The sequence below is a fragment of the Pustulibacterium marinum genome (assembly GCF_900116665.1).
GTDB classification, from domain to species: domain Bacteria; phylum Bacteroidota; class Bacteroidia; order Flavobacteriales; family Flavobacteriaceae; genus Pustulibacterium; species Pustulibacterium marinum.
The window spans coordinates 1-115,343 of sequence record NZ_FPBK01000013.1 but is presented as its reverse complement, the minus strand read 5'-3'; the positions used below and the strand labels follow the sequence as shown (position 1 = coordinate 115,343).

Genomic DNA, 115,343 nt, shown 5'->3' with positions numbered 1-115,343 from the left:
TACAAGCCGGTCCATTTGATATTGCTGAAACTAGTACTTTAACGCTTCAACATGGAATTGACGGACTATGTGATATCGATTTAGGAGAATTCAGCAGTATTTGTGCTCCTGATTGTGTTAGTAATGTAATCATCACTCTAAATGAAACTTGTGGAAATTATGAAACTTCCATCTCTTGGGATTCAATATCCAATGCAAGTGGGTATAACCTAATAGTAGGTACATCTACGGGAAGTAGCGACATTTTAGAGCTAGACCTCGGAAATATTACAGAATACAGCGTTACAGGAACTGTAAACACTACTTATTATGTAACTATTACTCCGTATAACGATGCAGGTACCGCTACTGGATGTGATGAACATTCCTTCACAACCATTGCAGATCAATGTTATTGTGAAGCTATTCCAGAAGCCTTGGAAGGTAACGGCATTACAAGTGTAACCATCAATTCAACTGAGTTTACACCAGAAACTTATGAAACATATACTGATTTCACTGATTCTGCTGTAAACGTTCAACAAGACATTAATACCACAGTTGATATCACCTTTGAAATTGGTTACCCATACGATTATGCTATTTGGGTTGACTTTAATAATGATTATACCTTAGACACTACAGAACTCCTGTATTCAGGAACATCGGGCTATGATAATCCAGATGAACAACAAGCTTCTTTCGTTATACCTTCTACTGTTTCAACAGGAAATCATTTAATGAGAATTGTGAGTGCGTCTACAGGAACACAATTATCTCCTTGTTATAATGGAAATTGGGGTGTAGTACAAGATTTCATGCTAAATGTTAATCCTACAGCATGCTCACCAGCAACTTATGATACTCCTATTGTTGATGCAGATTGTGATAACGACCAGTTCTACATTGATATCAACATTACAGACTTAGGAAATGGTTCACCATCTATTACTGATGGTACAGATACTTGGAATATTACAGCAACCGGAGCTATGCAAATAGGTCCATTTGAAGACAGTGCTTCTGTAGATCTTATGTTAAATCATGGTACGGATACCGATTGCGATGTAGACTTGGGCTCATTTACTTATACTTGTCCAGTTCCATGCTATGCTGCTAGTTATTCAGAAGCAACAATTAATGAAGACTGTGACAACGATCAATTCTACGTAACTCTTGAAGTTACAGATATTGGAGATGGAACATCTACTGTTACAGATGGAGTTGACTCATGGAATGTAACAACCACTGGAACTATGCAAGTAGGTCCATTTGAAAACGGCGCTTCAGTTGAACTTACTTTAACCGGTTCTGATACTAGTTGTGACACAGACCTTGGTTCTTTTACATACACTTGCCCAGTTCCTTGTGTACCCGTTACATATAGTACGGTAGACGGTGCAACAGATTGCGACAACGATCAATATTACGTTATTATTACTGTCACAAGTTTTGGGGATGGATCCTCTTATTTCACAGATGGCACCAATATGTGGAATATCGTCTACAATGGTCAAAATTACATCGGTCCATTTGCTTCCGGTTCTACAGTAGATATAAGTATAACTCATGAAACCGATACTGTTTGTGACTCTTTTGTTGGCACATATACATACACGTGTCCTGTTCCATGTGAGGCAGCAACTTACGATACTCTTGTAGTTAATGGAGATTGTGATAATGACCAATTCTACGTTGATATCAACATTACGGACTTAGGAAACGGTTCTCCATTCATCACAGATGGCACAGATACCTGGAATATCACCTCAACAGGGAATACGCAAATAGGTCCATTTGAAGATGGTGCTAATGTTTCTCTTACTTTAAATCATGGTTCCGATGACAGTTGTGACATAGATCTAGGATCATTCACATATACGTGTCCTACTCCATGTGAAGCAGTCATATATGATACTCCAACAATTGCCGAAGATTGTGATAATGAGCAATTCTATGTTGAAGTTGACATAACAGACCTAGGAAATGGAACTTCTTCTATAACAGACGGATTTAACACTTGGAATATTACTGAAACTGGAGTACTTCAGGTAGGTCCCTTTGATAGTGGATCTTCAGCTGAATTATTACTATTACACGGAACTGATGGCAGTTGTGATATAGATTTAGGATCTTTTACATACACTTGTCCGTTTATATGTGAATCCCCAACGTATGGATTCTCCAACATCAATGAAGATTGTGAGAATGAGCAATTCTATGTAAATGTTGATATTACTAGTTTAGGAAATGGATCTCCAGGCATAACTGACGGTACAACTACTTGGGATGTAACTGCCATTGGAGCTATACAAGTAGGTCCTTTTGAAAATGAATCTACAGTAACGCTTACCTTAAACCACGGAATTGATTCTGATTGTAACGTAGACCTAGGATCATTCACATATGCATGTGCTACTCCACCAGCAAATGATGATCTTTGTAATGCAATTAACTTAGATGTACTAGACAGTAGTCAAATAGGATCTACAGATGGTGATGCGTACACTACGGTTGATGCAACATTAGAAACAAATGAACCTGTTCCATCTTGTTTCAATACTTCTAATGGATCTGTTTGGTTTAGTTTTATCGCTCCAGAAGGTGGAGAAGTTCAAATTACTACAGATATACCTGGAGGAACTTTAACAGATACGCAAATAGCAATATACAGTGCTTCTTCTGTATCTTGTTCAGACATGACTTCCTTAGCCACCTCTATAGATTGTGATCAAGACAATGGAGTAACTATTCCAAACAACTCTGATATACAACTTACAGATGTAAATGCACTTGTAGAAGGAGAAATGTATTATATTCAGGTAGATTACACCGGTGAAGCCGGCACATTTGGAATAGAAGTAATAGACTTGGCTACGAACGCTATTAAAGGAGCAGAACATGTAGAGTTTTCTTATTATCCAAACCCTGTGAAATACCACAAACTAAATCTTCAAGCTAATATGCCTATCAATTCAATTGAGGTTTACAATATGCTTGGCCAAAACGTACTTTACCTTACTCCAGAGTCTACAACATATACCATTGATATGAAACAATTGGCTTCTGGAAATTATATAATTAAAGTAATGGTGGGTGAATACATGAAAACGATTAAAATTTCTAAAGAGTAATTCCGACCCTCAACTAATATGCAAAAAGGCTACCTTTATGGGGTAGCCTTTTTATTTTTTATATTCTTAATAGTATTTTGAATGTAGTGTTAAATTCAAACTAAAAATAACGAAAGAAAAAGTTCATGTCAATAATCCCCATTATATTTGAAGGACACTGACAATTATAGATTATGAAAAAAATACTTCTTGCAATTGGTTTAAGCGCTATTATTTCAAGTTGTGCCACTGACGAAAAAGAAACCGAAAAGGCAATGGTCAAAGATGTGAGGATAGAAAGCAATGCCGATTGTGATGGGATCAACTGCCCGGAAATTTCGATATCTTATCCAAAAATCACCTCAGAAAAAGTACCTTCGGAGAAGATAAATGCAGTTATTGAACATAGAGTTGTAGCTATTATCAATTCATCACCTGAGGAAGACACTGAAAATTTATCTGTTAACAAAGCTATTGATCAGTTTAATGAGGAGTTTGAACAATTACGCAAAGATTTCCCAGATTCCAAAGCAGGTTATGAAGCACATATAAAAGGACAAGTACATCATCAATCAGAAAAATTACTATCAATTAAATTAGACAGTTATATGTACACAGGTGGTGCACATGGTTACACTGCCATTAATTATTTGAATATTGATCCCAAAACCGGAAAACTCTTAGAAAACTCTGAGCTGTTCAAAGATGTTTCAAAATTTACGCAGCAAGCTGAAAAACTTTTTAGACAGAAAGAAAAAATATCCGACACTACAAATTTGAGCAATGCCGGATATTGGTTTGAAAATGACAAGTTTGTGCTACCAAATAATATTGGTATTACAGATAAAAATTTGGTTCTTTTTTATAATCCGTATGAGGTAGCTCCATATTCTGAAGGTCCCATTGAAATTTCTATTCCGTTAGAAAAGGTAAAAGATAACCTTACGATTTTATAGCTCTCTTTTGAGCCAATACGTAGCCAAAGTGCATACCTTCGTGGTAGTTGCTAAATGCTAAAGCTTCCTCTATAGAGGTGAGTGTACTATTGTTGGTACTCACAGTATAGGTAGTAAACTCTTTAAATTTCCCTGATTTGTAATCAGTTTTTACTTGTTCTAACGTAGAAAATAGTAGTTCTTTTAGCACCTCTATTTCTTCTTCATTTACAGCAACTGTGGGCTTGGTTCCTTTTGCATAATCGGCTACCCAATCTGGTCCTATAGGTATTTCTAACCCACTCAATTTATAGGCTAGAACCTGTTGTGTTACCATTGCATGGGCTATATTCCAAAAGATATTATTGTTAAACCCTTCCGGAATTTTATTAATTTCGTCAACAGATAATTCATCTAATATTTCTTTGAATAAAATACGTGTATTCTCTGTACATTTAAATGTCCAATCCATGTTTTAAACTTTTCTCTAAAAGTACAAATATTCTCGATTCAGTATATCATCAATCTCTTCAAATTCATATGAGAATTATCATCTCTTCATAGCGAAATGCCCTGTAAAACTTTCATTATTTCTATTTGGCAATGCCACTTTAAACCAGTAATCTGTTGCCGGTAATGTTTCTCCTTTATATGTACCATCCCAACCTTCTCCTGTGGTAATTTGAGATAATAGTTGACCATATCTATCAAAAATATAAATAACAGCATCTTGGCCACAATCTGAATTAGCATTCTGAGGCATCCAAACATCATTTATGCCATCACCATTGGGAGTAAAGTATGGCGGAAATGCAATAATACATACCTCATCAGTCACCACACCACATCCATTTTTATCACGTATGTAAACAGTATAAGAACCTCCATCAAGATCATCAAACACAGGAGAAACCTGGTAGTTCTCACCATCTATACTGTATTCATAATTTCCTATACCCGTCACATTTACGGTAATTGTATTATTTCTATGTCCGTCTTCAATAGAAATTTCCACAGTCTCTGGAACATTGGAAGCTGTCAAGGTAATAGTAGCTTCTTGCTCACAGGCGTTATCGGAAGTACTAGTAGAGGCTACTATCGTAAAATTCCCGGCTTCGGTGGCTTGCGCAGTACTTGAAGTACTAATTATAGCTCCGCTAGGATCATACCATGTATAGGAATAATTTCCTTGAGCATTCTCTACACTAAGTGTTTTGGGCACATCATTTAGGCAAATTTGTTGTGGAGTGGTAACCTCAAATACTGGTAAAGAATTTACTAGCAATTGTACACATTTTTTCAATCCAAAACATGAATTATCGGTAGCATTATCTATACGCACGTAAAGCCATTCTTCATAAGGTGAATCTGTATTTGTGAAACTGGGTCCTACTTCATTCATCTCCGCCAAGGCGTCTGCTTCACTCGTATAATAAGTAACTTCTAAACTTTCTGAATCTGAAAATAACGCCAAAATATCATTTGTAACCGAATTTAAATTGAACGTTTCAACTCCGTTATCTGCATCGCCATCAGCATCTGAATCACAAACTTCCAATGTTGCGGTATAACTATCAGGTATTTGCGATACCGAAACTACAAGCTGAATCTCAGCCACTGCAAAACAGCCTAGTTCATTTTTGGCAGTAACATACACCGTGTTGTAGGTATAATTTCCAAAAGAGGTCGGATTTGGAATATCCAAAGCACTATCTTCACTCCAGGCCGCAGCTTCTGTCTTATAAAAAGTAAACTCCAAGTCTTCATCAGTTATAAAACCTAATGCTTCTTCCAAATTAAACTCTGAAATACCATCGGTATCATCATCACACTGATGCAAGGTTACAGGTGAGTTTACTTCTGGTAAATCATTCAATAATAGCTGAAACGAGGTAACATTTGAACACCCCTTTTCTATATTATAAACTCTTACGTAGATTGTTTCGCCAACGGAAGTATTTTCATAAGCTTCTGGTGTTGAAATAGCGGCTGTATTGTTTTCTGCATTGGATTCTGAAGTATGATAACTAATCGTAAAGTCTTCAGCATTTGCTCCTCCCAAAAGTACTGTTTCTACAGAAGTAAGATCAAACACTGCTGTTCCATTTTGTTCTTGATCGCAGGCCTCCAAATCACTGGGCTCATTGGCTGGAGTTTCATAAATAACCACTTCCATAGCCTCAGAAGCAATTTGGCAGTTAGGACTATCTATATTTTCTGCTTCATAAACTAAATATCTTACCAATTCATTTTCTGAAAAGCCTGTTATGGTAACCGATGTACTTGTTTCTCCCGAAATATCTGTCCAAGTATCTCCGCCATCGGTACTTATTTGCCATTGATATGCAGGATTTGTATACGCACTTTCATCTATATCCGCTGTAAACGTTACTGTTTCGTTTGGACAAATACCAGCATCAAAATCTTCATAATCAGTTGATACAGTTGCTAGACTACCACATGCTCTAAAGGTAATATCGTCTATTGCCAAATCATTACCACAACCTCCTAAAGCATTGTTTATCAAAACTACAGAAACACTATCATCTCCGTCAGGCATTACAAACTCAAACGAATAATTCACCCAATTAATTGAATTTATAGAATCAATATCCCCAGTTTCTACACTACCCAACTCATTTCCATCTTCATCTTCGATAACAAACTTTATATTACAGGGAACCGGATCACTACAAGCACCGTTCAATGGTAATGCATTTAAAAAGTATGCTGAAAATTGATAGACCAATGAATTACACAACCCTGTAACAGAAGTCCTATAAAATTCACCGGTACTATTTTCATCGGCATTTACAACTAACATATACCCTTCACCTTCTTCATCATCGGTATGATCAGTAGTACTAAAAAGGCTGCTAAGTGCTAAATTAGGATTGGTAGTAATGGTGTAATAGCCATCTTGAGTGTCGGTAGTGGCGTAGGTATAGTTGGTAGTTCCTGAAGGGAGCGCTCCGGCAAAATCACTCCCTGTTGCGGCATTATTACCAAAAGTTTCATCAAAAACAGGGTCACCAAAGCTTCCGTTACATTCCTGCGCAACTACAGTACACATACTTAAAAGCATGATGCTGCATGCAAGAACAATACTTTTCATTTTATCATAATTTTAACACTTCGAAGGTAATGGGAACTTTATGGCTATCAAAGCTTTTTGAAATATTCTAAGATTTTTTTAACATTTCGCAATTGTGTTTTCGGTACTAAAAAATCATCTTTACAGCCTAAAATAATCCCATGCAAAAGATCTACTACCTAAGCACTTGTGATACTTGTAAACGTATTTTAAAAGAATGGCAGCCTTTGCCTGAAACACTCACGCTACAGGATATAAAAAAAGAACCTATCAATCAAACAGAATTAGAAGCTTTGCAGTCCTTAACAGGGTCTTATGAAGCTTTATTCAACAAGCGTTCTCAACTCTATAAACATCGCAATTTAAAAGAGCAAACCTTAAGCGAAGTAGACATTAAAAATCTTATACTGGATCACTACACTTTTTTGAAACGCCCTGTACTTTTACTTGATGATGTAGCATTTGTAGGCAACAGTAAAAAAACAGTAGAAGAAGCCAAAAAAGCGCTTCATGGATAAGCGTACGCTAGCCATATTGGCAGCCATAGGTGCTGCAGTTATCTATGGTTTAAACCACACCATAGCAAAAGGTGTGATGCCAGCCTTTGTAAAACCTTTTGGATTTATCTTTCTGAGAGTTACCGGAGCTATGCTATTATTTTGGTTAGCAAGCTTTTTTGTTCCGAAGGAAAAAATAATGAAAAAAGATATTCCTAGGATGTTTGTCACGGCCATGTGTGGTATGAGTATTAATATGCTTTCTTTTTTCAAAGGGTTAAGTCTTTCTACTCCAATTTACAGCTCTATCCTCTCTACCATTACTCCTATTTTGGTTTTAGTTCTTTCAGCTATATTGATTGGTGAAAAATTAACGCTACGCAAGGGCACAGGTATTTTCATTGGATTTGCTGGAGCTCTTGTACTTATTCTCATAGGAAATGAAACACGCAGTGATGCACCCAATATATTTTTAGGAAACCTTTTATTTATATTGAATGCTTGTGTATTTGGCATTTATCTAATTTTGGTAAAGCCACTTACGGCCAAGTATAGTACTATTACGCTTATGAAATGGCTTTTCCTCATGGCTTTTATAGTAAACCTTCCTATTACGTATGGTGAATTTTCAGAAATTTCCTGGAGTACTATGCCTTTTGAAGGTTGGTGGAAAATTGCTTTTGTAGTTATAGGCACAACGTTTATGACCTATTTACTGAATGTTTACGCTTTAAAAACGCTGGCTGCATCAACGATTAGTTCTTTTATTTACTTACAACCATTAATCGCTATAATCTATGCCATTTCTACGGGTTATGGCACACTTTCTCCTTCTAAAATTGCAGGTGGTTTATTAGTGTTTCTCGGAGTATATTTAGTTACTAAAAAGCCAAAAGAGAAGATCGCTTAAATAAGAAATTCTATGTTCAAAACCTATATCCTACTATGCTTCTTTTGCTTCAATGCTTCGATAACTTTTGGGCAAAACAAAGAAACCTCTATAGATAGTTTATTACAGAAAGGGAATACATTCTATGCTGAAAGTAATTTTAAAAAGGCCAGAGAATATTATCTCAATGTTCTTGAAAAAGATAGTTCCAACATTGATGCTACATTTAATTTAGCGGCTTGTGAACTAAGTCTTGATCATAAAACAGAAGCATGTATACAATTCAACAACGCTTACTACCTGGGCGCAGATGATGCTAGGCCAATTATCAAGCAATATTGTGGAGCTATTGCCTATAGAAATGTAATGTATAGCGGCGATGTTGATACAGTTCCAACTTTCCAATTAGAAAATGAATTGCTCCCATTAATGCTCATACCAGAAAATTTTGATGGTAGATTTCCTCCTATGGAATTAAACCCTTAGTTTTTAAAAATGATAAGAATAGCTTTAAAAAAAGAAAAGAGTTTAAAATCTATAAACGGGACTATCAAAGTAATTTTCAAATTTGGAAAAGAAGATGTTTTTCTGGTTGAAGAATTTAAAGGAGAACTCAGTCCTGCACAGCAAGATAAAATCATTAAAATTATCAATTCTACTGCAATCCTAACTCCCGCTTATTACCAAAACAAACCCGTTGATCTTTATAGAAGAATGAGTTTACCTCTAAAGTTTTAAGTCTACTATTTAGAAACTTTACGAGTATTTTGAGATTCCTTTAACGGCATTTCCATAAGTATCTTTCTAATTTAGATGAAAAGAAAAAGATAAAACTATGAAAAGAAATGCAACTGCTGTTTGGAACGGCACTATAAAAGAAGGAAACGGACATTTAACTACGCAAAGTACAATTTTAGATAAAACACAATATTCTTACAATTCACGTTTTGAACACGGAAAAGGAACAAATCCAGAAGAATTAGTTGCGGCGGCACACGCCGGTTGTTTTACAATGCAATTGTCTGCAAATCTTTCGGAAGAAAATCTAGTTCCTAAAACACTAGAATCTGAGTGCACCATTACGTTAGAAGATGGAACCGTAACACAATCTTTCATAAAATTGAAAGCGGAAGTAGACGGTGTAACAGAGGAAAAATTTGAAGAATTGGTGCGTCACGCCGAAAAAAATTGTCCAATGTCTAAATTATTAGATACAGAAATTAAAGTAGATTATACTTTAAACTAAAAATATAGGTTGGTTAGTTGTTTATCAATTGAAACGGGCTGTGCATTTGAGATGTACAGCCCGTTTTGTCTTATAAATCCTTTGGCGTTTTACCAAACTTGCGAGTATCTTCCTTCGTAAGAATTCTAAAATCTTTACTTCTATATTGTTCACCTAAAAGTTCTTGCAACTCGTCTGGCAAAGCAATTAATTTTCTGGTTTTTAAATCTATCCAAGCACCCATCATTTCACAGTGTGCAAAATTCTTTCCGTCTGCATCATAAAAATTATGGTGAAATTCAAAGAATTTTCCATCTTCGCTCACACCAGCAACTTCGCAAGAAACCTTTACAGGTTTACCAGCAAACACTTCTTTGAAATAATACATGTGTTCATAGAAAACCACAGGACCAATGTTGTATTTGGCCAACTCTTTTTGAGTAAAGCCATTCTCCATCAAAAAGCTCATACGCGTATGGCTCATGTAGTTGATATAACTGCTATTTCCTAAATGGCGATTGGCATCGGTATCGCTCCATCGAATTTCAAACTCTTTAAAATACATTTCTTTTTCAATTTATGTTATGCATGCATAATAAATGTAAAAATACAAGACTTTTTCAAAACGCCTTTTATCTTTGTTTTAAAATTTGGGAAATGCCTTTACTTACCTCAACATATAAACCGTCGTTACTTTTTAGAAACGGACATTTTGCAACCATTTATGCAAGCGTTTTTAGAAAGGTTCAACTTGAACAAGAAAGAGAACGAATACACTTAGACGATGGTGATTTTCTAGATTTGGATTGGAGTTATACAGAAAAAAAAACAGATAAACTTCTGCTAGTTTTACACGGATTGGAAGGCAATGCCAATAGGCCGTACATAAAAGGTGCTGCAAAAATTTTTAACGAAAATGGATATGATGCCTGCGCCATGAACTTTCGCAGTTGTAGCGGTGAAGATAATAAATTGTTTTCCTCCTATCATTCTGGAAAAACAGATGATCTGGCGTTGGTAATTGCTCATATTTTAAAACTGAAAAAATATCAAACCATTATTCTGAAAGGATTTAGTTTGGGTGCAAATGTGGTATTAAAATATTTAGGAAATACAGAAAATATCCCTTCCGAAGTAAAAGCGGGCATTGCCATTTCGGTTCCTTGTTATTTATATGGTTCTATGCTGCAGTTACATAAAATGAATAACAAATTGTATCATGAAAAGTTCAGAATTGATCTTTTAAAAAAGCTGAAATTTAAACAGCAAGCACACCCAGACAAACTTTCGAAAGCAGATATTGCAGCAGTAAAAACTTTGAAAGACTTTGACGATATTTATACCTCACGAGCTCACAATTTTAAAAACGGATTGGATTACTACGAAAAAGCGAGCTCTTTACCACATCTCAAAAATATTGAAATTCCTACGTTGATCATCAACGCGAAAAATGATTCTTTTCTTTCCAAAGAATGTTATCCGCTCCAAGAAGCTGAACAAAACCCTAATTTATATTTAGAAATGCCCAATTATGGTGGACATGTAGGTTTTATAGACAGTGAAAACATGAGTTATACCGAAAAAAGAAGTATTAATTTCATAAAAAATCAACTTAAATAATTCGATTTCATTATATTTATAACACACAAACTCTTATATATTCAAAAACATGAAAAAACTTATAATGCTTGCTGCAATGGCAGTTGCAATAGCAAGTTGTGGCGGTAAGGAAGAAAAAAAGGAAAAGTTTGAAATTAAACGAACAACGGCTCCTACCCAAGAGAAAAAAGAAACGGTTGAAGTGCCTGTAGACATGAACAACAAAGGTGTAGGACCTATTACAAGTTTAAAATTCGATTCAGAAGTGGATGAAACTTTAGCAAAAGAGGGAGAAACTCTGTACAACCAAAAATGTACCATTTGCCATATGGCTGATAAAAAATTAATTGGTCCGGCTTTAAAAGGAATTTATGATAGAAGAAGCCCAGAATGGGTTATGAACATGATGTTGGATCCTATGAAAATGCTGAAAGAAGATACTATTGCCAAAGCATTACAAAAAGCAAACAACAATGCTATAATGACCGATCAAGGTTTAAGCGAAGAACAAGCTAGAGCATTAGCAGAATATTTAAGAACCCTTTAAAGGGTTCTTTTTTTGTTTAAAAACTATCTACTTCTTTGTAAGCTTCAATTACTTTTTGAGCACCTTCTTTTCCTTTTACGGAATTCCCATGTTCCATACCTAAAATACCAGTATAGCCTTTTTGGTGAATGTGTTTAAATACATTTTTATAATTGATTTCTCCCGTAGTAGGTTCATTTCTTCCTGGATTATCACCTATTTGAAAATATGCAATTTCATCCCAACAAGCTTCTATATTGGGTATTAAATTTCCTTCGGTAATTTGTTGATGGTAAATATCAAATAAGATCTTGCAAGAAGGAGAATTCACAGCTTTGCAAATTTCATAAGCATGGGCACTTTTGGCTAAAAATAATCCGGGATGGTTGTAAAAATTCAACGGCTCTAACACCATGATGATTCCATGAGGTTCTAACAATTTACAAGCTCTTTTCAATACAGAAATAACATTGGCATTTTGATATCCAATATCCATCCGATGTTCTGTAGGACCTAAAACTACGGTCATCCATTTGGCGTTTACTCGTTTCGCAACTTCAATAGAATCTTTAATTTCTGTCAAAAAATTTGCATCAATAGTGGTATCACCTAACACCAAATCGGGTTTACTCCAAGAAATCGTATGCGCTACAAAAACACCCATTTTCATATCTCTCTTCATCATGGTTTTTGCAATGGCTTCCTGCTCAGTTACGGGTCGGTTACGCATATCATTATCTTCAAATGCCGTGAAACCTTTATCTGCCATAAAGTTTAACTGATCTACTAAATCTTTTCCAGCCACACTTTCAAACATACCAAAATGCGGTGCATAATTTAGTTGAAATTCGCCTTTTTCAAATTTATTTTCTTCCGAAGTCTTCTGATTTGCAAATAAAGAAGCACTTCCTAGTCCAACCAATGAACCCGAAAGTGCTGTCTTCTGAATAAAATCTCTCCTTTTCATATTACGATAATGACCAAGCTTTGCCGCCTGTAGTTTCTTGAAGATCTACACAACCTGCTTGTCTTCCAGGAATAGACTCATATGCTAACACTTGCTCACCTATATATTCATTTGCTTTGAAAGCCCAAATAGCCAAACTTCTAGTATCGTTCATAAATGCATAAAGAGCAGTGCCTTCGGCTAGTTTTGCATCGGTACCATCTTCAATTGATTTTTGATAGGTACTAATGACTTTATAAATTTCTACTTCTTCGTCTTTTGATTTTTTCAGCGTCTCTGCGATGATAGGCTCTAAATCTGTGGTTTTTGCTTTATGCAATTCTTCCGCATCCAAACCGGTAACTTCCATCACCTTGTTTTTGTAAGCATTAAATCCTTCGGTATAGAGCATGGCTTGCTTTTCGGGCATGGCTTCTGCAACAAACTGATCTAAAAACTGAGGGATATCTAAAGTTCGTGCTCCAGGCGTATCAGTCTCCGGTAGAATTATTTCGAGTGTTTTAGCAAACAACTCCCCATCTGCCTTCGAAAAAGAAGCCGGCATCCAGTCTGGCTCTTTCTCCTCGGTACAACTATTCAACAAACTTATAATGGTTGGTGTCGCGGCAATATAACCAAGCGACAATCCTATATTTCGTAAAGCGTCTCTTCTTTGCATAATTTCAAACAGAATTAAATATTCATTTTCTTAAGTTCTTCCACTGCGTGATTTGCTGCTCTAGCAGTTAACGCCATATAGGTTAACGACGGATTTTGACAAGCCGAAGAGGTCATTGCAGCACCATCGGTTACATAAACGTTTGGTACACCGTGTACTTGGTTATTTCCATTAAGCACCGATGTTTTAGGATCTCTACCCATACGCGCCATTCCCATTTCATGAATACCAAGTCCTGGAGCTCCTATATCATCCCAAGGTTTAATGTCTTTGAATCCTGCTTTGTCTAACATTTCCATGGCTTGAGTTACCATGTCTTTTCGCATGTTTTTCTCGTTTTGTTTGAACTCTGCATCAAATGTTATGGTTGGTAATCCCCATTGATCCTTTTTATCATAATTAAGAATCATTTTATTGTCATGATCTGGTAAAGTTTCTCCGAATCCCATCAAACCGATATTCCACATACCTGGTTTCATAATTTGTTCTTTCAACTCTTTACCATAACCAAGTTCACGTATAGACTCTGTCCAGTCTGTTCTACTTGCACTTCCTTGATAACCGTATCCACGAACAAAATCTGGCATATCGGTATCGCCTCCCATATTACGGAAACGTGGAATGTACAGTCCATTTGGTCTTCTTCCGGTATAGTATTTATCTGCATAACCATCATAAGTACCAAAAGCTCCGGCTTTGAAATGGTGATCCATAATATTGTGACCTAATTCGCCACTATCATTACCCATTCCGTTAGGAAATCGATCTGATTTTGATTGCATTAATATACTTGCAGAAGCTACTGCGGAAGCGCATAAGAAAATCACTTTTGCCTTAAACTCGTAAGTTTCTTTTGTTTCTGCATCAATAACTTTTACACCTGTTGCGCGTTTGCTATCTGCATCATACATTACTTCATATACTACAGAGTTTGGACGTAATGTCATATTACCAGTCGCCTCTGCCATTGGTAATGTAGAAGATTGACTACTGAAATATCCTCCGAACGGACAACCTCTCATACAACGATTTCGATACTGACAATTAGAACGACCGGCACCAGGCTTGTTACCTTCCGTTAAGTGAGCTGTTCTACCAATGGTTAGCATTCTCCCATCGGAATAATTATCGGCAATTTTATCTTTTAAATGATTTTCCACACAATTCAATTCCATCGGTTTTAGAAAAATACCATCAGGAATAGATCGTAAACCATGATTTTCTCCACTAACACCAATATGTTGTTCTACATAATCATACCACGGTTTTAGATCTTTATATCTTATGGGCCAATCTACTCCAATTCCTTCCTTTGCATTAGCTTCAAAGTCCAAATCTCCTAAGCGGTAACTTTGTCTTCCCCACATCAATGAACGTCCTCCTACATGATAACCTCTAATCCAGTCAAATCGTTTGGTTTCATTATAAGGGTGATCTATATCATCTACAAAAAAGTGATTGTGCTCTTTACTTACGGTATAACCTGTACGGTTTTGCTTTTCTTGCCTTTTCACTTCTTCACGCGTTGGCTTTCCTCCATTTGGAAAATCCCACGGATCCATGTGTGCAGTAGTATAATCTTCAATGTGCTTTATCATTCGGCCTCTTTCTAAAACTAGAGTTTTAAGCCCTTTTTCACACAGTTCTTTGGCGGCCCAACCACCGCTTATTCCCGTACCTACGACAATTGCATCATAGGATTCTTGAGGAGGGTTGTAATAGAACATGATTTGTAATTATTTGTTTGTTTAATTGATAATATTATTTAAATATAAATTAATTTTCTACATTTATAACGTGAAAATATTAAATAAATAATAAATACAACGTTTTCTATTAACATTTTTAAAATGTGTTTTTAACACTTACAACATCATGAAAAGAAGAAAGTTCATTAGAAATTCAGCTCAGGCGGGGCTTGCTTTTACTCTTTTAGGAATTGCATCATGTGTAGATATGAAGCCCAAAAAAGAAGTTACCACGCCAACCGATAATGCAGATGAAGAAAAGCCAAAAGAACCATTTTTTAAACTTTCCCTTGCACAATGGTCTATTCACAGAATGATTATGGAACAGGGAATGAATCCGTTGGATTTTGCTGAAAAAGCTCACAATTGGGGATTTGAAGGTTTAGAATATGTAAATCATTTATATGCCAAAGAACTCGAAAAGAATACCAACTCCATGATGGCACTAGATAATCTGGTAAAAGAATTATTGAAAAGAAGTGATGCCAACAATATGAACAATCTCATCATTATGGTTGATGGTGAAGGAGATTTAGCTTCTAACAATAAAAAAGATAGAAATACTGGGGTTGAAAATCATCATAAATGGGTAGATGCTGCTGCTGCACTTGGTTGTCATTCTATTCGTGTAAATCTCTTTGGAGCCGAAGACCGCGAAGAATGGAAAAACAATTCAATTGATGCGCTTTCCAAATTATCAGAATATGCAAAAGGTCATAAAATAAATGTACTTGTGGAAAACCACGGATATCTATCTTCCGATGCACAATTGTTAACCGATGTTATGAAAGGAGTAAACATGGACAATTGCGGAACTCTACCAGATTTTGGAAATTTCTGTCTGAAAAGAGAAAATAACGAACGTTGGGGAGCACCATGTGTGGAAGAATATGACCGCTATAAAGGTGTGAAAGAATTAATGCCATTTGCAAAAGCTGTAAGCGCTAAAACTTATGACTTTGATGATGCAGGAAACGAAACTATTATGGACTATACCCAACTTTTGCAAATAGTAAAAGATCACGGCTATAACGGATATATAGGTGTAGAATATGAAGGAGACCGATTAAGTGAAGAAGAAGGTTTAATTGCTACAAAAAATCTTTTATTAAAATCTGCCAAAGAAGTATCTTAATAGTTGACAACTATCCAAACACAAACAACAAATGAAATCTAAAATATTTACGCAACTTTCCCTTATGATGTTCTTGGAATTCTTCATTTGGGGCGGCTGGTTTGTTACCCTTGGTACCTATCTGGCCAACAATTTACAAGCTACAGGTGCACAAAGTGCCATGGCTTTCTCCACCCAATCCTGGGGAGCTATTATTGCTCCTTTTATTATTGGTCTTATTGCAGACCGATTTATCAATGCTGAAAAAATATTAGGAATTCTACATCTCATAGGCGCTGGTTTAATGTATATGATGTACACCAGCACCAATTTCGATGGATTTTACCCATACGTTTTAGCATATATGATTGCTTATATGCCAACGCTAGCTCTGGTAAATTCTATATCATTCAACCAAATGACAGATCCTTCCAAGCAATTCTCATACATTAGAGTTTTTGGTACCGTCGGATGGATTATCGCCGGATTACTCATCAGCTTTATTGGTTGGGATGCTCAAAACGCTGTGGAAGGTGGAATGCTAAAAAACACCTTTTTAATGGTAGCCATTGCATCTGCAATACTTGGAATTTTTAGTTTTACACTTCCAAAAACACCACCAAAAGTTTCTAAAGACGAAAAGATTACTATATCAGATATTTTAGGATTAGATGCCATTTCACTTTTAAAAAATCGCAACTTCTTATTCTTTTTCCTTTCCTCCATTCTTATTTGTATTCCGCTAGCGTTTTACTATCAAAATGCAAATCCATTTTTATCTGAAATAGGGATGGGAAAACCAACAGCAAAAATGGCCATTGGACAAGGATCTGAAGTTTTGTTCATGCTACTACTTCCCGTGTTCTTTACCAAATTCGGTTTCAAAAAAACATTAATGGCTGGTATGCTAGCGTGGACAGTTCGTTACTTATTATTTGCCTATGGCGATGCCGGTGAATTGTCGTTCATGCTTTTATTAGGAATAGCACTTCACGGAATTTGTTATGATTTCTTCTTTGTTTCCGGTCAAATTTACACCGATTCTAAAGCGGGTGATAAATTCAAAAGTGCCGCTCAAGGGTTAATCACTCTAGCAACTTATGGCGTTGGAATGTTGATAGGATTCTTCGTAGCTGGAAAAATAACGGATGAGCTTACAAGACCAGACAACACACATTTATGGGAAAAAATATGGATGTATCCTGCCATTTTCGCCTTTGCGGTAATGATATTATTTGCCCTTTTCTTTAAGAATGAAAAGGTAGAATACACCTCATAAGTAAGAAGTTTTATATTTTAGAGCATCCTCAATTAAAATAAATTCATGAGAAAAAAACTAAAATTAGGAATATTGGGAGGCGGTGGCAATTCGCTTATTGGAGTTCTACATCGTGTGGCTGCATACATGTATGAACATTACGAAATTGTTGGTGGTGCCTTCCATTCAAAATATGAGTCAAGTCTAGAATTCGCAAAAAACAATGGCTTGCCTACAGATAGAATTTATAAAAATATTGACGATTTAATTGCAAAGGAAATGGCATTGCCGGAAACAGAACGTATGGACGTAGTTTCGGTAGTTACTCCAAATTTTTTGCATTTTGATATGGTAAAAAAATTACTGGATAATAACTTCCATGTGATTTGCGAAAAACCATTGACCACAACCTACCAAGAAGCTAAAATTCTTAAAAAAGCCATAGAAGGCAAACATTTAGTTTTCGCAGTTACGCATACCTACACGGGATATCCAATGGTTCGTGAAATGCGAAAATTAGTAGAAAGTGGTCGATTAGGAACCATTCAAAAAGTAGACGTTCAATATTACCAAGGATGGATCAATCCTATCATTCACGATGTAGAAAAAAGAAAAACTACATGGCATTTAGATCCAGAGAAATCAGGAAAAAGCTCTTGTTTGGCAGATATTGGTGTACATGCATTTAATATGATCGAGTTCACAACCGGACTCAAAGTTGATAAAGTGTTGTCCGATTTGAATTATTTGTACGATGATAACCCTATGGATATTGATGGTACTGTGCTACTTCGTTTCAGTAAAAATGTAAAAGGAGTTTTGCGTTCTAGCCAAGTGGCAACCGGAGAAGAAAACGGATTGTCCATTAAAATTTACGGCGATAAAGCCGGAATGAAGTGGGAACAAGAAGATCCTAACTTTTTGTATTTGATGGAAGAAGACAAACCTTTACAAGTACTAAAACCAGGGCATGCTTACAACAGCGAACTTTCTCTTAACAGTGTAAAACTACCTCCCGGACATCCCGAAGGAATTTTTGACGCCATGGGAAATATTTATCTCGGCGTAGCAAAAGCCATTAAAGGTGAACCGTACGATTCAGGGGAATTCCCAACACTAACAGATGGTGTTCGCGGTATGAATTTTATTGAAAGTGCAATGGAATCACATTCTAACGGAAATATTTGGGTAGCTATTGATAACGAATAATATGAAAACAATACAAGGACCAGGCATATTTTTAGCGCAGTTCATAGACGATAAACCACCATTCAATTCGCTAGACAGCATTTGTAAATGGGCGGCAGATCTTGGATACAAAGGAATTCAAATTCCTACCAATGTAGATTTTTTAATCGACCTTGATAAAGCAGCAGAAAGCAAAACATATTGTGACGAGTTGAAAGGAAAAATAAATTCCTACGGACTAGAAATCACAGAACTTTCTACACATCTTCAAGGGCAATTGGTAGCCGTGCATCCGGCTTACGACACCATGTTCGATAATTTTGCGCCCGATCATTTAAAAAACAATCCAAATGGAAGAACAGAATGGGCTATAGACCAAGTTAAAAAAGCAGCTACTGCCAGTAAACATTTAGGTCTCAATGCTCATGCTACATTTTCCGGATCATTACTTTGGCATACCATGCATCCTTGGCCACAACGCCCGGCTGGTTTAGTGGAAATGGGCTTTGAAGAATTAGCCAAGCGTTGGTTGCCAATTTTAAATCATTTTGATGAACAAGGTGTGGATGTTTGTTATGAAATTCATCCCGGAGAAGATTTGCATGACGGCGATACATTTGAACGTTTTCTGGAAGCTACCGGAAATCATAAACGGGTCAATATTCTATACGATCCTTCTCATTTTGTATTGCAACAGTTGGATTATATTTCATACATAGATCATTATCATGAATTTATCAAAGCATTTCATGTAAAGGATTCAGAATTTAATCCTACCGGAAAAAAAGGTGCCTTTGGTGGTTATAACGATTGGAAAGACCGTGCAGGAAGGTATCGCTCTTTGGGTGACGGACAAATAGATTTCAAAACAATTTTCTCTAAACTTACACAATACGGTTGTGATGTTTGGGCTGTGATGGAATGGGAATGTTGCATTAAAAGTCCAGAGCAAGGTGCTCGCGAAGGCGCTCCTTTTATTAAAAAACACATTATTGAAGCTACTGAAAAAGCCTTTGATGATTTTGCCGGAGCAGCTGTTGACAAAGAAAAACTGAAAAATATTTTAGGAATACAAATCACAAACAAATGAAAAAAATATATACGCTTGCTGCTGCTTCTTTATTTCTCTTTTCGTGCGATGTAAAAGTTGAAAAAGAAGTAACTACAGAAGAAGAAACAGCTCCACAACAAATGGAAGCCGAAAAGCCAGAACCCACAAAACCCGAAGAAACCGAAGTTTACGAACCGGTTCCGCCAACAGTTAAAACTACAGCAAACAAAGCTCCTAGCGATGCTACTGTTCTTTTTGATGGAAATAACTTAGATGCTTGGGAATCTGTTGACAATGCTGGAGAACCTGCCGGTTGGACGGTTGCAGACGGAGTCTTAACCGTGGATAAATCCAAAGGAAACATTCAAACCAAAGAAAAGTTTGGCAGCTATCAATTGCATATAGAATGGAAAATCCCTGCAGATATAGATGGTGAAGGCCAAGTACGCGGTAACAGCGGATTGTTTTTAGCTTCTATTGGCCCTGGTGATGAAGGATACGAATTGCAAATCTTAGATTCTTACGAGAATGACACCTATACAAATGGTCAAGCTGGTTCTATTTATAAGCAAGCAGTTCCGTTAGCCAATCCAATTAACAAACCAGGAGAATGGCAAACCTATGATGTTATTTGGACAGCTCCTGAATTTAACGAAGACGGATCTTTAAAATCTCCGGCTTATGTTACTGCATTATTTAATGGTGTGGTAGTACAAAATCATTATGAGTTAAAAGGTCCTACACAATATATTGGGAATCCTGCGTACCGAAAAGCACATGGCAAGAGCCCCATCAAATTACAATCACATGGTGACCCAAGTAAACCAATCAGTTTTAAAAACATTTGGGTTAGAGAATTATAGAAACAAAAAACCTCCTGAAAATTCAGGAGGTTTCTGTTTTAAGCCTGTCCATTAACTTGCATATTCGCATATGTCTTTTTATCTATATTGATAATAATATTCCAAAAGCATGACCCTCCATCTAAAAACATAACGTAGTGTTCTTTCCAATTCAGTGGTTCTCTATCAGGATTTCTTTTTAATTCTTCCTTGTAAATTGAATCACAAAATGCATTCACTTCAATCATTCTATCTCCATCCTCATCAATAAAAGGAATATATTGGCGGTAATAGTAATTAAAAATACTCTCTAATTTAGGCTCTTTCAGAAAGTCAAATTCACCATCAATTACAGCGTTCGCTAATACTTCTTTCACAATTTCAAGATCTTCACTTGAAGGTTTCCAAACTTTTAATTTTTGAGTAATTTTTTTGCTTAATAGCAATACAACAGCTTTTTCGCCTTGCGTAAACTCTTGCTCTTCCTTATTAATTGGAGCCGAACAAGAAATGATCCAAGTAGAAAATAAAACTAAGTAGATACTTTTCATCAAGTAATTTTTAAAAAGGCATACTTAGGAACAACCCAAATTGCATTCCAAATATCCTTTTTACTTACAATTCTTGAAAACCTTTTAGAATTCAGCATTCTATTCATATTTTGTTACCTTTGCCGCACTTATACAAGTTCATATGATTCAATCGATGACAGGATTTGGGAAGCAAGTAATTCAGCTTCCTACCAAAAAAATAACTGTAGAGCTTAAATCGCTTAACAGTAAAAGTTTAGACCTTAATGCACGTATTCCTTCTCTTTACCGTGAAAAAGAATTAAGCATGCGTAATACCATTGCAAAAGCGCTAAACCGTGGAAAAGTAGACTTTGGTCTATATGTTGAAATTACAGGTGAAGAAACCTCTACACAAGTAAACGAAGCTATTGTAAAACAATACATCAATCAACTAAAAAATGTAGTTGACGGTGACGAAACAGAGCTGTTAAAAATGGCTGTTCGTATGCCAGACGCATTGAAAACGGAGCGTGAAGAAATTGACGAAAGCGAATTTACTGCTATTGAAAATGCATTGGATTTAGCTATTGAAGCGTTAATGGAATACCGCCGCGAAGAAGGTGCTGCTCTTAAAAATGATTTTGAATTACGTATTGAAAATATTTCGAATCTTTTAGCTGAAGTAAAACAAATAGATCCGGAACGCACTGTTCAAATTCGTGAAAAATTAGAAAAAGCAGTTTCAGAAATTAAAGAAAAAGTAGACGAAGATCGTTTTGAACAAGAACTGATTTTCTATCTAGAAAAATACGATATTACCGAAGAGAAAGTACGTCTTGCTAATCATTTGGAGTATTTTGTAACTACGCTAAACACTCCAGACTCCAACGGTAGAAAATTAGGATTCATTTGCCAAGAAATTGGTAGAGAAATCAATACCATGGGTTCTAAAAGTAATTTTGCACCTATGCAAAAATTGGTAGTTCAGATGAAAGACGAGCTCGAAAAAATCAAAGAACAAGTACTAAACGTTTTATAAGTTACACAAGTGAAACAGGGAAAATTAATTGTGTTTTCGGCACCGTCGGGTAGTGGAAAAACCACCATTGTAAGACATCTATTAAGCAAGGAAGAATTGAATTTAGAGTTTTCTATTTCATGTACTTCCAGAGCACCACGTGGTGAAGAAGTTGATGGAAAAGATTATTACTTTTTATCGCTTCACGATTTCAAACAACACATTAAAAATGAAGATTTTTTAGAGTGGGAAGAGGTATATCGTGATAATTTCTACGGAACTTTAAAAAAGGAAGTTGAGCGTATTTGGGCTTTGGGCAAACACGTAATTTTTGATATCGACGTTGCAGGCGGATTACGTATCAAGAAAAAATTCCCTGAACAAACACTAGCTGTTTTTGTAAAACCACCAAGCATAGACGAACTTAAAATACGCTTAAAACAACGCAAAACGGAGAGCGAAGACAAAATAAACATGCGTATTGCTAAAGCATCTGTAGAATTGGCAACCGCACCACAATTTGACACCATTATTAAAAACTACGACTTACAGACGGCTTTGAATGAAGCAGAAGAATTGGTTGCTGGTTTTATCAAATCCTAAAGATTTATAATGAAGAAAGTCGGATTGTATTTTGGTACTTATAACCCTATTCACATTGGGCACTTGGTAATTGCCAATCATTTTGCAGAACATACCGATTTAGATGAAATTTGGCTTGTAGTTACACCTCATAATCCATTCAAAAAGAAAAAAACATTGCTAGACAACTATCAGCGTTTAGAAATGGTTTTTAAAGCAACTGAAGGTTTTGAGCATTTGAAACCCAGCGATATTGAGTTTAAACTTCCACAACCCAATTATACATCGGACACGTTGATATACTTGCAAGAAAAGTACGCAGATTATGAATTTGCTCTCATTATGGGAGAAGATAATTTAAACTCTTTTCACAAGTGGAAAAACTACGAAGTGATTTTGGAACATCATCATTTGTATGTGTATCCTCGCGTACCTGCTAGAACGATAGCCGACGAGAGTTTGTTGAAACATCCAAAAATTCACATTGTAGAAAATGCTCCAATCATGGAAATTTCATCATCCTTCATTCGAGACGAAATTAAATCTGGTAAAAATGTAAAACCTTTATTACCAGGATCTGTTTGGAATTACATAGACGACAATTTATTTTACAAATAAAAAAAGCCGCTTCTCTTAATTTGAGAAAGCGGCTTTTAACTAAATAACCAACCAAAAAATCAAAAACTCTCTATTTTAAACTTTTAAATTCTTCTGCCTTAAACGTTCTGTTATTTTCTTTCACTCTTAATTTACGAGTTTCTTCAGAAGACGTTTTACCTTTAGCATTGGCAGAACGCATATATTGTATATATCCTCTTCCTTTGAATCTATAGGTAGTTCCAGAATACGGATGATACAATTCAACAGTTTCGTCGTTGATAACGTACAACTCAAAATATTCATTGCCTAGATAGTCATAATCCAATGTTAAAACTTTTGCGTAGACATCTCCATCCACATTTAGTACTTCATAAATACCTTCGTAATCCCAGTAAATATTGCTAACCGGCGTTCCATTACCATCTATAGAAGACAAGAATGTATCACCGTAACCATCTGATAAAAATGCTAAAAAGTTTTCAGCATCAAAGTCGTTAATTGCTCCTTCCTGACTTGTATAAACTTTTTCCCAAGCTTCGTACTCTTGCAAAAAGTAATGGATGTTTTCATAAAACACATAATCATAATCAAATGTACTTCTTTGGTATCCTCTTAATACAAAAGAGCTATCTGTTTCGTAATTATACAATTCAATAGTATTTGTTCCCAATTGTTGAACCGAAAAATTCCAAACTCCATCCAAATCATGATCTAGTTGCAAGGTACTTCCGTAAGCATCGTAATATCCAACGTCAATTCCATATCCATTTCCATTACTACCAAAACCAACCATATTATTGTTTGCATACAACGTTCCGTTTCTAAATGAAAGCGTAAACGCAATTTGCATAAACGGAATATTTCCATTTACGGTAGATTGATTGATGTCTATATACCATAACTCATAACTATGAATCAATTGATTTAAAGTAATAGAAGGCTCTACATAATCATCCTCTATGTATACCGTATTGGTACAAGCCGAGAAACTGGCTAAGGCAAGGAATGAAACAAAAAGTAATTTTATAGTTTTCATAAGCGTTCGTTTTTCAATTTCTTGTTACTGAAAAACCAACTACTGTGCCAAAAAATAAATCATATGCTAATCCACTCATAAACAACCCTTCATGTTTTGCTGTTTTTTTTAAGTATTTTTGAAATAGATTCATTTAAAAAATCAAATATGAAAAATGCTGTAAAAGTTGCTGTTTTAGGAGGAGGAAGTTGGGCCACAGCCATCATGAAAATGCTTTGCGAAAATCTCGATGAGGTTGGTTGGTACATGCGTAACAAAACTGCTATTGCACATATTGAAAAAGAAAAACATAATCCAAATTACATTAGTGCTGTTGAATTTGACACCAGCAAACTAAAACTCACCAGCGATATTAACGAAGCGGTCTCCAACGCAGATTATCTAATTTTTGTAATTCCATCTGCATTTTTGGAAACTGAATTAAAAGCGTTGAACATTTCATTAGAAAACAAAGTAGTTTTCTCTGCCATCAAAGGAATTGTTCCAGAAACAGGCCTTATTGTAGGCGAACATTTTCATACAAACTATAACGTTCCATTTGAAAATATTGGAGTCATCACAGGTCCGTGCCACGCAGAAGAAGTAGCTTTAGAGCGTTTGTCTTACTTGACCATTGCTTGTAGAGATAGTAAAAAAGCGGAAGTAGTTGCCAATTCTATTGCTTGTGAGTATATAAATACCAAAATTTCTGATGACATCATAGGAAGCGAATATGCTGCCGTACTGAAAAATATTTATGCCATTGCCGCCGGAATTGCACATGGCCTAGGTTATGGAGACAATTTCCAAAGTGTATTAATGAGTAACGCCATTAGAGAAATGAAACGCTTTATCAAACGTGTTCACAACACTAAGAGAAATGTAAATAATTCTGCCTATTTAGGAGATCTTTTGGTTACCGGTTATTCCGTTTTCAGTAGAAATAGAATGTTTGGAAACATGATAGGAAAAGGCTATACAGTAAAAAGCGCTATGATGGAAATGAACATGGTTGCTGAAGGCTACTACGCATCCAAAAGTGCTTATTTGATAATGGACAAATTAAAACGAAAAAGTAAAACACCTATTATCAATGCTGTTTACGAGGTCTTGTACGAAGGAAAAGATGCCCGTAAAACATTTAAAAAACTTACCGAAAAACTAGATTAATCCCTGTTTTTCATTTATATCAATTTTAAAAAGCGGATTGAGATTATCAACCCGCTTTTTTTATCTTTGCTTAAACTATATAGAAATTGCAACTCGTAAAGTCAGCCGAATATAAATTCAAAGAACCCACAATAGTCACTATCGGAACCTTCGATGGTGTTCACTTGGGGCATCAAAAAATTATTGAGCACCTTATTGCCGCTGCTCACACTACCAATTTCAACGCTACAATTCTTACATTTTTTCCACATCCACGAATGGTTTTGCAGCAGGATAGCGATCTAAAACTGATAAATACTATTGAAGAGCGTATTCAACTGTTAGAAAAAGCCGGAATTGATAATCTATTTGTATATCCGTTTGACAAAGATTTTTCAAGATTGAGTGCAGAAGAATATGTAGAAAAAATTTTGGTGGAAAAAATCAATGCAAAAAGTGTGGTAATTGGTTATGACCACCGTTTTGGAAGAAATAGAACTGCAAACATTGATCAACTACGCATTTTTGGAGAAACCTATGGGTTTGATGTAGATGAAATTACTGCTGAAGTAGTAGACGATGTTTCTGTAAGTTCTACAAAAATTAGAAAAGCCCTGCTAGAAAAAGACCTGGAAACAGCCAACACCTATCTTGGTTATGACTTTTTTATTACAGGAACCGTTACTCACGGGCGTGGAATTGGTAAACAACTGCATTACCCTACTGCAAACATTCACATTGCCGAAACTTATAAACTGATCCCGGCAATTGGCGTTTATTTAGTTTACAGTTATATTGATGGTAAAAAAGTTTTTGGTATGCTAAGCATAGGTCACAACCCAACGATTGGCGCTAATATTCCAAAAACTATTGAAGTGAATTTCTTCGGAATTGATAAAGATCTTTACACCAAAAAAATTCAAGTTCATTTCTTAGAATATCTAAGAGGTGAGGAAAAATTTGGTTCTTTAGAAGCGCTTAAAGAACAATTGGATGCTGACAAAAAACAATGCCTTAGCTTGATAGCTCATAAATATGCTGAATAAATTCCTATTCAAACAAGTAGACAACGTTTCGCTGGTACTTTTCCGGGTTATTTTTGGGCTACTCATTTTTTTAGAATCTGTTGGAGCCATTTTTACAGGCTGGGTTCGTAAAGCATTTATACTTCCTTCTTTTAATTTTACATTTATTGGTTTCGAATGGCTACATCCACTTCCGGGTAATGGAATGTATTTTTATTATGCGGTTATGGGGTTATTTGGAATTCTAGTCATGCTGGGCTATAGATACAGGTTTAGTATGGGAGCTTTCACAGTAATGTGGACAGCTACATATTTAATGCAAAAAACCAACTACAACAATCATTACTATTTATTGATCTTGTTATGTTTGATCATGTTGGTACAACCGGCTCATAGATATCTTTCACTTGATGTAAAGCGAAAGCCCGAACTCAAGCGTATTTCCATGCCCAATTGGTGCAAATGGCTCATCATTTTACAAATGTGGATTGTGTATACCTACGGCTCCATTGCCAAATGGTATCCGGATTGGTTTAACCTCAACGCCATTGGCGTAATGATGAGAGGAAAGGCAAATTATCCAATAGTTGGAGCATTACTTCAAGAAACATGGGCGCAAGCTTTTTTAGCATACGGTGGTATTTTATATGATTTTTTGGTAATTCCTTTACTACTATGGAAACCCACTAGAAAATGGGCATTTTTTGCTTCCATCTTTTTTCATTTATTTAATTCTTTTGTCTTTCAAGTAGGTATTTTCCCGTACTTGTCATTAGCTTTTAGCTTGTTCTTTTTTGAACCGGAAACCATTAGAAATATCTTTTTAAAGAAGAAACCTTTATACACGGAAAATGAAGTAATTATTCCTCCACATCATCAAGCGATTAAATGGATTGGCGGATTGTATTTATCTTTTCAAATTCTAATGCCGCTGCGTCATTGGGTAATTCCCGACAATGTGTTATGGACAGAAGAAGGACATCGTATGAGTTGGAGAATGATGCTTAGAGCCAAAGGTGGCCACACCAACTTTACCGTAATCGATAAAAAAACCGGTAAAAAAACAAGAGTTAAAGAAGCTGATTACTTGACTGTAAAACAACGACGCCATATAGCCACAAAACCAGATTTTGCATGGCAATTTGCACAATTACTGAAAAGAGAATACGCCAAAAAAGGACAAGACGTAGAAGTACATGCTAAAGGTAGAGTAAGTGTAAATGGCAAAAAATATCAACTTTTCATAGACCCTAAAGTAGATTTGGCGGCAGAAGAATGGCATCCGTTTTCGCATCATGAATGGATTTTACCTTCCCCTAAAGAATAACCTTTACAAAACCTGTTATTTATAGGAATTCGTTTAAATTTGTGCTTTTACAAATTTTGCGTGAGGGATAGAGGCACTGTTGGAGCTCTTTGGCCGTGAAGGACAAAAGCGACTGCCGAAAGCCCGACGGCGAAGTGCAACGAAGCCGGCACGCCCAACATAAATTTAATTACATAAACCATGTTACAAGTAGCATTTATTAGAGAACAAAAAGATGCCGTTATTGCCGGATTGGCCAAGCGAAACATCGACGCCGAAGCAATGGTAGAAGAAGTGTTAAAACTAGACGAAGAAAGAAGAAGTACACAGTCGTCCCTTGATACTATTTTAGCAGAATCTAATAAATTGTCGAAAGAGATTGGAATGCTTTTTAAAACTGGAAAAGCTGCTGAAGCCAATGAATTAAAAGCAAAAACAGCCGACTTAAAAGAATCTTCTAAGACGTTAACCGAAAAGTTAAACGAAACTGCCGATGCTTTGACAGCTTTGTTATACCAAATACCAAACGTACCACATGAAAGCGTGGTGGCTGGTAAAAATGAAGAGGATAATGAAGAAGTTTTTAAGCATGGAGAGATTCCACAATTGGGAGAAAATGCGTTGCCTCACTGGGAATTGGCTAAAAAATATGATATTATAGATTTTGATTTAGGAGCAAAGATCTCGGGAGCCGGATTTCCTGTTTACAAAGGGAAAGGTGCTCGTTTGCAACGTGCCTTGATTGCTTATTTCTTAGATAAAAATACCGAAGCTGGGTATCAGGAATTTCAGGTACCGCATTTAATTAATGAAGCTTCTGGTTACGGAACCGGGCAATTACCAGATAAAGAAGGGCAAATGTATCACGTAACTGCTGATGATTTATATTTGATTCCGACAGCGGAAGTTCCGGTTACCAACATGTTCCGCGACACCATGTTAAACGAGAAAGATTTCCCTATTTGTTGCACGGGTTATACGCCTTGTTTTAGACGAGAAGCGGGTAGCTACGGAGCGCACGTTCGTGGATTGAATCGTTTACACCAATTTGATAAAGTAGAGATTGTTCGTATTGAACATCCTGAAAGATCTTATGAAGCTTTAGACGGCATGGTAGAACATGTAAAAGGTATTTTAGAAGAATTGAAATTACCGTACCGTATTTTACGTTTGTGTGGTGGCGATACCGGATTTACCTCTGCATTGACGTATGACTTTGAAGTTTTCTCAACTGCGCAAGACAGATGGTTAGAAATTTCTTCAGTTTCTAATTTTGAAACCTATCAAGCGAACCGTTTGAAACTTCGTTACAAAGATGAAAACGGAAAAAGCCAGTTAGCCCACACCTTGAACGGAAGCTCTTTGGCGTTGCCTAGAGTTTTGGCAGGTATTCTTGAAAACTACCAAACAGCCGATGGTATTGAAATTCCAGAAGCATTAAGACCATACACTGGTTTTGATAAAATTGATTAACGTATTTTCAAATTAAAATATTAAAAAATCCGTATTGAATTTCAGTACGGATTTTTTATTTAGAATATTTTCAAACCAAACATCGTCATTTCATTTTTAGTATATTTGACCAAAGCGCTTTTATAAAATGATGAAACAGATTTTTTGGGTAATAGGGTTGGTTTTGTGTTCGTATTACGGTTTTTCACAAAACAGTCAATTGGCCAAACAATATTTTGAAGATGGTGATTTTGATAAAGCCTTGCCTTTATATGAACAACTCTACGAAAAACAGCCCCAGAACACTACTTGGTTCAACTATGTGGTAGAATGCCAGCAACAGATGGGCAATTATGAAAAGGCTCAGGAATTACTGGAAGATAAAATTGCAGCATCTCGATTTCCACAACCGCTTTTAGAAGTAGATCTAGGGCAAAATTACATTCTACAAAAACAGCCGGAAAAAGCACAGACCTATTTTGATAAAGCCATAGCATATCTCAACGAGAAACCAGCCTATGCTGGTACCATTGGCTATCGTTTTAGAAAATATACGTTACTAGACCAAGCTGTTGAAGCGTATACACTAGCCATGAAATTGCGTCCGGAACTTAATTATAATTATCAGCTAGCAGGAATTTATGGCGAACAGGGAAACATTGAAAAAATGTTTGATACGTTTTTAACTCTTAGCCAAACCAATGACACTCAGCGCACACAAATAGAACGTGCCATTACGCAGTTCATTTCGGAAGATGCTACGGACGAAAATAATCTGCTCTTGAAAAAACTCCTGCTCAAAAGAAGTCAGACCAATCCAGCTATTATTTGGAATGAAATGTTGAGTTGGTTATTTGTACAGCAGAAACAGTACAATATGGCATTTATTCAAGAAAAAGCGATTTACAAACGTACTGATGAAATTTCTTTAGACAGATTAACGGATCTCGCTTTGGCTGCAACAGAAGATCAAGAAAAGAGCACAGCTATAGACATCTACAACTTTCTGATAGCGCATACTGAATTTGCCGAAGCAAAGCTAGATGCCGAACTAGCTATTATCAAATTAGAACTCAGTGAAAACTCGGCAGACATCAAATCGATTGAGAAAAAGTTTGATCAACTCTTGGATACGTATGGAATTAACACCCACACCATTCCATTACAAATTGCGTACGCCCATTTTATAGCCTTCAATAAAAATGAACCCAATACCGCTGAGAAACATCTTAAAAAAGTATTAGACTTACGACTTTCCCCTTTTGATGCTTCTTTATTGAAAATGGAATTGGCGGATATTTTGGTATTCGAAGAGCGTTTCAATGAAGCTTTGATCTATTATTCACAGATTCAAAAAACCATGAAAAATGATGTTGCGGGTCAAAACGCAATGTTCAAAGTGGCACAAACCAGTTTTTATAAAGGTGATTTTGATTGGGCAGAAAATCAGTTGAATATTTTAAAACAATCAACTTCTCAACTCATTGCGAATGATGCATTGCAATTGAAATTATTGATCACAGATAATTCACAAGATGATTCACTACAAGTTGCTTTGAAAATCTATGCAAAAGCAGATTTACTTGCGTATCAAAACAAAAATACAGAAGCCATAAGCCTTTTAGACTCTATTTTAATTCATCACAAAGGTGAAAGTATAGAAGACGAAGCCCTTCTCAAACAGGGAAAACTATACGAAAAAACAGGACAATTTGAAAAAGCAATTGTGAATTACGAAAAGATGTTGGCCTTTTTTGACGGCGATATTTTAACAGACGATGCGCTCTTTGCAATGGCATCTCTATACGAACATCAACTTAACGATGCTGAAAAAGCAAAAGAATATTACGAGAAAATCATCTTTAATCATCAAGACAGTATTTACTTTGTAGAAGCCAGAAAAGCGTATCGTAAATTACGTGGTGATCAAGTAGATTTATAGAAATTTTGCAATTCCTGATAGAATCATTTGAGCTGCTAAAGAACCTACAACCAATCCCATCACACGGTTCAAAACACGTAATCCGTTTACACCCAATTTCTCTTTAATGAAAGGCATACGAGCCAAAATAATATAACAAGCGAAACAACAAATAAGAATAGCAGACAATCCACTTACATAAGCTTGCCAAGTAGTAGCAGCAATACTCATGTTCAACATAGTAGTTGTAAGCCCAGGACCAACGGTTATAGGAATTGCTAAAGGAACGATACTAATATCTTCTCTTTCTTCTGCCGCCTCTTTTTCTTTTGTAGTTTGATTGGTTCTCTTCCCATATCCTTGAACCATGTTAATCGCCATCATTAATAAGATAATCCCACCAAAAACACGTAATCCATCTGGAGAAACTCCTAAAAAGCTAAATATATATTGACCAATTAAAAAAACAATGGTTAACGAAAGATATACACTTTTAGAAGCTTTTAAAGCTATTTTACGAATCTCTGTTTTGCTAATATTTTCATCTAGCAATGTAAGCATGATTACCCCTACAGAAAGTGGGTTCATAATGGTAAAAACCGAAATGGTATCAAAAAAAATGCTTCGTAATAGCTCCAATTCTCTTCCGTATTTGAAAGTGCAAAGAAGCAAAGATTTTCTTAGTTTTTAAAACAAATTATAAAAATTATGGTTTCACTATAATTTTTCCTCGTGTAGCACCTGTTTCTATCTGTTTATGAACGGCTTGCATCTCGGAAAGTGAATACGATTCCGAAACATGAGGCACTAATATTTCCTGTTCCAATAATTCGGCTAGTTTTTGCATCCATGTTTTATCTGCATGCATCATTACCGTATGTCCATTCACTGGTTTATGCTGTACTTTCTCCAGAAACAATTCAAACGAATTTGATGGTACACAAAGCACATCTCCACCAGGTCGAGTAACAAGAATGGAATCATCAATACTGTGCAATCCTACCAAATCTAGCACTACATCATATTCATCTTCATAGGCTTTGTAGTCCACTTTTTTATAATCAATATGAGCCTCAGCTCCTAAAGTTTCCAGAATAAACTTTTTGTTTTTCTTGGAAGAAGAAGCAGTCACATGTGCTCCAATATATTTTGCATATTGAATAGCAAAATGCCCCACACCTCCTGCTCCTGCATGAATAAGAACAGAATCATCTTTTGAAAGCTGAATGGTTTCTGAAAGTGCTTGCAACGCCGTTAAAGCCGCTACCGGACTCGCCGCTGCTGCTTCAAATGAAATTCCGTCTGGAATTTTCACCATATTTTGTGTTGGTGTCGCTACATACTCGGCATAAGTTTTCGCAAAACCAGGTTGATTAGGAATACCAAAAACACGATCTCCAATTTCAAAATCAGTAACATCATTTCCAAGTGCTACAACCGTTCCGGCGACATCTTTTCCTAAAATTATCGGAAATTCTACATACTTCATTTTCGCAGCAAAAGCTTTTCCTTGTCTTGCTTTTGCATCTACTGGATTAATTCCTATAGCTTCAATTTTGATTAGAATTTCGTTGATTTTAAGTTTTGGAGTTTCAACATCGGTATATTTTAAATTTTCAATACCTCCAAATTCAGGTAAGATCACTGCTTTCATAACTATGTTATTCAAATTGCGTATATTCAATAAATCCAAATTACCAGAGGATTTCCAATAAACCAAGCTATATTTGCCAATCTTTACTTAAAAAAAGCAATAGATATGTTTATTTACAACGTAACAACAAACATAGACGATTCGGTACACCAACAATGGTTACAATGGATGCAGGAAACTCATATTCCTGATATGATTGCCACCGGAAAATTTACCGAAGCAAAAATTGTAAAGGTTTTAGTGGAAGAAGAAATGGGTGGCCAAACCTACTCTGTACAATACACCACAGACAGCAAGGCTACTTTGCAAGACTTTTACCTTAATGATTCTGACCGTTTGAAACGTGAAGTCTTGGTAAAATTTGCCGATAAAATTGTTTCTTTTGAAACCGAATTGCAAATTGTAAGCGAACACTAGAATACTATGATGGATAACGTACGCGCCAAGAAACATTTAGGGCAACACTTTCTCACAGATGAGAACATTGCTCGTAAAATTGCAGATTCCTTAACGCTGGAAGGCTACAAAAATGTACTGGAAATTGGTCCGGGAATGGGTGTACTTACCAAATATTTGCTAGACAAACCTATTACAACGTATGTGATTGAAATTGATACCGAATCGGTAGAATATTTACAAACGCATTATCTAAATCTGACAAGTAGAATTATCAGCAAAGACTTTTTGAAATATAACATCCGAGAAGTTTTTAATGATGAACCTTTTGCCATCATAGGAAACTTTCCTTACAACATTTCATCACAAATTGTTTTTAGAGCTTTGGAAATGAGAGATCAAGTTCCGGAGTTTTCAGGAATGTTTCAAAAAGAAGTTGCAGAGCGTATTTGCGAAAAGCCTGGTACTAAAGCATACGGTATATTATCTGTACTTGCACAAGCTTTTTACGATGTTGAATACTTGTTTACCGTTTCGGAAAAAGTTTTCAATCCACCACCAAAAGTGAAAAGTGGCGTAATGCGAATGATTCGAAAAGAAAACTACCAGTTACCATGTGATGAAAAATTGTTTTTTAGAGTGGTAAAAACAGCTTTTAACCAGCGAAGAAAAACATTGCGTAATAGTTTAAAAACATTTCAATTGGCAGATAATATAAAAGAACATAGTATCTTTGGGCAGCGTCCGGAGCAATTAGGTGTTACAGACTTTATTGAACTAACGCAACTGATAGAAAAAGAGCAATAGAAACTACTCTGTGACCGTCCACAAAGTAATTATAGAAAGATAATTTTTTCGATTATTCAAGAACATTCTTGGTTATCGAGTAAATGCGCAAGGGATTGCAGCAAGCTACCATGTAGCGCGTAAAGCCCGACCCCCAAATTGCATTTGGGGATGCGCCCAAAAAGAAAGGCTATGACTCCATTTAAACTCACCGACGAACTTATTGAGGAAATTGAACATCTGATAGATAACAATGACAAGCATGCATTGCTTGACTTAATGAAGGATATTCACTACGCCGATGTTGCCGAGATCATAGACGAATTAAACCTAGACGAAGCCACTTATCTTATAAAGCTGCTCGAAAGTAAGAAAACTTCAGACGTACTTACTGAGCTAGATGAAGGCATTAGAGATCGGATTCTTGAAAATTTGACCGCCAAAGAAATTGCGGACGAAATTAGAGAATTAGATACCGATGATGCCGCGGATATTATTAGCGAACTGCCAGATGAAAGACGTGAAGAAGTAATCTCTTATATTGATGATCACGAACACGCTAAAGACATTGTAGAACTTTTACGTTATGATGAAGATACCGCCGGTGGTTTGATGGCGAAAGAATTGGTGAAAGTAAACGAAAACTGGACAGTGCTTAATTGTATTGGGGAAATGCGTGCTCAGGCGGAAAATGTAACCAGAGTACATTCCATTTATGTAGTTGATGATAACGAGAAGCTTTTAGGAAGATTATCTTTAAAAGATTTATTGACCGCCTCTACCAAAAGCGCTATCAAAGACGTTTACATCCGAAAAGTAGATTATGTATCGGTTCATGAAACGGCGGAAGAAGTTGCTAGAATCATGGCAAAATATGACTTGGAAGCCATTCCGGTTGTAGATGAAACCAATCGTTTGGTGGGTAGAATTACTATTGATGATATTGTAGACGTTATCCGTGATGAAGCTGAACGTGATTATAATATGGCAGCAGGTATCTCTGGAGATATTGAAGCAAAAGACAGTATTTTAAAACTTACGAAAGCACGTTTACCTTGGTTACTCATTGGTACCTTTGGTGGAATGATGGCCGCCGGTATCATATCGTCTTTTCAAGAAGGCATGGGCGATTATATTATACTGCTGAGTTTTGTTCCGCTTATTCAGGCAACCGCCGGAAATGTTGGTGTACAATCTTCGGCAATTGTAGTGCAAGGTTTGGCAAACGATTCTATAGACGGTGAAATCATGGGTAGATTATTCAAAGAATTTTTACTGGCATTGGTTAACGGAGGCTCTATTGCATTCTTAGTTTTGTTGATTAGTCACTTTGGTTTTGGCACAGAATATTTAATCTCTGCAACTATTGGAATCGCTATTATCTCGGTAATTATTATAGCCGCAATCATTGGAACCTTTATTCCAATTTTTCTAGATAAAAAAGGAATAGATCCTGCTGTTGCAACCGGTCCGTTTATCACAACAAGTAATGATATTTTTGGAATCTTGGTCTACTTTTCTATTGCCAAATTGATTCTCGGTTTTTAAGAAAACAGCTCTTTTTTTCATAGTTATTTTACATAGATTTCCTAGCAAACTTTGTAACTTTGTCTCTTAAAAGTCAATGTTATGAAAATACTTCACTTAGACACAAATCACCCGTTATTACTAGAAAACCTAAACGCTTTAGGTTTTGAAAACCATGAAGATTACCTTTCTCCAAAATTGAAGGTATCTCAGAAAATTAATGAGTATGACGGTATTATTATAAGAAGTCGTTTTTCTTTAGATAAGGCATTTTTAGAAAAAGCAACCAATTTGAAATTTATTGCCCGCGTTGGTGCCGGTGTAGAAAATATAGATAGCGAATACGCTACTGAAAAAGGTATAAAACTAATCGCTGCACCAGAAGGTAATAGAAACGCCGTAGCAGAGCATTCTTTAGGTATGCTATTAAATCTTTTGAATAACATTAAAGGTGCTAACCGCAAGGTTCGTAAAGGAAAATGGCTACGTGAGCCTTTTAGAGGAGAAGAACTAGATGGTAAAACTGTAGGTATTATAGGATATGGATATATGGGAAAAGCTTTTGCAAAAAAACTAAGAGGTTTTGATGTAGAAGTTCTTTGCTACGATGTCAAAGAAAATGTAGGTGACGAAAACGCTACACAGGTTTCTTTGAAAGAACTTCAGGAAAAAGCAGATGTAGTAAGTATCAACTGTAACATCAACCCTACTAGTGAAGGATTGGTTAATGCAGAATTCATTAACGGATTTGCAAAACCTTTCTATTTCTTGAACACTGCCAGAGGTAAAATTGTAGTTACCGAAGAATTGGTAAGAGCATTAAAAATTGGAAAAATCAAAGGTGCTGGTTTAGATGTTTTAGAGTATGAAAAAACTTCATTTGAAGGATTGTATGAAGATGGAGTTATGCCAGATGCTTTGAAATATTTAACTAAATCTTACGATGTAATTGTAACTCCACACATTGCTGGATGGACGCACGAAAGCAACGTAAAATTAGCCGAAGTAATTTTAGACAAAATAAAAGCAGATTTTTGCTAAATTAGAAGTCACAAAAGAATCTAACTTTTAGATGTATGACTTCAAAAGCTACCACTCCGGAAGACTATATTGCAGAACTTCCGGATGAAAGAAAAGCTGCAATTATAAAATTAAGAGAGACCATTCTCTCTAACCTTCCCAAAGGTTTCAAAGAGGGTATGAGTTACGGCATGGTTGGCTATGTTGTACCACATACCCTTTATCCTGCGGGATATCACTGTTCTCCAGAACTTCCACTACCTTTTATGAGTTTTGCTTCACAAAAGAACTTTATAGCATTATACCATATGGGTATGTATGCTAAAAAAGAATTACTAGATTGGTTTGTTGAGGAATATCCAAAACATTGCAAGTATAAAATAGACATGGGAAAGAGCTGTATTCGATTTAAAAAGATTGATGCAATTCCTTTTGAACTTATTGCAGAATTAGTTCAAAAAATGACTCCAGAAGAGTGGATTGAAATTTACGAAACCAACCTAAAAAGATAATTATATGAAGAAACGCGTTACCGGCCTTGGAGGATTCTTTTTCAAATCGGAAGATCCAGATGCGGCAAAAGAATGGTACCAAAATCATTTAGGGCTAAATACAGATCAATATGGCTGTACTTTTTGGTGGAAAGATGAAGATGGAAAAGATGCCTCTACACAATGGAGTCCAATGAATGCCGATACCAAGTATTTTGAACCTAGCCAAAAGCAATTCATGATGAACTTTCGTGTAGAAAATTTGGAAGAATTGTTAGCCACTTTAAAGGAAGAAGGTGTAACTATTGTTGGAGAAATGGAAAGTTATAGTTACGGAAAATTTGGTTGGATTCTAGACCCAGAAGGTAATAAACTAGAACTATGGGAACCTGTGGACGAAGCTTTTAAATAAATCAAAAACTAACATACTAATGGAAATTGTAAATCAACCTACCGAAAACAAAAAAATAATTGCCGGCATCATGGGAATCCTTTTTGGAGTATTTGGTATTCATAAGTTTATACTTGGATATACCAAAGAAGGCATTATTCTATTATTGGTTTCACTAATCACCTGTGGTACCGCAGGCAGTATCATTGGCCTTATTGAAGGAATTGTATATTTAACCAAAACAGACGAAGAGTTCTATAGAATTTACCAAGTAGGGAAACGTCCTTGGTTTTAATCTTTTTCAGGTAATTCATAATCTAATGGGAGCATATCTTTAAAACGAAGTGTTCCCATATATCCACCAAACAAAAGTCCTTGGATAGGCGAAAAATTTCCATTTCTGTCAATGTAAATGGTATCAGATTCTATCTCTAAAAAAGATTGCTGTCTTCCGTATAGAATATCATATTTTTTCTTAGTGCTCACCAATTGAGTTCCGCCTAATGTGTCTTTGATGGCCAAATAATCTTCCGGTTTCTTTACCGCCAACCTGTTTTGGTATAGCGTAAAATCTGCACGCTTTAAACCCTGTTTCAGATCTTCGCTTCTGATTAAAGTTCGTATTAAATGCAAAGAAGAACCCAAGTAACTGTTTTTTCTTCTTCTATCATATTTTGATTCGTTATTCCCTACGTCTTTAAAGAAACTGGTTCCTGCAAAATAGACACTCTTCAACTGAAATTCACTCAAACTATTTCTATAATAATCTGCAGAAAACCCCACTAAATTATAACTCACATCGTACGCTAAATAACCATTCTTTATTTGTAGCGGCTCTTTGGCAAATGCTATCAATTTATGACTTTTCATATTGTAGGTTACTACAATAGCATCTTCATTTTCTATGGTACATTGGTTCTTGTACGAACTTCCTAAAAACTGCTTTTTAAATACTTCAAGCTTTTCCTCTCTACTAAAAGGATCTGCTTGCAAAACCACTTCATCTAGCCCAAAAGAGGTTTCCCGTAAATAAATTTTGAAGGTTTTGGCTTCGTAAGGATTTGAAATCAGAAGTGTTTCATACCCCATATAACTCACAATGAGATCCGAAGATAATTTGTAGGGCGTAGTAAGCGAAAAATATCCTTTGGAATTGGTGACAGTACCCAAAGAAGTTCCATCAAAATAAACCGCAACTCCTTGAATAGGTTGTTCAGTTGCCTTGTCAAAAACATAGCCCGTAATGGTTTCTGCTTTCAGTATAAAAACCGAAAACAAACAAACGATACTACAAGCAAATGCTTTTAAGCTCACACCACATTAAGATTCAGGTTGATTATGATGGGCATCCCCCATAAATTTACGTTCTAGCTCTGCCTGAAATTCTTCCATTACCGGTTTTACAGTACTCTCTGGAAGATCGGCTATGCGTATGTACATCAATCCGTCTACTGAATTGTTGAACAATGGATCTACATTAAACGCCACAACTTTGGCATTTTGTTTTATGTATTTTTTGATAAGCACCGGCAAACGTAAATTACCAGGTTCTACCTCATCAATAATTTTATCAAACTTGTTAAGATCTGCCTCTGTTTCATCAAAAATGAAATCTTTATCAGCATCCTTCAGTTTTACTTTAAATTCTTTTTTCGGTTTGATATATTGCGCCACATACGGATCATAGTAATTCGATTTCATGAATTCAATCATTAACGACTTTGAAAAGTTCGAAAACTGATTACTGATACTCACGCCACCAATCAAGTACTTATGTTCAGGATAGCGCAATGTAGTATGCACAATTCCTTTCCATAGTAAGAATAAAGGCATTGGTTTTTGCTGATATTCTTTTATTATAAATGCACGCCCCATTTCTATAGATTCACGCATCATTTTGTACAACTCTGGCTCAAAACGGAAAAGATCATGCAGGTAAAATCCTCCAATACCATGAGCATCAAAAATTTGTCTACCCAATCCCATTCGGTAAGCTCCTACCAATGTATTGGTATCATCATCCCACAAGAACATATGATGATAATATGTATCAAAACTATCTAAATCTATAGATTGATTGGTTCCTTCGCCAACTTCTCTAAACGTAATTTCTCGCAGCCTACCTATCTCTTTTAAAACATTTGGAATTTGGTGTGACTCTGCCAAAAACACTTCGTAATTCTTACTTTTCAACAAGCGACAATCTTCACGCAATTTTGCCACTTCTACCATCATCTCTTCTCTGCAAACAGGAGTAATGATATCTTTGGGAGCAGCTTTTGGCAATTTCACTTTGGAAGGTAATTGTTTGAATATACTCTCCTTCTCGTATGCATTGGAGAGCACATATGTTTTGCGTCTTAGAAAATCTGATAATTCTTCAAGCGTTTGTTGCTCTTTCTGCGCTTCTACAGAAATAGGACGACCAATTCTTACTTTGATCACTCTTCTATTTTGCGTTAACAATTCTGAAGGTAATTTGGCAGTTCTAAGAGTATCGCTAATTTTTGAAAGACGGTAAAAAAGTCGGCTATTTTTTGCATGAAAATAAATAGGAACTACCGGAACTTCTGCTCTTTGAATGAGTTTTATAGCGGTTTCTTCCCAAGGGCGATCAACAATAAGTTTTCCATCTTTATAGGTAGAAACTTCTCCAGCAGGAAAAATTCCTAACGGATTTCCTTCTCTTAAATGCATAATTGCACGCTTAAAACCGGCAACGCTAGATTTAGCATCTTTCCGACTTTCAAACGGATTTACGGGCATAATAAAAGGAGAAAGCGGCTCTATTCTGTTCAATAGAAAATTGGCCATGATCTTAAATTGAGAGTGTTGCTCAATCATCAATCTTAACAATAAAATACCGTCTACGCCACCCAATGGATGGTTAGAAATGGTAATGTATGCTCCGTCTTTGGGAAGTCTTTTAAAATCCTCTTCGGGAATTTCAAAACGAATGTTGAATTCACCCATAATAGCATTCAGAAACTCTATACCTTCTAAATGCTTATTACGATCATAAATTTTATTGAGTTCAGATATTTTAAGAACTTTCATAAATATCCAACCTATGAAAGTTCCTAAAAAACCATATTTGTCTATATGTATTGCTTTTGCTACTTCCTTTGCTGTAACTAATCCCATCTACAAAATGTTATACAAACAAAGATAGCAAAAAGCCTTTGGTTATTTAGATACAATTTGAACTGTATCCTGTAAACGTTGTTTTAATAGTATATCTTTATCTGCTTCAATAGCTTCCAAAGCCTCTGCAGTTACGTGTCTTACAGTATATAACGAAACACCTTCGTAGCATTCAATTTTAAATTTACCTCGTAATTTTGTTAATAACGATTCAAGTGTATTAAATTTATTTTCAGCACATACCGAAAAACTAATTGCCGAATTTTGAATCACATCTACCTTCATTTTTGCCTCGTGTAAGAGTCTGAAGATCTCACTTATGTTTTCTTCAACTATGAATGAGAAATCTAAAGATGAAAGTGAAATCAATACCTGATTTTTCTTAACAATAAAACACGGAACAAAAGGCTCCAAATCTTTTCCTTTACCTACAGTAGTGCCGGCTGCAGTAGGATTCAAAAACGATTTTACATGCAACGGAATTTCTTTTCTCTGAAGCGGTTGTAATGTTTTTGGGTGAATTACCGAAGCTCCATAGAATGCTAACTCAATAGCTTCTTGATATGAAATTTGATGTAATAACTGAGCATTTTCAAAATACCTAGGATCTGCATTCAATACACCAGGAACATCTTTCCATATGGTAACGTTTTCAGCATTTAAACAATATGCAAAAATAGCCGCAGTATAGTCAGAACCTTCTCTACCCAAAGTTGTAGTAAAATTGTTATCATCACTCCCTACAAATCCTTGTGTAATATTTAAAAGATCTTTATTTACGTTCTCCGTAATTTCTTGTTGCGTAGCTTCCCAATTTACTTTTGCATCACGGTAACTGGCATCTGTTTTTATTAAAGTACGCACATCTAACCACGTATTCTTAATACCATTCTCTTGCATGTATTGGCTGATGATGGTTGTAGAAACCAGTTCACCAAAACTCACAACTTGATCATAAACAAAACTATAATTTGGTGATTTGTTTCTATCCAAGAAAGAAGTTAACTCTCCAAAAAGTCCATCAACTTTCCAAAAAACAGGATGGTTTTCATTATCAAAAAGATCTAACAAAATACTATTATGGTATTTTTTGATTTCTTGAATAGAACTTTGTAACTCTTGTTTGTTCTCAAAGTAATTTTTCACCACCAATTCTAAGGCATTGGTAGTTTTTCCCATTGCAGAAACCACCAACAAAGTACCTTCGTAGCCAACGGTTTGCAGCACGTTTACTACATTTTTTACACCTTCCGCATCTTTTACAGATGCACCACCAAATTTAAAAATTCGCATTGCTACAGTTTATTAATATAATTTTGTATTCCTTGCTCATCTAATTGTACCACATCCCAATCTCTTAGTACTGCAGCACCATTATTTTCATAAAATTTTATTGCAGGCTCATTCCAGTCAAGAACTGCCCATTCTATTCGTTTTAGCTTTTGTTCATGTCCAAACTCAATCACTTTTGTTAACAACGCTTTTCCAATACCGCGTCCTCGAGCACTTTCGGTAACAATTAGATCTTCTAAATGAATTGTTTTTCCTTTCCAGGTAGAATATCTGTTATAAAACAAAGCTATTCCCAAGATCTTTTGATTTTCCTCTGCTACGAAACATGTAAAAGCAGGTTGCTCTCCAAATCCATCTGTTTGTAAATCTTCAATAGTAACCTCAACTGCATCGGGCTCCTTTTCATAAACAGCAAGTTCATGAATCAAATTCCAGACTTGAGACATGTCTTCTTTTGTTGCTAATCGAACACTAAAACTCATTTTATAAATATATGTTTTATTTATAACACAAAGTTACAAATTTAAAAATTTAATATTTAGCGAAATCGTTATCGTTTAACAATTTTGTCGATATTTGTAAGGAATCACAACTAAACATCTAAAAAACACTTATGACGAAAAAAAACCAAACACTTGGAGAGTTTATTATTGAAAATCAAACTTCTTTTCAATACTCTACAGGTGAACTCTCGAAGCTGATCAATGCCATTAGGCTTGCAGCAAAGGTAGTTAACCATGAAGTGAGTAAAGCTGGGTTAGTGGACATTCTGGGAGCCGCCGGCGATACAAACATTCAGGGGGAAGACCAACAAAAACTAGACGTGTTGGCAAACGAAAAATTTATCCAAGCACTTACCAATCGCGAGATTGTCTGCGGTATTGCTTCGGAAGAAGAAGATGAATTCATTAGTATTAATAGCAACGACAAGAATCATCAGAACAAATATGTTGTGTTGATTGACCCTTTGGACGGCTCTAGCAATATTGATGTCAATGTTTCTGTAGGAACTATTTTTTCTATATACAGAAGAGTTACTCCAATTGGAACTCCGGTACAATTAGAAGATTTTTTACAACCGGGGCGTAACCAAGTTGCAGCGGGTTATATTATCTACGGAACTTCTACAATGATCGTTTATTCCACCGGAGATGGTGTAAATGGTTTTACATTGAACCCTGCTATTGGAAGCTATTATTTATCCAATCCAGATATTAAAATTCCTGAAGATGGAAAAATCTATTCTGTAAATGAAGGTCATTATGTTCATTTTCATCAAGGTGTAAAAGATTACATCAAATATTGTCAAAAAGAAGAAGGTGACCGCCCTTACACTTCAAGATACATAGGCTCTTTAGCATCCGATTTTCACAGAAATATGATCAAAGGCGGTATTTACATGTACCCTAAGAGCTCTAAACAGGAAGAAGGTAAATTAAGACTTTTGTACGAGTGTAACCCAATGGCTTTTTTAGCGGAACAAGCCGGCGGAAAAGCTAGCGATGGTTACATGCCTATTTTAGACATTCAACCTAAAGAACTACACCAAAGGGTTCCGTTTTTCTGCGGAAGTAAAAATATGGTTGACAAAGTGGAAGAGTTTATTCAAAAAGCAAATCCAAAACAATAGTCATAAAAAAACCGGGCTAAAAGCTCGGTTTTTTTTTATTATCTGTTCATATGTTTTATTTCTTCCTTGAAGGTTTCTAAATCTACCTTCAAACTTAGCAAGTGCATTGCTTTTTTCACTATAAATTCTACATTACCTGGAGAAAATCCTAATCCGATTCCTAACTTAATCATCATATTCATTTCTTCATCATCTGCCAAGTGATCTGCATACACAATTCTTGCAATATCGTACAAACGCTCCAATCTTGCTTCATACAACACTGGCGGGTTAATTGGATATTTTGCAGGGTTCTTTAAAATCTCTTCTTTTTGAGAATCTGGAATCTCTAGATTATGCGCCAATCTATCTATAAACGCACGCTCTTCTTCATTGATTTCACCATCAGATAATGCAACTCTTACAATAGATGCAAAATGATCGCGATTACGATCAAGAAACCCACTTGAATATAAATCTGAAAATGCCATTATTTAGTTTTTAGTGAGGCAAATATACATATTCCACAATTTTCTTATTATTTTTTTTTGCGAAAGATTATTTATGGAATATATAACAGAACCTTAAGGTATTTAAATTGTCGTAATTAATAACTTAAGCTTTCGGATATAATTATTTTTTTTTAATGAAATCACCCTTACTACAATTTACCGAAAACGGAATCTTTTGCGAGCAAGCCAACGTATATCTAGATCCTTGGAAAAATGTAGACAAAGCCTTAATCACTCACGGTCATGCCGATCATTCTCGCTGGGGAAACAAATCTTATATTTCGCATTTTGATAATATCCCCATCATGAAACATCGGTTGGGTGATATTAATGTAAGTGGAGTGAATTATAACGAATCGTTTACCATAAACAATGTAAAGTTTAGTTTTCATCCTGCTGGGCATATTCCAGGTTCTTCACAAATTCGGGTAGAACATAAAGGTGAAGTTTGGGTATTTACAGGCGATTATAAATTGCAACATGATGGAATTTCTGTTCCTTTTGAGCCTATACAATCCCATAGTTTTATTACCGAATGTACTTTTGGTTTACCTGCTTTTAAATGGCGACCGCAAGAGGAAGTGTTTACCGATATTAATGAATGGTGGCAGCAAAACAAAGCTGTAGGGAAAACTTCTGTCTTATTCGGATATTCGTTAGGAAAAGCACAACGCATCATTAAACATTTAGATACTTCCATCGGAAAAATATATACCCATGCTGCAGTAGAAAATTTAAACGAAGTGCTTCGCGAACAAATTGCGCTTCCAGAAACCATCAGAATTACCAAAGAAACCGATAAAAAAGAAATTGCTGGTAATATTATCATCGCCCCACCAAGTGCGCATGGCACAGTTTGGTTGCGTAAGTTTGCTCCCTTTGTTACCGCAACCGCTAGCGGTTGGATGGCATTTCGAGGAGCTCGTAGAAGACGTGCTATTGACAAAGGTTTTGTACTGTCTGACCATTGCGATTGGCAAGAATTACTCACAGCCATCAAAGCTACAGGTTGTGAAAAAGTAATTGCCACACATGGTTATGCCGATATTTTTTCGCGCTATTTGAATACTTTAGGGTATGATGCCCGAACGGAAGCTACACAATACGAAGGCGAAAATTTAGATGCTAAAGAAGAAAGTGAGGTGAATGAATGAAACAGTTTGCGCAACTCATAAAAACTTTAGACGGCACCAATAAAACCAACACCAAAGTAGCCGCTCTAGCCGAATATTTTAAAACAGCGAATGATCAAGATAAACTATGGACCATCGCGCTACTTTCGCACAGGCGACCTAAACGACCGGTGAATACTACGTTACTGCGAACTTGGGCTTCGGAAGCTGCAAATATTCCGCTGTGGTTGTTTGAAGAATCGTATCATATTGTAGGCGATTTAGCAGAAACCATTGCTTTGGTGATTCCTAATGCTGATAAAACACACCACAAAAGTCTTTCAACATTTATTGAAGAAATTATTCAACTCTACGGAAAAGAGGAAGCTGAAAAGAAAACTTATCTGCTTACCAATTGGATGCAGCTCGATTATTATGAGCGTTTTGTGTTCAATAAAATTTTAACGGGAGGGTTTCGTATTGGTGTGAGTCAAAAATTAATGACTAGAGCACTTGCCAAAGCTACCGAAATAGACGAAGATATTCTCGCCTACAAATTAATGGGCGATTGGTCACCACAAAACACCACGTACAAAAAACTAATTTTAGAAGAGAATAAAGAAGATTACCTAAGCAAACCCTATCCGTTTTATTTGGCGTATGCCGTAGAAGGTGAAGTGGCCGATTTAGGTGACGTGAACGATTGGTATTTTGAACATAAATGGGATGGTATTCGGGCACAAATTATTGTTAGGAATAACGAATTGTTTGTGTGGAGTCGTGGTGAAGAATTGGTAACTGATAAATACCCTGAGTTCGATGCGTTTATTGAAGCATTTCCTGACGGAACCGTGTTAGACGGAGAAATTCTACCCTATCCAAATGGAGAAATTGGTACGTTTAATGATTTACAAACTCGTATTGGACGAAAAAACATCACCAAAAAATTACTTGAAAAAACACCTATAATTCTCAAAGCGTACGATGTTTTGGAATGGAACGGAAAAGATGTTCGTGACGAACCCTACCAACAACGCAGAACCTATTTAGACACTTTACTAGCATCGGTAAAAGATCAAGAGTTATCACTTCAAAAATCAGAAGTTTTGCAATTTAACTCTTGGGAATCAGCCACTACCGAACGTGAAAATTCCAGAGAAGTAAAAAGTGAAGGTTTGATGCTAAAACGAAAAGATTCTCCTTATCTAGTAGGTCGAAAAAAAGGCGATTGGTGGAAATGGAAAGTCGATCCACTTACCATAGATGCGGTGCTCACCTACGCCATGCGCGGTCACGGTAGACGCACCAATTTGTTTACAGATTACACCTTTGCACTTTGGAAAGACTACGAACTCGTTACGTTTGCCAAAGCCTATTCCGGACTTACAGATGCTGAATTTCGCCAAGTGGATAATTTTGTAAAACGAAATACCACCGATAAATTTGGTCCTGTTCGGCAAGTAACGCCAGAGCTGGTTTTTGAAATTGCTTTTGAAGGTATTGCCGAAAGTAACCGTCATAAAAGTGGCGTTGCCGTTCGTTTTCCTAGAATTTTACGCTGGCGAAAAGACAAGAAAATTGAAGAAGCCAATACACTGGAAGATCTTAAAAATTTGATTGTGAAGTAATGAAAAATGAAAACCCATATCAAATAGCAGAAGACTGGTTTCAACACCGAAACTGGAAACCCTTTCCGTTTCAAAAGCAAACATGGAAAGCGGTTCTAGAAGGCAAAAATGGTCTACTTAATGCTCCAACAGGTAGCGGAAAAACATTTGCTTTATGGATTGGTATTGTGCTCAATTACCTCAACAAAAATCCGGATGCTTTTACCAAACCCAAAAAAGGACTCAAAGCGGTTTGGATTACGCCTTTGCGTGCACTTTCGGTAGAAATTCAACAAGCTACACAACAGTTTTGCGATGAAATTGGTTTAGATTTTACAGTGGGTATTAGAACGGGAGATACTAGTACGCAAGACCGTGCAAAGCAGAAAAAAAACATGCCCGATTTGCTCATTACCACTCCAGAAAGTTTACATCTTTTATTAGCTTCTAAAGGCTACGATAAAACCTTCAAAAATCTCGATGCGATTGTTATTGATGAATGGCATGAATTACTGGGCTCTAAACGTGGCGTTCAAGTTGAATTGGGATTATCCCGATTAAAAACCATTTGCAACACGCTTCAAATCTGGGGAATTTCAGCAACTATTGGTAATCTACAGCAAGCTCAAGAAGTTTTATTAGGCCCGGATAGTGAAGCGCTTCAAAATTCAGTATTGATTAAAGCCCATATTCAAAAAAAGATCAAAGTAGAGAGCATCATTCCTGAAAAAATGGAACGTTTCCCATGGCGTGGTCATTTGGGTTTGCATCTATTAGAAGATATTATTCCGATTCTAAAAAAGAGTAGAACTACTTTAATTTTTACCAACACACGTTCGCAATGCGAATTGTGGTTTCAAGCAATTTTGAGCAAACATCCTGAATTTGCAGGAGAAATTGCGATGCATCATGGTAGCATCAACAAAGAAACGCGCTTATGGGTAGAAGGTGCTATTCGCAACGAAAGTTTAAAAGCCGTGGTGTGTACCTCTAGTTTAGATTTAGGTGTCGATTTTGCTCCGGTGGAAACCATCATTCAAATTGGCGGACCAAAAGGCGTTGCCCGATTTTTGCAACGTGCTGGCCGTAGCGGTCACCAACCCGGCAAAGAAAGTGTGATTTACTTTTTACCAACCCACGCTATTGAATTGATTGAAGCTTCAGCGCTACAAAAAGCGGTAAAAGAAACCGTGGTGGAAGATCGCATTCCGTATCTATTGAGTTTTGATGTGTTGATTCAGTATTTAACCACTTTGGCAGTTTCAGATGGTTTTTATCCTGAACACATTTTTAAAGAAGTACAGCAAACATTTTGTTTTCAGGCAATTTCTGAAGCACAATGGAAATGGGTTTTGAATTTTATCACCAAAGGAAGCCAAACTCTAGAAAATTATGATGAATTCCAAAAAGTAGACATCGAGGAAGACGGAAAATTTAAAGTGAATAATCGTGGGGTTGCCATGCGACATCGGCTTTCTATTGGCACCATTGTGAGCGATGCCATGTTGCAAGTAAAATATGTAAAAGGCGGTTATGTAGGTACTATTGAAGAATGGTTTATTTCTAAACTAAAACCCGGAGATGTGTTTACGTTTGCAGGTAGAAATCTTGAATTATTTCAAGTGAAAGAAATGAAAGTTTTGGTGAAAAAGTCAAAACAAAAGAGTGCGAAAGTACCTAGTTGGATGGGCGGTCGCATGAGTTTCTCATCGCAGATGAGCGATTTGCTCCGGGAAGAATTGTACAAAGCCAATCACCCCAATCGTTCAAAAGAAATTAAAGCTTTATCATCGTTATTCGAAAGGCAAAAACGAGAATCTATTGTGCCAGAACCTCATCAATTTTTGATAGAAACTTTTAAAAGTAGAGAAGGTTATCACGCTGTATTTTATCCTTTTGAAGGTAGGTTTGTGCATGAAGCCATGGGCAGTTTGATGGCGTACCGCATGAGTTTATTGCAGCCCATTACATTTTCTATCGCGTTTAACGATTATGGTTTTGAGTTACTTTCAGACCAAGAAATAGACATGCAACAAGTGTTAGATAACGACTTGTTTACCACAAAATACCTTACCGATGATCTTGAAAAAAGTTTGAATGCTACGGAAATGGCTCGCCGAAAGTTTCGAGATATTGCGGTGATTGCCGGATTGGTTTTTCAGGGTTACCCTAATAAATTATTGAAAAGTAAGCACCTGCAAAGCAGTTCGCAGTTACTCTTTAATGTCTTTAAAGATTTTGAACCTGATAATTTACTTTATCAACAAGCTTATCGCGAAACTTTTGAGCACACCTTAGAAGAAGGTAGATTAATACAGGCTATGGAACGTATTATGAAACAAAACATAGTTTGGAAAGCTTGCGAAAAACCAACACCATTCTCCTTTCCTATTATTACCGATAGATTGCGCGAAAAACTCACCTCTGAAAAAGTGGAAGACAGAATACGCCGAATGATGGCACAACTGGAAAAAGATTGATACCTTGCGGAAAATTTAAAACATGAAAGCAGTTCGCTTAATCATACTTATTTTCGCTTTTGTTTCATTGGTTTTAGGGCTAGTTTGGCAGTCAGATGAAACGTTTAGAATGAAAATTTCTGAACAATATTACGTAATGCCAACCAATGCCATTTTCTATGCCGTTGCTGTTGGTGCTGCATTTTTATTTTTGTTGATGACTCTTAAAGATCTTTTTCGTAAAAAATGACGGAAACACTCCGTATTCAAGATCAAGAATTTACGCTACATCCGCTTGGAGTAGCTTTTTGGCAAAACCAAAACATCTTGCTTATTGCCGATGTTCATTTGGGAAAAACCATCCATTTCAGAAAGCATGGCATTGCCCTTCCAGAAGCTTCTCTCTATAAAAATTATGAGAATTTAGACGAGGTTATTGAATACTTCAATCCTGAACAAATCTATTTTTTGGGCGATTTATTTCATAGTGTTCACAATAGAGAATGGTATTTATTTGAAGAGTGGGTTGCCAATCAATCTGCACAAATTACGTTGATTGCAGGAAATCATGATATTATTTCAGATCATTATTTTGAAGCCTTAGGAATTGAGGTTCTGGATGAGTTAATCACCGATGATTTCTATTTTACACATCACCCAACTACCGAACCGGAGCTTTTTAATATTTGCGGCCATGTACATCCCGGAGTAAAACTGAAGGGTCCTGCAAAACAAACGATAAAGCTATCTTGTTTTGCACAGTTTGAAGAGCAATTGATACTTCCTGCGTTTGGCGATTTTACCGGAAATTTCTACATAGATCAAAAAACTGCGGAAGCTATTTTTATTTGTACCGAAGAAGAAGTGATTCTGATTAACTAAACTTTGGCATTCCTTTGATTCTTTTCTGTTGATTGAATTTTTACTTTTGTTAAACAAAATTAAATCGTCATGGCAAAGCGTCTCGCTCTACTCAATTTTATTTCAGTAATTGTTGCTGTTTTTACAGGATATTATACCCAAGCCATTCAGTTAAATGGAAATACAATGGCCCGTTTAAGCGCTAAATATGCCAATCTGTTTACACCGGCAAATTATGCTTTTGCCATTTGGGGATTGATTTATGTTTCGCTATTTGCTTTTTCTATTTACCATCTTATTCAGGCTTTCAAAAAAGATGGTAATACCGAATTTCTAATCCAAAGCGGTTACTGGTATTTCATTGCCAATATTGCCAACGCTTTGTGGGTGGTAGTTTGGCTGTATGAACTCACAGGACTTTCGGTAATTGTAATGCTAGTGATTTTATATTCTCTGATAAAAATTATTCTGAATACTAACATGGAAAAGTGGGATGCTCCAGCCAAAACAATTGCATTTAATTGGTGGCCAATTTGTTTTTATAGCGGTTGGATTACCGTAGCGACCATAGCCAATATCGCAGCTTATTTATCTAAAATTGGCTGGAACGGCGGTTTTCTTTCAGAAGTAACTTGGACAGTTTTAATGATAATCATAGCGACTCTCATTAATCTACTGATTATTTACAAAAGAAATATGCGTGAGTTTGCCTTGGTTGCTGTTTGGTCTTTTATGGCAATTTATTTTCGACATGAGGGTTATCAACCAGCAATTACTACAACTGCTCTAATTTGTGCCATTGTAGTGTTTTTGGCCATCAGCATTCATGGTTTTAAAAACAGAAAATCGAATCCTTTTTTTAGAAAACTGAACTAGATCATTCCTCGAATATCATAACCCCAAGTTGGGTATGCTAAAATCATTTTCATAAAATCTTTTTTGGTCATGCGACTATACATGGCCATAGAAAATAAGTTGATCATTTCACCTGCTTCGGGCGCTACAATATGCGCTCCCATAATTTGTCCGGTTTCAGTATTTACAATGGTTTTGTAAGCATAATATTTCTCATGAATTCGTTTCGAATTGAACCAAGACGGCACGTATTTCTGTTCTATTTGATAGGGTTCTCCAGACGCTTTTGCTTCTTCTTCGGTCAACCCAACACTCGCCATTTGTGGAATGGTAAATACCACAGAAGGCTGCGGCGCGTACTCGGCCATTTTTTCTTTTTCTTCTTCTAGTAATTGCGAAATAACAACTTCAGCTTCTTTTGAAGAAAGCGGCGTTAATGGCAAACCAGAACTATCTGCAACATCACCACAAGCATACACATCTCTATTGGATGTATTTTTTAATTTTTTAGTCACTTTAATTCCCTTATCAGAATACGAAACATTTCCTTCTTCCAAATTAAGTTCGGCCACTGCTGGAATGCGCCCTGCTGTGTTGAAAATCATTTCGGTTTTTACGGTTACTTTTTTGCCATCAGACTCGCCAATTACTTTATAATTCTTAATCAATTTTTTAATGTTGGTCACTTCTGTATTGAAGTAAAATTGAATTCCTAATTCTTCCGAAGCTTTGGTTATATAACTCACCATATCTTCTTCAAAATTTGAAAGTGGCCTGCCCGAAACATCAATTACAGTAACCTTCACTCCCATTCTGGCTGCGATATGAGCAAACTCCATCCCTATATATCCGGCTCCTATAAACACCATACTTTCTGGTAATTCCTTTAGTTCCAGAAAATCATCACTCGTCAACGCATGTTCACCTCCAGAAATTCTCAAAGGCATAGGAACTCTACCTGTTGCAATTACAATCTTTTCTGCAATTACCTTTTTACCTTCGACCAGTAATTCATGTTCTCCTGTAAACTTGGGTGATTGATGATACATGGTGATTCCTTCTTCCTGCAAATCTTTCTCGGTTGCTTCCGGCATTCCTTCGGTGAATTTCTTTTTAAATTCTTGAACATCACTCCAGCTTACTTCAGGTAATTTGGTAATTCCACTACCCAGCATATTTTCAGATCTATGCAAAATCTCTGTCAAGCCTACCAACACTTTTTTGGGGTCACAACCGCGGTTGGAACAGGTTCCGCCAAACTCCCGATTATCGGCTATCCCAACTTTTTTACCAGCTTTGGCACAAGCTAGGGCTACGCTTCTTCCCGCAGTTCCGGTTCCAATTACAAATACATCAAAAGTAGTGGTGCTCATAAAGTGATTTTTTCTGAATTTTAGCAAGGTTCGTAAAATACATTTGCAGACGGCAATTCGCTGTTATAGAAATATTAAAAATGCCTTTACAACTCATAAAACCTAAGCTTTCAGGTTGTAGCAAAAAAATTGAACACCTATCTTTGCCTTGTATGATTACAGATCTTATCTCTCAAAAAATTGCACAGTCTCCGCAAACGCAGAAACTGCGGAAAGCTATTGCCGAAAAACAAAATAAAATTCATATCAAAGGTCTTGTAGGATCGTCTTTATCGTTTCTAACTGCTGATCTTTTTAAGGAAAGTGATAAACCTTTTTTGTTGCTTTTGGATGATAAAGAAGAGGCGGCTTACTATTTGAATGATTTAGAACAATTGGTTGGGCAAGACCATGTTTTGTTTTACCCTGGAAGTTACCGCAGGCCTTACCAAATTGAAGAAACTGACAATGCTAATGTGTTATTGCGTGCCGAGGTTTTGAACAGAATCAATTCGCGCAAGAAACCCATAATTATTGTAAGTTATCCTGATGCGCTTTTTGAAAAAGTAGTCACCAAAAAAGAGTTAGACAAAAACACACTAAAAATTCAGGTAAATGATTCTCTTTCCTTGGATTTTGTAAACGAAGTGTTGTTTGAATATCAGTTTAAACGTGTCGATTTTGTAACAGAACCGGGTGAATTTTCGGTACGTGGAGGTATTGTAGACGTATTTTCTTTTTCTAATGACGAACCTTATCGTATTGAATTTTTTGGAGATGAAGTTGATAGCATTCGAACCTTTGATGTGGAAACGCAACTTTCTACCGAGCGTATTAAGGAAATCACCATTATACCTAATGTAGAAAACAAAACGCTCAATGAGGTTCGACAAAATTTTCTAAAATACATTACCTCAAACACACTCATTTTCAGCAAAAATATTGATCTACTAAATACCAGAATCAATACACTTTATCAAAAAGCTGAAGATGCTTTTGCTAAGCTTTCGGCAGACGTTAAGCACGCCAAACCCGAAGAATTATTTTCTTCTTCTGAAGAATTACTGAAAGAACTCCTGAAATTTTCAGTGATTGAGTTTGGTTCAACTTCCTACCTAAAAGCTGACTATTTTATTGAATACAATACCAATCCGCAGCCTTCGTTCAACAAGCAATTTGAATTGTTAATTGAAAACTTAAATGAGCGTCACGAAAGCGGATTCACCAATTATATTGCTTGTGTAAGTGAACAACAAGCCAAACGTTTCCATGATATTTTTGAAGAAATGGAAACTAAAGTGCATTACAAAACCTTTGTGTTTTCCATGTACCAAGGGTTTATTGATGAAGCACAAAAGATTGTTTGCTATACAGATCATCAGATTTTTGAACGCTATCACAAGTTTCAACTTAAAAATGGATATGCCAAAAAACAGGCTTTAACCTTAAAAGAGCTCACCACGCTTTCTGTTGGAGATTATGTAACCCACATTGACCATGGTATTGGAAAATTTGCCGGATTACAAAAAATAGATGTAGAAGGTAAAACCCAAGAAGCTATTAAATTGATTTATGGTGATAGAGATATTTTGTACGTGAGTATTCATTCACTTCACAAAATCACCAAGTATAATGGCAAAGATGGGAAACCACCAAAAATATACAAACTGGGTAGTACGGCCTGGAAAAACCTAAAGAAAAAGACCAAGTCGCGAGTTAAGGAAATTGCATTCAACCTTATCAATTTGTATGCAAAACGAAAACTTGACAAAGGTTATCAATATAAGCCAGATAGTTACATGCAACACGAGCTGGAAGCTTCGTTTTTATATGAAGACACGCCAGACCAAAGCAAAGCAACAGCAGAAGTAAAAGCTGACATGGAAAGCGAACAACCAATGGATAGATTGGTTTGTGGAGATGTTGGTTTTGGTAAAACCGAAGTGGCTATGCGTGCGGCTTTTAAAGCGGTGGATAACGGAAAACAAGTAGCAGTTCTGGTTCCTACAACGGTTTTAGCGTTTCAGCATTACCGATCTTTCAAAGAAAGAATGAAAGATTTTCCGGTGCAAGTAGATTACGTAAACCGATTTAGAACTGCTAAAGAAAAGAAAGAAACTCTGGCCGATTTAGCCGATGGAAAAGTGGATATTATTATTGGAACTCATCAACTTGCCAACAAAAATGTAGTTTTTAAAGATCTTGGATTGTTGATTGTTGATGAAGAACAAAAATTTGGAGTTGCCGTTAAAGACAAACTGAAAACGCTCAAAGAAAATGTAGATGTACTTACGCTTACGGCCACACCAATTCCAAGAACATTACAATTCAGTTTGATGGCTGCTCGTGATCTTTCAACCATCAATACACCTCCACCAAACCGTTATCCTATAGAAAGTCAGGTGATTCAATTTAATGAAGAAGTGATTCGGGATGCGGTTTCGTATGAAGTTCAACGAGGAGGGCAAGTATTTTTCATTCACAACAGAATTGAAAATATAAAAGAAGTTGCTGGAATGATTCAGCGATTGGTTCCCGATGCAAAAATAGCCATTGGTCACGGCCAAATGGACGGTAAAAAGTTGGAAGCTTTGATGATGGCATTTATGAATGGTGACTTTGACGTGCTGGTGTCTACCACAATTATAGAAAGTGGTTTAGATGTTCCAAACGCCAATACTATTTTTATAAACAACGCCAATAACTTTGGACTTTCAGATTTGCATCAAATGCGTGGTCGTGTGGGTAGAAGTAACAAAAAAGCATTCTGTTATTTCATCACTCCGCCATATTCTGCAATGACCGAAGATGCGCGTAAACGTATCCAGGCATTGGAACAGTTTACAGATTTGGGAAGTGGTTTTAATATTGCTATGAAGGATTTGGAAATTCGTGGAGCAGGAGATATTTTGGGTGGTGAACAAAGTGGTTTTATGAATGAAATTGGTTTTGATACCTATCAAAAAATTCTAAAAGAAGCCATTGCTGAACTGAAGGAAAACGAGTTTAAAGATCTGTACGATGAAGACGAAAATGACAAATCTTATGTCAACGAAACACAAATAGATAGTGATTTTCAGTTGTTATATCCAGATGAATATATCAATAATATTTCTGAGCGCTTACAATTGTATAATGATTTAAGTACGATTGAAACCGAAGATGCTCTACAAGTTTACGAAGCGAATTTGATAGACCGTTTTGGTCCGTTACCAGAAGAAGCTATCGACTTATTAAACAGTGTACGTATCAAATGGATTGGAACTGAAATGGGACTCGAAAAAATTGTCATGAAAAAAGGAAAAATGATTGGATACTTTATTTCCGATCAGCAAAGTCCGTTTTACCAGAGTGCTAAATTTCAAAAGGTAATGCAGTATGTTCAACATTTAAAAGGACGTGGAACCTTGAAGGAAAAACAAACTAGAAATGGGCTGCGTTTACTCATAACCTTTGATAAGGTAACTTCTATTGAAAGAGGATTAAAACTCATGCGAGAGTTTCAAAACATATAAATAAAAAAGCGGCTGAGAGCCGCTTTTTTATTATAATCTACTTTTTGTTTCAATCGAAAGTTAATATTTCATTACTTTAAAGTTCACCGTCTTTCCTTCAATTTCCATACTGAAGAAATAAGTTCCCGTAGCAAACTTGGAAATATCTACTTGTGCAACTGTTGTTGCTGGCTTTTTCTCTAACAATAATTGACCTGTAACGCTGTATACAGCAACATTAGTAATTTCACTTTTTGATTTGATGGTTACCTCTCCAGAAGTTGGATTTGGATAGTACGAATACTCTATCATTGAAAAGCTATCAGTAGCAGCCGTAGATGTACAGGAAATAGAAGCTTCCCAACCTTCTTCGGTCACATAAGAATCTGAAATAAATTCAAAAGTAAGAGATCCATCTTCTGCAGACGAAGTGTATGTTCCCGGAAGATCGAACCCTGTTAAACCATCTGGGGTTAAAAGTTCAGCAGTTGTATCTGCACCATCATAAATATACATATAGTCCCAATCTTCCTCTAACGCAAAACTTGTAAATGTTGCCGTCACAGCAGAATTTTCCTGATCGGGAACAAAAGTTCTTACTATGGTTTCATTGTTGTCATATTCGTCAGTTGTACCTCCTGTATCGGTAAATACCATTCCTGCACAAACATCACCACCAGTAGCTCCAATAAAAGAAGTTGGATAAATAGTTTGTGAATTGGCACTACAGTTTGGTCTTATGTTTACTTTATAATATGTATTTTCATTTAACCCAGAAACTGAGTAAGAATTTGTTGTCACCGTATTCCATGAATTAAAAATACTAGTAAGTGGTATTACTGATATTTGCCAACTGCTGGTATCACTATTATCAACCCAAGAAATATCAAATGATGTACTGGTTACATTAGAAAAACTTACTGACTCTATCATATTGATACAAGTATTGATACAGTCTGTACTTAAACAATTACTTGCTTCAATTGTATTTGTGATCAAGGCAGTAGGTTGTGTACCAAAACCATTTGAGAAACTAATACCAACTCCGCTAATCAAATGACAATAGCTCATTATTGTTCCCTTTGCACTGTAAGGGATTGGTCCGGTTGCACAAGATCCTTCGGAATATCCAGCTTGTTGCCCACAACCATCTATAGAGGTACTATCACCATTCCAGTAGCAACCATGTGTATGAGGTGATCCCATTAAGTGTCCTAATTCATGAGTGATTACTTGAACTGTCCATGAATATGTAGGCACAGTACTGTAACTATAATTTACATCCGAATAGCTAAAATTATTTTGCGAACAAAAACCTCCAATAGTTACTGCAACACCACCTAACCCTCCAGGATCGATACCTACAAGCATCCCTAAATCTCCATCAAAAACAGGTCTCTCATCATTAAATTGATACAAATAATCCGAAGAACTTGAACCGGAATAAGGATCATCAGTAGTCCAGATATATAATGACTTCAATGCAGTGGTAATTCCATCATTGTCATACAACGTTTGTACATTATTGAAAACTGATGTCATCCAGTTTGTAGTAGTAGTTTCATCACTCCCATTTTGAACATATAAGTCATAATCAATTTCAAAATACAAGGTTACACAGTTGGTAGTATTCGTTTCTAAATTTGATTTATGATTATCACCATTTTCTTCATTAGGAGTATATTTTGTATCGTCTGTTCCACAAACTCCACCAAGGTCTGCCAATAGATTTTCATCTTGATAGACAATATAATCTGAAGTATTCTTTGCAACATCCAACTTACCAATTATGATATTACCCAATTCATTGGAAGAAACAACGCCATTGAATTCTTCTTCAAAAAAACTAAAAGATGCTACCGATGTTACCTCTCCATCTATAATTCCTCGATAATAAACACCTCCATTGTAAGGTATATTTTCCTTTTTATCTGTATCTATATGAAAATCGTCTGTAAATAAATTCACTCTGTAAAGCGTTGCTTCAATGGTATTCCCGTTATAAGGAATTTGAAGACTGATGTATTCCGAAGCATTATTGAAAATGTTAGATACAGTTTCTAAATCTACACTTGCATAGGTAGCATTTTTAACTACCTCTTTAGTAGCTTTAGTTGCTAAAGAAGGATTTTCAGATAGGATATTGTACGACTCAAAAGTAGCACCAGCTTTCTTTAGCTTGCTTACCTCTTCGCCTACTCTATTTTGCCCAAAAAGCGTGGACGCTGTTGTTAAAAACAACATTCCAAAAACAAAGAGTATTTTTCTCATGACTAGGTTAAAATTGTTATAAAAAAGAAATGCAAAACAATATGTTTTGCATTTAATTTCAAAATATTAAGAAGTTTTTTACAAACTCTTTAAATCTTTCATCACTTTAAATGCTTTGTCGATTTGTTCCTCTGCAACAATAATGGTAAACTCGTTTGATGTAGAAATCACTTCGTTTATTATAATTCCTTCCCAAGCTAAACGCTGAAAAATGAAATAGTAGATTCCCGGAGTGGAAACATTGTCTTCTGGTAACTTCACTGAAATTGAAGATAAATTTTCCAACTTCTGTGTACATTTCTCTAACTTAAAAATTTCTTCTACCGTGGACTCCATCGCATTGCTAATGACAATATTGATCTCATTTACACCACGAGATGACGTATAAAACACATCTTTGTTTCTATTGATCTCACTCAATAATTGTGACTGACTATCCAAAATATTTTCGGAAACCAAAAATGTATAATCTGTTAAAGAAGAACGAACCGTAATTTCACCAATATTCTTAAGAACTTTCAAAATTCTGTGTGTAGCTCTAAATTCCATATCTGTAGATAAGCGTTTTAGCGCCATTACCACAGCTCCACTTCGAATCTCCTTACCCAAATCTTCCTGAATATCTTCTTTAATCACTCTGGAAAGAGAGGTAAGATTGATAATACCTTGCGCTAACGCACTCTGCAAAAATGGTTTAGACTTAATATACTCTTCTACAACAGACGAAATAGTTTTCATGAGAATGAATTTTGGTTTGTCAAAAATAAAACAAAATGTTTTATTTACAACAAATAGTTCAATTTTTAAAAAAAATAAAATGCATCCTCTATATGATTGACTATTAACTCATTATTTTGCCTTAAAATTGATATTATGTCAAACCTTACTTCTACATCTAGATCATTTTTGTTTACATATATATCTACGGCATTTGTGAGCAGTCGGATTTTTTTCTTACTTACAAATTGCTCTGGTTCACCAAAATATGAGGAACTACGCGCCTTTACTTCTACAACAACTAGTGTATTTTCTTTTAAAGCCAGAATATCTATCTCTGCTTTTTGGTAATAATAATTGCGCTCCAGAATGCTGTACTTTTTCCCTAAAAGATATTGAGCAGCTCTTTCTTCAGCCTCTTTTCCAAATTGATTATGTTCTGCCAAGGTTTTTGTTTATAAGATATAAAAAAAGGAGATACGCAAAACGTACCTCCTTTTTTTCAACTATATAGGGGAAAAATAAACTGCTATTAAACTCTTATTTGACCATCACCAAAAACATAATATTTATTGGTTGTCAACTGTTTTAATCCTAATGGACCTCTGTGGTGTAACTTATCGGTACTAATGGCTAACTCAGCACCTACGCCCATTTGTCCACCATCTGTAAAACGAGTAGAAGCATTATGATACACTGCCGCACTATCAATTTGTTGCATGAATGCGAAGGCAGCTTCTTTATCTTCCGTCATAATAGTAGAAGAGTGACCACCAGAATAGGTATTAATTTTTTCAATTGCATCATCCAAACCTTTGGCAGTACCTACTATACATTGAAGTGCAAGAAATTCTTCGTACCAAATATGGTCATCAGAAATTAACTGATTATCTGAAAGTGTTTTTGATACGTCTTTATCCACTAACACTTTTACATCATTAGCCTTCAAAGTTTCGTTCAACTCTTTCAATTTCGACTCAAAATCTGGAAGATTCTCATCTATCAAAATTTTATCCAAAGCATTACATGCTGAAATCTTATGAGTTTTAGCGTTTACGATAACTTTTTTCGTTTTTTCCCAATCTGCATCTTTATTTACAAATAGAAAATTGTTACCGCGACCACTAATTAAAACTGCACATTGTGCATGCTCTTTAACAAATGCAATTAAACGCTCACCGCCTCTTGGAACAATTAAATCTAGTTTTTGAGAAGGATTTTTCAAGAAAGCTTGAGTTTCTTCTCTATTCAATGTCATTAACTGAATCCAATCACTGTCAAGTCCGTTTTCTGCTAAAGCTTTATGCCAGCAATTCACAAGTTCTTTATTACTATGAATCGCTTCTTTACCTCCTTTTAAAAGAATTTTGTTATTCGCTTTAAATGCAAGTACAGCCGCCTCAATGGTTACATCCGGACGAGATTCATAAATAATCATTATGGTTCCAAATGGAGCCGTTTTATTATAAATTTTCAATCCATTATCAAGAAATACATTTGATATTTCCTGATCTACCGGATCTTCTTGAGACATTACTTCTTTTACAGACTGAATCATACCATCTACCTTTTTATCGTTTACAATCAAACGATCATACATCGCTTGATCATCTTTGGTAAACGCATCCAAGTCTTGTTTGTTCGCTGCAATGATTGCTTCTCTACGCTCATCAAGAATGTTGATCATAGATTGCAATACTTTATTTTTTATTTCGGTTTTTAATAATTTCATGTTTTTCTGCTAATTTTTTCTTTTTCTAATTACGATGTAAACTTTGTTCCTACTGATTTACCGTCCATAATATCAAGGATTACATTCTCCTTTTTACCATTGGCGATATACGTTGGAATATCTTTAGAAGCCGTGGTTTTTGCAATATTCAATTTGGAAGCCATTCCTCCTCTACCTTCTGCTTCACCTTTGCGGCTTTCTGCAACGTATTTTTCAACGTTTTCCTCTACGTTTACATTCTCAATAAGTTTTGTATCATCATCATCTGGGTGACCGTCATACAAACCATCTGTATCTGTTAAAAGAATTAGTGCATCTGCATCAATCAACTCGGCTACTAAACTTGCTAACTCATCGTTATCAGTAAACATTCCGCTAGTTAAAGAAACAGCATCATCTTCATTTGCGATAGGCACTACGCCTTCAGAAAGTAATCCTTCATAACAATTGATCATATTCTTGCGGTGATCTCCAGGATTAAAGTCACGCTTGGTAGCTAATACCTGCGCACACTTCATTCCGTAATCATGAAAAATATTGTAATACAAGCGCATCATTCTAGGTTGCCCTATGGCAGAATAAACCTGTCTACGCATTGTTTTTTGTTTGATATGACTTTCGCCCAACACTTCTTTACCTGCAATTACAGAACCCGAAGAAACTAAAACTGTCATAATGTTTCTTTCATAAAGTTCAGCAATTTGCTTTACTAAGTGTTCAATTACTGGTCTAACTATTCTGTTGTCTTTGTTGGTCATTACATTTGTTCCTACTTTGATGACCACACGTTTATCGTACATTCTTTTAATTTTGTAATTAATCTTCTTTTCCTAATTCTACAGCTCTGTCAAAAGCGGCATACGCTGCTTCTTTAATAAGCTCTTTTACGTTGTTATCTTCCATTGAATCTAAAGCGGCTCTTGTAGTACCACCTTTGGAAGCTACTCTATCCATCCAAGAATTTGGAGAAAGGTCTGATTGTATGAAGAGCTCAACGGCACCTTCAAAAGTTTGTGCAACCAACATTTTAGAATCATCTGAAGAGAAGCCCATTTTAAGCGCAGCCTCCATCATTGATTGCATGAAGTAAAATACATAGGCAGGTCCACTACCTGAGATTCCTGTGGAAGCATCAATAAAGTTTTCGTTACTTACTCGTAGGGCTTTACCTGTCGTACTTAACAGGCTCTCTACGGTGATTAACTCTAATCTTGACACCTCTGGGCTCGATGTAAAAGATGTTACTCCTTTTCCCACCTGAGCAGGTAAGTTAGGCATAGCTCTAACTACTTTGGTTACTCCCATGGATTCTTTCATAGTTTCTATGGTTACTCCTGCCATAATTGAAACTAAGATTTGATCTGGCTTTACCATTTTTTTGATTTCCTCAAAAAGTTCTGCACTATGATAAGGTTTTACAGCCAAAAAGATGATATCAGCTTTTGGTAAGCAGTCTTCTAGTTTCGCATACACATCAAATTGCGGTGCTTCTTTTTTCAGCGTTTGTATTTTTTCTGGAAGAGCATCCAAGATCATTAAATCTTTCTTTTTTAAGAATTTTGACTTGGACATCCCTTGGGCATAGGTGAGGCCCATATTTCCTGCACCTATTACTAAAACTTTCATGTATTAGTTTTTAGTTAATAATTAATTTCACTACAAAGTTGTTCAAATACTGTACGTTATACTATTTATAACCATAGAGATTATTGAAGCAAACCCTTATTAAATAGATAAATTCTATCAAAAAACTGAAAAATTACACATTTTATCTATTGGTTATGTTTTGTGAAAAACGCCTGAGCCCTTGCGTGGTATACAATAACGCGTTTTGAAGAAATGCAAATAGCGAAAAGAAAATCAGCTTGATTTTTGGGCCTTTTTAAACATAAACAAGACCGTTAAAAAATGTTAAGAAAAATCGACTGAAATTTTTGCAGACGAAAGGTGATGATATGTCAGTATTATTAAAAAGAAAAAGCCTTACATTTCTGTAAGGCTTTCTTAATAAGCTCCTCCTCTTGGGCTCGAACCAAGGACCCTCTGATTAACAGTCAGATGCTCTAACCAACTGAGCTAAGGAGGAATGTTATTCGCTTATCCTGTTTTGCGGTGGCAAATATAGGGCAATTTTATATTCTACCAAATAAATTTCAAAAGTTTTTTATTTTTTTTTCTAATTGCCAAAAATAGCCCTGTAAAGGTCATTTCCATTTGCATATAACACTAGTGCAATAACTATAAAGAAACCAGCCATTTGCGCATATTCCATAAACTTATCACTCGGTTTTCTACCGGTAATCATTTCATATAATAAAAATACAACATGGCCACCATCCAATGCCGGAATTGGTAAAATATTCATGAAAGCCAAGATCAAAGAGATTAAAGCAGTCGTTTCCCAGAATGCTTGCCAATCCCAAGCTGAAGGAAACATTTTTGCAATAGCACCAAAACCTCCCACTTGTGAAGCTCCTTTTTTAGTGAATACATATTTAAATTGTACCGCATAGTCATGAATAGTCCAGTAACCATAACTTACACCACTTGCTATTGCATCACCAAACGAATATTTCTTTGTTGCAGGATTTACATCAAAGTAGGAGCTACTATTTATACCAAGTTTATCATCTTTATCTGGAACAACTGTAAATGTTTTTTCTGTACCATCTCTTTCTACGGTTATGGTTGATTTTACTCCAGCTTTAAGTTGATCACTAATTTCATGGAAAAAAGAAATTTTCTTACCATCTACATCAATCACTTTATCGCCTTTCTCTATACCTGATATGGCCGCAGGCATTTCTGCTAATACCGTATCTATAGTGTTATCTCTAAAAGGAATGAACGGTATCATTACACCTTCTTTAAATAAATGAATTCCTATAGTATCTGGCAAATGCAAGGTTTCCACATTTCCGTTCGCATGCTCTACCTCTATGTTAGAAACATCTCGCACCATTAGATAACGATTGATGTCCATAGAATTATCCAATTCCTCCCCGTTTATAGAAAGTATTTGATCACCATCTTTGAATCCGTATGGTTCCATGATTTCCGCTACTTCAAAGCCATCTGGCATCTGAGAAGGTTTTAATTCTTCTTTACCATAGAAAAATAATAACATGGCGTAAATAAAGAATCCTAAAAGAACGTTTACAGTAACACCGCCAATCATTATAATAAGACGTTGCCAAGCTGGTTTACTTCTAAATTCCCATGGCTGTGGCGGTAGTGCCATTTGCTCTTTGTCCATGCTCTCATCAATCATTCCGGATATCTTTACATATCCTCCTAAAGGCAACCAACCTATTCCATATACTGTTTCTCCTATTTTCTTTTTGAACAAAGCAAACTTTACATCAAAAAATAAGAAGAACTTCTCTACTCTGGTTTTGAATAATTTTGCAGGGATAAAATGTCCTAATTCATGCAATACAATAAGTAAAGATAAACTAAGGATAAGCTGAATAGCTTTTACTAAAATAACACTCATAGATTTTTTATATACTTTCTAAAACGCCAAAAGTAAGGTTTTCACCTTACTTTTGAAATCTAACACCCCTTTTTTAAACTACTTGAGTAAAAATTTATTTTTTAATAAAACTTTTTTGAACTACACCAAGATCAGTTTCTATAATAACTTTGTGAACCCCTACCGATAATTGCGACACATCAACTTCTGCTACTGCATTGTATTCTGAAACTAATTTCCCTGTAAGGTCATATATTTTAATATGATTAATTGAAACGTTTGCTGGTTTTTTGATTGAGAATGATGCATTTCCCGGATTCGGAAAAATTTCTAAATCAGTTTCTAACAAAGCAACATTATCTACTTTTAAGGTAACCAAGTTGTTCTTCGATATGATATCATATTCAGGATCAAATTGAACTTGAGCAACTGTAAAATCAACAGGAACTGCATAATTTTGACCATTTGAGGTATTTTCTAAAGTAATATCTAATACTTCACCATCTTCACCAATAAGCCTAAATGGTAATGACATTTCAAAGAAGCCAACAGAGGTTGGCATAGATGTAGTTTGATTAATGGTTAGGTTTACATTCGCTCCATCTGCTTGATTCCAATCTATGGAATATGTTGGATATCCTTGGCCATAAATCCAATCGTCAAAAAACTCGGTAAGATCTAACCCGCTCTGAGTTTCTAAATGAGCTATAATATCTGGCGTGTGTGCATAATCATATGCTAAGTTCGGATCTGCTAAATAAGCCTGTAATCCAGCATAGAAATTTTCATCACCCATTTTCTTTCTTAACATATGTAAAACCATTGCAGGTTTATTATATGATAATCTTGCGCTAAATATTCTATTTACATTGGTAGTATCGGACTCAGAAAGATACACGGTACCTCCAATATTTGAAGTAATATTTGCAATCTTAGTTTGTTTCCAGTTGATAAAGTCTGAATTTCCATCTAAATGCTCTTCAACTAGACCTGCAAGATACGTAGCAAAACCTTCGTTTAACCAAATATCTCTCCAAGAACCACAAGTAACTTTATCTCCAAACCACTGATGAGCTAATTCATGCGCAATTAAACCTCTACTAAAACCACCCATGAAGGAAACTGTAGTATGCTCCATTCCGCCTCCCCAACCAAATTGAGCATGCCCGTATTTTTCATCATGAAATGGATACACTTCAAATAGGTCTTGATACAACTCCATAATATCTACTGTAACCGGAGTTGCTATTTGAGCAGTTGTTAATGTTTCAGGATAGATATAGTTAACAATATCAAAAGCTTCATCTCCTTCACCAACTGTATGCGTATACACTTCGTAATTAGTTACAGCAACAGCAATTAGATAAGCTGGAATTGGATGTTTATGTTCAAATGTTGTGGTTTTATAACTTCCCTCGGTAACATTTCCTGTTTCTAACCCGTTAGAAACCGACACGTATTGAGATGGTGTAGTAATTTTAACTTGAATACTATCTACTTTATCATTAAGATCTTGTTTACAAGGCCACCAATCTTTGGAACCATAAGGTTCTGAAAGTGTATAAATAACAGGTGAACCATTGTGCGTAGATGCCGTGAATGCTGCTTGATCTGAAGCCGGCGTACCTGCATAACTAATAGTTAATGAATCTAATGTACCAGATGTAATTGTCTCAGGAAAATCGACGACTAACTCATCGTTGGAATTTTGAGTAAAGCTAAGATCTAATCCGTTTCTGGTAACCGAAGAAACGGCAATTTGATCTGTAAAATCAAATGTGATAGAATTCAGGTCTCCTTCAGCTTCAAAATAGGTTGTAACGTTACCGTCTACGTAATATTCAGCTGGATCAAGGTTAAACTCCAAACGATGATACTTAAGGTCGTAACCTTCTGTATTAGGATTCTGCTGAAATTCCATTTCAGACTGAGTCCTATTCATTTCACTGTTTACAATTTGCTTGAACTCCTCTGGTGTTTGGGCAGTGACCATGGAAGTTACAAACAAGGCAACACAAAGTAGTTGTTTTACCATGTCAAGTTAGTCTTAGTAAGATTAAGGGACCATAAAAATAGTACATTTTTCGTTACGTTAACACATTTAATCGATAAAATCGATACTTTTAACGGAAATTAATGAAAATCAACACTTTATTAAACATCCATTAACAGTAAGTTATCATTATCGAAAAATCATCAATGGATTTTTTGCTCTCCCATCACTACCTCCTGATTAAAACTTCAATTTCATCTATTATTTATATACGAAAAATAGTACTTATTGGATTTTCTTATCTAACATTAAAAAAATTCTCGTTAGTTTAACTTGAACACCATTTTGAATTTGATATTTTTGTCTAGCAATTACCATTGATCCAAAATAATTTGCTGATATGAAGTCATCTAGACAAAAAAGCAATTCTCTTCGCTATCTCATCATCTTTTTAATCATTATACTTTCCTCCACGTTTGCAGGCATTTATTACTTTTTGAGCAAACCTTCAAGAGAAGTCGAAAGTAAATTACCTGTCTACGAACCGTATGATGTGAGTGCAGAATTGGTAGATAGCACCATTCAGCATGTGAAAAAATACCATACGATTGCTGATTTCAAACTTATCAATCAAAATGGAGATACGATTACCGAAAAAGATTATGATGGTAAAATCTATGTAGCCGACTTCTTTTTTACAACCTGCCCTAGTATTTGTCCAATTATGACGGCAAATATGGCCGATCTTCAAACCATGCTTAAGGATGATGAACATGTAAAATTACTGTCGCACAGCGTAACTCCGGCAATTGATTCTGTACCACAATTGAAAAAATATGCACTCGAAAAAGGAGTTGATGACTCTAAATGGAATTTAGTCACTGGTGATAAAAAACAAATTTATGATCTGGCCAGAAAAAGTTACTTGGCTGTAAAAACCGATGGTGATGGAGGAGCTTATGATATGATCCATACTGAAAATTTCATATTGGTAGATACTCAAAAACGCATTCGTGGTTTCTATGACGGAACCAAAGAAGAAGATATCGAAAAACTCTTCAACGACATCAAATCACTTGAAAAAGAAGAAGGATTATAAATTTACTATGCAATAGTATAGACAAGGATTAACAGTAGTTGCTTTGTACACATTATAATTTATAGTACTTTTGCTTACTTAAAATCAATCTAAATAAAAGTTGAAGCAGACAATTGCAAGTTTGAAACGCGGTGAAAAAGGTATTATCAAAGACATCTCTCATGAGTCTATACCTCTGAAATTGTACGAAATGGGGTGTTTACCCGGTAATGAAGTTGAATTATTGCAATTTGCACCTTTCAAAGACCCTATGTATTTAAACATCAACGGTTCTTTTCTCGCTATTAGACAAGAAACTGCACAACTTATTGAAATAGAAATATTGGAAAAAGAAACCTTATGAGCAAGCAACTTAATGTAGCCCTCATAGGAAATCCTAATACGGGCAAAACTTCTGTATTCAATCAACTTACAGGACTCAACCAAAAAGTTGGTAACTATCCTGGAATTACGGTTGAAAAAAAAGAAGGTATTTGCAAATTACCACGAGGCGTTAAAGCGCACATAATAGATCTTCCAGGAACGTACAGTCTTAATGCCACTTCCCTAGACGAGAATGTGGTTATAGAACTATTACTAAACAAGAACGACAAGGATTTCCCCGATGTAGCCGTTTTAGTAGCAGATGTAGAAAACATGAAACGTAATCTACTACTGTATACACAAATAAAGGATCTTGGCATTCCTACTATTTTGGTAGTAAACATGGCAGATAGAATGGAACGTAAAGGAATTACGCTAGACATTCAAATTTTGGAAGAACGTTTCAAAACCAAAATTGCCGTTGTAAGTACTCGAAAAAATACAGGTATTGATTATTTAAAAGAACTCATTTTAAATTACAAATCTTTATCTACAGAAACTTGTGTTGATTTTAGCATTATAGATCCTGAATATTTTTCAGGATTGAAAAAAGCCTTCAGTAACCAATCATTATATAAATTATGGTTGGTAATTACACAAGATGTGAACTTTGTAAAGCTAGACAGAAATCTTGTAAAAGACACCTCTAACTTTTCCACCAAATCCAAATCTGACCTTAAAAGATTACAACAAAAGGAAACAATTCTCCGATATCAATATATAAACGGAGTTCTTAAAGAAGCCTATAAAAAAGATATTAATGCTGCAAAAGATCTGCGCAGTGTACTAGACCGCATTTTGATGCACAAAGTATATGGTTTTGGAATTTTCTTCATGATTCTACTCTTGATGTTTCAAGCTATTTACAACTGGAGTAGCGTTCCTATGGATTTTATAGACACTACTTTTGCAGATTTTGGAGAATGGGTTAAAGCAACTTTACCAGCAGGAGCATTTACAAATCTTATTTCAGAAGGAATTATCCCTGGCATTGGCGGTGTAGTTATTTTCATCCCACAAATTGCATTTCTGTTCTTATTCATATCCATTCTCGAAGAATCTGGTTATATGAGTCGAGTAGTATTTTTAATGGATAAGCTCATGAGAAGATTTGGACTTAGCGGAAAAAGTGTTGTTCCACTAATATCTGGAACAGCGTGTGCAATCCCTGCAGTCATGGCAACCAGAAATATTGAAAACTGGAAAGAACGATTGATTACTATTTTGGTAACACCATTTACCACCTGTTCTGCAAGACTTCCTGTATACCTTATTATTATATCCTTGGTAATTCCAGACGGAACATTTTTAGGATTGAATTATCAAGCACTTGCTTTGATGACTTTGTACATGCTTGGTTTTGGAATGGCAATTCTTTCAGCATACATTCTTCATTACATATTGAAAATTAAAAGCCGCACCTTCTTTGTTGTTGAAATGCCTAATTACAAACTACCATTATTTAAAAATGTAGTGATTACTGTTTTTGAAAAAACAAAAAGCTTTGTTTTAGGTGCAGGAAAAATCATTTTGGCAATTTCTATCGTACTGTGGTTTTTAGCTACTAATGGTCCTGGTGACAATTTCGAGAATGCTTCAACGATTATAACAGAGCAATACGCCGAACAAAACCTTCCGGAAGACAAATTGGAAGCCCATATAGTTTCCTATCAATTAGAGAATTCTTATATTGGGATCGTAGGTAAAGCAATAGAACCAGCTATTGAGCCTTTGGGTTACGACTGGAAAATAGGTATTGCTATTGTAAGTTCTTTTGCAGCTAGAGAAGTTTTTGTTGGAACCTTAGCTACCATTTATAGTGTAGGAACCGATGATGAAAGTACTATTAAAAACCGAATGAGAGACGAGGTTTTACCAGATGGTTCTCCTCTGTTTAATTTGGCTTCCGGTATATCTCTTTTACTTTTCTATGCGTTTGCAATGCAGTGTATGAGTACGCTTGCCATTGTAAAACGTGAAACAAATAGCTGGAAATGGCCTGCAATACAATTAGTTTCTATGACTGGTTTTGCATATGTAGTTGCGCTCGTTGCTTTTCAAGTTCTTAATTAATAAATTGTAGACAGATGATGCAAGAGATTTTAGTGTATGTTACGGTTTTTGTAGCATTGATGTATTTGTTTTTCAAATTCGCAATGCCAAGTAGAAAAAAAGCAGGAAACTCAGGTTCCTGCGGAAAGTCAGATTGTGGCTGCAATTAACTGACTATTCTCTTAGATAAGTAACAAAGAAAAGGCTCCGTAGGCTATCATTCCCCAAGCCACAACGAGTAACAGTCCTCCCAACGGAGTAACGGGGCCTAAAAATTTCCATTTATTTCCTTTATACCCAGTGTAACACAACAAATAAATACTGAAAGAAAACAGCAATACTCCCAAAAAAAATAACCAAGTTACAACAGTAAACAACCAAGTTTGTGGCGCTGTAAATCCAATAGCTAATAATACAATTGCATGGTACATTTGGTATTTTACGCCAGTTTCAAAACTTTGCAATTGTTCTTCAGAAAATTTTCCTTTTAAAGCGTGTGCTCCAAAAGCACCAAAAATCACGGCTAACATTCCCAAAACACTACCAAAAAATTGCGCTAAAATCATTACCTATTATTTAAAAGTTTGATGATGGAAAAGTAATACAATTATCCCAGAGCAACATCTAAAGTCATCATAATTAAAAATCCTCCTATGAAGCCGAGTGTCGCCACATCGGTATATTTATCTTGCTGCGTCTCTGGAATTACTTCCTCAACTACAACAAAAATCATGGCTCCCGCAGCAAACGCCAAAGCATAAGGTAAAACCGGAGTAAAAAATGTAACAGCAACTGCACCAATTACCCCAGCAATAGGTTCTACAATAGCAGACATCTGTCCGTAGAAAAAACTTCTTCTTCTACTCATTCCTTGCCTTCTAAGTGGCATGGAAACAGCAATTCCTTCTGGAAAATTTTGAATCCCAATACCAATTGCCAAAATTACTGCTGCTGGAATTGAAGCTTCGGGAATACCCGCTGCAACGCCTCCAAACAACACACCTACCGCTAAACCTTCAGGAATATTATGCAAGGTAATTGCCAATACTAATAAAGTGGTTCTGTGCCAAGAGGTATCTAATCCTTCACTCTCCTCTGGCGTAAAATTGATATGAAGATGCGGAAGCAATTTATCTAAAGAAAATAAGAAAAGTGCTCCTAATCCAAAACCTATGGCGGCCGGCATTACTTTCTCAAAACCTTCGCCACCGCTCATCTCTATGGCAGGAGCTAATAAACTCCAAAAACTAGCGGCAACCATGACTCCACCGGTAAATCCTAGCATTCCATCTAGAACACCACGTTTCATGTTTTTAAAAAAGAAAACGAATGAGGCTCCGGCAGCGGTGACAAGCCAAGTAAAAACTGTGGCAATTAATGCTCCCCAAACCGGATCTATAGATTCAAAAAATTCAAATAATCTTGTAAACATAGGCTATTTACTTTTCACAATCATTAAAGGAATGTTTATTTGATGTCTTACAGAATCAATCGTGGTTCCCAATATCATGTCTTTGAACCAAGAATGTCCGTGTGCTCCTAAAATTAATAAATCGAAATTATTCTCATTCACGACAAGTGGAATTTGTTTCTTTGGTCTACCAAATGTCAGTTTTATATCAACTTTATAGCCTTGTTCTTGCAATTGTTGTTTGTAATGCTCTAGATAAGCAGCATCACTTGAAGATTCATAATCCGCAGTTTGGTGACCATGAACTATTGCTCCTGGAGTTTCTACCACATGAATCAACGTATAAGTCGCTTCCTTCTTCCCTATTTGAAGTGCTTTTGAAATGCTTTTACTATCTGCTTTAGAAAAATCTATCGCAACAGCTATATGCTTATAAAAAAGTGGTTCTATTTTCTTTTCAAAAATGATTTCTTCAATATGAGGAACATGATTGGTTACTTTTATTTTCGAATTGAAAATAGGCTTTACAGTGATATAGATGAGCAATATCAAGGCTCCGATTGCAATAGGTATTACAAAAATCCAGATGTAGATAGGATGTTCTGAAGTCAACAACCAATTATGAATTTCATCGTAAACCAATTTTCCATTTAACACCACAATGATGGAAGCAATAATCCAAGAAGCTATTTGCGTTGGAATCTTAATAGCGAATTCACCCATTTTATGTTTATCACTCACAAAATGAATTAAAGGAATAATAGCAAATCCTAATTGTAAACTCAGCACTACCTGACTAAGTACCAACAATTCTCCTGTTCCGGATTCTCCCATATACAGAATGGTTAATACGGCGGGTACAATGGCAATTAATCGTGTAATTATTCTACGAACCCATGGCTGAATTCGTAAATTCAAATAACCTTCCATTACAATTTGCCCTGCTAATGTTCCGGTTACTGTACTACTTTGTCCTGCTGCAATCAGTGCTAAAGCAAATAAAATAGAAGCCCAATCCGATCCTAATAATGGTGCAAGCAACTTATGTGCATCTTGTATTTCGGCTACTTCAAACATCCCGTTTTTGTGAAACGTTGCTGCCGCCAAAATTAAAATCGCTGCATTTACAAAAAATGCTAAGTTCAGTGCAATTGTAGAATCAAAAAAGTTGAAACGTAACGCTTGTTTAATACTTTTTTTATCTCGGTTGAATTTTCTGGTTTGTACCAAAGAAGAATGTAAATACAAATTATGGGGCATTACCGTGGCACCAATAATTCCGATAGCAATGTAAAGTGCCGTACTATTTGGAATCGTGGGAATAAAACCTGTGACCATTTCATTGACGTCAGGTTTTGCAAAAAACATTTCCAATAAAAACGAACCGCCAATAATCCCGATAAGTGTAATGATAAAAGCTTCCATTTTTCGGATTCCTTTATTCATTAGAAATAGCAATAGAAAAGTATCAAGCATAGAAATACAAACTCCCCAAAGTAATGGCAAGTCAAACAGTAATTCTAATCCAATTGCCATTCCTAAAACTTCTGCAAGATCACAGGCTGCAATGGCTATTTCAGCTAAAATGTATAAGATGAAATTCACAAAAGGCGAATACGTTTCTCTAGATGCCTGCGCCAAATCACGTCCTTTTACAATACCTAAGCGCGCACTTAAACTTTGCAGCAACAATGCCATGATATTCGACATTAATAAAACCCAAATCAGCGCGTAACCAAACTGACTACCGCCGGCAATATCGGTTGCCCAATTCCCTGGATCCATATACCCAACGCTAATGAGATAAGCCGGACCAAAAAATGCTAAAATCCTTTTCCAAAGCGATTTTTTCTGATCTATATCAACGGACTCATGAACTTCCTCGAGTGATTTTCCTTTCATAAATTAGGATTTTCTAACGTAAATATTTGTTGTTGTAAATGCCGAAACCGTTAATTGTTGATCATTAAACTGAAGCACCACCGAATTATCAAAAGGTTCTTTTTCTAGAACTTTCAATTCAATACCAAGTGAAATTTTTATTTTATCTAAATATTGTAAAAACTCTTTTGAAGTATCTTCCAACCCAACACAAATACCTTTTTCACCAGGCTTCAGCGAACTCAACAACACTTTTTTGTCAGCCTGAATTTCTCCATATTTATCCGGAATAGGATCTCCATGCGGATCTACCGTTGGAAAATCTAAATACGCATCAAGCTCTTCAATCAGCTTTTCTGACTTTACATGTTCTAGCTGCTCAGCCACTTCATGCACTTCATCCCAGTTAAAATTGAGTTTCTCCACCAAAAAAACTTCCCACAAACGATGTTTTCTAACCACAGAAGCAGCAATTAATCTTCCTTCTTTGGTCAACTTTACACCTTGGTATTTCTTATAGTTTACAAAACTCTTATCGGCTAATTTCTTAATCATGTCTGTAGCTGACGAAGCCTTTGTTTCCATAGCCTCTGCTAGCTTGTTGGTAGAAACTCCTTTGCCTTCGGTATCGGATAAATGATAGATTGCTTTGAGGTAATTTTCTTCAGATAAAGTCATTACAAATATTTTACTTACACAAAAATACATTTTTATTTATAAAAAACTATTTTTAGATTTGTCTAAATTTAAATTTAAAGAAATGAAAATATATCATTTAGTATTCTGTATGCTATTAGGTTACTGTAGTTTTGCTCAACAAACATTGAGCGGAACGGTAACCGATCAACAAAACCAGCCATTACCGTATGCAAATGTGTACTTTCAACATACCGAAATAGGAAACTCTACGGACGAAAACGGAAATTTCACATTAACGCATCATTTAGAAGGAAAACAAACTTTAATCGTTTCCTATACCGGATTTAAAACATTCAAAATTCAACTAGATGTTTCAACCAAAAAAAACATTCAAATTCAGCTTGAAGAAGATACAACCCTAGACGAAGTAGTAGTTTCCGGAAGTCTGAAACCAGTAAGCCGCTTAGAAAGTTCTATTCCTGTGGAAGTTTACAGTCCCAAATTTTTGAAGAAAAATCCAACGCCAAATATTTTTGAGGCGTTGCAAAACGTTAATGGCGTTCGTCCTCAGCTCAATTGTAACATTTGTAATACCGGCGATATTCACATCAATGGTTTGGAAGGACCGTACACCATGGTACTTATTGACGGAATGCCTATTGTGAGCGGACTTTCTACCGTATATGGTTTGAGTGGAATTCCTAATTCATTGATAGATCATATTGAAGTTGTGAAAGGTCCGGCTTCTTCTTTGTACGGAAGTCAAGCTGTGGGTGGACTTATCAACATTATCACGAAAAAGACATACAACGCGCCAAAACTTTCTATAGATGCGTACACCACTTCTTGGTTAGAAAATAATTTAGACGTTGGTTACAAAACCAATATTGGTAACAAAGCATCGTTGCTTTCAGGAGTTAATTATTATTACTACGGAAATCCAATTGACAATAACCATGATAATTTTACGGATGTTACGCTTCAGCATCGAATTTCATTATTTAATAAACTAGGAATTGAACGTTCTGAAAACAGACAATTTTCGGTAGCAACGCGCTACTTTTATGAAGATAGATGGGGAGGTGAAATGCAATGGAAACCAAAATATCGTGGTAGAGATGAAGTCTATGGAGAAAGTATTTACACCAATAGATTTGAATTGTTAAGCAATTATCAGTTACCTACGGAAGAACGCATTTTTCTAAATACTTCTTACACGTATCACAATCAAAATTCAGTTTATGGAAATACACTTTTCGACGCCAATCAACAAATAGTTTTTGCCCAATTAACTTGGTTCAAGGAGCTAGAAAAACATGATATTTTGGTAGGAACCGCTTTGAAATATCAATATTACAACGACAACACCACAGCGACTTTAAACGCCGACGAAACCACAATTCCTAGTGTTTTTGCCCAAGATGAATACGCTTTTAATGACAAACACAGCATACTTTTAGGAGCGCGATGGGATTACGATAGCCGACATGGAAATATTTTCACACCGCGATTTGCGTACAAGTTCAATTCTTCAAAAAATGATGTTTTTCGAGTGAATTTCGGAACCGGATTCAGAGTAGTCAATTTATTTACCGAAGATCATGCTGCATTAACCGGCGCCAGAGATGTGGTCATAGAAGGTGATTTAAAACCTGAACAATCTTACAACGCAAACATTAACTATTTGAAAAAATTCTATCTGAAAGGAAGCATTGTAGGAACTATAGATGCATCGGCCTGGTATACGTATTTCTCTAACCAGATTTTACCGGATTATGACACAAATCCAAACCAAATTATTTACGGAAATTTAGACGGACATTCCGTTTCAAAAGGAATTAGCACCAATTTAGATATTTCGTTCCCCAACCAATTAAGCGTAAGTCTTGGAGCTACTTTTATGGACGTTTCCAAAACGGAAAACGGAACAACAAACCGACAAATTTTAACCGAGCGCTTTTCTGGAACATGGACCGTTTCTTATGAAATTCCAAAGTGGTTTTTAAGCTTGGATTACACAGGAAACATATACGGACCAATGGAATTACCGCTGTTGAGCGATTTGGATCCTAGAGAACCTTATTCACCAACTTGGAGTATTCAAAACATTCAATTCACTTATAAAAAAATAAAAAATCTTGAATTGTACGGAGGCGTCAAAAATCTATTGAACTGGACACCAAGCAATGATCCTTTTTTAATTGCAAGAGCGCACGATCCGTTTGATGAAAATGTAAATTTTGATACTGACGGAAATGTGATTCCAACAGAAAATAATCCGTATGCTTTGACATTTGATCCTTCATATGTATACGCTCCCAACCAAGGAATTCGTGGGTTTTTCGGAATCCGGTATTGGATTGATTAGCATGCAATCATAAAATAAACCAAATCATTCTTTAAAAGTTCACTATTTGCTTATTTTTGATTGAAACTCAATTTTGCTATGAAACTTCTACTAGTTGCTTTTTTTGCTGTTATTGGTTCAGCCGTTGCACAAACCACTTATAAGGAACAAATTACCATTCCGGCAAATGGAGGAAAAATTTATGAAGTTCCCGGAGCAGATGGTGACGCTATTCAAATTGAGCTCGATAGAGAAAGCGGAAGCAAAATAGACATGGAAGTATTTATTTATCCACGTCGTCATTTTTTTGATGAACAAGATTTTAAAGAGATTAAACGCATCATTACAGTTACCACCAGAGGCGTATATGTCATAAAACTCAACAACCCAACTGATAAACCTGCTGTTTTTAACGTTCATATTTTCTCTAAAAATTTCACAGGATTACCAGTTACGCTGGAACATCAAATAAAGAGAGATACCATATTTGGATATCCAACATATGATTCAAAAACTCAAAAAACAATTCCAATTCCCATCATCACCAGTGAAACCATTCCCGTAGTTACCGATTTATGAAAATCTACGATTACATTATATGCGGTGGTGGCGCAGCTGGATTACAGTTGGCATACGCCATGGCAACAGACTCATTTTTTGATGACAAACAGATCTTGATTATTGAAAAACATCAGAAAAATACAAATGATAGAACATGGTGTTTTTGGGAAAAAGAATCTAATGTCTTAGAAGAAATAGTTACCAAAAAATGGAAACAAATTCTTTTTAAAGATCCTAGTGAAACACTAGAACTTCCATTGACTCCGTACATTTATAAAATGATTCTAAGCGAAGATTTTTATAGATTGATTCATAACACAATTTCCACGAAATCAAACATCGAATTTGTACTTGATACGGTCTTTAATATTGATGAAACTTCTAGCCCGGTTATTGTTACGACTGAAAAAACTTCGTATGCCTCCCAAAAAGTTTTCAGCAGTATTTTTGATTTATCCGAATTAAAAAACATCCAAAAACCAGTATTACAGCAACATTTTATTGGTTGGTTTGTAGAAACAAAAGAACCGGTTTTTAATGAAAATACAGCCACTTTTATGGATTTTTCTATTCCTCAAAAAGGAAATACTAGATTCATGTATGTGCTGCCAACTTCCAAAACCAAAGCGCTCATTGAGTATACTTTATTTTCTGAAAAGCTACTTCCCGAAATTGAATATGAAAATGCTATAAAAAGTTATCTCGATGAACTTGGAATTACTAGTTACCATATTTGTGAAAAAGAGAAAGGAAGTATTCCTATGACCGCTCATAATTTCTATACAAAAAATACTGAAAACGTGTTGAACATTGGTACCGCAGGCGGATTTACAAAAGCAAGTACAGGCTATACATTTAAAAGTTCGCAACGGAAAATTTCAACAATCATTCAGAATTTGAAAGAGGGAAAAACAAACTTTTCCACCTATTTTAAACCCGATAGATTTTTGTGGTACGACGCGATTCTTTTGGAAGTTTTAGCCAAAGAAAATGAAAAAGGACAAACTGTTTTTTCCGAAATGTTTAGAAAAAATGATATTGAGAAAATCTTGAAGTTTTTAGATGAAAAAACAACGCGCCCCGAAGAACTAAAAATCATCAATTCACTTCCAAAAATGCCTTTTATCAAGGCTTTCTTTAGAAACCTAACTACTTAAACAGTACGTTTCATCAAGGTATTTCCAAAAGATCTTAAAAACTCTTTTTTAGATTCCTCTATTGGTAATTTCTCCAGCTCTCCAAACGCTTTTTCTGTATACATTTCTATAGCTTCTTGCGTCGCAGTATCTGCACCCGAAGAAATAAAATATGCTTTCACTTGTTCTATTTTGTCCGTAGGATCATTGGGCTGAATCGCAAATAAATGGCGCAGTTGTACTCGATCTTTTTCATCTAAGAACTCAAGCGTTTTAAGATACAAATACGTTTTTTTGTTTTCAATAATATCGCCTCCCACCTGTTTACCAAATGTTTCAGGATCTCCAAAAGCATCTAAATAATCATCTTGTAATTGGAATGCAATACCCAAATTCAAACCAAAATCATAAATACGCTGTGCATCTTCACAATTTGCGTTGGCCACAATTGCCCCCATTTTCATGGCCGCACCAACCAAAACTGCAGTTTTATAAGTGATCATTTTCAGATATTCATCTATAGAAACATTGTCGCGCGTTTCAAAATCAATATCATATTGTTGTCCTTCACAAACTTCTATAGCCGTTTTACTGAAAAGTTTTGCCAACTGCTGAAATTTTGATGGCTCATAATATTCAAACAACTGATAAGCTAGAATCAACATGGCGTCACCAGAAAGGATTCCGGTGTTTATATCCCACTTTTCATGAACGGTTTGCTTTCCACGTCTAAGAGGAGCATCGTCCATAATATCATCATGAACTAACGAAAAATTATGAAAAACCTCCACTGCCAAAGCTGCTTGAAATGCTTCGGAATAATCATCACTAAAGACATCGGCAGTCATTAACGTTAAGATAGGTCTTAACCTTTTTCCGCCAAGATTCAATATATAATGAATTGGGTTGTATAAATTTTCTGGTTGTTTAGCCGTAACAAAACCCTGAAGGTGTGCTACAAATTCCTGATGATAGATTGAGAGCTCTTGCATAGCGCAAAAATAATGGATTTGTAGAAACTTCAGCCTTCAAAATCAAGGTTTAGAAAAAAAATGAAAAAAAATTTAAAGTAAAACGCTATTTCAATCGTCTTCTTAATTATGAAGCCGGCCTCTAACATTGCAATGTCACAAAAAGAGAAAGAACATATCATTGCCGAAACCGTAAGTACTTACGGTGAACGCTTGTTGACATTTATTAAACCCAAAGTGAATTCACACGAAGATGCAGAAGATATTTTGCAGGAGGTTTGGTACCAATTTAGCAACCTCAGCAATATTTCGGACATCGTGAATGTGAGTAGTTGGTTGTTTTCTGTAACTCGAAATAAAATTACCGATAGTTACCGGAAGCGAAAGACCGAAAACTTAGAAGATTTCACTTATGAAGACGAAGAAGGTACGCTCATGATTAGAGATATTCTATTACTAGACAGCGCAGCAGACCCAGAACTTGCCCTATTTCAGGAAGATATTTGGGAATCTATTTTTGCTGTACTCGAAGAATTACCAGAAAAACAGCGCTCTGTATTTATAGCACATGAGTTTGAAGGTAAGAAACTTCAAGAAATAGCAGACGAACAAGGAAAAAACATTAAAACCATTATCAGCCGTAAAAATTATGCTTTAAAACACTTACGAAGCAGGCTGAGCGAATTGTATAAAGATTTAAACGATTAAAAAATATGAAACCTTATTGTAACCCTAAAAAAAGAGGATTTTTCTTCATCATTCCTATAATTATCTTTTTTGCTATAACAGGAATCGTCATGTGGCTTTGGAATTCTATTTTACCAGATATTGTGGGGATAAAAACCATAACCTATTGGCAAGCCATGGGAATATTAGTATTGAGTAAAATTCTATTTGGAGGTTTTCACGGTTGTAAAGGAAATAGACCTAGCGGCTTTCAGAAAAGACGTTTTATGAAAAAAATGAAATCCATGACTCCAGAGCAAAGAGAAGCGTTCAAACAGAACTGGAAAGCGCGTTTTCAGTGCAATGAAGAGTATTAACGCGCCAACGTTTCTCACGCAACCCAATGTTAAGCAATGATTTTCATTTAGTTATAAAAATTAAAACTTAGGAAACTTTTTTTGTTTTTAAAGTTTCCGTACGTACATTTGTCGCCATTATGGAGTGCAAAATTACAAAGAAGGCTACAGAACTATTTTTGAAACTAGGTTTCAAAAGTGTGACGATGGATGATATTGCACAAGAAAGTGGAATATCAAAAAAAACAATTTATCAGCATTTTAAAAACAAGACAGAACTAATTCAATCTTGTGTAGATGATTCAATGAAAACTGTTGCTATCAATATTAGCGAAGTAAAAACCAAAGGATTAAATGCTGTACAAGAACAATTGGAGATCAGAAATGTAATTTTGGCACAACTGAAAAACGAAAAAACGTCTCCACATTTACAATTGCAACGCTATTATCCGGGAATTTATAAAATCACCCGAACCAAACATTTTGAATTGGTTTATGCCAGTGTTTCTCAAAACTTACAAAAAGGAATTGGCGAAGGCCTATACCGAAAAGAGTTAGACCTGGATATCATTACCAGAATGCATTTTATATGTGCCATTGAACTTAAAAACCAAGATATATTCCCTTCAGAAAATTATTCTGTAAGAGATCTTATGAACATCTACATAGAGAACTATTTGCGCTCTATAGTAACACCAAAAGGATTAGAAATTTTAGAACAACATTTACACAATCAATGAAAAAACTACTAGTATCTTTTTTCTTGCTTAGTATAGCCATAAGCCATGCTCAGGAAAAATTAACTCTGAGCCTCGATGAAGCTATTGATTATGCTCTAGAGAATAACAGAAATGTAATCAATGCCGAGCGAGATATTGAAGCCGCCGAAAAGAAAAAGTGGGAAACTACAGCTTCTGGTTTGCCACAAGTGAGCGCCACCGTAGATTACCAAAACTTTTTAAAACAACAGGTATCACTTATCCCTGCAAGTGCTTTTGGCGGACCAGAAGGAGAATTTGAAGAAGTTACTTTTGGTACCACTCATAATGTTACAGCAACAGCTACTTTAAATCAGTTAATTTTTGACGGATCGTATCTTGTAGGCTTACAATCTGCAAAAGTATACCTTCAAATCTCAAAAAATTCCAAAGAGAAAACCGATTTAGAAATTAAAAATCAAGTAATCAATGCTTACGGAAATGTTTTACTTTCTGAAGAAAACATTGAAATATTAAAAAGCAACCAAGAAGTACTGAAAAAAAACCTATACGAAACTCAGCAGCTGTTTGACAACGGTTTGGCGGAAGAAGAAGAAGCTGAACAATTGAAAATTACACTTTCAGATATTGAAATCTCTTTGAAAAACAGTATGCGACTTAAAGATTTAGCATACAAAATGCTAAACATTACTTTAGGAGCGCCGCTAGAAACAGAGTTAGAATTAACCGATGAATTAAAGTCTTTAAGCGAGAACAATATTGATTTACAACTGTACGATTCTGAACTAGTTCTAGAAAACAATATCGACTATAAAATTGCTGAAAACAACGAAAAGTCTCAAGAACTTTTATTGAAACTTGAAAAAAGTAAAGCATTGCCAACATTGAATGCTTTCATCAACGGCGGATACCAAGGCTACGGAAATGAATTTGATTTTTTCAAAAAGGAACAACCTTGGTTTGGATCCTCCATTTTTGGAGTTAGTTTAAACGTTCCCATCTTCAGTTCATTAGCTAGAAGCGCAAGAACACAGCAAGCAAAAATTGAATTTGAAAAAGCTAAAACGCAGCTAACAGAAACGGAACAGCAATTATGGTATCAGTTCGAAACTGCAAAAAGTGAATACATATTTGCCATAGAACAGTTCAAAACAGCTGAAAAAAATCTGGAATTAGCAGAGCGTATTGAAAATAAAAATCAGATTAAATATACAGAAGGTGTTGCTACAAGTTTTGAGCTAAGACAAGCGCAAACACAATTGTACACCGCACAACAAAACTATTTGCAATCCATGCTTACCATAATTACAAAAAAAGCAACACTTGAAACAATCTTAAACTATTAATCAAAAAACGATGAAAAAAATATTTATCTCTATACTTTCAATCACTCTTCTTGTTGCATGTGGCGGCGAAGACAAAAAGCTAGATAAAGTTTTAGAAAAGGGCTCTTTGAAAGAGTTGAAAGACAAAAAAGCTGAAATTCAAACAGAAGTTGATGCGCTTACGGCAAAGATAGCTGCCATCAATGCTAAAATCGCTTCTAAAGATACTGTTCAAAAATTTGTTTTAGTAACGGCGTTTAAGGCAAAAGACACCGTTTTCAGTCACTTTTTAGAATTGCAAGCCAGTGTACAAACCAACCAGAATATTGTGGTTACAGCTGAGTACAGCGGTATGTTGAATGACATTTATGTTACCGAAGGACAAAAAGTAAGTAAAGGTCAAAAATTAGCTAAAATTGATGATGGTGGTTTGTCTCAGCAATTAGCACAACTAGAAATTCAAACTGAATTAACCAAAACTACCTACGAACGTCAAAAACGTTTATGGGATCAAAAAATTGGTTCAGAAATTCAGTTTTTACAAGCAAAATCAAATTACCAAGCTCAGCAAAAAGCAGTTGACCAGTTAAAAGAGCAAATCGCAAAAACAGTAATAAGAGCACCTTTTAGCGGAACTATTGATGATATCATTACAGATGAAGGATCTATTGTTGCACCGGGAGCACAAATCATTCGTATTGTAAATTTAAACGATATGTATCTTGAGGCAGAAGTTCCTGAAACCTATATAGGAAGCATTCAAAAAGGAACAAGCGCTATTGTAGACATTCCTGTTTTAAATGAAGAAATAGAAACCGAAGTAGCTCAAGCAAGTGATTTCATCAATCCAAATAACCGCTCTTTCCGTGTGAAAATTGAAGTTCCAAACAAGGAAAAAGAAATAAAACCAAACCTTACTGCACGTGTTAAAATCAACGATTATAGCAATGAAAAAGTGATTTTGGTTCCTGCGAACATCCTTTCAGAAAATGCAGAAGGCGAGCAATACGTATACATTGCAGAAAAAGATGGAAGTGATTTGGTAGCAAAAAGAACGATTGTAGAAACCGGAAAAATGCAAGACGGTCAAATTGAAATCTTATCTGGAATCAATCCCGAAGACAGTGTAATTCTGGAAGGTGCTAGAAGTGTGAAAGACGGTCAAAAAATCAGCATTAAATAAAAAAGTGCAATGAGTAACAGCAGTACAGAAAAAGAATTTGGCCTATCGTCCTGGGCCATTGACAATAAAATGACCATTTACGTCATGATAGGTATTTTCCTAATTATGGGAACCTTGGCGTATTTTGGAATGCCTCGTGAAGATTTTCCGGAGGTAAAAGAAACAAAAATCTACGTGAGTACCGTTTACCCTGGTAACACAGCAGAAGACGTTGAAAAACTCATCACCAATCCGCTAGAGGAAGAACTAAAAAACCTTACCGGAGTTACCGATATTACTTCAACTTCTCAAGAAGATTACTCTATAATTATTGTAGAGTTTGATGAAAGCGTAGAAGTTGCAGCAGCTAAGCAGCGTGTAAAAGATGAAGTAGATACCGAAAAAGCTAGTGAAGACTGGCCAACTTCTAACGGAGCCAAAGTGGAACCTAATGTTTTTGATCTAAATCTTTCTGAAGAAGTAGCCATCATGAACATTAACCTTTCTGGTGATTATCCTGTTGATAAACTGAAAGAATTTGGAGAATATCTTCAGGATGAAATTGAAACGCTACCGGAAATCAAAGAAGTTTCCATTCGCGGTGCGCAGGAAAAGGAAGTAGAAGTAGCCGTTGATATTTACAAAATGATGGCAGCACAGGTAAGTTTCGATGATGTGATTAACAGCATCAAAGGAGGAAACTTAACCATGTCTGCAGGTAGTTTGATCAACCAAGGACAACGAAGAATTATCCGAATTATTGGTGAAATTGAAGAACCATCAGACCTTGATAATTTTGTAGTAAAGACTCAAAACGGAGCGGTTTATCTAAAAGATATTGCCAATGTAACTTTCCGTGAAGAAGACAAAACTACCTATGCAAGAGAGCTTGGTAGTGCTGTAGTAATGCTAGACGTGAAAAAGCGTGCTGGTAAAAACATGGTAAACGCCGCAGAAAAAATCAACGAAATTCTAAAGGAAACAACAGAAAATGTTTTTCCTCCAGATTTAAAAATTACCAAAACCAATGATAGTTCAGAACGTACAATCAACCAGGTAGATGACCTTGTAAATAACATCATCTTTGGTATCATCTTAGTTGTAACCGTTTTGATGTTCTTCCTAGGTTTCCGTAATGCACTTTTTGTTGGTTTTGCTATTCCAATGTCCATGTTCATGTCGTTCATGATTTTGGAAGCTATGGGATATACCTTAAACACCATGATTCTTTTCGGGTTGATTATGGGTCTGGGAATGCTGGTTGATAATGGTATTGTGGTAGTAGAAAACGTATACCGATTAATGGATGAAGAAGGCATGAGCCGAACCAAAGCTTCAAAAATTGGTATTGGTGAAATTGCAGTTCCTATTATCATTTCTACTGCAACAACAGTAGCAGCCTTTGTTCCGCTTGGTTTATGGCCTGGAATGATGGGTGAATTCATGAAATATTTCCCAATTACACTTTCGGTTGTATTAGGTTCATCTTTATTTGTAGCAATTTTCATCAACTCCATGTTGGTATCAGAATTCATGAAAGTTGAGGAAGATAAATTCTCCATAAAACAATTGATTGTTTTAAGTATTGTTTTAGGAGTTCCTGGAATTCTTATCATGATCTTTGGAGGAAGCATGGCTGGTTTAGGAACGTTAATGATTTTTACTGCAATCATGTTTTGGGCACACCAATTCCTATTAGTGAAAATGGCAAGCGTTTTTCAGCATCGAATATTAACTGCATGGGAAAACCTTTATGAAAAAGCCATTCGTTTCTACTTAAAAGGAAGTATGCCGGTGATTACCGTAATAGGTATGATTGTTCTGTTTGTAGTATCTATAGGTCTCTTCGGATGGTCTATCGGCTCACAAAGAACAGAAATTCAATTTTTCCCTGAAAACAAACCAAATCAGGTAATTGTTTATATTGAATATCCTCAAGGAACCGATATTGAAAAAACGAACAAAATCACCAAAGAAGTAGAAAATCGTGTTTTCGGAATTGTTGAACACAAACAATATATAGATAAAGAAACCGGTGAAAACTTTATGGTAGAATCTGTAGTTTCTCAAGTTGGTGAAGGTGCCGGAAATCCACAAACCGATGGTGGTTCGGCAGCTGAAATGCCACACAAAGGAAAAGTTACTGTTTCATTGAGAGAGTTCAAATACCGAAGAGGAAATGATTCTCAAGAATTACTAGACAAAGTTAAAGATACCCTGAAAAACATTTACCCAGGGGTTATCGTTTCAGTAGAGAAAGATGCTGTTGGTCCGCCAGCAGGTTATCCTGTGAATATTGAAATTTCTGGTGAAGATTATGACGAATTGATCTCTGTCGCAGAAGGAATGCGCGATTATATCAACTCTAAAAATGTTGCCGGCGTTGATGAATTGAAGATTGATGTAAACAAAGACAAACCTGCAATGGTTGTAGATATCGATCGTAAAAAAGCAGGCGAATTAGGCGTTTCTGCAGCAATGATTGGTAATCAATTACGCCGTTCTCTTTACGGCGAAAAAGCAGGCGTTTATAAAGAAAACGGAGAAGATTATGACATTTATGTTCGTTTCAATGATGAGAATCGATATGACATGAATGCGCTTTTCAATCAGAACATTACGTTCCGTGATGCAGCAAGCGGCCAAATAAAGCAAGTACCACTTTCTTCTGTTGTAAAATATAGAAATACGGCTTCGTTTAGTGCCATTAAGCACGATATGAATGTGCGAGTGGTTACTGTATATTCTGTATTAGCTTCTGGTTATACAGATGCCGGAGCAGTAGTAGCCAACATTCAAAAGGAAATGGCGAACTATGATGTTCCTGACGGAATTAAATTTGATTACACAGGACAGATCGAAGAACAAAACAAGCAAATGCAGTTTTTAATGACAGCACTTTTTGTAGGTCTTGGTTTAATCTTCTTGATCTTAGTTTTCCAGTTTAGTTCTATCTCTAAACCAACCATTATTATGGTGGCAGTTTTCTTGAGTTTCATTGGAGTTTTCCTTGGACTTATTGTTACCGGATGGGCATTCGTAATTATGATGACCATGATGGGGATTATTTCCCTCGCCGGAATTGTAGTAAACAATGGTGTGGTATTGTTAGATTACACTCAAATTCTTATCGATCGTAAGAAAGAAGAATTAGGAACCGAAAAAGATGCTTTTCTTCCTAAAGAATATGTATTTGATGCTATTGTACAAGGTGGTAAAGCACGTTTACGTCCGGTATTATTAACCGCCATTACTACCGTACTTGGATTGATTCCATTGGCAATTGGATTGAATATTGATTTCTTCTCATTGTTCTCTGACTTTGATCCAAAAATCTATATGGGTGGTGATAACGTAATTTTCTGGGGACCGTTGGCATGGACAGTTATCTTCGGATTGATCTTTGCAACCTTCCTTACATTGATCGTAGTACCAGTATTGTTCTACTTATCATTAAGAGTGAAATATCGTATTATGAAAAATAGAAGATACGTTCCAGAAAACGCTTAAAGTTTACATTCTCCAAAAGAGTATCCTTTAAATAGACAAACAAAAAAGCCTCAAGAAATTCTTGAGGCTTTTTCTATATCTTCAATTTAATATTTTAAGCAAACCACTGTGCATAAGGAATTCTTGCTAATAAGAAAACCAATCCTAATAAATAGAAAAGAGCAATTTTACCAAATTTACGTTTCGCTGTAGTTTCTTTTTTATGTTTAGACCAACCAATTGTGATCAATGCAATTGCAATAACATTCATTAATGGGTGTTCTACCAAAACCAAACGCAAAGCAGGAATCTTCATAACTTCGCTCCCAACTTCTGACCAAGCATTGAATTTATCAGAAACAAAATACAATACAATTCCAATTAACAATTGTATGTGAGAAGTAATGAGTCCAAAAAGGCTAATTCGAAGGTCATTATCTGTAAAAGGTTTGTTGCTTGAAAACTTCACCAAAGCATTTAGCCCGGCCAATAATAATACTAAAAGCACTAAAAATGCCCAGTAAGAGTGAATAGTTAAAACTGTATTGTACATGATTTTTGTTGATTTTGTTTAGCGGCTAAAATACAACATCAAAAATTGCTACACCAATAAAATTGAAAGCTTGCAAAACAAAAAAACCGCTACAGAAAACTGTAACGGTTTTTTAACTTGTATACTGTGATAGACTATTCTTCAAGCCCTCTTAAGAAAGCCTCTTTATGAGCAGCTTTCATTTTAGCTTTTCTTTTAGCTACCGAAGGTTTTGTATAATGCTGACGCTCTCTCAACTGATTCAAAACTTTTGTGTTTCTGAACTTTCTTTTGTGTCTTTTAAGTGCGCGCTCTATACTTTCGCCTTCTTTTACAATAGTCTTTAACATATAAATCCTCCTATAGTTTAAATTATACAATAACTACCATTATAACAAATAAAATGGTAATTCCAAATTTTGATATTTATTTTAACTTTTTTTGCACTTTACATGGACTTCCAAACGCAACTGAATTTGCTGGAATATCCTTGGTAACTACACTTCCTGCTCCAATGGTCACACCATCTCCGATGGTAACTCCAGGCATTATGATACAACCACCACCAATCCAAACATCGTTACCAATAGTAATTGGAGCTGCAAAGCCAATGTGTTTTTTGCGCTCATCCAAATCTAGCGGATGCATTGCAGTATATATTTGAACATTGGGCGCTATAAATACATTATTACCAATGGTAACTTTACAACAGTCCAAAATTACAAAATTAAAATTTATAAATACATTACTTCCCATTTTGGTGTTCATACCGTAATCTACTCTTATTGGTTTTTCAATATGAACCTCATCTCCTACTTCTCCAAATAGTTGCTTTTGAAGAGCTGCTTTCTTTTCAGCCTCTCTAGGTTTCGTTTCATTAAATTCATCTACCAACTCTCTGGTTTTGAATCTAATTTCCACCAATTCAGGATCATTGATCCAATATTCCTCGCCAGCAATCATTTTTTCCAGAGCACTTTTCATCGTTATCATTTTAATAAGTTTACAAAAATACTATTATTAGTGTATAACAAACACTTTTAAGCTTGGAAAAGTCTAAGAGCAAATAAAACAGTACTTTATTTGTAACATTTTGTAAAAAAGAGCGTTACATTAACATCATCAATCAAAAAACAACATATCATGATCAAAAAGTTCTTTATCCTCTGCTCTGGAGCAGACCGCGATATCCTAGCCACTTGTAGCAATGGCGAACAAAATAAATTTGCCGGTATTGGCGCTACTGTTTTTTTTACGGCTCTGCTTGCTTGGATTTCGGCTTCCTATGCACTTTATACGGTGTTTGATAATCTTTTTACCTCCATTTTCTTTGGATCTATTTGGGGGTTGCTTATTTTTAATTTAGATCGGTTTATTGTTGGGACACTTAGGAAAAGAAAGTCGAAAATTAATGAAGTTCTTCAAGCCCTTCCTAGATTTTTACTAGCAATTATTATAGCTATTGTAATTTCGAAACCACTAGAATTGAAAATTTATCAGAAAGAAATTGATGCAGTCCTCCAAGAGGAGCGCAACAGCAAACTGATGGCTAACAAAGATCAAGTTACCGCATATTTTCAAAAGGATAGAGATGCACTCACTACAGAAATTGATCTTTTAAAAAAGGAAGTTAAAACAAAAGAGGAGGAAGTAAATCAACTCTACAACACTTACATTACGGAAGCTGAAGGAACTTCGGGAACCGGAAAATTAGGCAAAGGACCAGTTTACGAAGAAAAACGAGAAAAGCATGACGCTGCTTTGGCAGAATTACAAACCCTAAAAACTACGAATGCTGAAAAAATTCTTCAGAAAGAAAACGAAATTACAGCATTGAATAATGCTCTGGAGAAACAACTTTTAGAAAGTTCTCCTATAGTTTCTAATTTTGACGGACTGATGGCTCGTATCAATGCACTCAACAAATTACCTTGGATTCCAGTGCTGTTTATAACACTACTTTTTCTTACCATAGAAACAGCTCCTGTTCTTATAAAACTCTTAGCCTCCAAAGGAGAATATGATTTTAAGTTGGCTGACAACGAAGAAGCTAGAGCTACTTGGATGTCTCAAAAGTCCTATCAACGTAAAAAACAATTGGAAACCGATCAATCTTTAAATGATAAGATTTACGAAGACTTGAAACAGGACGAGGAACTCTATCAGAAGAAAAGGAAAACTGCAATGGAAATTGCCAATTTGCAAGCAGAAGCATTTTACAAACAACAAAAATCTGTTTTATAGAACCAAGAAAGCCGAAGAGTCCTCACTCCTCGGCTTTATTTTAATAGGGTGTCTAAACCTAAAACTTATCTTGTGAAAAATTATTATCGGTACAAATATATAGGTTTTAATTATCAAGTTTGCTACAATCACGTTTAAACATCTAAAAATCAGATAAAAAGCATTTTCTGATTTGCTAAATCGATATTCCAAACGAACAAAGTAAAATAAATACTACTTCTTTATAAACAACCGTTATTCTTTATGAAACAATAAATACTAAAGCCCTAAGCTCGTTCTCATCTTTTTGGTAAGTCCTTTTACCACCTCATCATAAGAATGGTTAATCAGATTAAAGATTTCTTTATCAGAAAGATCTTGATGAATCTTAACCGTATTCCAGTTAGTTTTGCTCATATGAAAACCGGGTTCAACCGCTTCATACTCGGCTCTTAATTCTAGCGCTTTTTCTTTATCACATTTAAGATTTAGTGACGGATTACCTTCTTCCCATCTTTTTAAAGACGTTAAACAAAACATCTTTCCGGCAACTTTAAATACCAAAGTATCTTCATCAAAAGGAAAAGTTTCGGTTACCTCCTTCTTTGCCAAGCAAAATTCGTATAACTGTTGAATATTCATTCTTTTCCTATTTTTCCCAAGTGGGTGAATTTAAATCCTTTTTCATATTTCAGTCCAAAACCAAAAAAACGATCCATCGCTGCGTGCGAAAACAGTATGATTCCAGCTACTTGCAATTCCATAATCGCAAAATTCACCCCTAAAATATACAACAAAACTGCAAGACCTCTATGATGAAATAGATTATAAACAAAAGCCCCTATTTTGTTGTTTATGGCATAACCAATAGCGCCAACATCTGGCACAAGTAACAATACAAAAAACCACCAAAAAGCCACATCAAGCTGATAAAAAAGGAGCATTCCGCCCAAAAACATGGCCAACTCTTCTAATTGCAAGGTTGTTTTCATACTGATTGATTTTTGAGTATGAGTAGGTTAAAACCTATTTATGTTACCAAATTTTGTACAAAACTGGTTTGCTTGGCGACGCATCATTGACAAACGAAGCCATTTGTAAATTAAGCAGATAGCTACCATCTACAATTGAAGTTGGCACATAAATAAACTCGGTAATGGTAGCATCAAGTCGAAATTCTCCATGAAAGTTCCAAAATGCTTTGTGTGCTAACAATGCTCCATTATCTTTTTCTTTATCAACAGAAGGCAAATCAATCAACAAATGTTTAATCCCAATTTCTTTGATAAACAAAGCAGCTTCTTCTAATAAATACGGCGGATTGGTGTTTGAATATTGTTTGGTAAGCTTCTCGTCTGTATTCGGAAAAGTTCTAATAACTATGGCTTCTGGTGTAGCTCCGTTCAAAGCTTCTTCGATTTGAGATTTAGAAATTACCAAATCTTCGCCTTGTGGTTGTGGCGTAACCGAAATCAATTCCGCAGCAAAAAAGAAGGTTTTCAAAGTATCATTTACATTGTAAAATTCCTTTGTAATATGGCCAATACATTCCGTATGCGTTCCATGCCCATGCGGATTGAAAAATATATTATTGAAATTGGTAGAGGCTCCAGCTTTTACACTTCCTACGAAATCACCATCATGAACCGGCGTAATTTCGGGATGTGGTACATACCAAGCATTCACATTTCGTGGAGTTCCAGAAAGAGGAAGCGAAATATCAATGGGTTTGTTAAAATCTATTTGGTAACTGGTGCCGTTATATTCAATAGTTGCTTTCACTTGTTTGATTTTATGTTCAATTTAAAAGAAATAAATCAGACGCGAGACCGTCTGCCAAAAACTTGCCTTTTGCTGTTGTTTTCAGAATGACATCTTCTTCTTCAGCACTTAAAAGTAACAACTCATTTTGTATATGTTTTTCAGCCTGTTGTAGTAGATACTTCTTATAATTGGTTCCAAAATCTTGCTCTACACGAGTTAGTGAAACTCCCCAAATAGTACGTAAACCTGTCATCACAGCTTCGTTATATCTATCAGTTACCGAAAGTGTTTCAATTTCTGATGGCAATTCGTTTTGCTGAATGGCTTTAATGTATTTGGTGTTGTTGGCAACATTCCAACTGCGGTGCACACCATCGTAACTATGCGCAGACGGACCAATGCCAATGTATTTTTTACCCAACCAATAAGCGGTATTGTTCTCACTAAAAAATCCTTCTTTCCCGAAGTTCGACAATTCGTAATGCACAAAACCATTTTCAGCTAATTTAGCAACCAACAGCTCAAAATGAGCTTGCGCCACTTCATCTTCAACTTCCGGTACAATTCCTTTTTTGATAAACGTATCCAATGCCGTTTTGGGCTCTACCGTCAAAGCATAGCTGGAAATATGCGGAATTCCGAAATCTAATGCCGTTTGTACATTTTGCAACCAACGCTCGTTGCTCATGTTTGGAATTCCGTAGATCAAATCAATGGTAATATTGTCAAAATGTTGTGTAGCTTCTTTGATGCACGCCATGGCTTCATCAGCATTGTGCGCACGATTCATCAACTTTAAATCTTCTTCAAAAAACGATTGCACACCAATAGACAAGCGGTTTACGCCAATTGCCTTATACGCTTCAAAAATGTTTTCTTTTTCGGTTTGAAAAGATAAATCATCGGGATTGGCTTCTACCGTAATTTCAGGATTGTCTACAACAGCATAGTTCTCATAAACGGTTTGAATAATTTCATCTAATTCTGAAACCGACAAAATACTGGGCGTTCCGCCTCCAAAATAAATGGTTGCAACCGTTTCGTTGGCAAATTCACTCTTTCTTAGGAGAATTTCAGTCTTCAAAGCAGCTATCATTTCTTCCTTTTTCTTCAAAGATGTGGAAAAATGAAAATCACAATAATGACATGCTTGTTTGCAAAACGGTATGTGAATGTAAATGCCTGCCATTACTTTTTAACCCGATCTTGATTTTGTTTGATAAAACTATCCCAACCAGAATAATTTTTGCTTTTCGCGGCTCTTCCGCCATTAAAATGATGACAAACCGCTGCCGCCAAACCATCGGTAGAATCCAGGTTTTTAGGAAGCTCTTTTAAGCCTACCAATTGTTGCAACATTTTGGCCACTTGCTCTTTGCTAGCGTTTCCATTACCGGTAATTGCCATTTTTATTTTCTTGGGTTCATACTCCGTAATTGGCACTTCTCTAGACAAACCAGCTGCCATGGCAACACCTTGTGCTCTACCCAATTTTAGCATCGACTGTACATTTTTTCCAAAAAAGGGTGCTTCAATTGCTATTTCATCTGGGTGATAGTTGTCTATCAACTCAACGGTACGTTCAAAAATCTTTTTTAATTTGAGATAATGATCAGTGTATTTCTTCAAGTTCAATTCGTTTAACTGAAGTAATTCCATCTTAGAACCAACTACTTTAATGAGTCCAAAACCCATAATTGTTGTTCCTGGATCTATCCCTAAGATTATTTTTTCGGTTTTCAATAGTGTCCGTTTTATTGTGTAATTTGCGCCTATGCAACACCACAAAACTAAGCATTATCTTTTTGTACTGCTCAAAGTAGCCATTGTTGTGATTGCTTTTTTTGTAATCTACACGCGCTTAGCACAAGATGATTTTAGTTTTCACGATTTTATACGAGTTTTAAAACTATACGATGTACTCAGTTTTACGCCGCTATGCTGTTTTTTACTGTTCAGTATCGCTAATTGGGGAATTGAATTTTTAAAATGGCAATCGTTTGTTGCTTCCGTTCGAAAAATCAACTTTAAAGAAAGTATCCAGCAATCACTCGGTGCACAAACCTTAGCTTTTATTACGCCAAATAGAATTGGAGAATATGGAGCCAAAGCACTGTTCTACCCAAAAACAAAACGAAAGTCTATTTTTGAAATGACTTTTTTTCATAATGCACATCAATTACTTGCTACGGTGATTTTTGGTATTGTTGGATTGGTACTACTTCAAAAATGGTTGTGGCTGAGTATTATTTTGGGAGTAATTTCCATTGGAATTTGCATCGTTTTAATGCTAAAAAAGCAAGCAATAAAAGGGTATACGCTGCAAGAATTATGGAAACATTACGTTCAAATTCCACCTAAAAACAGAAATCTAAACTTTCTATTTTCAATCTTACGATATCTTATTTTTGCACATCAATTCTATTTTGTTTTACAATTTTTTCAGGTTGAAATTACGTATCTCAATACTATGAGTTGCATTGCTTCTATGTATATTTTAGCCTCCTTTGTACCGGCAATTTCTATTTTTGACGTGGTGATAAAAGCCGGAGTTGCAGTTGTTTTGTTTGGTGCATTTGGCGTAAATGATTGGATAGTTTTGACTACTTCAACCTTACTATTTCTGGGAAACATGGCAATACCTGCACTTTTTGGCAGTTATGTGGTTTGGAACTTTAATACAAAAACCGAGGTTGTATGTTGATATGTTGGTTCATCATTTGTGGTGTATATGCTTTGCTCATTTTGAGTTTTATTTTAGGCTTCGATAAAGTGAGATATTTTGATGAAACCGATAAAACTGCAAAAAACAGTTTTTCCATTATCATTCCATTTAAAAACGAAGCAGAAAATCTTCCAGCATTATTGCTTTCTTTAAGCCGATTGAATTATCCAAAATCCAAATTTGAAATTCTACTGGTTGATGATGGCTCAACCGACAACTATGAGCAACTCATCTTTGATTTTCTCACCGAAAATCCTGAAATAGAACTTCAGGTACTTTCCAATATCAGAAAAACAAAAAGCCCCAAAAAAGATGCTATTTCTGTTGGAATTAAAAATGCGCAATACCCTTGGATTGTAACTACAGATGCCGATTGTAAAATACCCGAACTCTGGTTGGCAACGCTCTCTGCATTCATTAACCAAAAACAGCCCAAAATGGTTGTTATGCCTGTCACTTATACGATTGAAAATACATTGTTAGAAAAATTTCAATTACTCGATTTTTTAAGTTTGATAGGGTCTACCATTGGAGGTTTTGGTATTAAAAAACCGTTTATGTGTAACGGAGCTAATTTGGCATACGAGAAATCAGTTTTCATGAAGCTTTCCGGGTTTAAAGGAAATAATCATATTGCTAGCGGCGATGATATTTTCCTTATGGAAAAACTGCAAAAACACGATGCAACATCAGTTCAATATTTAAAATCAGAACACGTTGTGGTTACTACCAAACCACAACACAACTGGAAAAATTTATTACACCAACGTAGACGTTGGGCTGCAAAAACTTCGGCATACAAAAATTGGTTTTCAAAATTTGTTGCCGTGTCGGTTCTTCTCATGAACTTGAACCTTCTAGTCTTTAGTGTTTTGGCATTATTAAATTTGTTTTCCTTTAAATTTTGGCTATTTGGTTTTGCTTTGAAATTCAATTTAGATTTTTTCCTTCTGAATAAAACAGCACAGTTTTTCAAACAAGATAGATACTTAAAATCTTATGTAATTTCATTTTTAATATATCCAATGTTTGTGATTCTGGTTGTTGTTCAAAGTTTTTTTGCTTCATACAACTGGAAAGGCGAAACATTTCAAAAATAAATTGATATTTTTACTCATTCATAAAATCAACCAACCATGAAAAAGCTCGTTGTTTTAGTTGTTTTCCTTTTTGTATCCCTAGTAACATTTGCACAAGAAACTACGCAAGTGATCAATGGAGAATCTATTACGCTTCAAGAAGAAGTATCTGGTGAAATTTCCTTATACTATACCAAAAACAATGGTGAATACCGCTATTTTGTAGCGAAAAATGGAAGTTTTTATGAACTGAAGAATACCAAAGATGCTTCAGGAGATTATCAATACGAATACCGAACTACACTTGCTTCTTTAACAAGTGACGCTTCTGTATCTGCTACTAAGACCTCTTTAATGCTTGGAAGTTTAACCGACTTTGTAGTGGCTTACAATCAACAAAAAGACACTTCGTATACGTATGAAAACAAGCACTTTAAACTAGGTGTAAACTTAGGTGTCTTAGGAGGTGTAGGTAATAATGTATACACTACAAATGTGAACAATACGATGGTTCCACAAGTTTTGGTTGAGGCAGAGTTTTTTGATGCCTTAAAACCCATGTCAAGACATAGTGCTTTTGCGCATTTGAAACAAACCTTCTCTGCAGAAGATTATGATTATAGTTCTACGCAGTTTTCATTAAACTATCGTTTTAAATTGGTAAGAAATGAAAACCTTAAACTCTATGCACAAACCAAACTGGTTACTATCACCAGTGCATCTGCCACTTATACAACTACTGATACCGAAGGAGACATTGTTAGTTATACTGAAAAAGGAACCAATTTTGATGCTCCTGTAATGTTTGGTATTGGTGCAGATTTTAAAATTGCGAACAACACGTATATTTCTTTTCAATACAACGACTTTGTTGCTTTGAATAATGATAGCAATGGAGAGTTTCCTGTTGATTTAAATCTGGGAGTGAAATTTACTTTGTAAGAACGGGTATTTTTTACTTGTACTCCGAGTTTACAATTATAGGTAACACAAACTTGCTAGCTACTTTTATACCCTGTTTTTGAGCTGGAAAAATAGTAGGAATGCTATCGGTTTTCTTTTGAAGTAAACTATCTAATTGTGGTAATGCCTGAGCTATTAAAGCACTTTTTTCAATTTTCTGAAGTGATATAATTCCCGTTTTGTCAATTAAAAAATAGACGTAAACGGTATCATTAATATCATCTTCTACAACAAATTGTTGTTGCGATAAAATCCCTGCATAGAACGCAGCTATTTCACCTTCAAAGCATTGTTTTTGAATTTGCTTTGGTTGATTCTCATCACAATCTTCAAACATTGGATAAACATCTACCTCATTCATATTGAGTTCTGCCATTTTTTGGTTTACCAGTTCCTCTTCCGAGACAGTTTCTTTTTGAAACATCTCGCATGAACAACAACATACTAAACACAACAAGGCAAAAATCTGCTTCATAAAATTCAATAGAAAGCCGAAAAGTACAATTTTTTAATGAATTAGCCTGCTTGTGCTAAAATTTCAGACTCTAATTCATCTATGCGTTTTTGCATGTACATTTTTAAATATTCGCTATCTTCATTTTCCTGTGCAGTTTTATAATACTCCAATACCTTCTTTGGATTGGAGGTGTAAACTTTATCTGCCGTTACCGCTATTTTGTAATAAAGCATGGAACCTTTACTAGGATTTTCCTCTTTTGCAAGTTCATAATAGTGTAATGCTTTTTTAAAACTCTGCTGCTGTTGATACACTACGGCAAGGGCTTCATAATCATCATAAAATGAATTTTGCTTCAGCTCAATTGATTGATTAATGTAAGTTTCAGCTTCTGTATAATTTTTGAGCTTGGTATATGCTAAACCTATTTGCAAATAAGGATCTGGATTATACTTATCATACAAAATTTGATTTTTCCAGTTTTCAATAGCACGTTCGTATTCATTTCGCTGAAAAAGACACAAGGCAAATCTTCGGTAAATAATTGCCGAACCTTGAGTTTTCTCTAGTAGTTTTTCAAACCAAGGAATCGCTTTTTTATAATTTTGTACATCATAATGATAAATAGCCATCAAATTGATAAAATCTACATTGTTTGGATTCACCTTCAATCCCTCATTTATTAAGCTCAAACAAGTATCATACGAACCATTGAGCAATGCTGTCTTTGCCAATTGATAGCTTGCTTTTAAATAATTGGGATCCAATTCGTAGGCCTTTTGAAAACACTCGTACCCTTTTTTTCCGTTACCAATTGCATTGTATGCAACTCCTAATAGATATTGAAACGTTGGATTATCTTCATCTTTCTTGATGAGTTTTTTATATACACTGATCGCATCTTCAATATGATTGGTTTGGTAGTACAATTTGGCAAGTTCAAACTGTTGCAACTGTAAAGTACTGTCTATCGCTATGGCATTTAGATAATGAGAAATGGCTAATTCATAATTTTCCAAAGCAGCATAGCTTTTTGCCGTCATACGCTGGTTATGTGCTGAAGTGGTGTCTTTTTGATACGCCACAATTGCTTTGCTATAATTTCCTAACTGAAACAGTTGATCTGCTTTTTCCTGCGCATACACTCCACAAACAAGAAAAAGACAAATAATACTACCAAACGATTTCATACAATTTAGCTTAGTTTAAAAACAATTGGATACGCAAAAGTTACCGGAACTACTTCGCCTCTTTGCTCACCCGGCACAAATGCTGGTAACGCATTTATAATACGTTCTGCTTCTGCTTCTAAACGTTTGTCTGGGCCACGAGATCCTATAACGCTAACGGAACCATCTGTATTAATTCTAAAATTTATATACACTCTACCTTGAACACCATCTGCTTGAGCATCGGCCGGATATTGAAATGTTGTACGTACGTGTTTATCTAACTGTTCTTTGAAAACTGCAGCAGATTGATTTTCAAAACCTTTAAAAGCAGGTCTTTTTTCTACAATTGTAAATGGCACATCTACATTTACAGAAGCATCTTTTGTAGTATAATCAGAAACTGTTCTGGTTTCTACTGTAGGCAAATCTCCTTGCTCTTGAAATTCTAAATAAGTAGAAACAAGAAACCTATACATTTCTTCCTTTTCCATTTCAGAAGTATTAATATACGTTACCATTTTTTCACTTTTGATAAACACCTGTAATTTTGCCTCAGCCTCTTCTGAAATGTTATTTTCTAATGCTATTTTATGCATCAACTCTGCATCCGTTAAATTTTCAGAAGTCACAACTTCTGTAGTTTCTTCTTGATTACAGGCTGAAGTGTATACCATAATTCCCGCAAGCATAGGAATGATTAAGATATATTTGAAAAGTTCTCTTTTCTTTGAATTTGATTTTTGTAACATTTTGATTCGTTTTTTGATTAATGATTGATTGAAAAATTGATTGGTGAACGAAATATTTTCGGTTTGAAATACTTCTTGTAATAATTGCTGATAGTGTTCTTTCTTATTTTGTTGAGACGTTTTTCTATCGGCTATAAATTCGTGTAATTCCGTAATTCGTTTTTGATACATGTATACTAATGGATTGAACCAAAAAACAATACGAAACACTTCAAAATACAGTAAATCCCAGCTATGTTTTTGCTGAATATGTACCAATTCGTGCGCTATGATATGATCATGATTTTTTTGCTTTACTTCTTCTCCTAAAAACATATTATTAAAAAAGGAAAAAGCAATATTTGATTTTGGAATGGTTACCTCGTAGAAATACTTTTTCCACTGAATCTTTCCATGATTTTTCAGTTCAAAGATTTTTCCTAGTTTGAAAAAGAAAAATAGCAAACTAAACAACATTCCCACTACAGCAATAATTTGTAACGGTGAAACTTGCGACCAAAAATCTTGAGTTTGTTGGCCCGAGATAACAACTTCCGAAAGTTGAATCACTTCAATATTCGTTTGCGCTACATCAAACTTTGGTAAAATCAAAGCTCTTGGAATTATTCCTCCAAAGTTGGAAATTTTTATGAATGGCAGTACCAAAGAAAGTAATGGCGTTAACAACAAATATGCTCTATTCACATTGAAAAAGGTTTCTTTTTTTAAGAACAGATCATACAGTGCTAAAAAGAGCACTTGGCACGCGATTACTAAAAGTAGGTACTGTATCATAGAATTATGTGTTTATGAAAGTTTAAAAACAATTGGGTATGCAAAAGTTACCGGAACTTTATTTCCATTAGCATCTTCTCCCGGGATCATTGTTGGTAGTGCTTCAATCAAGCGTTTTGCTTCTTGTTCCAAACGCTCATCATTTCCTCTTAAACCACTTACATGCACATTTCCATCTGTTCCAATGGTAAACATTACGTATTGTCTTCCTTGAATTCCTTCTGCTTTTGCAGACTCAGGATATTTAAAATTGGCGGCTATAAAAGCATCTAATTTGGTTTTGAAACATTCACTTGCATCAACAGCATTTTCGCAACCCTTAAAAACAGGTTTCTTCGCTACCCTAGTAAACGGAGTTGCATCGGCATAATCGTCGTCAAAATAGGTAACTTCTTTTGCTGTGTTAAACTTCTTTTCAGAATTAAAACGTACTAGATATTCGTCATAAGTACTATTAAATAGACTTTCTTTAATCTCCTCCTTTTTATCTTCTTCCAACCTCATTTTATCTGCCATTACATACAATAACATAGACTGGTAACAATGTTCTTCAAATGTAGAGGGAACATTTTCTCCTTTATCTTCTATCTTCATAAAAGCAACCATAAGATCATGTATATTTTCTCCGGCAGCTACTTTGTCTTGGATTTCTTTTAAATACTGAAGCTTTAAAGCTTTTTCTGAAACCTCAGCTGTTTCTTCTTGTGTAATCGTCTCGGTTTCGTCTTGCGAGCAAGCAGCGGTATAAGCTAAAATTCCGGCAAGCATTGGAATGATTAATACATATTTGAAAAGTTCTCTTTTCTTTGAATTTGATTTTTGTAACATTTTGATTCGTTTTTTGATTAATGATTGATTGAAAAATTGATTGATAAATGAGATATTTTCGGTTTGAAATACTTCTTGTAATAATTGCTGATAGTGTTCTTTCTTGTTTTGTTGAGACGTTTTTCTATCGGCAATAAATTCGTGTAATTCCGTAATTCGTTTTTGATACATGTATACTAATGGATTGAACCAAAAAACAATACGAAACACTTCAAAATACAGCAAATCCCAACTATGTTTTTGCTGAATATGTACCAACTCGTGCGCTATGATATGATCATGATTTTTCTGCTTTACCTCTTCTCCCAGAAACATGTTATTGAAGAATGAAAAGGCAATATTTGATTTTGGAATGGTTACTTCGTAAAACCCGAATTTCCATTTTATAGTTCCTCGTTCTTTAAGCTTTGAAATACTGATGATTTTGAAAAGAAAATAAGAAAAACTTAAAAGCACTCCAATTATAAACACAAGCTCAACAGCAGTTATTTGACTCCATAAATTTTGTGAACTTTCGCCTGTAACCACAACTTCTTGTAGTTGAACTACACTTTCTGAAGTTGTTGCAACTTCTAGTTTCGGCAACACAAAAGCTCTTGGAACTATTTTACCAAAATTTGGTATGTGTATCAATGGCAATACCAATGAGATTAGCGGTGTAAATAACAAATACGCTCTATTGCTGTTGAAGAATGTTTCTTTTTTTAAGAATACATCGTACAACAATAAAAACAACACTTGACACGCTATGGATAAAACAAGGTACTGCAACATATTTACTAATTTTTATTGAGCTAATACAAAAACAATGGGATACGCATATTGAACGGTAATCACATTTCCGTTGTCGTCTTTCGCCGGAATTAATTCTGGCAACGATTCTATAATTCGTTTTGCCTCCTGACTGAGTAATACCGATTTCCCAACGGTTTCAATCACTTTTACTTTTCCAGATTCCATGATCTGAAACTTCACTTGTATTCTACCCTGTTCATTATTCTCTTGAGCTTCCTTCGGATAGGTAAATACACGGCGAACATGATCATTCAAACGTTCTTCAAAAGTTTCGGTAGGATTTTCGGTATTTTCATATCCTTTAAAAGCTGGTTTCACTTTAGCCAATATGAACGGAATTACAGAATCTGTTTGTGCAGTTGCTTCCTTTGGATATCCCATTACCACAAGTTCTGGCATAGTTACCACTTTAGTCGTTTTCACAGGTACTTTTTCAGTAGAAAACCCAACTACTTTCACTCCTTCTTGCTTTTCCTGTACTGGTTTTTCGTAACCTTCTACAATTACTTCTTCCATCGGATTTGCTTCTACCACCGACTTTTCTGTCTTTGGTTCGGCATAACCTTCTACTACAATTTCTTTGAGGTCAGACGTTGGTTTAGCAGAGGTTGCTTCCTTTTCCGTGGCATAACCCACTACTATTTTTTCTTCAAGATGATTAGCCGTTTCTTTTTCTTGTCCAACGGACGATGAATACCAAAGTAACGCCACAATAGTTGGTAACAGGAAACTATAGTTAAGTAATTCTCTCTTTTTAGAATTTGATTTTTGTAACATAACAATTCGTTTTTTGATTAATGAATGATTGAAAAATTGATTGATGAAGGAAATATTCTCTGTTTGAAATACTTCTTGTAACAATTGCTGATAATGTTCTTTCTTGTTCTGTTGAGACGTTTTACTATCGGCAATGAACTCGTGTAATTCCGCAATGCGATTTTGATACATATATACTAGCGGATTAAACCAGCATACAACGCGCAATATCTCGAAATACAAAAGATCCCAGCTATGTTTTTGTTGAATGTGAACCAACTCATGCGCAACAATATGCGAGAATGGTTTTTGCTTTACTTTTTCCCCTAAAAACATCCAATGAAAAAAGGAAAAAGCTACAGAAGATTTCGGAATTATGATCTCGGTAAACGTACCATGAACCACTTTTTTTCCACCAAACTTCAGTTTGAATAATTTATATAATTTGAAGCTGAACACAACTAAACTCACCAAACAACCTGCTATAAAAACCCACTCCCATGTACCTAGTTGAGACCAAAATGAAACATTTGATTTTGCGGTAAGCGTAATACCATCTAACAAAACCACCTGAGTTTCATTTTTTGTGTAGGTAGTAATTCGAATCACTTCCGGAACTGAATTTTCAAAAAATTGAAATTTCAATAACGGCAATACAAAAGACAATGCCGATGTAATTAAAAGATACGCTCTGTTACTATTGAAAAAAGTCGACTTTTTTAGTAACACATCATACAACAGCAAAAACATGGTTTGCCCCGCAATAACAAGAAGTATATATGGTAGCATAGCAAATGGTTTTTAGTGGTTATTTTTCTTCGTCTTCTACATGTTTTAAAATTTCTTCCATCTCGCGAAGGCTAATATCGTTTTTCTTCATAAAGAAAGAGACCATACTTTTAAATGAACCTTGAAAGTAGTTATCTACCAATTTGGTTAAGCTTTGATTGCTGTAATCTGATTTTTTTACCAGCGGGAAATATTTATATCCCTTACCTTCTTGTTCGTGATCTACAAACCCTTTCCCCTCTAAGATACGAACAATGGTAGAAACCGTATTGTACTTTGGTTTCGGTTCTGGTAATTCATCAATAATTTGATTTACAGTAGCTACGCTCAACTGCCATAAAACATGCATGATCTCTTCTTCAGCTTTTGTAAGTTGCTTCATTTTTTCAACTAATTTTTTAGTTTCAACAGATCAAATATAACTAATTATTTAGTTTAAACTAATTTTTTAGTTGATAAATTTAAAAAAATATTGATGTTTATTAAATCGAATTCTTACAAACTATCGCAATTGCTTCTCGTAGCAGTAAAATTCTCCTTTTCTAAAAAAGACATTTCCCGGACTTTCGAATCCTAATTTTTGGTAGAATTGATTTGCAATATCATTTTTGGTGAAGCAATCAAACCGAAGACAATCGTAATTATTTTCTAGCGCAATCGTTTCTACAGCCTGCATCATAGCTTTGGCCACACCCACTTTCTGAACATTTGGATGCACAGATAACCGATGTACTACCAGAAATTTCCCCGTAGTTTTCCACGGCACTTCGTCATATTCCACATCATACGCTTCGTTCAGTGCCATATACCCCACAAGTTTTTCATCTAGAAAATAACCGTAGGCATGTTGTTGCGAAATATCGTTGATGATAATTTGCTGAGTTGGATACAATTCATCCCATTGATCTAGGTTTCGCTCGCGGATTTGACTCACAACCGCTTGAATGATTTCAAAAGCTTCCTTACTATGTTCTGTTTCTAATAACCGAACCATCATTACTTTGCCAAGAATGATAAAATAGCTTGCAAGGCTTCGTCCTTATTTTCTATGTAGCTCATGTGTCCGCCCGCAACTACTGTAGTGTCTGCTTCCACTTCATCTGCCTGATCAAGAATTTCTGCTACTTGAATGGTAGGATCTTGGTTTCCTATAATGTAGTGTTTCACAATACTGGCTTCTTTAAGCGTTTGAACCGAAGCTTTTCGCAGTTTCATTCCGGCAAGCGCAGCAATAACTCCAGCAACCGGCGTTTGCAATGCTTGCTCTTTTAATGTAGCAATCTCAGGTGCAAATGTTTTCTTATGATCTTCAGAAAACAGATTCATGACTCCCATGCTTATGAAATTTTCAGGCATCTGCTGTACCACTTTTATTCCACGGTCACGATTTTGCTTTTTCTCTTCGGAATCTTCAGACGCTGATGAATTGAACAGCATTAAGTGAGAAACCAAATCAGGATAATTTTTCAGAAATGCTAATGCCACATAACCTCCCATGGAATGCCCGATGAATGCTGCCTTCAAGATATTTTCGGCAACCAAAACTTCATGAACCACTGCTGCCATAAACTCCATGGTATGAACTTCTGCAAAAACATCAGTTGTTCCATGCCCCGGTAAATCAATAGCAATTACTTGATAATCTTTAGAAAGCTCTGCTGAAAATGAATTCCAAATTTTAAGCGACTCTAAAAATCCATGCAGTAATACAACTACTTTTCCGCTGCCGGAAGTTTGGTAATGTACGTTCTTGTTTTGATATATAAGTTGTGGCATAAAGAAGTTTCTTAAAAATAAAGAAAGCTATCTTAAACGAAAAATGATAAAGGAAGTACGTTGTTTAAGATAGCTTTCTAGCATTAGCACATGTATATTATTTATTCATCCACTCTTCTATTTCTTCAACAGTTAGTGGAATATTTTCCATTAAATTGATAGGTGCTCCGTTTTCTTGAATTACCATATCATCCTCTAAACGGATTCCCATATTTTCACCCGGAATATAAATCCCTGGCTCAACTGTAAATACCATATTAGCCTTCATAGGAGTTTTCAATGCTCCGTAATCATGCGTATCTAATCCCATATGGTGACTTGTACCGTGCATAAAGTACTTTTTATAAGCCGGCCAAGCAGGATCTTCATTTTGAACGTCAGCCTTGTCTAGCAATCCAAGTCCTAATAATTCCGAAGTCATTATTTTTCCAACTTCCACATGATACTCTGCCCACATAGTACCTGGAACCAACATTTTTGTTGCTTCGTCTTTCACTCTTAAAACAGCATTGTACACTTCTTTTTGACGGTCTGTAAAACGACCGTTTACAGGAATAGTACGCGTCATATCACTAGCATAATTAGCGTATTCTGCACCAACATCCATCAATAACATATCGCCATCTTTACATTCCTGATTGTTTTGAATGTAGTGAAGCACATTGGCATTGAAACCAGAAGCTACAATGGGTGTATAGGCAAAACCTCTAGAGCGATTTCTTAAGAATTCATGCATGTATTCAGCTTCAATCTCATATTCCATCACACCAGGTTTTACAAACTGTAATACACGTTTGAAACCTTTTTCGGTAATGCTACACGCATTTTTGATCAATGCCAATTCTTCCGGCTCTTTAACGCCTCTGGCATTTTGTAAAATTTGATTTGATTTTGCAAACGGATGTGCCGGATATTTCTTTTTGCACCATTGAATGAAACGATCTTCACGTGTTTCGGTTTCTACAGACTGTCTGTAATGTTCATTTGTGTTAAAATAAACAAGCTCTGCTTCGCACATTAATTCGTGAAAAACTTTTTCAAAATCGGTTAACCAATATACTGTTTCAACACCACTTGTTTCAGTAGCGGCTTCTTTGGTTAATTTTTCACCTTCCCAAATAGCTATGTGTTCATTGGTTTCTCGAACAAATAAAACTTCTTTATGTTTTGGATCTACGCTATCTGGAAATAATAATAAGATACTCTCTTCTTGGTCTACACCACTCAAGTAAAAAAGATCTCTATTTTGTTCAAATGGAAGCGTACTATCGGCTCCAATTGGGTAAATATCATTAGCATTAAAAACAGCTAAACTCTTTGGTTTCATAGCTGCTGTAAATTTTGCTCTATTCTTTATAAATAATTGATTACTTATTGGAAAGTATTTCATTGAATATGAATTTTTAATTTCTAACAAAAGTATTGATTTGTGACTGAAACGCCCGAGAATAGATGCTAAAATCTGTTAAGATGGCTTATTTCAATATACATAAACCCACAAAGTTTACTTGTAAAATTAAAAACGGTAATGACATATATCATTTTAACGAAGCTACAAATCCTCCACAATAAAACATCCCGAATTATAACGTTTGAGAATACCGTATTGCACATCTTTTTAAACTCATTCTAAATAGCTGAAATAGGTAGTAAATAAGCATCAAAGTTTTGTTAATAAAAACCCTGTACTCTATTTTTGTGTAACAAAATTTATAACCAATGAGCGGATTATTAAAATCATCAATAGCAAGGAAGGTAGCCATGGCTCTTTCGGCATTTTTCCTTCTAATCTTCCTGTTACTCCATTTTTCTGTGAATTTTATTTCTGTATTTAGTGAAGATGTTTTCAACGAAGCATCCCATTTTATGGGTACTAACCCATTAATACAGTTTTTAATGCAACCAATTTTAATTATTGGTGTTGTTTTTCACTTTGTAATGGGATTTGTTCTTGAAGCTAAAAACAAAGCGGCAAGACCTGTAAAATATTCAAAATACAGCGGAAGCGAAAATGCTTCTTGGATGTCCAGAAACATGTTAGTTAGTGGTGCTGTGATTTTAGCATTTTTAGGATTACACTTCTACGACTTCTGGGTACACGAAATCACTGTTAAGTATGTAGATGGTGACATGAGTGGTTTAATTCTAGGAACCGAGCATTTAAGATATTATGAAGAGATGCATGATAAATTTGCTGATATTTGGCGTGTTGCGCTATACTGCATCAGTTTTGTTTTGCTTTCACTTCACTTGCTTCACGGATTTCAGTCTGCATTCCAATCGGTGGGTATTCGCAAGTTTCGCAACGTTATTGTTAAACTAGGAAACATTTACGCAATTGTAATTCCTTTAGGATTTATTTTTATTGCATTGTACCACCACTTTACCCATTAAAATTAGATTCAGTATGGCAATTTTAGATTCAAAAGTACCAAAGGGTCCTATTAAAGATAAATGGACTACTTATAAAGATAAAATCAATTTGGTAAACCCGGCTAACAAGCGTCACATTGATGTTATTGTAGTGGGTACCGGATTAGCAGGGGGTTCTGCTGCTGCAACCCTTGCAGAATTAGGATATAATGTAAAAGCATTTGCTTACCAAGATTCTCCTCGTAGAGCACACTCTATTGCTGCTCAAGGGGGTATCAACGCCGCTAAAAACTATATGGGCGATGGTGACTCTAACTACCGTTTATTTTACGACACGGTTAAAGGTGGAGATTACCGTTCTCGTGAAGCTAACGTATACCGTTTAGCAGAAGTTTCGGCAAATATTATTGACCAGTGTGTAGCACAAGGGGTTCCTTTTGCTCGTGATTACGGCGGATTGTTAGACAACCGTTCGTTTGGTGGGGTATTAGTTTCTAGAACTTTCTACGCTAAAGGTCAAACCGGACAACAGTTATTATTAGGAGCATACTCGGCAATGAACCGCCAAATTGCTCGTGGTAAAATCGAAATGTTCAACAGACATGAAATGCTTGATGTTGTAAAAATCGACGGAAAAGCTCGTGGTATTATTGCCCGTAACTTAGTAACCGGAGAAATTGAAAGACATTCAGCACACGCTGTGGTTATTGCTACCGGAGGTTATGGTAATGTATACTTCCTTTCTACAAACGCCATGGGATCTAACGCTACGGCAGCTTGGAAAATCCACAAAAAAGGAGCTTTCTTTGCCAACCCATGTTTTACACAAATTCACCCAACTTGTATTCCACGTACCGGTGATTATCAGTCAAAATTAACATTGATGTCTGAATCACTTCGTAACGATGGTAGAATTTGGGTTCCTAAAAAATTAGAGGACGCTAAAAAACTTCAAAAAGGAGAAATTAAGCCTACTCAAATTGCTGAAGAAGATAGAGATTACTACTTAGAAAGAAGATATCCTGCATTTGGTAATTTAGTTCCTCGTGACGTTGCATCCAGAGCTGCAAAAGAACGTTGTGATGCTGGTTACGGAGTTAACGCAACAGGAGAAGCTGTTTACTTAGACTTTGCTTCTGCGATTGAACGTTACGGAAAAGAGCAGGCAAAAATTCATAATATTTCCAACCCAAGTAAACAAAAGATTTACGACTTAGGAAAAGCGATTGTTGAAGCTAAGTATGGTAACTTATTCCAGATGTACGAAAAAATCGTAGATGAGAATCCATACAAAACTCCAATGATGATTTATCCTGCAACGCACTATACCATGGGTGGTGTTTGGGTTGATTATAATTTGATGACAACCGTTGACGGATTGTACTGTATTGGTGAAGCTAACTTCTCTGACCACGGTGCTAACCGTTTAGGGGCTTCAGCCTTAATGCAAGGTTTGGCCGATGGTTATTTTGTATTGCCTTACACTATTGGTGATTATCTATCTCACGAAATTAGAACCGGAAAAATCCCAACAGATACTCCTGAGTTTGACGAAGCTGAGAAAGAAGTTAAAGATCGCATCAATTTCTTTATTAATAACGAAGGAAAACACTCTGTAGACTACTACCACAAGAAATTAGGAAAAATCATGTGGGATAAAGTAGGTATGGCTCGTAACGAAAAAGGATTGAAAGAAGCAATTGCTGAAATTAAAGCATTGCGCGAAGAGTTCTGGAAAGACGTTAAAGTTCCTGGAGGAGCTAACGAATTGAATCCGGAATTAGAGAAAGCAGGTCGTGTAGCTGACTTCTTAGAGTTAGGTGAATTATTTGCCATGGATGCCTTAAACAGAAACGAATCTTGTGGAGGTCACTTCCGTGAAGAATCTGTTGAGCAAGATGGAGAACAAAAAGGAGAAGCAAAACGTAACGATGCAGAATATGCATATGTTGCTGCTTGGGAATACAAAGGGGAACCAAGTGACGCCGTATTACACAAAGAACAATTAGAATTTAAAGATATTGAACTAAAACAACGTTCATACAAATAAGATAGACATTATGAATTTAACACTTAAAATTTGGAGACAGAAAGACTCGAATGCTAAGGGTCAAATGGTCGATTATAAAGTTACTGATATCTCAGAACATATGTCTTTTCTGGAAATGATGGACGTATTAAACGAAGGTTTAGTTGCTAAAGGTGAAGAACCTGTTGCATTTGATCACGACTGTAGAGAAGGTATCTGCGGTATGTGTTCGTTACAAATCAACGGAGAACCTCACGGACCCGACAGAGGTATTACTACCTGCCAGTTACACATGCGTATGTTTAACGACGGAGATACCATTGTAATTGAGCCATGGAGAGCTGCTGCCTTCCCTGTAATTAAAGATTTAATTGTAGACCGTACTGCTTTTGAAAGAATTCAGCAGGCAGGTGGTTACATTTCTGTAAATACTTCTGGTAATACGCAAGATGCAAACGCTATTCCAATTAGTAAAGAAGCTGCAGACAAAGCTATGGATGCTGCTACTTGTATTGGTTGTGGTGCGTGTGTTGCTGCTTGTAAAAATGCAAGTGCAATGTTGTTTACTTCTGCAAAAGTTTCTCAATTCGCCTTATTACCACAAGGACGCGTAGAAGCTACAGAACGTGTAATGAACATGGTAAAACAAATGGATTTAGAAGGTTTTGGTAACTGTACCAATACCGGAGCTTGTGAGGTTGAATGTCCTAAAGGAATTTCTTTAGAAAACATTGCAAGAATGAACCGTGAATACCTTGCTGCAAGTGTAGCAAAGTCTTAAGATAACAGTTTTAACATATATACATATAGAAGAAGAGCGCTTAATTGCGCTCTTTTTTATGCACGTTAATAATCTTTACTTATATTTATAGTAATAAACCTACATTACTATGAACAAACTACTACTATTAATTTTATTCTTAACAGCTGTTACCACCTCTGCACAATTTGGGGGACCAGTAAACAGCGCCAACAGAGAATATTTCCCTGCGGTAATTGAATTTGAAAACGGAACAATTCAAAAAGGATTTGCGGTTTGTCCAAGAGGACCAAGAAAAGAAAATATAGACTTCAAATCATCCGAAAATGCAACTGAAGAACAAATAGATTCTGAAAGATTAGCTAAATTAATTTTCAACCTACCCAATAAAGAAATCATATTTGAAAGAAATTATTTTACTAGATTTTACGGAAAGAACTCAGAGAAGATTTCTAATGAAAAAGTATGGATGGTAGCCTTAGCTTCTAGTGAAAATCTAACTCTCTTAAAGGCTTCTCAAAAATATTATATCAGCGGAGATAACAAATTTTATTTTGTGGAAAAACAAGGGAGTATCCATTTTGGAGATATGCCTTATTTATTTAAAAAAGCCGATACAGATAATGCAGTTATCATCTGCAGTACAATAAAATCCGCTTATCAGAAAGGAAGAACACGAAAAAATTTAGTGAAATTTTTTAATGAGTATCCAGACTTTGTGAAACGAATAGGGTCGTATAAAATAAAATTTGAAGAGATAGATCTTATCATTGAGCAATGCCTCAAATTATAGTATTAAAAAAGGCTTTAGTTAATTAACTAAAGCCCTTTTAATGTATATCTGTAAACGAATTACTTCGCCTCTTTTATCAAATAAATATATACAGGAAAGTGATCACTGTAACCCCCCGTATAATTTCCGTTTGAATAACTACGGAACGGATATCCTTTGTAACGCCCGTCTTTTTGTATTAAATAACGCTTGTTATAAATATGCGCCTGCCAGTAACGGTAACTAGTCATATCTTCTTTATTCAATAAGTTTGCTGTAAAAAAGATTTGATCAAACAAATTCCAACCATCTCTGTACGCCAAAGATCCCAAGCCTTTCTTCAACATTTCCTCCATAGGGTTATATAAATCTAAGCCTTTTGCTTTGTGTGGTTTTGCCTTGGTTTTTAAAACAGTTTTCATACTAGAGTTTGTAGGATCATCGTTTAAATCTCCCATACTAATGATTTTTGCATCGGCATTGATCTTCTGCAACGAATCAATAATTGTTTTATTTAATGCAGCTGCTGCTTCGCGCTTTGGTCTACTTGCTGCTTCTCCTCCACTTCTAGATGGCCAGTGATTTACAATAAAACTAATCTGTTCATCATCTAAAATACCGGTAACCAATAATTGATCACGTGTGTAATCATTACTACCGTCATCATCCTTCAAATGCAATGGAATGTTATCAAAAGACAATGGCGTAAATATATTTTTTTTGTACAATAGAGCTACATCAATTCCACGCTCATCTGGAGATTCAAAATGAACTATCCCATAATTGAAAGGTTTCAATTGTGGATCACTTATTAAATCTACCAAAACAGCTTCGTTTTCTATCTCGGCAACTCCCAATATATCGGGTGCAGATCCTGTAACATCCGCCCCTATATCTGCAATTACCCTTGCCATGTTTTTAATCTTATCTTTATAAATAGCAGATGTCCAATGATCTTTCCCCGTAGGAGTTCGGTCATCATCATATTTATTAGGATTATTTATGGTATCAAAAAGGTTTTCTACATTGTAGAAAGCAATGGTTCTCACTTTATAGCTTTTCTCCTGTGCATTCACTGCCACAGAAAAAATTACTAATACTAAAATTAAAATACGTTGAAACTTCATTTACTATTTGTGTTATCAAATTGTTGTATTCAAAACAAAAAAGGATTCAAAAGTACAGATTTCTTTTAAAAGTATGTACATTTGCCGCGTTAACATTTATTTATGATTTAACGTTCTTAAAATTAACTTGTATTTATGAGAAAATTCTTAGCACTGTTCTTTAGCGTTTTTGCTTCAGTAGCCTTTGCACAGAACTCTTCTGTAAAAGGTATTGTAGTAGACACTCAAGGAAAAGAACCGCTTGCAAGTGTAACCGTAACATTAGACGGGACTACACTTTCTACACTAACGAATGACGATGGTATGTTTGAACTTACAGATGTACCAACCGGAAGTCAGGTAATCATTATTGCTACAGAAGGGTTTCTTCAACAGGTATTACCGGTTGAAATTACTTCTGAAGGATTGGATTTAGGAATGATTTTTCTAGAACCAGATATTACCGAAGAACAAACCAGCAACCTTATTTCTTTAACCGAAAGTAGCCTTACCGATGAAGGTAACGGCGCAGACGTAACATCTGGACTTTTACAGTCTTCCCGTGATGTTTATTTAAACACTGCCGCTTTTGAGTTTAGCCAATCGTTCTTTAGAGTTCGTGGTTTGAATACCGATAACGGAAAAGTTCTTTTAAACGGTATTGAAATGAACAAACTTTACAACGGAAGACCACAATGGGGTAACTGGGGAGGTTTAAATGATGTCATGAGAAACCAGGAGTTTACCAATGGTTTAACCCCATCTGATTACTCTTTTGGTGGCTTAATAGGTACTACAAACATAAACCTAAGAGCTTCACGTTACAGACCAGGGTTTAGAATCACATACTCAAACTCAGACCGTAGTTACAACAATAGAACTATCATGAGCTACTCTACCGGTTTAATGCAAAGCGGTTGGGCATTCACATTAGCTGCTTCCAGAAGATGGGGAGACGAAGGCTTTAATAGAGGTTCTTTTTATGATGCGAACTCTTTCATGGCATCTGTAGAGTATAAATTTAACGATGATCACAGCTTAAACTTCACAGGAATCTACGCGCCAAACCGTAGAGGTAAATCTTCGCCAAATACACAGGAAGTTTATGACCTAAAAGGTATCAGATATAATGAATATTGGGGATACTATAAAGGGGAAAAGAGAAACTCAAGAGTAAGAGATATCCAAGAACCAATTTTCATGTTGAACCACTATTGGAATCTAAGTGAAAATACTACTTTAAATACCAATGTAGCGTATCAATTTGGAAAAATGGGTAACAGCCGTATCGATTATGGTGGAACCGATAAAGTTACAGCAAACGGACAGTCATATTACTCAGGTAATGGATCTAACCCAAGCCCGGCATACTATCAAAATTTACCAAGTTATTTCTTAAGATTTGACACACCGGAATATGAAAATGCATACTTTGCTGAAAAAGAATTTGTAGAAGACGGGCAACTTGATTGGGATGCTTTGTACTACGCTAACTTTTCTGCTGCAGTAAATGGAAAAAATGCGGTATACGCCCTTTACGAAGATAGAAGTGATAACAACACCATCACTGCAAACTCTATTTTTAAGTCGGACATTTCTGAAAACATCATCATTAATGCTGCTGCAAACTACAAGCATTTAAAATCTCAGAATTTTGCTGAATTAACAGATTTATTGGGTGGAACCGGATATTTAGATGTTGATAACTTTGCAGATGATTTGACAAACAATCCTGATGCAGCTCAAAACAATTTATTAAATCCAGACAGAATTGTAGGGGTTGGTGATAAATTTAAATACAACTACAACATCTATTCTGATGTGATTGGTGGTTTTGCTCAAGCACAATTCAAATACAACAAAGTAGATTTCTTTGGTGCAGTAACCGTAACTAATACCACATACCAGAGAGAAGGATTGTATCAAAATGGAGCTTTCCCAAACAACTCTTTGGGTAAAGGAGACAAATTAAACTTTACAGGTGTAGGTGGAAAAGCCGGATTAACCTATAAAATTACAGGACGCCACCTATTAGACTTCAATGGTTCGTATGCTACACAAGCACCTTCTATAAGCAACACCTATTCAAACTCTAGAGAAAACAACAATGTAGTTCCAGATATTTCAGAAGAAATCATTACATCTTTTGATGCTAGTTATATCATGCGCTTAACATCTATTAAAGCAAGATTAACCGGGTACTACAATACCATAGAAAATGCAAATGAAATATCTTTCTACTATGCAGATGGTATTGGTGGTGATAATACTGCTTTTTTACAAGAGATCTTAAAAGGAGTTGACAAAAGAAATGTAGGTATGGAACTTGGTGTAGAAGCACAAATAACACCAACCATTAAATTGAAAGGTGCTGCAACTGTAATGGAAAGCATCTATACAAACAATCCAGATCTATACTTATCATCTGAAGATTTTATTGACTACAGCTTAGGTGACCAAACTGCAGCTAATACAGAAACAGATGAATATGGTCAAAGATATTACGGTAAATCATATTTAGAAAACTATAAAGTAGCTACTGGACCACAAAGAGCTTACTCTGTAGGTTTTGAATATAGAGACCCAGATTATTGGTGGTTTGGAGCTACAACCAACTTCTTCTCTAACGCATACATTGATGTAAGTCCATTAACAAGAAGTGCTAACTTTTACACAGATTACGATGGCCAAGTATTCAATGATTACGATGAAGATTTAGCAAGACAGTTATTGAAACAAGAAAAATTCAACTCTTATATGGTTGTAAACTTAACAGGAGGTAAATCTTGGAGAATTAATTACAAGTACTACATTGGGTTCTTCGCAAGCATCAACAACCTTTTTGATGAAGTTTACAAAAGTGGTGGATTTGAACAAGGCCGTAATGCTAACTTCCGCCAGTTAAGAGACGACAAAGCACTTGAAACGCCTGTATTTGGTTCAAAATACTGGTATGGCCGTGGAAGAACTTATTTCTTAAATGTATATTTCAGATTCTAAACTCAATTCTATAACAATAATAAAATGATGAAAGCAACTAAAATTTTAAAGACATTGGTACCGGCAGTAGCAGTTGCAGTAACTATTGCCGCATGTACACAGGACACAGATTATAAAACTCCAACAATATCGTATGACAACGTAACAGATATTGAAGGTGATACCACTTCTATCGCAGCGGTACAAGCAAGATATGATCAAGCCGGAGAAATAACCACTTTCGAAGATGACACAGAATTGTATGTAGAAGGTTACGTTGTTTCTAGCGATCAATCAGGGAACTTCTACGAAGAGTTCTATATTCAAAGTACTCCAAATGCAGAAGGAACAGCAGAAAACCCTAAGAGAGGTATTAAATTGCTTATCAATGAAGCTAGCCTTTACACCAAGTTTGATTTTGGTAGAAAGATATGGATTCACCTTAATGGACTTTCTGTAGGTTTAGACAGTGGTGTTTACGCTTTAGGACACGATGATGGATCTGGTTATTTAGCACAGATTGAATCTTGGGAATTTGATGAGTCAGAAGACGGATTAATTTTAAGATCTTCTGAAGTAGCTACTATTGAACCAAAAACAGTAGAAAGCATTAGCGATCTATCATCAGATGATTTAGGTACTTATGTTGAAATACAAAATCTTCAACTTTCTGAAGATGACTTTGGTTTAACCTATGCTGGTGAAGAAGCAGATTCTTACCAAGGTGAAAGAACTTTTGAAAGCTGTACAGGAAGTAGCGTTACATTGTACACAAGTAGCTATGCCGATTTTAAATCACTTCTTGTACCATCAGCAAACAAAGGAAGTATTACCGGTATTTTTGCAAGAGATTATTATGATGACTACAATGTTTTAATGATTAATGAAACCGATGATATTCAATTCACAGAAGGAAGATGTTCTACTATCTACTCTCAAGACTTTACAGAAGGTTTTGGAGAATGGACACAAGTAAGTGTTGTTGGTAGTCAAACTTGGTATGTAAGCCAATATGGAAATCCAGATTACTCAGCTTACATTAGTGGTTATTCAGGAAGCGCTCAAGATAATGAAGACTGGTTAATTACTCCTTCATTTGATTTAACTGCATACGGACCAATTACTATGTCTTTTGAAACTGCAAGAAGATACACAGGTAACGAAATTGAAACATATATCTCTACGGACTATACAGGTGACGAAGCTGATTTTGCATCTGCAACATGGACACTAATAGAGGATGTAATTTATGACACTGATACATCTACATGGTATTCTTGGACAAATTCAGGAAACATTAGTTTAGAAGATTATGCTTCTGAAAACAATGTTCACATAGCATTTAAATACACTTCAGATTCTTCTGGCGCAGCTGGTTGGGAACTTGACAATTTCTCTCTTAGAGAAAACTAAAAAACTGAATATAGTAAATAATCCTCGGGGCAAGCCCCGAGGCATTAGTTTAGAATAGATTTAATTGTATGTCATTATTTCTATGCAAAACTTGATAATCCTTTTCAGAACCTTGGTTTTTCACATATGCAGCTATTACTTGCTCATTGCTATGCCGTCCCACAGTATTAATATAAAAGCCACTTCCCCAAAAAGCTCCACCCCATAATGCTCTTTTTACACCTGGAGCTTGAGAGAAAATTTCACGGGCAGTGATACTTTTAATTGTTCTGGCAATCTTTGTTGGACTGTAGGTTGGAACACTCTGTAACAGAAAATGAACGTGATTCTTGTCTGAA

Annotated in this window: 107 protein-coding genes and 1 tRNA gene (1 of these 108 running past the window's edge); 59 read left to right on the top strand and 49 right to left on the bottom strand. The window is 35.6% G+C overall.

Annotated elements, in window-relative coordinates:
* Nucleotides 1-3,113: the 3' end of a fibronectin type III domain-containing protein gene (locus BM383_RS15365; protein ID WP_218157950.1), read on the top strand. 5,692 nt of this gene lie to the left of the window's left edge; only the last 3,113 of its 8,805 coding nucleotides appear in the window; its start codon lies off the left edge, out of view; its stop codon occupies nucleotides 3,111-3,113.
* A gap of 173 nt (nucleotides 3,114-3,286) precedes the next feature.
* Nucleotides 3,287-4,048, top strand: a complete 762-nt coding sequence (locus BM383_RS15360; RefSeq protein WP_093026032.1) for a DUF3298 and DUF4163 domain-containing protein — start codon at nucleotides 3,287-3,289, stop codon at nucleotides 4,046-4,048.
* Here BM383_RS15360 and BM383_RS15355 read toward each other — a convergent pair.
* Both BM383_RS15355 and BM383_RS15350 read right to left on the bottom strand, forming a co-directional pair.
* A complete protein-coding gene (locus tag BM383_RS15355; protein WP_093026031.1) occupies nucleotides 4,035-4,499 on the bottom strand; it encodes a DinB family protein in 465 nt (154 codons plus the stop codon). The genes BM383_RS15360 and BM383_RS15355 overlap by 14 nt on opposite strands.
* Before the next feature lie 78 nt (nucleotides 4,500-4,577).
* Entirely contained in the window at nucleotides 4,578-7,142 is a 2,565-nt protein-coding gene (locus BM383_RS15350; protein WP_093026030.1) for a T9SS type B sorting domain-containing protein, read from the bottom strand.
* 140 nt (nucleotides 7,143-7,282) lie between these two features.
* Between BM383_RS15350 and BM383_RS15345 the strand changes: the two genes are divergently transcribed.
* From BM383_RS15345 to BM383_RS15325, 5 genes are all read left to right on the top strand, one after another.
* Entirely contained in the window at nucleotides 7,283-7,639 is a 357-nt protein-coding gene (locus BM383_RS15345) for an arsenate reductase family protein (RefSeq protein ID WP_093026029.1), read from the top strand.
* Nucleotides 7,632-8,528: a DMT family transporter gene (locus BM383_RS15340; RefSeq protein ID WP_093026028.1), complete on the top strand. Its 897-nt coding sequence runs from the start codon at nucleotides 7,632-7,634 to the stop codon at nucleotides 8,526-8,528. Before BM383_RS15345 ends, BM383_RS15340 begins: the two co-directional genes overlap by 8 nt.
* Nucleotides 8,529-8,540: 12 nt before the next feature.
* Nucleotides 8,541-8,993 (top strand): tetratricopeptide repeat protein, encoded by a 453-nt coding sequence (locus tag BM383_RS15335; protein WP_093026027.1) that lies wholly within the window; start codon nucleotides 8,541-8,543, stop codon nucleotides 8,991-8,993.
* Between the two features lie 9 nt (nucleotides 8,994-9,002).
* The gene (locus BM383_RS15330; RefSeq protein WP_093026026.1) at nucleotides 9,003-9,245 is read left to right on the top strand and encodes a hypothetical protein; all 243 of its coding nucleotides are present in this window, start codon (nucleotides 9,003-9,005) and stop codon (nucleotides 9,243-9,245) included.
* A gap of 97 nt (nucleotides 9,246-9,342) precedes the next feature.
* On the top strand, nucleotides 9,343-9,753 hold the full coding sequence (locus BM383_RS15325; RefSeq protein WP_093026025.1) for an OsmC family peroxiredoxin: 411 nt from the start codon (nucleotides 9,343-9,345) through the stop codon (nucleotides 9,751-9,753).
* 70 nt (nucleotides 9,754-9,823) lie between these two features.
* Here the strand turns inward: BM383_RS15325 and BM383_RS15320 are convergent, their stop codons facing one another.
* The gene (locus tag BM383_RS15320; protein WP_093026024.1) at nucleotides 9,824-10,297 is read right to left on the bottom strand and encodes an acyl-CoA thioesterase; all 474 of its coding nucleotides are present in this window, start codon (nucleotides 10,295-10,297) and stop codon (nucleotides 9,824-9,826) included.
* Between the two features lie 92 nt (nucleotides 10,298-10,389).
* Between BM383_RS15320 and BM383_RS15315 the strand changes: the two genes are divergently transcribed.
* On the top strand, nucleotides 10,390-11,352 hold the full coding sequence (locus tag BM383_RS15315; protein WP_093026023.1) for a YheT family hydrolase: 963 nt from the start codon (nucleotides 10,390-10,392) through the stop codon (nucleotides 11,350-11,352).
* Nucleotides 11,353-11,401: 49 nt separating this feature from the next.
* Nucleotides 11,402-11,878, top strand: a complete 477-nt coding sequence (locus BM383_RS15310; RefSeq protein WP_093026022.1) for a c-type cytochrome — start codon at nucleotides 11,402-11,404, stop codon at nucleotides 11,876-11,878.
* Between the two features lie 16 nt (nucleotides 11,879-11,894).
* Here the strand turns inward: BM383_RS15310 and BM383_RS15305 are convergent, their stop codons facing one another.
* From BM383_RS15305 to BM383_RS15295, 3 genes are read right to left on the bottom strand one after another with little or no spacing between them, the layout of a single operon-like run.
* Nucleotides 11,895-12,824, bottom strand: coding sequence for a hydroxypyruvate isomerase family protein (locus BM383_RS15305; protein ID WP_093026021.1), 930 nt, complete (start codon nucleotides 12,822-12,824; stop codon nucleotides 11,895-11,897).
* Nucleotide 12,825: 1 nt separating this feature from the next.
* The gene (locus tag BM383_RS15300) at nucleotides 12,826-13,482 is read right to left on the bottom strand and encodes a gluconate 2-dehydrogenase subunit 3 family protein (protein ID WP_093026020.1); all 657 of its coding nucleotides are present in this window, start codon (nucleotides 13,480-13,482) and stop codon (nucleotides 12,826-12,828) included.
* A 14-nt stretch (nucleotides 13,483-13,496) separates the two neighbouring features.
* Entirely contained in the window at nucleotides 13,497-15,209 is a 1,713-nt protein-coding gene (locus BM383_RS15295) for a GMC oxidoreductase (RefSeq protein ID WP_093026019.1), read from the bottom strand.
* A gap of 148 nt (nucleotides 15,210-15,357) precedes the next feature.
* On the opposite strand from BM383_RS15295, the gene BM383_RS15290 reads away from it, so the two are divergent.
* Genes BM383_RS15290 through BM383_RS15270 form a run of 5 tightly spaced genes read left to right on the top strand, consistent with a single transcriptional unit; the run spans nucleotide 15,358 to nucleotide 20,704 of the window.
* The gene (locus BM383_RS15290) at nucleotides 15,358-16,365 is read left to right on the top strand and encodes a sugar phosphate isomerase/epimerase family protein (protein WP_093026018.1); all 1,008 of its coding nucleotides are present in this window, start codon (nucleotides 15,358-15,360) and stop codon (nucleotides 16,363-16,365) included.
* 31 nt (nucleotides 16,366-16,396) lie between these two features.
* On the top strand, nucleotides 16,397-17,623 hold the full coding sequence (locus tag BM383_RS15285; protein WP_093026017.1) for a nucleoside permease: 1,227 nt from the start codon (nucleotides 16,397-16,399) through the stop codon (nucleotides 17,621-17,623).
* A gap of 45 nt (nucleotides 17,624-17,668) precedes the next feature.
* The gene (locus tag BM383_RS15280) at nucleotides 17,669-18,811 is read left to right on the top strand and encodes a Gfo/Idh/MocA family protein (RefSeq protein WP_093026016.1); all 1,143 of its coding nucleotides are present in this window, start codon (nucleotides 17,669-17,671) and stop codon (nucleotides 18,809-18,811) included.
* Between the two features lies 1 nt (nucleotide 18,812).
* The gene (locus BM383_RS15275) at nucleotides 18,813-19,880 is read left to right on the top strand and encodes a sugar phosphate isomerase/epimerase family protein (protein ID WP_093026015.1); all 1,068 of its coding nucleotides are present in this window, start codon (nucleotides 18,813-18,815) and stop codon (nucleotides 19,878-19,880) included.
* On the top strand, nucleotides 19,877-20,704 hold the full coding sequence (locus BM383_RS15270) for a 3-keto-disaccharide hydrolase (protein ID WP_218157949.1): 828 nt from the start codon (nucleotides 19,877-19,879) through the stop codon (nucleotides 20,702-20,704). The genes BM383_RS15275 and BM383_RS15270 overlap by 4 nt, the downstream gene beginning before the upstream one ends.
* A gap of 38 nt (nucleotides 20,705-20,742) precedes the next feature.
* On the opposite strand, the gene BM383_RS15265 is transcribed toward BM383_RS15270, so the two are convergent.
* Nucleotides 20,743-21,234 carry a hypothetical protein gene (locus tag BM383_RS15265; protein WP_093026014.1) on the bottom strand — a complete coding sequence of 164 codons (492 nt, stop codon included), beginning with the start codon at nucleotides 21,232-21,234 and terminating at the stop codon, nucleotides 20,743-20,745.
* Between the two features lie 142 nt (nucleotides 21,235-21,376).
* Here BM383_RS15265 and BM383_RS15260 point away from each other — a divergent pair, with 142 nt between their 5' ends.
* The 3 genes from BM383_RS15260 to nadD are packed head-to-tail and all read left to right on the top strand — an operon-like array spanning nucleotide 21,377 to nucleotide 23,413.
* The gene (locus BM383_RS15260; protein ID WP_093026013.1) at nucleotides 21,377-22,234 is read left to right on the top strand and encodes a YicC/YloC family endoribonuclease; all 858 of its coding nucleotides are present in this window, start codon (nucleotides 21,377-21,379) and stop codon (nucleotides 22,232-22,234) included.
* 9 nt (nucleotides 22,235-22,243) lie between these two features.
* Entirely contained in the window at nucleotides 22,244-22,816 is a 573-nt protein-coding gene (gene gmk / locus BM383_RS15255) for a guanylate kinase (RefSeq protein WP_093026012.1), read from the top strand.
* Nucleotides 22,817-22,825: 9 nt separating this feature from the next.
* The gene (nadD, locus tag BM383_RS15250) at nucleotides 22,826-23,413 is read left to right on the top strand and encodes a nicotinate (nicotinamide) nucleotide adenylyltransferase (RefSeq protein WP_093026011.1); all 588 of its coding nucleotides are present in this window, start codon (nucleotides 22,826-22,828) and stop codon (nucleotides 23,411-23,413) included.
* 70 nt (nucleotides 23,414-23,483) lie between these two features.
* Here nadD and BM383_RS15245 read toward each other — a convergent pair whose 3' ends face one another.
* Entirely contained in the window at nucleotides 23,484-24,431 is a 948-nt protein-coding gene (locus tag BM383_RS15245) for a nicotinic acid mononucleotide adenyltransferase (protein WP_093026010.1), read from the bottom strand.
* 147 nt (nucleotides 24,432-24,578) lie between these two features.
* Between BM383_RS15245 and BM383_RS15240 the strand changes: the two genes are divergently transcribed.
* The 5 genes from BM383_RS15240 (at nucleotide 24,579) to BM383_RS15220 (ending at nucleotide 31,284) form a co-directional block, all read left to right on the top strand.
* On the top strand, nucleotides 24,579-25,580 hold the full coding sequence (locus tag BM383_RS15240; RefSeq protein WP_093026009.1) for an NAD(P)H-dependent glycerol-3-phosphate dehydrogenase: 1,002 nt from the start codon (nucleotides 24,579-24,581) through the stop codon (nucleotides 25,578-25,580).
* 86 nt (nucleotides 25,581-25,666) lie between these two features.
* Nucleotides 25,667-26,605 carry a bifunctional riboflavin kinase/FAD synthetase gene (locus tag BM383_RS15235; protein WP_093026008.1) on the top strand — a complete coding sequence of 313 codons (939 nt, stop codon included), beginning with the start codon at nucleotides 25,667-25,669 and terminating at the stop codon, nucleotides 26,603-26,605.
* Complete coding sequence (locus BM383_RS15230) at nucleotides 26,595-27,911, top strand: HTTM domain-containing protein (RefSeq protein WP_093026007.1); 1,317 nt, start codon at nucleotides 26,595-26,597, stop codon at nucleotides 27,909-27,911. The genes BM383_RS15235 and BM383_RS15230 overlap by 11 nt, the downstream gene beginning before the upstream one ends.
* Nucleotides 27,912-28,091: 180 nt before the next feature.
* Nucleotides 28,092-29,363 (top strand): serine--tRNA ligase, encoded by a 1,272-nt coding sequence (serS, locus tag BM383_RS15225; RefSeq protein WP_093026006.1) that lies wholly within the window; start codon nucleotides 28,092-28,094, stop codon nucleotides 29,361-29,363.
* Nucleotides 29,364-29,493: 130 nt separating this feature from the next.
* Nucleotides 29,494-31,284 (top strand): tetratricopeptide repeat protein, encoded by a 1,791-nt coding sequence (locus BM383_RS15220; RefSeq protein ID WP_093026037.1) that lies wholly within the window; start codon nucleotides 29,494-29,496, stop codon nucleotides 31,282-31,284.
* On the opposite strand, the gene BM383_RS15215 is transcribed toward BM383_RS15220, so the two are convergent.
* Together BM383_RS15215 and BM383_RS15210 are read right to left on the bottom strand one after the other, a co-directional pair.
* The gene (locus tag BM383_RS15215) at nucleotides 31,279-31,935 is read right to left on the bottom strand and encodes a MarC family protein (protein WP_093026005.1); all 657 of its coding nucleotides are present in this window, start codon (nucleotides 31,933-31,935) and stop codon (nucleotides 31,279-31,281) included. The two genes, BM383_RS15220 and BM383_RS15215, sit on opposite strands and share 6 nt — an antisense overlap.
* 34 nt (nucleotides 31,936-31,969) lie before the next feature.
* A complete protein-coding gene (locus BM383_RS15210; RefSeq protein ID WP_093026004.1) occupies nucleotides 31,970-32,917 on the bottom strand; it encodes an NADP-dependent oxidoreductase in 948 nt (315 codons plus the stop codon).
* 105 nt (nucleotides 32,918-33,022) lie between these two features.
* Between BM383_RS15210 and BM383_RS15205 the strand changes: the two genes are divergently transcribed.
* The 7 genes from BM383_RS15205 (at nucleotide 33,023) to BM383_RS15175 (ending at nucleotide 37,823) form a co-directional block, all read left to right on the top strand.
* Nucleotides 33,023-33,334 (top strand): DUF4286 family protein, encoded by a 312-nt coding sequence (locus BM383_RS15205; RefSeq protein WP_093026003.1) that lies wholly within the window; start codon nucleotides 33,023-33,025, stop codon nucleotides 33,332-33,334.
* A gap of 9 nt (nucleotides 33,335-33,343) precedes the next feature.
* Nucleotides 33,344-34,120 carry a 16S rRNA (adenine(1518)-N(6)/adenine(1519)-N(6))-dimethyltransferase RsmA gene (rsmA, locus tag BM383_RS15200; protein ID WP_093026036.1) on the top strand — a complete coding sequence of 259 codons (777 nt, stop codon included), beginning with the start codon at nucleotides 33,344-33,346 and terminating at the stop codon, nucleotides 34,118-34,120.
* 171 nt (nucleotides 34,121-34,291) lie between these two features.
* A complete protein-coding gene (mgtE, locus tag BM383_RS15195) occupies nucleotides 34,292-35,647 on the top strand; it encodes a magnesium transporter (protein ID WP_093026002.1) in 1,356 nt (451 codons plus the stop codon).
* 81 nt (nucleotides 35,648-35,728) lie between these two features.
* Entirely contained in the window at nucleotides 35,729-36,667 is a 939-nt protein-coding gene (locus BM383_RS15190; protein WP_093026001.1) for an NAD(P)-dependent oxidoreductase, read from the top strand.
* A 35-nt stretch (nucleotides 36,668-36,702) separates the two neighbouring features.
* On the top strand, nucleotides 36,703-37,158 hold the full coding sequence (locus BM383_RS15185; protein WP_093026000.1) for a DUF1801 domain-containing protein: 456 nt from the start codon (nucleotides 36,703-36,705) through the stop codon (nucleotides 37,156-37,158).
* Between the two features lie 4 nt (nucleotides 37,159-37,162).
* On the top strand, nucleotides 37,163-37,549 hold the full coding sequence (locus tag BM383_RS15180; RefSeq protein WP_093025999.1) for a VOC family protein: 387 nt from the start codon (nucleotides 37,163-37,165) through the stop codon (nucleotides 37,547-37,549).
* Nucleotides 37,550-37,568: 19 nt separating this feature from the next.
* Complete coding sequence (locus BM383_RS15175; RefSeq protein WP_093025998.1) at nucleotides 37,569-37,823, top strand: TM2 domain-containing protein; 255 nt, start codon at nucleotides 37,569-37,571, stop codon at nucleotides 37,821-37,823.
* Here the strand turns inward: BM383_RS15175 and BM383_RS15170 are convergent.
* Genes BM383_RS15170 through BM383_RS15155 form a run of 4 tightly spaced genes read right to left on the bottom strand, consistent with a single transcriptional unit; the run spans nucleotide 37,820 to nucleotide 42,447 of the window.
* Complete coding sequence (locus tag BM383_RS15170; protein ID WP_093025997.1) at nucleotides 37,820-38,842, bottom strand: carboxypeptidase-like regulatory domain-containing protein; 1,023 nt, start codon at nucleotides 38,840-38,842, stop codon at nucleotides 37,820-37,822. The two genes, BM383_RS15175 and BM383_RS15170, sit on opposite strands and share 4 nt — an antisense overlap.
* A gap of 6 nt (nucleotides 38,843-38,848) precedes the next feature.
* Nucleotides 38,849-40,672, bottom strand: coding sequence for a GNAT family N-acyltransferase (locus tag BM383_RS15165; protein ID WP_093025996.1), 1,824 nt, complete (start codon nucleotides 40,670-40,672; stop codon nucleotides 38,849-38,851).
* 42 nt (nucleotides 40,673-40,714) lie between these two features.
* Nucleotides 40,715-41,965 carry an aspartate kinase gene (locus BM383_RS15160; RefSeq protein WP_093025995.1) on the bottom strand — a complete coding sequence of 417 codons (1,251 nt, stop codon included), beginning with the start codon at nucleotides 41,963-41,965 and terminating at the stop codon, nucleotides 40,715-40,717.
* Between the two features lie 2 nt (nucleotides 41,966-41,967).
* Nucleotides 41,968-42,447 carry a GNAT family N-acetyltransferase gene (locus BM383_RS15155; RefSeq protein ID WP_093025994.1) on the bottom strand — a complete coding sequence of 160 codons (480 nt, stop codon included), beginning with the start codon at nucleotides 42,445-42,447 and terminating at the stop codon, nucleotides 41,968-41,970.
* Between the two features lie 131 nt (nucleotides 42,448-42,578).
* Here BM383_RS15155 and fbp point away from each other — a divergent pair, with 131 nt between their 5' ends.
* Nucleotides 42,579-43,595 (top strand): class 1 fructose-bisphosphatase, encoded by a 1,017-nt coding sequence (fbp, locus tag BM383_RS15150; RefSeq protein WP_093025993.1) that lies wholly within the window; start codon nucleotides 42,579-42,581, stop codon nucleotides 43,593-43,595.
* Nucleotides 43,596-43,633: 38 nt separating this feature from the next.
* On the opposite strand, the gene BM383_RS15145 is transcribed toward fbp, so the two are convergent.
* Complete coding sequence (locus tag BM383_RS15145; RefSeq protein ID WP_093025992.1) at nucleotides 43,634-44,065, bottom strand: tellurite resistance TerB family protein; 432 nt, start codon at nucleotides 44,063-44,065, stop codon at nucleotides 43,634-43,636.
* A gap of 155 nt (nucleotides 44,066-44,220) precedes the next feature.
* Between BM383_RS15145 and BM383_RS15140 the strand changes: the two genes are divergently transcribed.
* The 6 genes from BM383_RS15140 (at nucleotide 44,221) to BM383_RS15115 (ending at nucleotide 51,001) form a co-directional block, all read left to right on the top strand.
* On the top strand, nucleotides 44,221-45,240 hold the full coding sequence (locus tag BM383_RS15140) for a ligase-associated DNA damage response exonuclease (protein WP_093025991.1): 1,020 nt from the start codon (nucleotides 44,221-44,223) through the stop codon (nucleotides 45,238-45,240).
* Nucleotides 45,237-46,826 carry an ATP-dependent DNA ligase gene (locus BM383_RS15135; RefSeq protein ID WP_093025990.1) on the top strand — a complete coding sequence of 530 codons (1,590 nt, stop codon included), beginning with the start codon at nucleotides 45,237-45,239 and terminating at the stop codon, nucleotides 46,824-46,826. Before BM383_RS15140 ends, BM383_RS15135 begins: the two co-directional genes overlap by 4 nt.
* Nucleotides 46,826-49,285: a ligase-associated DNA damage response DEXH box helicase gene (locus tag BM383_RS15130; protein WP_093025989.1), complete on the top strand. Its 2,460-nt coding sequence runs from the start codon at nucleotides 46,826-46,828 to the stop codon at nucleotides 49,283-49,285. The genes BM383_RS15135 and BM383_RS15130 overlap by 1 nt, the downstream gene beginning before the upstream one ends.
* A gap of 22 nt (nucleotides 49,286-49,307) precedes the next feature.
* Complete coding sequence (locus BM383_RS15125; RefSeq protein ID WP_093025988.1) at nucleotides 49,308-49,514, top strand: hypothetical protein; 207 nt, start codon at nucleotides 49,308-49,310, stop codon at nucleotides 49,512-49,514.
* On the top strand, nucleotides 49,511-50,146 hold the full coding sequence (gene pdeM / locus BM383_RS15120; RefSeq protein ID WP_093025987.1) for a ligase-associated DNA damage response endonuclease PdeM: 636 nt from the start codon (nucleotides 49,511-49,513) through the stop codon (nucleotides 50,144-50,146). The genes BM383_RS15125 and pdeM overlap by 4 nt, the downstream gene beginning before the upstream one ends.
* Nucleotides 50,147-50,215: 69 nt before the next feature.
* Complete coding sequence (locus BM383_RS15115; protein ID WP_093025986.1) at nucleotides 50,216-51,001, top strand: hypothetical protein; 786 nt, start codon at nucleotides 50,216-50,218, stop codon at nucleotides 50,999-51,001.
* On the opposite strand, the gene BM383_RS15110 is transcribed toward BM383_RS15115, so the two are convergent.
* Nucleotides 50,998-52,353 (bottom strand): dihydrolipoyl dehydrogenase family protein, encoded by a 1,356-nt coding sequence (locus BM383_RS15110; RefSeq protein WP_093025985.1) that lies wholly within the window; start codon nucleotides 52,351-52,353, stop codon nucleotides 50,998-51,000. The genes BM383_RS15115 and BM383_RS15110 overlap by 4 nt on opposite strands.
* A gap of 152 nt (nucleotides 52,354-52,505) precedes the next feature.
* On the opposite strand from BM383_RS15110, the gene mfd reads away from it, so the two are divergent.
* The gene (gene mfd, locus BM383_RS15105; RefSeq protein WP_093026035.1) at nucleotides 52,506-55,847 is read left to right on the top strand and encodes a transcription-repair coupling factor; all 3,342 of its coding nucleotides are present in this window, start codon (nucleotides 52,506-52,508) and stop codon (nucleotides 55,845-55,847) included.
* A gap of 60 nt (nucleotides 55,848-55,907) precedes the next feature.
* On the opposite strand, the gene BM383_RS15100 is transcribed toward mfd, so the two are convergent.
* From BM383_RS15100 to BM383_RS15060, 9 genes are all read right to left on the bottom strand, one after another.
* Nucleotides 55,908-58,097, bottom strand: a complete 2,190-nt coding sequence (locus BM383_RS15100; protein WP_093025984.1) for a M12 family metallo-peptidase — start codon at nucleotides 58,095-58,097, stop codon at nucleotides 55,908-55,910.
* 78 nt (nucleotides 58,098-58,175) lie between these two features.
* Nucleotides 58,176-58,835, bottom strand: coding sequence for an aspartate kinase (locus BM383_RS15095; RefSeq protein ID WP_093025983.1), 660 nt, complete (start codon nucleotides 58,833-58,835; stop codon nucleotides 58,176-58,178).
* A gap of 65 nt (nucleotides 58,836-58,900) precedes the next feature.
* The gene (locus BM383_RS15090) at nucleotides 58,901-59,260 is read right to left on the bottom strand and encodes a YraN family protein (protein ID WP_093025982.1); all 360 of its coding nucleotides are present in this window, start codon (nucleotides 59,258-59,260) and stop codon (nucleotides 58,901-58,903) included.
* A gap of 86 nt (nucleotides 59,261-59,346) precedes the next feature.
* Nucleotides 59,347-60,546 (bottom strand): glutamate-5-semialdehyde dehydrogenase, encoded by a 1,200-nt coding sequence (locus tag BM383_RS15085; protein ID WP_093025981.1) that lies wholly within the window; start codon nucleotides 60,544-60,546, stop codon nucleotides 59,347-59,349.
* A gap of 29 nt (nucleotides 60,547-60,575) precedes the next feature.
* Entirely contained in the window at nucleotides 60,576-61,346 is a 771-nt protein-coding gene (gene proB / locus BM383_RS15080; protein WP_093025980.1) for a glutamate 5-kinase, read from the bottom strand.
* Between the two features lie 16 nt (nucleotides 61,347-61,362).
* A complete protein-coding gene (gene proC, locus BM383_RS15075) occupies nucleotides 61,363-62,172 on the bottom strand; it encodes a pyrroline-5-carboxylate reductase (RefSeq protein ID WP_093025979.1) in 810 nt (269 codons plus the stop codon).
* A 386-nt stretch (nucleotides 62,173-62,558) separates the two neighbouring features.
* Nucleotides 62,559-62,632 (bottom strand) — tRNA-Asn (locus BM383_RS15070).
* Nucleotides 62,633-62,722: 90 nt separating this feature from the next.
* Nucleotides 62,723-64,042: an RIP metalloprotease RseP gene (rseP, locus tag BM383_RS15065; protein ID WP_093025978.1), complete on the bottom strand. Its 1,320-nt coding sequence runs from the start codon at nucleotides 64,040-64,042 to the stop codon at nucleotides 62,723-62,725.
* Between the two features lie 94 nt (nucleotides 64,043-64,136).
* A complete protein-coding gene (locus tag BM383_RS15060) occupies nucleotides 64,137-66,056 on the bottom strand; it encodes a M1 family metallopeptidase (protein ID WP_093025977.1) in 1,920 nt (639 codons plus the stop codon).
* A 358-nt stretch (nucleotides 66,057-66,414) separates the two neighbouring features.
* Between BM383_RS15060 and BM383_RS15055 the strand changes: the two genes are divergently transcribed.
* The 3 genes from BM383_RS15055 (at nucleotide 66,415) to feoB (ending at nucleotide 69,549) form a co-directional block, all read left to right on the top strand.
* The gene (locus BM383_RS15055; protein WP_093025976.1) at nucleotides 66,415-67,113 is read left to right on the top strand and encodes an SCO family protein; all 699 of its coding nucleotides are present in this window, start codon (nucleotides 66,415-66,417) and stop codon (nucleotides 67,111-67,113) included.
* A 100-nt stretch (nucleotides 67,114-67,213) separates the two neighbouring features.
* Nucleotides 67,214-67,456 (top strand): FeoA family protein, encoded by a 243-nt coding sequence (locus BM383_RS15050; protein ID WP_093025975.1) that lies wholly within the window; start codon nucleotides 67,214-67,216, stop codon nucleotides 67,454-67,456.
* On the top strand, nucleotides 67,453-69,549 hold the full coding sequence (gene feoB / locus BM383_RS15045) for a ferrous iron transport protein B (protein WP_093025974.1): 2,097 nt from the start codon (nucleotides 67,453-67,455) through the stop codon (nucleotides 69,547-69,549). Before BM383_RS15050 ends, feoB begins: the two co-directional genes overlap by 4 nt.
* A gap of 161 nt (nucleotides 69,550-69,710) precedes the next feature.
* Here feoB and BM383_RS15040 read toward each other — a convergent pair whose 3' ends face one another.
* The 4 genes from BM383_RS15040 to BM383_RS15025 are packed head-to-tail and all read right to left on the bottom strand — an operon-like array spanning nucleotide 69,711 to nucleotide 73,498.
* Entirely contained in the window at nucleotides 69,711-70,094 is a 384-nt protein-coding gene (locus BM383_RS15040) for a DUF423 domain-containing protein (protein ID WP_093025973.1), read from the bottom strand.
* Nucleotides 70,095-70,135: 41 nt separating this feature from the next.
* Complete coding sequence (locus BM383_RS15035) at nucleotides 70,136-70,960, bottom strand: ZIP family metal transporter (protein WP_093025972.1); 825 nt, start codon at nucleotides 70,958-70,960, stop codon at nucleotides 70,136-70,138.
* Between the two features lie 3 nt (nucleotides 70,961-70,963).
* Nucleotides 70,964-72,841 carry an Nramp family divalent metal transporter gene (locus tag BM383_RS15030; protein WP_093025971.1) on the bottom strand — a complete coding sequence of 626 codons (1,878 nt, stop codon included), beginning with the start codon at nucleotides 72,839-72,841 and terminating at the stop codon, nucleotides 70,964-70,966.
* A 3-nt stretch (nucleotides 72,842-72,844) separates the two neighbouring features.
* Nucleotides 72,845-73,498 carry a metal-dependent transcriptional regulator gene (locus BM383_RS15025; protein WP_093025970.1) on the bottom strand — a complete coding sequence of 218 codons (654 nt, stop codon included), beginning with the start codon at nucleotides 73,496-73,498 and terminating at the stop codon, nucleotides 72,845-72,847.
* Nucleotides 73,499-73,580: 82 nt separating this feature from the next.
* Between BM383_RS15025 and BM383_RS15020 the strand changes: the two genes are divergently transcribed.
* The 3 genes from BM383_RS15020 to BM383_RS15010 all read left to right on the top strand — a co-directional run bounded on the left by BM383_RS15020 (nucleotide 73,581) and on the right by BM383_RS15010 (nucleotide 77,524).
* A complete protein-coding gene (locus BM383_RS15020) occupies nucleotides 73,581-75,827 on the top strand; it encodes a TonB-dependent receptor (RefSeq protein WP_093025969.1) in 2,247 nt (748 codons plus the stop codon).
* 78 nt (nucleotides 75,828-75,905) lie between these two features.
* Entirely contained in the window at nucleotides 75,906-76,385 is a 480-nt protein-coding gene (locus BM383_RS15015) for a hypothetical protein (RefSeq protein WP_093025968.1), read from the top strand.
* Complete coding sequence (locus tag BM383_RS15010) at nucleotides 76,382-77,524, top strand: lycopene cyclase family protein (protein WP_093025967.1); 1,143 nt, start codon at nucleotides 76,382-76,384, stop codon at nucleotides 77,522-77,524. Before BM383_RS15015 ends, BM383_RS15010 begins: the two co-directional genes overlap by 4 nt.
* Here the strand turns inward: BM383_RS15010 and BM383_RS15005 are convergent.
* Nucleotides 77,521-78,495, bottom strand: coding sequence for a polyprenyl synthetase family protein (locus tag BM383_RS15005; protein WP_093025966.1), 975 nt, complete (start codon nucleotides 78,493-78,495; stop codon nucleotides 77,521-77,523). The genes BM383_RS15010 and BM383_RS15005 overlap by 4 nt on opposite strands.
* Nucleotides 78,496-78,603: 108 nt before the next feature.
* Here BM383_RS15005 and BM383_RS15000 point away from each other — a divergent pair, with 108 nt between their 5' ends.
* From BM383_RS15000 to BM383_RS14975, 6 genes are all read left to right on the top strand, one after another.
* Nucleotides 78,604-79,182, top strand: a complete 579-nt coding sequence (locus BM383_RS15000) for an RNA polymerase sigma factor (RefSeq protein ID WP_245766602.1) — start codon at nucleotides 78,604-78,606, stop codon at nucleotides 79,180-79,182.
* 5 nt (nucleotides 79,183-79,187) lie between these two features.
* Nucleotides 79,188-79,517, top strand: a complete 330-nt coding sequence (locus BM383_RS14995; protein WP_093025965.1) for a hypothetical protein — start codon at nucleotides 79,188-79,190, stop codon at nucleotides 79,515-79,517.
* Between the two features lie 119 nt (nucleotides 79,518-79,636).
* Nucleotides 79,637-80,236: a TetR/AcrR family transcriptional regulator gene (locus BM383_RS14990; protein WP_093025964.1), complete on the top strand. Its 600-nt coding sequence runs from the start codon at nucleotides 79,637-79,639 to the stop codon at nucleotides 80,234-80,236.
* Entirely contained in the window at nucleotides 80,233-81,561 is a 1,329-nt protein-coding gene (locus BM383_RS14985; protein ID WP_093025963.1) for a TolC family protein, read from the top strand. The genes BM383_RS14990 and BM383_RS14985 overlap by 4 nt, the downstream gene beginning before the upstream one ends.
* Nucleotides 81,562-81,571: 10 nt before the next feature.
* A complete protein-coding gene (locus BM383_RS14980) occupies nucleotides 81,572-82,723 on the top strand; it encodes an efflux RND transporter periplasmic adaptor subunit (RefSeq protein WP_093025962.1) in 1,152 nt (383 codons plus the stop codon).
* Nucleotides 82,724-82,732: 9 nt separating this feature from the next.
* Entirely contained in the window at nucleotides 82,733-86,212 is a 3,480-nt protein-coding gene (locus BM383_RS14975) for an efflux RND transporter permease subunit (RefSeq protein ID WP_093025961.1), read from the top strand.
* Between the two features lie 94 nt (nucleotides 86,213-86,306).
* On the opposite strand, the gene BM383_RS14970 is transcribed toward BM383_RS14975, so the two are convergent.
* The 3 genes from BM383_RS14970 to BM383_RS14960 form a co-directional block, all read right to left on the bottom strand.
* Nucleotides 86,307-86,744 carry a hypothetical protein gene (locus BM383_RS14970; RefSeq protein WP_093025960.1) on the bottom strand — a complete coding sequence of 146 codons (438 nt, stop codon included), beginning with the start codon at nucleotides 86,742-86,744 and terminating at the stop codon, nucleotides 86,307-86,309.
* A 134-nt stretch (nucleotides 86,745-86,878) separates the two neighbouring features.
* The gene (rpsU, locus tag BM383_RS14965; RefSeq protein ID WP_093025959.1) at nucleotides 86,879-87,073 is read right to left on the bottom strand and encodes a 30S ribosomal protein S21; all 195 of its coding nucleotides are present in this window, start codon (nucleotides 87,071-87,073) and stop codon (nucleotides 86,879-86,881) included.
* 76 nt (nucleotides 87,074-87,149) lie between these two features.
* Nucleotides 87,150-87,707: a sugar O-acetyltransferase gene (locus tag BM383_RS14960; protein WP_093025958.1), complete on the bottom strand. Its 558-nt coding sequence runs from the start codon at nucleotides 87,705-87,707 to the stop codon at nucleotides 87,150-87,152.
* A gap of 159 nt (nucleotides 87,708-87,866) precedes the next feature.
* Here BM383_RS14960 and BM383_RS14955 point away from each other — a divergent pair, with 159 nt between their 5' ends.
* Nucleotides 87,867-88,967, top strand: coding sequence for a DUF4407 domain-containing protein (locus BM383_RS14955; RefSeq protein WP_093025957.1), 1,101 nt, complete (start codon nucleotides 87,867-87,869; stop codon nucleotides 88,965-88,967).
* 258 nt (nucleotides 88,968-89,225) lie between these two features.
* Here BM383_RS14955 and BM383_RS14950 read toward each other — a convergent pair whose 3' ends face one another.
* Genes BM383_RS14950 through ruvC form a run of 5 tightly spaced genes read right to left on the bottom strand, consistent with a single transcriptional unit; the run spans nucleotide 89,226 to nucleotide 92,453 of the window.
* On the bottom strand, nucleotides 89,226-89,588 hold the full coding sequence (locus BM383_RS14950; RefSeq protein WP_093025956.1) for an MmcQ/YjbR family DNA-binding protein: 363 nt from the start codon (nucleotides 89,586-89,588) through the stop codon (nucleotides 89,226-89,228).
* Nucleotides 89,585-89,938 (bottom strand): DUF4260 domain-containing protein, encoded by a 354-nt coding sequence (locus BM383_RS14945; RefSeq protein ID WP_093025955.1) that lies wholly within the window; start codon nucleotides 89,936-89,938, stop codon nucleotides 89,585-89,587. Before BM383_RS14945 ends, BM383_RS14950 begins: the two co-directional genes overlap by 4 nt.
* A gap of 43 nt (nucleotides 89,939-89,981) precedes the next feature.
* Nucleotides 89,982-90,728, bottom strand: a complete 747-nt coding sequence (locus BM383_RS14940) for a cyclase family protein (RefSeq protein WP_093025954.1) — start codon at nucleotides 90,726-90,728, stop codon at nucleotides 89,982-89,984.
* A gap of 16 nt (nucleotides 90,729-90,744) precedes the next feature.
* Entirely contained in the window at nucleotides 90,745-91,899 is a 1,155-nt protein-coding gene (gene hemW, locus BM383_RS14935; protein ID WP_093025953.1) for a radical SAM family heme chaperone HemW, read from the bottom strand.
* A complete protein-coding gene (gene ruvC / locus BM383_RS14930) occupies nucleotides 91,899-92,453 on the bottom strand; it encodes a crossover junction endodeoxyribonuclease RuvC (RefSeq protein WP_093025952.1) in 555 nt (184 codons plus the stop codon). The genes hemW and ruvC overlap by 1 nt, the downstream gene beginning before the upstream one ends.
* Nucleotides 92,454-92,484: 31 nt before the next feature.
* Between ruvC and BM383_RS14925 the strand changes: the two genes are divergently transcribed.
* The 3 genes from BM383_RS14925 to BM383_RS14915 are packed head-to-tail and all read left to right on the top strand — an operon-like array spanning nucleotide 92,485 to nucleotide 95,456.
* Nucleotides 92,485-93,414 carry a hypothetical protein gene (locus BM383_RS14925; protein WP_093025951.1) on the top strand — a complete coding sequence of 310 codons (930 nt, stop codon included), beginning with the start codon at nucleotides 92,485-92,487 and terminating at the stop codon, nucleotides 93,412-93,414.
* Nucleotides 93,408-94,535, top strand: coding sequence for a glycosyltransferase family 2 protein (locus BM383_RS14920; protein WP_093025950.1), 1,128 nt, complete (start codon nucleotides 93,408-93,410; stop codon nucleotides 94,533-94,535). Before BM383_RS14925 ends, BM383_RS14920 begins: the two co-directional genes overlap by 7 nt.
* A 36-nt stretch (nucleotides 94,536-94,571) precedes the next feature.
* Entirely contained in the window at nucleotides 94,572-95,456 is an 885-nt protein-coding gene (locus BM383_RS14915) for a hypothetical protein (RefSeq protein WP_093025949.1), read from the top strand.
* Nucleotides 95,457-95,469: 13 nt separating this feature from the next.
* On the opposite strand, the gene BM383_RS14910 is transcribed toward BM383_RS14915, so the two are convergent.
* From BM383_RS14910 to BM383_RS14870, 9 genes are all read right to left on the bottom strand, one after another.
* On the bottom strand, nucleotides 95,470-95,853 hold the full coding sequence (locus tag BM383_RS14910; protein ID WP_143106440.1) for a hypothetical protein: 384 nt from the start codon (nucleotides 95,851-95,853) through the stop codon (nucleotides 95,470-95,472).
* Between the two features lie 140 nt (nucleotides 95,854-95,993).
* Nucleotides 95,994-97,124: a tetratricopeptide repeat protein gene (locus BM383_RS14905; RefSeq protein ID WP_093025947.1), complete on the bottom strand. Its 1,131-nt coding sequence runs from the start codon at nucleotides 97,122-97,124 to the stop codon at nucleotides 95,994-95,996.
* 5 nt (nucleotides 97,125-97,129) lie between these two features.
* A complete protein-coding gene (locus tag BM383_RS14900; protein WP_245766601.1) occupies nucleotides 97,130-98,629 on the bottom strand; it encodes a M56 family metallopeptidase in 1,500 nt (499 codons plus the stop codon).
* 12 nt (nucleotides 98,630-98,641) lie between these two features.
* Nucleotides 98,642-100,231 (bottom strand): M56 family metallopeptidase, encoded by a 1,590-nt coding sequence (locus BM383_RS14895; protein WP_093025946.1) that lies wholly within the window; start codon nucleotides 100,229-100,231, stop codon nucleotides 98,642-98,644.
* A gap of 12 nt (nucleotides 100,232-100,243) precedes the next feature.
* Nucleotides 100,244-101,797 carry an energy transducer TonB gene (locus tag BM383_RS14890; protein WP_093025945.1) on the bottom strand — a complete coding sequence of 518 codons (1,554 nt, stop codon included), beginning with the start codon at nucleotides 101,795-101,797 and terminating at the stop codon, nucleotides 100,244-100,246.
* A 19-nt stretch (nucleotides 101,798-101,816) separates the two neighbouring features.
* Nucleotides 101,817-102,179: a BlaI/MecI/CopY family transcriptional regulator gene (locus BM383_RS14885; protein ID WP_093025944.1), complete on the bottom strand. Its 363-nt coding sequence runs from the start codon at nucleotides 102,177-102,179 to the stop codon at nucleotides 101,817-101,819.
* A 120-nt stretch (nucleotides 102,180-102,299) separates the two neighbouring features.
* Nucleotides 102,300-102,794, bottom strand: coding sequence for a GNAT family N-acetyltransferase (locus BM383_RS14880; protein WP_093025943.1), 495 nt, complete (start codon nucleotides 102,792-102,794; stop codon nucleotides 102,300-102,302).
* Entirely contained in the window at nucleotides 102,794-103,573 is a 780-nt protein-coding gene (locus BM383_RS14875; protein ID WP_093025942.1) for an alpha/beta fold hydrolase, read from the bottom strand. The genes BM383_RS14880 and BM383_RS14875 overlap by 1 nt, the downstream gene beginning before the upstream one ends.
* 97 nt (nucleotides 103,574-103,670) lie before the next feature.
* Nucleotides 103,671-104,963: an aminopeptidase P family protein gene (locus tag BM383_RS14870; RefSeq protein ID WP_093025941.1), complete on the bottom strand. Its 1,293-nt coding sequence runs from the start codon at nucleotides 104,961-104,963 to the stop codon at nucleotides 103,671-103,673.
* A 329-nt stretch (nucleotides 104,964-105,292) separates the two neighbouring features.
* Here BM383_RS14870 and BM383_RS14865 point away from each other — a divergent pair, with 329 nt between their 5' ends.
* The 4 genes from BM383_RS14865 (at nucleotide 105,293) to BM383_RS14850 (ending at nucleotide 109,528) form a co-directional block, all read left to right on the top strand.
* The gene (locus tag BM383_RS14865; RefSeq protein ID WP_093025940.1) at nucleotides 105,293-105,967 is read left to right on the top strand and encodes a succinate dehydrogenase cytochrome b subunit; all 675 of its coding nucleotides are present in this window, start codon (nucleotides 105,293-105,295) and stop codon (nucleotides 105,965-105,967) included.
* Between the two features lie 13 nt (nucleotides 105,968-105,980).
* Nucleotides 105,981-107,996, top strand: coding sequence for a fumarate reductase/succinate dehydrogenase flavoprotein subunit (locus BM383_RS14860; protein ID WP_093025939.1), 2,016 nt, complete (start codon nucleotides 105,981-105,983; stop codon nucleotides 107,994-107,996).
* A 1-nt stretch (nucleotide 107,997) separates the two neighbouring features.
* The gene (locus BM383_RS14855; RefSeq protein WP_093025938.1) at nucleotides 107,998-108,756 is read left to right on the top strand and encodes a succinate dehydrogenase/fumarate reductase iron-sulfur subunit; all 759 of its coding nucleotides are present in this window, start codon (nucleotides 107,998-108,000) and stop codon (nucleotides 108,754-108,756) included.
* A 109-nt stretch (nucleotides 108,757-108,865) separates the two neighbouring features.
* The gene (locus tag BM383_RS14850; protein WP_093025937.1) at nucleotides 108,866-109,528 is read left to right on the top strand and encodes a hypothetical protein; all 663 of its coding nucleotides are present in this window, start codon (nucleotides 108,866-108,868) and stop codon (nucleotides 109,526-109,528) included.
* Nucleotides 109,529-109,587: 59 nt separating this feature from the next.
* Here BM383_RS14850 and BM383_RS14845 read toward each other — a convergent pair whose 3' ends face one another.
* The gene (locus BM383_RS14845; RefSeq protein ID WP_093025936.1) at nucleotides 109,588-110,634 is read right to left on the bottom strand and encodes an endonuclease/exonuclease/phosphatase family protein; all 1,047 of its coding nucleotides are present in this window, start codon (nucleotides 110,632-110,634) and stop codon (nucleotides 109,588-109,590) included.
* A 135-nt stretch (nucleotides 110,635-110,769) separates the two neighbouring features.
* On the opposite strand from BM383_RS14845, the gene BM383_RS14840 reads away from it, so the two are divergent.
* Entirely contained in the window at nucleotides 110,770-113,613 is a 2,844-nt protein-coding gene (locus BM383_RS14840) for a carboxypeptidase-like regulatory domain-containing protein (protein ID WP_093025935.1), read from the top strand.
* Between the two features lie 27 nt (nucleotides 113,614-113,640).
* Nucleotides 113,641-115,005, top strand: a complete 1,365-nt coding sequence (locus tag BM383_RS14835) for a DUF5689 domain-containing protein (RefSeq protein WP_143106439.1) — start codon at nucleotides 113,641-113,643, stop codon at nucleotides 115,003-115,005.
* Between the two features lie 49 nt (nucleotides 115,006-115,054).
* Here the strand turns inward: BM383_RS14835 and tnpA are convergent.
* Nucleotides 115,055-115,343: IS200/IS605 family transposase (tnpA, locus tag BM383_RS14830; protein WP_143106438.1), on the bottom strand; the 289-nt coding region annotated here is incomplete at its 5' end.

Excerpts from the sequence above, each read along its gene's own strand:
- BM383_RS14835 (WP_143106439.1), top strand. The coding sequence starts at position 113,641 with ATGAAAGCAACTAAAATTTTAAAGACATTGGTACCGGCAGTAGCAGTT.
- BM383_RS15290 (WP_093026018.1), top strand. The coding sequence starts at position 15,358 with ATGAAAAGAAGAAAGTTCATTAGAAATTCAGCTCAGGCGGGGCTTGCT.
- nadD (WP_093026011.1), top strand. The coding sequence starts at position 22,826 with ATGAAGAAAGTCGGATTGTATTTTGGTACTTATAACCCTATTCACATT.
- BM383_RS15360 (WP_093026032.1), top strand. The coding sequence starts at position 3,287 with ATGAAAAAAATACTTCTTGCAATTGGTTTAAGCGCTATTATTTCAAGT.
- BM383_RS15315 (WP_093026023.1), top strand. The coding sequence starts at position 10,390 with ATGCCTTTACTTACCTCAACATATAAACCGTCGTTACTTTTTAGAAAC.
- BM383_RS15320 (WP_093026024.1), bottom strand. The coding sequence starts at position 10,297 with ATGTATTTTAAAGAGTTTGAAATTCGATGGAGCGATACCGATGCCAAT.
- BM383_RS15270 (WP_218157949.1), top strand. The coding sequence starts at position 19,877 with ATGAAAAAAATATATACGCTTGCTGCTGCTTCTTTATTTCTCTTTTCG.
- BM383_RS15355 (WP_093026031.1), bottom strand. The coding sequence starts at position 4,499 with ATGGATTGGACATTTAAATGTACAGAGAATACACGTATTTTATTCAAA.
- BM383_RS14925 (WP_093025951.1), top strand. The coding sequence starts at position 92,485 with ATGCAACACCACAAAACTAAGCATTATCTTTTTGTACTGCTCAAAGTA.
- BM383_RS15160 (WP_093025995.1), bottom strand. The coding sequence starts at position 41,965 with ATGCGAATTTTTAAATTTGGTGGTGCATCTGTAAAAGATGCGGAAGGT.
- BM383_RS14860 (WP_093025939.1), top strand. The coding sequence starts at position 105,981 with ATGGCAATTTTAGATTCAAAAGTACCAAAGGGTCCTATTAAAGATAAA.
- BM383_RS14850 (WP_093025937.1), top strand. The coding sequence starts at position 108,866 with ATGAACAAACTACTACTATTAATTTTATTCTTAACAGCTGTTACCACC.
- BM383_RS15205 (WP_093026003.1), top strand. The coding sequence starts at position 33,023 with ATGTTTATTTACAACGTAACAACAAACATAGACGATTCGGTACACCAA.
- BM383_RS15000 (WP_245766602.1), top strand. The coding sequence starts at position 78,604 with ATGAAGCCGGCCTCTAACATTGCAATGTCACAAAAAGAGAAAGAACAT.
- BM383_RS15260 (WP_093026013.1), top strand. The coding sequence starts at position 21,377 with ATGATTCAATCGATGACAGGATTTGGGAAGCAAGTAATTCAGCTTCCT.
- BM383_RS15055 (WP_093025976.1), top strand. The coding sequence starts at position 66,415 with ATGAAGTCATCTAGACAAAAAAGCAATTCTCTTCGCTATCTCATCATC.
- BM383_RS14960 (WP_093025958.1), bottom strand. The coding sequence starts at position 87,707 with ATGAAAAGTGCTCTGGAAAAAATGATTGCTGGCGAGGAATATTGGATC.
- BM383_RS15030 (WP_093025971.1), bottom strand. The coding sequence starts at position 72,841 with ATGAAAGGAAAATCACTCGAGGAAGTTCATGAGTCCGTTGATATAGAT.
- BM383_RS15115 (WP_093025986.1), top strand. The coding sequence starts at position 50,216 with ATGGCAAAGCGTCTCGCTCTACTCAATTTTATTTCAGTAATTGTTGCT.
- BM383_RS15240 (WP_093026009.1), top strand. The coding sequence starts at position 24,579 with ATGAAAAATGCTGTAAAAGTTGCTGTTTTAGGAGGAGGAAGTTGGGCC.
- BM383_RS14990 (WP_093025964.1), top strand. The coding sequence starts at position 79,637 with ATGGAGTGCAAAATTACAAAGAAGGCTACAGAACTATTTTTGAAACTA.
- rpsU (WP_093025959.1), bottom strand. The coding sequence starts at position 87,073 with ATGTTAAAGACTATTGTAAAAGAAGGCGAAAGTATAGAGCGCGCACTT.
- BM383_RS15335 (WP_093026027.1), top strand. The coding sequence starts at position 8,541 with ATGTTCAAAACCTATATCCTACTATGCTTCTTTTGCTTCAATGCTTCG.
- feoB (WP_093025974.1), top strand. The coding sequence starts at position 67,453 with ATGAGCAAGCAACTTAATGTAGCCCTCATAGGAAATCCTAATACGGGC.
- BM383_RS15020 (WP_093025969.1), top strand. The coding sequence starts at position 73,581 with ATGAAAATATATCATTTAGTATTCTGTATGCTATTAGGTTACTGTAGT.
- BM383_RS15245 (WP_093026010.1), bottom strand. The coding sequence starts at position 24,431 with ATGAAAACTATAAAATTACTTTTTGTTTCATTCCTTGCCTTAGCCAGT.
- BM383_RS15165 (WP_093025996.1), bottom strand. The coding sequence starts at position 40,672 with ATGGGATTAGTTACAGCAAAGGAAGTAGCAAAAGCAATACATATAGAC.
- proC (WP_093025979.1), bottom strand. The coding sequence starts at position 62,172 with ATGAAAGTTTTAGTAATAGGTGCAGGAAATATGGGCCTCACCTATGCC.
- BM383_RS15015 (WP_093025968.1), top strand. The coding sequence starts at position 75,906 with ATGAAACTTCTACTAGTTGCTTTTTTTGCTGTTATTGGTTCAGCCGTT.
- BM383_RS15025 (WP_093025970.1), bottom strand. The coding sequence starts at position 73,498 with ATGACTTTATCTGAAGAAAATTACCTCAAAGCAATCTATCATTTATCC.
- BM383_RS15295 (WP_093026019.1), bottom strand. The coding sequence starts at position 15,209 with ATGTTCTATTACAACCCTCCTCAAGAATCCTATGATGCAATTGTCGTA.
- BM383_RS14870 (WP_093025941.1), bottom strand. The coding sequence starts at position 104,963 with ATGAAATACTTTCCAATAAGTAATCAATTATTTATAAAGAATAGAGCA.
- BM383_RS14880 (WP_093025943.1), bottom strand. The coding sequence starts at position 102,794 with ATGATGGTTCGGTTATTAGAAACAGAACATAGTAAGGAAGCTTTTGAA.
- BM383_RS14910 (WP_143106440.1), bottom strand. The coding sequence starts at position 95,853 with ATGGCAGAACTCAATATGAATGAGGTAGATGTTTATCCAATGTTTGAA.
- BM383_RS15100 (WP_093025984.1), bottom strand. The coding sequence starts at position 58,097 with ATGAGAAAAATACTCTTTGTTTTTGGAATGTTGTTTTTAACAACAGCG.
- BM383_RS15155 (WP_093025994.1), bottom strand. The coding sequence starts at position 42,447 with ATGAGTTTTAGTGTTCGATTAGCAACAAAAGAAGACATGTCTCAAGTC.
- fbp (WP_093025993.1), top strand. The coding sequence starts at position 42,579 with ATGACGAAAAAAAACCAAACACTTGGAGAGTTTATTATTGAAAATCAA.
- BM383_RS14845 (WP_093025936.1), bottom strand. The coding sequence starts at position 110,634 with ATGAAGTTTCAACGTATTTTAATTTTAGTATTAGTAATTTTTTCTGTG.
- BM383_RS15145 (WP_093025992.1), bottom strand. The coding sequence starts at position 44,065 with ATGGCATTTTCAGATTTATATTCAAGTGGGTTTCTTGATCGTAATCGC.
- BM383_RS15110 (WP_093025985.1), bottom strand. The coding sequence starts at position 52,353 with ATGAGCACCACTACTTTTGATGTATTTGTAATTGGAACCGGAACTGCG.
- BM383_RS15180 (WP_093025999.1), top strand. The coding sequence starts at position 37,163 with ATGAAGAAACGCGTTACCGGCCTTGGAGGATTCTTTTTCAAATCGGAA.
- BM383_RS15350 (WP_093026030.1), bottom strand. The coding sequence starts at position 7,142 with ATGAAAAGTATTGTTCTTGCATGCAGCATCATGCTTTTAAGTATGTGT.
- BM383_RS14945 (WP_093025955.1), bottom strand. The coding sequence starts at position 89,938 with ATGAAAACAACCTTGCAATTAGAAGAGTTGGCCATGTTTTTGGGCGGA.
- BM383_RS14885 (WP_093025944.1), bottom strand. The coding sequence starts at position 102,179 with ATGAAGCAACTTACAAAAGCTGAAGAAGAGATCATGCATGTTTTATGG.
- mgtE (WP_093026002.1), top strand. The coding sequence starts at position 34,292 with ATGACTCCATTTAAACTCACCGACGAACTTATTGAGGAAATTGAACAT.
- BM383_RS15280 (WP_093026016.1), top strand. The coding sequence starts at position 17,669 with ATGAGAAAAAAACTAAAATTAGGAATATTGGGAGGCGGTGGCAATTCG.
- BM383_RS14950 (WP_093025956.1), bottom strand. The coding sequence starts at position 89,588 with ATGAATATTCAACAGTTATACGAATTTTGCTTGGCAAAGAAGGAGGTA.
- BM383_RS14955 (WP_093025957.1), top strand. The coding sequence starts at position 87,867 with ATGATCAAAAAGTTCTTTATCCTCTGCTCTGGAGCAGACCGCGATATC.
- serS (WP_093026006.1), top strand. The coding sequence starts at position 28,092 with ATGTTACAAGTAGCATTTATTAGAGAACAAAAAGATGCCGTTATTGCC.
- BM383_RS14895 (WP_093025946.1), bottom strand. The coding sequence starts at position 100,231 with ATGTTGCAGTACCTTGTTTTATCCATAGCGTGTCAAGTGTTGTTTTTA.
- BM383_RS15130 (WP_093025989.1), top strand. The coding sequence starts at position 46,826 with ATGAAAAATGAAAACCCATATCAAATAGCAGAAGACTGGTTTCAACAC.
- BM383_RS15040 (WP_093025973.1), bottom strand. The coding sequence starts at position 70,094 with ATGATTTTAGCGCAATTTTTTGGTAGTGTTTTGGGAATGTTAGCCGTG.
- BM383_RS15175 (WP_093025998.1), top strand. The coding sequence starts at position 37,569 with ATGGAAATTGTAAATCAACCTACCGAAAACAAAAAAATAATTGCCGGC.
- BM383_RS14975 (WP_093025961.1), top strand. The coding sequence starts at position 82,733 with ATGAGTAACAGCAGTACAGAAAAAGAATTTGGCCTATCGTCCTGGGCC.
- BM383_RS15230 (WP_093026007.1), top strand. The coding sequence starts at position 26,595 with ATGCTGAATAAATTCCTATTCAAACAAGTAGACAACGTTTCGCTGGTA.
- hemW (WP_093025953.1), bottom strand. The coding sequence starts at position 91,899 with ATGGCAGGCATTTACATTCACATACCGTTTTGCAAACAAGCATGTCAT.
- BM383_RS15125 (WP_093025988.1), top strand. The coding sequence starts at position 49,308 with ATGAAAGCAGTTCGCTTAATCATACTTATTTTCGCTTTTGTTTCATTG.
- BM383_RS14905 (WP_093025947.1), bottom strand. The coding sequence starts at position 97,124 with ATGAAATCGTTTGGTAGTATTATTTGTCTTTTTCTTGTTTGTGGAGTG.
- BM383_RS14995 (WP_093025965.1), top strand. The coding sequence starts at position 79,188 with ATGAAACCTTATTGTAACCCTAAAAAAAGAGGATTTTTCTTCATCATT.
- BM383_RS15285 (WP_093026017.1), top strand. The coding sequence starts at position 16,397 with ATGAAATCTAAAATATTTACGCAACTTTCCCTTATGATGTTCTTGGAA.
- proB (WP_093025980.1), bottom strand. The coding sequence starts at position 61,346 with ATGTACGATAAACGTGTGGTCATCAAAGTAGGAACAAATGTAATGACC.
- BM383_RS15135 (WP_093025990.1), top strand. The coding sequence starts at position 45,237 with ATGAAACAGTTTGCGCAACTCATAAAAACTTTAGACGGCACCAATAAA.
- mfd (WP_093026035.1), top strand. The coding sequence starts at position 52,506 with ATGATTACAGATCTTATCTCTCAAAAAATTGCACAGTCTCCGCAAACG.
- BM383_RS14875 (WP_093025942.1), bottom strand. The coding sequence starts at position 103,573 with ATGCCACAACTTATATATCAAAACAAGAACGTACATTACCAAACTTCC.
- BM383_RS15340 (WP_093026028.1), top strand. The coding sequence starts at position 7,632 with ATGGATAAGCGTACGCTAGCCATATTGGCAGCCATAGGTGCTGCAGTT.
- BM383_RS15190 (WP_093026001.1), top strand. The coding sequence starts at position 35,729 with ATGAAAATACTTCACTTAGACACAAATCACCCGTTATTACTAGAAAAC.
- BM383_RS14970 (WP_093025960.1), bottom strand. The coding sequence starts at position 86,744 with ATGTACAATACAGTTTTAACTATTCACTCTTACTGGGCATTTTTAGTG.
- rseP (WP_093025978.1), bottom strand. The coding sequence starts at position 64,042 with ATGAGTGTTATTTTAGTAAAAGCTATTCAGCTTATCCTTAGTTTATCT.
- BM383_RS14915 (WP_093025949.1), top strand. The coding sequence starts at position 94,572 with ATGAAAAAGCTCGTTGTTTTAGTTGTTTTCCTTTTTGTATCCCTAGTA.
- BM383_RS15275 (WP_093026015.1), top strand. The coding sequence starts at position 18,813 with ATGAAAACAATACAAGGACCAGGCATATTTTTAGCGCAGTTCATAGAC.
- BM383_RS15060 (WP_093025977.1), bottom strand. The coding sequence starts at position 66,056 with ATGGTAAAACAACTACTTTGTGTTGCCTTGTTTGTAACTTCCATGGTC.
- BM383_RS15095 (WP_093025983.1), bottom strand. The coding sequence starts at position 58,835 with ATGAAAACTATTTCGTCTGTTGTAGAAGAGTATATTAAGTCTAAACCA.
- BM383_RS15265 (WP_093026014.1), bottom strand. The coding sequence starts at position 21,234 with ATGAAAAGTATCTACTTAGTTTTATTTTCTACTTGGATCATTTCTTGT.
- BM383_RS15325 (WP_093026025.1), top strand. The coding sequence starts at position 9,343 with ATGAAAAGAAATGCAACTGCTGTTTGGAACGGCACTATAAAAGAAGGA.
- BM383_RS15300 (WP_093026020.1), bottom strand. The coding sequence starts at position 13,482 with ATGCAAAGAAGAGACGCTTTACGAAATATAGGATTGTCGCTTGGTTAT.
- BM383_RS14920 (WP_093025950.1), top strand. The coding sequence starts at position 93,408 with ATGTTGATATGTTGGTTCATCATTTGTGGTGTATATGCTTTGCTCATT.
- BM383_RS15210 (WP_093026004.1), bottom strand. The coding sequence starts at position 32,917 with ATGAAAGCAGTGATCTTACCTGAATTTGGAGGTATTGAAAATTTAAAA.
- BM383_RS15310 (WP_093026022.1), top strand. The coding sequence starts at position 11,402 with ATGAAAAAACTTATAATGCTTGCTGCAATGGCAGTTGCAATAGCAAGT.
- rsmA (WP_093026036.1), top strand. The coding sequence starts at position 33,344 with ATGGATAACGTACGCGCCAAGAAACATTTAGGGCAACACTTTCTCACA.
- BM383_RS14900 (WP_245766601.1), bottom strand. The coding sequence starts at position 98,629 with ATGATACAGTACCTACTTTTAGTAATCGCGTGCCAAGTGCTCTTTTTA.
- BM383_RS15005 (WP_093025966.1), bottom strand. The coding sequence starts at position 78,495 with ATGCAAGAGCTCTCAATCTATCATCAGGAATTTGTAGCACACCTTCAG.
- BM383_RS15305 (WP_093026021.1), bottom strand. The coding sequence starts at position 12,824 with ATGAAAAGGAGAGATTTTATTCAGAAGACAGCACTTTCGGGTTCATTG.
- BM383_RS15345 (WP_093026029.1), top strand. The coding sequence starts at position 7,283 with ATGCAAAAGATCTACTACCTAAGCACTTGTGATACTTGTAAACGTATT.
- BM383_RS14980 (WP_093025962.1), top strand. The coding sequence starts at position 81,572 with ATGAAAAAAATATTTATCTCTATACTTTCAATCACTCTTCTTGTTGCA.
- BM383_RS15220 (WP_093026037.1), top strand. The coding sequence starts at position 29,494 with ATGAAACAGATTTTTTGGGTAATAGGGTTGGTTTTGTGTTCGTATTAC.
- BM383_RS15035 (WP_093025972.1), bottom strand. The coding sequence starts at position 70,960 with ATGTTTACAAGATTATTTGAATTTTTTGAATCTATAGATCCGGTTTGG.
- BM383_RS15185 (WP_093026000.1), top strand. The coding sequence starts at position 36,703 with ATGACTTCAAAAGCTACCACTCCGGAAGACTATATTGCAGAACTTCCG.
- BM383_RS14865 (WP_093025940.1), top strand. The coding sequence starts at position 105,293 with ATGAGCGGATTATTAAAATCATCAATAGCAAGGAAGGTAGCCATGGCT.
- BM383_RS14890 (WP_093025945.1), bottom strand. The coding sequence starts at position 101,797 with ATGCTACCATATATACTTCTTGTTATTGCGGGGCAAACCATGTTTTTG.
- pdeM (WP_093025987.1), top strand. The coding sequence starts at position 49,511 with ATGACGGAAACACTCCGTATTCAAGATCAAGAATTTACGCTACATCCG.
- BM383_RS15140 (WP_093025991.1), top strand. The coding sequence starts at position 44,221 with ATGAAATCACCCTTACTACAATTTACCGAAAACGGAATCTTTTGCGAG.
- BM383_RS14840 (WP_093025935.1), top strand. The coding sequence starts at position 110,770 with ATGAGAAAATTCTTAGCACTGTTCTTTAGCGTTTTTGCTTCAGTAGCC.
- BM383_RS14985 (WP_093025963.1), top strand. The coding sequence starts at position 80,233 with ATGAAAAAACTACTAGTATCTTTTTTCTTGCTTAGTATAGCCATAAGC.
- BM383_RS15330 (WP_093026026.1), top strand. The coding sequence starts at position 9,003 with ATGATAAGAATAGCTTTAAAAAAAGAAAAGAGTTTAAAATCTATAAAC.
- BM383_RS15085 (WP_093025981.1), bottom strand. The coding sequence starts at position 60,546 with ATGAAATTATTAAAAACCGAAATAAAAAATAAAGTATTGCAATCTATG.
- BM383_RS15010 (WP_093025967.1), top strand. The coding sequence starts at position 76,382 with ATGAAAATCTACGATTACATTATATGCGGTGGTGGCGCAGCTGGATTA.